This is a genomic window from Thiomonas delicata (assembly GCF_900088825.1).
Classification (GTDB): Bacteria; Pseudomonadota; Gammaproteobacteria; order Burkholderiales; family Burkholderiaceae_C; genus Thiomonas_A; species Thiomonas_A delicata.
This window is the reverse complement of the sequence record NZ_LT592171.1, coordinates 56,106-169,795: the sequence shown is the minus strand read 5'-3', so window position 1 is coordinate 169,795 and position 113,690 is coordinate 56,106. Positions and strand designations below refer to the sequence as shown.

The following is a 113,690-nucleotide window of genomic DNA, read 5'->3' as shown; positions in this document are numbered from 1 at the left end:
GGCCAGTTCAGGAGCAAAAATAAAAAGCTAATTTATAGACGGCACTGAATCAGATTTCTTGAGGATCCGGTGAAAAATCCCCGTTGCGCCGCACGGTCTTGATGCCCACTGTGACCGCCATGCCCAGGGAGAGCTTGACCCAGTGGCGATCCACCCACATGTGGTTGGCGTCGAGGTGGATGCGCGCCGCGCCACGCAGATTTCCATCGCGGGGGAAGGAGAAGATCTCCAACTTCACCGTCGCGATTTGGCCCGCGCGCACGAAACCAAAATGTCCTTGTTCAACACCTTGGCCTCCACTTCTAGCGTGTCGTCCGACACGATCACATCAGCGGCTTGGCCTGGTTGACCATGCGGCACACAGCCTGCTAGGCCGGAAAAATTTCAGGCACTGACAAACGCGGGGTTTGTGCAGTGCCTGATGGTGTGCCCCCAAGGGCGGGAGCCTTTCACGCCTTGGCGTGTTGGTCGGTCAGAGAATTCCCCACTTCACGGGCAATATCGCCTCCTTGTTTTTGTTGCCGTTGCGTTGACTCTACGCCGCATTCGGATCTCCTTCAAGGTCTCTCCGACAGACCGCGAAACCTTGTTGCCATCCAGCAAAACAGCACCGTTGCGGCATGACGGGCATCACGCGCAGGCCGTGCCCGATCTTGGGCGTTGGAACGCGGACTTCCGGACGCAGCGGCCGGGTTTGGCGCTCACTTTTTCTTGGATGGTTCCGGCGCCAGGGCAGGCATTGGGGTTTTGCCTCCGAGCGGCATGATGGCATTGGGTGGCGATTTGTCCTTTTTGGGCTTCTTCGCTTCCTTGTTGCCGCGTTGCTGACCTCTAGGCATGATGAACCTCCTGTGATCGCTCGCGAATGGGCGGGCTGATCGGTTCAGTGTAGGCGCGTGGAAGAAACATGCCAGCCTTTCACATTTGGATGGCATGATGTGGCGGTTGCATTCCAGCCACGTGTATTACGGCGTGCCCTTTTCTGGAAGAGGTCGACCATGATGAACGTCCAAGACGCGGCATTGCCGCCGGCCGTGCTGGCCAAGCTTCTCTCGGCGCCGGTGGCCGAATACATGTCGCCGGAACAGCTTGCGTTTTTCCAGGATCTTCTTTGCGCCGAGCGCGATGTGTTGCTTCGCGCGGCGCGAGAAACCACCGATCAATTGCAGGTTTTTGAACCGACCCCGGACCCTTCGGATCGCGCGTCACTCGAAGAGGATCATCTCATTGAGTTCAGGGTGCGTGATCGCGAGCGCAAACACTTGCATGCGATCGACCGTGCGCTCCAGCGCATTCGGGACGGAAGCTACGGCTGGTGTGAAGAAACCGGGGAGCCCATCGGCATTCCTCGGCTGCTCACGCGGCCCACGGCAACCCTCACGCTGGAGTCGCAGGAGCGGCGCGAATCGACGCAAAGAATGCGAGGCCGTTAGCGACGCGCACGCCTTCAGTGCGAATTCGCTCTTCGCTTGCGTCGCGCGGGCTTTGCGCCTTGGGTCCGCGCCCATCCGAGCAACTCGTCGGGCGACCCAAGACGGGTCAGGCTGTTCGAGGCGTTTGGCCGACACAAAAGCATGACCAAGCCTTCAGGAGTGGCCGTCAGCTGCAGTTCCGCGCCCTCGCAGTGCAGCAGCGAACAGAGGCTCCCATGCAGGCGCATGAGTTGCGCGTGTGAAATGCGTGTCATGGTCTAGGGCCCGCAGGGACGGGGCGAGGCACAAGGTCCTGTCTGCATGCGTCAGACCCCCATCTCCTTGAAGACGTCCTTGGCGGCGCGAAAGCTGTCGATCGCGGCCGGTGCTCCGCAGTAGATCGCCGTCTGCAGGAACACCTCCTTGATCTCGTCCTTGGTCACGCCGTTGGCCAGCGCCCCACGGATGTGGAGCTTGAGTTCATGGGGCCGGTTCAAGGCCGTGAGCATCGCGAGATTCAGCAGACTGCGGTCGCGACGCGCAAGACCGGGGCGAGACCAGATCTCACCCCAGGCGTATTCCGTCACCAGCCCTTGCAAGTCGCGGTTGAAATCGTCGGCATTCTGGATGGCGGCGTCCACATAGTCGGCACCCAGCACGTCCTTGCGAATTTTCAGACCTCGGTCGTATCGTTCCCGGTTCATGGTTGGCTCTCCCAAATATGCGTATCGAAGCCACAAGAAACGCCATGCGATGGGTTCATGCGGCCCGCCAGCCCCCCCGCTTGCAGAGATCCACGCTATTTTTCTCTCCCTGCGCGTTGGAATAAATTTACGCGAAGATCCGTCTATGTGGTTTTGAATCGTGCCCGACCACCCCCCTGAAGGAGCATCCCATGCGCAAACTCGCCCTGTACAGCGTCGCAGGCATCATCCTGACCATCCCCGCCCTGGCCTCGGCAGCCCAGGCTCCAAGCCCCGCCGCACTTTGGCGGGATATCCAGGCCCTGGAAAAGAGCCACGCCCTGATGCTGGATAGCAAGCCCTACCAACTCGGCTCGCGCACCGTGGACGTGTACACCACCGATCTGGCCAACACCGCCGAGAACGACGCCATTCGCAAAGCCGGCAGCATCGAGAAGGTCCAGCGTTACCCCGACGGCGCCTTGGTGGTCAAGGAAAACTACGACGCCGGCAAGAAGCTCACCGGGGTGACCGCGATGCTCAAGCTGAACGGTTACGACCAGGCCGATCGCAACTGGGTGATGGCCGCCTACAAACCCGATGGCCAAGTCGTCGCCTACGGCAAGGTCCAGGCCTGCATCGCCTGCCATGCCATGGTGACGCAGCAGGATTTCGTGTTCGCGCCGCCGCCGCAGCAACTGCTCCCGGTCGCGGTGTGGAAGGCGTTTTTCCCGAAGCAGCAGATTTCGCCGCAGTACGCCCAGCTACTGGCGCAGCACCCCGAGGCGATCGTGAAGTAAACGCCGCCGCCGCGCGTGCAGGGATGGCAATCCGGCCAAACGGCCGGATTCCGGCATGCGCCGAACGGAAGTTTTACTTGGGCGCGACGATGTCGCCGCAAGCCACGTATTTCTTCAGATCCGTGGCGCTTTCATGCACGTTGATGGCCATCGGCTCCTTCAGCAGATCGGCGACCGATGCATCCACCATGGTGATCGACTTGCCGCCGACCACGGGTTTGAGCATGAAAGCCGGCTTGGGATCGAGGTTGGCGCAAGTGCCCTTGTGGATATGGTCGGGCTGAGCCACGCCCTTGGGGGTGCTCTTGAGGTGCACGATGACTTTGGTCTTGGCGCCGTGGGGGTAGAGCATGGCATAGCCGGTTTCACCGGAACCGTTCTGCGCGCCCAGTTCGACCTTGACGGGTTTTTCCTTCATGGCGGCGAATGCCGGGGCGATTGCGAAACTGGCCAGTGCCAGCGTCAGCGCAAATCTTTTCATGGACTTTCCTTCGGGTTGGGGTCGGGACGACATTGTCGAGAACGGCGAACGGACAGGCCATCACTGGACCCGCCAGATTCGCGCCCGATGAGGATAATGATCCATTCGGCCCTGGATCGTTTCGTGATGTAACGACCCTACCATCCCCGTGGGGGCGATCCACGAACAACGCGCTGCCCACCCAGCAAGGCCGGACTCAGGCGTTTGCCGACTGTTCCCCGAGCGCGATGTCGACCACCATTTCGGCGGCGAGCGCCTCCAGGTCATGCTGCAGCGCCGCGCTGGAAATGGCGTCGGGGACGGCGAGCAGGGCCCTGACCTTGAACACGTGGCCGCTGGCCTGGCCGTTGCCGACGATCTCGGTGTGCAGGTCCTCGATGCTCACGCCACGCGCGGCGAGGTTGCGCGACAAGTCGCTCACGATGCCGGGACGGTCGGGACCGGCGAGTTCGAGCTTGACCATGCGCGCCCCCGGCGGCGCGGGTTTCGCTTCGCACTTGGTGGCGGCAACGCGCAAGCCGGAAAACTCCAGCCCGCGCAGCGCTGTGACCAGGGCTTCGGCGTTCTCGGCCGCCACCTCGAATTGCACGATCCCGGCGAACTGCCCGGCCAGATTGGCCATGCGGCTGCCGGCCCAGTTGGCGGAGAATTCGCGCGCGCGCTCGGCCAGTTGACTGACGATGCCGGGACGGTCCGCACCGATTGCGGTCACGACGACCGAGGTAAGCGGACTGCGCGCTTCCGTCAACGACACCTGCCTGCGGATCATTGGCGCCTTGGTGGCGAAGCGCGCGTCCTGCGCCTGCGCGGGAAGCACGCCATCCCGCGCGGCCTGGCGCACCACCTGGGTCAGCAGGCGCAAGCCCATGGGCGCCAGCGCGCGTTCCCACAGTTCCCGCGCGGTCTCGCCCTTGAGGACGAAACACCAGTCCTGGGCCGCGATGGCACCGGCATCCCAGCCGTCCGCCAGGTGATAGACCGAACCGCCGGCAATCGGATCGCCCTCGAGCAGGGTCCATTCCACCGCAGCGATGCCGCGATGCCGGGGCAGCAGCGAGGGGTGGTAGCCGATGCCGCCGAGCCGCGAATGCGCCAGGGCCTCGTTGCTAACGCGCGCATGGGTGTGGGCGGCGACGATGAGATCGGTGCCCTCCGGCACGTCGCCCGCGGGCACGAGCTTGGGATTCTCCAGAATCGAAACCGGAACCCCGGCCGCCCGCCCGGCCTGAGCCAGCCTGTCGTCGGCCTCCGGCGCGACGACGCGCACGATCTCGACGCCATCCTTGCGCAGCGCGTCGAACACCATCGCCCCGAAATACCGCGACCCCACCAAAGTGCACTTCATTGCGCCTGTCTCCATTCCATCTGCCCAAGTTCGAACATGCCCGCCATGCCGATTGATCACGGCTTCGCGCCCACACGGGGGCGTTCGGATGGTAACGAGCCCGGAAGATTTCCGCCCTCCCTCCGGCTGCAGACGGATCGTGCCGGCGGTGGCGCGCACGGTTCGCCGGCCGGACGCGAAGACTATTACGATGGCCATCGGCCTCCCCCGGGCCGCGCGGCGCAAGCCCGGCGAGATGGAACCGGATTGCGGCGTCATCGCGCGCATCCTCGTCCCCGATCGATTCCCCCAACCCACCCCAGGAGCGGCATCATGGCCAAAGGTCAGCAGCGCAGCAACAAAGAGGCGAAGAAGCCGAAGCAGGACAAGTCGCCGGCCAAGCCCATCTCGCCGCAAGCGGTGAAACCGGCGGTCACCACGGTGATTCCGGATCGCAGGAAAAAGCCGTAACCGAGAGCGTCGACGCCCTCAAGCGGCACCCGGTACGCGCGGGGTCCGCGCGTCGACCCAATGCAAGGCTTGCAGCCAGAGGCCGCAGGCCAGCAGCAAGGCCGCGGCGGCGACCAGCGGCGGCAGGCCGACGAGACCGAAACCCATCAGCTCGCGCAAGGGAGTGATGGTCAGCACGGCCCCCAGCACGAGGGCCACGCCGCCGAACATGCGCGACAGCAAGGGATTGCCCCGCATATTGGCCAGGATCGCGGAGTCCAGCGGGTACTGGAACTCGGGCGTGCTGTCGTCATGCACGTGTTCGGTGCCGACGAGCTGCGTGTGCCAGAAATCCTGAATGGCTTTTTCCATCGGATCGAAAGGGGCGGGCGGCGTGGCCAGCATGGCGAACACCACCAGCCGATGGAACGCCGCGGGCAGCGGCGCCGCATCGGCGGCGTCGAACACCGCGCCGTCCGCGTCCAGTTCGGCAACCTGCATGCGGCTCTGCGTCAGGGTGCCGGTCTTGTCCACCGCAAGCACGGTCGTGGCGCCCAGCACCTCGACAGCCGGAATCAGGCGAGCCAACACCCGGTTCTGCGCGAGACGTGACAAATCCGGCGCTGAAATCTCGCGTCGAAGCCCCCAGTCGTGCCGTGGACTTCGGCCCTGCAGAGACCAGCCTTCCTCACTACCATGCACTGGCTGGTTTGCGTGGCCGGGCCGCTCGGCGGTGCCGGACCGCGCCCCCGCCAGGCCGCGCCGAGACCAAACCCGTGCGCGTGGCCTTCCGTCCAACGCCCCTGAATTGAGGAAAAATCATGGCTCATGTCACCCTCCACGGCTCGCCCATCGACGTCGCCGGGAAACTGCCGCAAGTCGGCGCCAAGGCACCGGCGTTCAAACTGACCAACAAGGATCTGGCCGACGTCGGGTTGGACGCTTTCGCCGGCAAGCGCAAGGTGTTGAACATCGTGCCCTCGCTGGATACGCCGACCTGTGCCAAGTCGACGCGCCATTTCAACGCCGACGCGGCCAAGATGCACAACACCGTGGTGCTGGTGATTTCGGCCGACCTGCCCTTCGCTGCCAGCCGCTTCTGCGGCACCGAGGGTCTGAACAACGTGGTCACCCTGTCCACCTTCCGCCACCCGGACTTCATGGAAGCCTACGGCGTGAAAATCACCAGCGGCCCGCTGGCCGGCATCACCGCGCGCGCCGTGGTCGTCCTGGATGAACACGACAAGGTGCTGCACGCCGAACTGGTGCCCGAAATCGGCGACGAGCCGAACTACGCCGCCGCCCTGGCCGCGCTGTAAGCACGACACCCAAGTCGCAGGGCCCCGGCGCCGCCGCGAGGGCCTTGCGCACCGCCTGAGCCCCTGTTTGCAAGCCTGCTGCGCGGCGGCAGGGCCAAGCCGGCGACGCCCGCGCCGCACAGAGGCGCCCACCCCAGGCTTGAACGGCACTTGTCCATCACGACTTGCGCAAGGCTTGCGCGAACCGTGAACCGGCCGGAACCGGGCGATTCGCCGGCGACAAGGCGCCATCGAACGTCATCAAGTCGACATATCGGCTGCCTAGGATGAAAAGGTTTACATCCTGAGCACCACCGATGCGCGTCGCCTTTTTCGATCTCGATCACACCCTGCTGAGCACCGATAGCAACCAACTCTGGTTCGACTATCTGCGCGAACAGGGCCTGCTGGACGAGGACGCGCTCGCGCGCCACGCCGCCTTCATCCATGACTATCACGCCGGCCGGCTCGATTTCCAAGGCCTGCATGCATTCCGCCAGGCGGTGGACGCATCCATCGCGCCGCAACGCCTGCGCGCCTGCCGCGATGCGTTCAACCAAGAACGCCTGCTGCTTGCCGTGGCGCCGGGCGCGCCGGCGCTGCTGGACACGCTGCGCCGCGACGGCATGCTGACCATGGTGATCAGCGCCAGCCCCGAGGCCCTGGTGCTGCCGGTGGCGCGCCACCTCGGCTTCGAACACGTCCTGGCCGCCGATTCGGCCGCCGGCCGCAACCTGCCCGCACCGTGCTTCGGAGCAGGCAAGGTGCTGCACGCCAAGGCCGCGCTGGCCGCGCTCGGCACCTCGCTGGGCGGGCTGGAGCAAAGCAGGTTCTACAGCGACTCGCACAACGACCTTCCTCTGCTGGAGGCGGTGCAGCATCCGGTCGCGGTCGATCCCGACCCGGTGCTGGCGCAGGTGGCGCGCGCGCGCGACTGGCCGGTGATTTCCCTGCGCGAGACAGCCTGATGGCCAGCACCATCCACGACGTCGCCGAACTGGCCGGCACCTCCATCGCCACGGTGTCGCGCGCCCTGAACGAACCCGCCAAGGTGCGGGCGTCCACGCGCGACCGCGTTCTTGCCGCGGCGCAGACCCTGAGCTTCCGGCCCAACCTGCTGGGGCGCCAGTTGCGCAGCGTGCGCACCCAGCTCATCGGCGTGGTGCTGCCCGACGTGTTCAACCCCGTGTTCGGCGAATGCATGCAGGGCATCGAGGAATCGGCCGCGGCCAGCGGCTACCGCGTGCTGCTGATGACCACCCGCTACGACGCCAGCCGCGAGGCCCACGCCATCGGCACCCTGCTGTCGCAGCGCGTGGACGGATTGATCCTGACCGTGGCCAAAGCCGCCGGCCACCCCCTGCTCGACGAACTGGCCTGCTCGGGCGTGCCCTACCAACTGGTCTACAACCACAGCGCCACCCACCCTTGCGTGTCGGTGGACAACCGCGGCGCCGCGCGCGACGGCGTGCGACTGCTGGTGGCGCAAGGCCATCGCCGTGTGCTGATGCTCACCGGCGACCTGGGCGCATCCGACCGCGCCGCGCAGCGCTACCAGGGCTATTGCGACGCGCTGGAGGAAGCCGGGCTGGTTGCCGAGGCGCCCTTGCAAATCGATTTCAACGAACGCGCCCTGCCGCCCCCCATCCTGCAACGACTGACCGATCCGCGCGACCGCCCCACCGCCCTGTTCTGCGGCAACGACCTGCTCGCGCTGGTGGTCATGCGCGCGCTGCGCGAGGCCGGCGTGCGCGTGCCGGCGGACATCTCCATCGTCGGCTTCGACGGCCTGGCCATCGGCGAACTGCTGACGCCGCCGCTGGCCACCGTGTGCCAGCCCAACCGCGACATCGGCGCCGCGGCCTGGCGCCACCTGCTCGGCGCGCTCGAAGGCGGGCCGACCTCCTCCAGCATCCTGCCCCACCGCATCCGCGCCGACGGCACAGCCGCGTCCCTTCTCCCCCACCCACCCTCGGAGTGTTTGCCATGAAACGTTTGCGCCATTGGCTGTTCGCGGTGTTCACCGCCCTCAACGTCTTTTCCATGCAGGGCACGGCGCACGCTGCGGAAACGGCGATTTGCTACAACTGCCCGCCCGAATGGGCCGACTGGGCCAGCCAGATCCAGGCCATCAAGGCCGCCACCGGCATCACCGTGCCGTTCGACAACAAGAACTCGGGCCAGGCCATCGCCCAGCTCATCGCGGAGCGCCAGAGCCCGGTGGCCGACGTGGTCTACCTCGGCATCGGCTCGGCCTTCCAGGCCCAGGCCGCCGGCGTGATCACGCCCTACAAGCCGAAGAACTGGAACGCGATTCCGGCCGACCTGAAGGACCCGCAAGGCAACTGGTTCGCCATCCACTCCGGCACCCTGGGCTTTTTCGTCAACAAGGCCGCGCTCGGCGGCAGGCCGGTGCCCCGGTCCTGGGCCGACCTGCTCAAGCCCGAATACAAGGGCATGGTGGGCTATCTCGACCCCAGCAGCGCCTTCGTCGGCTATGCCGGCGCAGTGGCGGTGAACCTGGCCATGGGCGGTACGCTGGATGATTTCAAGCCGGCCATCCGGTACTTCCAGCGCCTGCAGCAGAACGACCCCATCGTGCCCAAGCAGACCGCGTATGCGCGCGTGCTGTCGGGCGAGATCCCCATCCTGATCGACTACGACTTCAACGCCTACCGCGCCGAATACAAGGACCACGCCGACGTGGCCTTCGTCATCCCCGCCGAAGGCACGATCGCCATGCCCTACGTGATGGCGCTGGTGAAAAACGGCCCGCACCCGGCGAACGGCAAGAAGGTGCTCGACTTCGTGCTGTCCGAGCAGGGACAGGCGCTGTGGGCCCATGCCTTCCTGCGCCCCGTCATCCCGAGCGCCATGAGCCCGCAGACCGCGGCCAAGTTCCTGCCCGCGAGCGACTACGCCCGGGTCAAGCCGGTGAACTACGAGCAGATGGGCAAGGTGCAGCAAGGCTTCGTCAAGCTCTACCTCGCCGACGTGCGCTGAGCGCGGCGCGGAGCAAGTCCCGTCCCATGCGAGACATCACGTTCTCCCGGCCCTTGCGCGGCATGATGCTGGCGCCCGCGGTGGCCATCTTCGCCGCGTTCTGGCTGCTGCCGATGGCGGCGCTCGCACGCATCAGCGCCGGCGATGGGCTGGCGGGCTATCTCGCCATCCTCACCAACGCGCGCTATCTGCGTAGCCTGGCGACCACGCTGGCGCTGGCCGGCGGCGTGACCTTGACGGCGCTCGCGCTGTCGCTCATCGCCGGGCTTTTCCTCGCCCGCCGCCGCTTCCCCGGGCGCCACGCGCTCATCGCCATGCTCACGCTGCCGCTGGCCTTTCCGGGCGTGGTGGTCGGCTTCATGGTGATCATGCTGGCCGGGCGGCAGGGCCTGCTGGCCGACGCCGCCGCCGCGCTGTTCGGCCACCGCGTGGTGTTCGCCTATTCGCTGGGCGGGCTGTTCCTCGGCTATCTCTATTTCTCCATTCCGCGCGTGATCCTGACCCTGATGGCCGCCGCCGAAAAGCTCGACCCGGCGCTGGAAGAGGCCGCGCGCAGCCTGGGCGCTTCGTCCTGGCAGGTGCTGCGCGACGTCGTCCTGCCAGCGCTGGCGCCGGCGCTGGCGGCCGCCAGCGCGCTGTGCTTCGCCACCGCGGTGGGCGCTTTCGGCACCGCGTTCACCCTGGCCACCGACATCAACGTCCTGCCCATGGTGATCTACACCGCGTTCACCCTCAATGCCGACCTGCTCACCGCCGCCACGCTCAGCCTGGTGCTGGGCGCGGTGACCTGGCTGGTGCTGGCATGGGCCGACGGACTCGACGGCCAGACGGTCGCCACCGGCGCATGAGCGGACTCGCCATGAAGACCGCGCTGCAACGCCTGCCCGTCGTCCTGCAGGCAGCCGCCACCCTGCTGCTGAGCCTGTTTCTCATCGTCCCGGTGGGCATGTCCATCCTGGCCGGACTCACGCGCAACGATTTCGTCGGCCTGCGCAGCGGCCTGACCCTGCGCTGGGTGGTGCAGGTCTGGGGGCTTTACCAGGACGCCATCTGGCTGTCGCTGGAAGTGGCCATGGCCACGCTGCTCATCACGCTGCTGGTCGGCGTGCCCTGCGGCTATGCCCTGTCGCGCAGCCGCGGCAAGCTGTTCCGCACGCTGGAAAGCATGCTGATGCTGCCGGTGGCCATGCCCGGCCTGGCCACCGCGCTCGGCCTGCTGGCGGTGTACGGCAGCCTGCACGCCTTTCGCGTCAGCGCCTGGTTCATCGTCGTCGGCCATGTGATCTTCACCCTGCCGTTCATGGTGCGCGCGGTCTCCGCGGTGTGTTCGAGCATCGACCTGCGCACCCTGGAGGAAGGCGCCGCCAGCCTCGGCGCGGGGTTCGTCGCGCGCTTTCGCACCGTGGTGCTGCCCAATATCCGGCCCGGCATCCTGGCCGGCGCGCTCACCGTGGTCACGCTGTCGATCGGCGAGTTCAACCTGACCTGGATGCTCAGCACGCCGATGACCAAGACCCTGCCGGTGGGTCTCGCCGACGCCTACGCCTCGCTGCGCCTGGAAGTCGGCAGCGCCTACACCCTGATCTTTTTCCTCATGATCATTCCCCTGCTCGTGCTCATGCAGCGCCTGGGCGTGAACGATCCCGACAAGCGAGCCTCCCGATGAAGCAAGCGTCCGTCGCCATCACCCTGCGCCGCTGCGCCAAGACCTTCGACCACGGCCAGCGCGCGCTGCGTCCGGTCGACCTGTCCGTCGCCGCCGGCGAAACCGTGGTCCTGCTCGGCCCCTCGGGCTGCGGCAAGACCACCATGCTGCGCCTCATCGCCGGCCTGGAGCGCCCCGACCCCGGCGGCACCGTGCTGTTCGACGGCGAGGACGTGACCCAGCAGCCCATCGAGTCGCGCCAGGTGGGCATGGTGTTCCAGAGCTACGCCCTGTTCCCGAACATGACGGTGCGCGGCAACATCGGCTACGGCCTGCGCATCCGGCGCCTGCCTGCCGCCGAGATCACGCGGCGGGTGGACGAACTGCTGGACTTGATGCGCCTGCGCGAATTCGCCGAACGCGCGGTGAACCGGCTCTCCGGTGGCCAGCGCCAGCGCGTGGCCCTGGCCCGCGCGCTGGCGCCGCGTCCGCGCGTGCTGCTGCTGGACGAGCCCCTCACCGCGCTCGACGCCCAGCTGCGCGAAACCCTGCGCGTGGAGATGAACAGCCTGCTGCGCCAGCTCGGCATCACCACCGTCTACGTCACCCACGACCAGGCCGAGGCCATGGCCCTGGGCGACCGCATCGTGGTGATGAGCGCGGGCCGCATCGAGCAGGCCGGCACGCCGCGCGAGATCTACTACAGCCCCGCCAGCCTGGCGGTGGCGCGCTTCATCGGCACCCTCAACCGGCTGGCCGGCGAGGTACGCGACGGGCGCTTCCACTGCGCCGGCTGCGCCGCCCCCATCGCCCTGCCCCGGCGCTTGCCGCCCGGCGGCGCGATGTGGTTCCGCCCCGAAGACGCGCGCATCGTGCCGCACGCCGAGGCGAACCTGGTCGGGCGCGTGCTGCAGGCCGTCTTTCTCGGCGACCGCACCCGCCTCACCGTGGGCGAGATCGGCGACGCCCCGGTGCTGGTCGACGTGCCCGGCCGCGCGGACCTTGCGCCGTCGGGCAGCATCGGCCTAGCCATCGCGCCCGACGCCTGGTTGTGCCTGCCCGAGGACGCCGCATGATTCTTTGCCAGATTTCCGACCTGCACATCAAGCGCAAGGGCGCGCTGGCCTATGGCCGCGTGGACACCGCGGGCTTCCTCGCGCGCTGCCTCGAACGCATCCGCGCCCTGCGCCCCCTGCCCGACGCCGTGGTCATCACCGGCGATCTGGTCGACCGGGGCGACGCCGAGGAATACGCCCATCTGCGCGAGCTGCTCGCCGCGCTGCCCATGCCCCACTACCTGCTGGTGGGCAATCACGACAGCCGGCAGGCGCTGCGCGCGGCGTTCCCCGACCACGCCTACCTCGGCAGCGCGGACGGCTTCGTGCAGTACGCCGCCGACCTCGGCCCCTGCCGCCTGGTCGCGCTCGATACCCAGGACCCGCCGCACAGCGGTGGGCGCTTGTGCGAGGCGCGCCTGCGCTGGCTGGAGCAGGAGCTGGAGCGCGCCGACCGGCAGCCGGTCATCCTGGCCATGCACCACCCGCCCTTCGTCACCGGCATCGGCCATATGGACGCCATCGGCCTGCCCGCCGCCGACTGTGCGCGCCTGGGCGCGGTCGTCGCGCGGCATCCGAACATCGAGCGCGTTCTCTGCGGCCATCTGCACAGGCCCATTCAGCACCGCTTCGCCGGCACCCTGGCCTCCACCTGTCCCAGCCCGGCGCATCAGGTCGCGCTCGACATCCGGCCGGATGCGCCGGCCGCCTACCGCATGGAGCCACCGGCGTTCCAAATCCATGCCTGGCTGCCGGGCACGGGCCTAGTGTCCCATCTGGTGCCGGTGGACGAATCGCCAGGCCCCTACCCCTTCTTCCACCAGGACGGCCAGCTCATCGATTGAGCCAGCCCGCGCTGCTCACGCCGCCAGCGCCTTGCGCACCGCGTGCTCCCATTCCTGCATGCGGGCCTGCGCCTGCGCCGGCGCGAGTGCGGGCTCGAAGCGGCGCTGCGCGGCCCAGAGCGATTCGACGGCGTCCAGCCCGGCGTACATGCCGCAGCTCAGCCCGGCCAGATACGCGGCGCCCAGCGCGGTGGTCTCCAGCACCTGCGGGCGCACCACCGGGATGCCGAGCAGGTCGGCTTGGAACTGCATCAGCAAATCGTTGGCGCTGGCGCCGCCGTCCACCCGCAGCTCGGCCACCGGCTGCCCGCCCGCGGCCTGCACGTCGCGGTTCATGGCCTGCAGCAGGGCGGCGCTCTGGAAGGCGATGCTCTCCAGCGCGGCGCGCGCGACATGGGCCATGGTGCTGCCCCGCGTCAGCCCGGTGATGGTGCCGGTGGCGTCGGCGCGCCAGTAGGGCGCGCCCAGGCCGGTGAAGGCCGGCACGAACACCACGCCACCGGCGTCAGGCACGGACTGCGCCAGCCCCTCGACCTCGCCGCTGGCGGCGATGGCGTGCAGACCGTCGCGCAGCCACTGCACCACCGCGCCGCCGACGAACACGCTGCCTTCCAGGGCATATTGCGGAGCCTGGCCGTCGAGCCGTGCCGCCGCCGTGGTGAGCAGCCCGCTGTGACTGGCCTGCGCCGCGCCGCCGGTGTGCAGCAGCAGGAAGCAGCCGGTGCCATAGGTGTTCTTGGCCAGCCCCGGACGGAAGCAGGCCTGGCCGAACATGGCGGCCTGCTGGTCGCCCGCCAGCGCGCCGATGGGCAGGATGCGCGGCAGCAGTCCCGGCGCGGTGTGCGCGTACACATGGCTGGACGCATGCACGCGCGGCAGCAGCGCGGGCGGAATGTCCAGCGCGCGCAGCAGGGTTTCGTCCCAAGCCTGGCTGTGGATGTTCCACAGCAGGGTGCGGCTGGCGTTGCCCACGTCGGTGGCGTGCACGGCCTGGGCGCGCGTGGACGCATCGGCGCCGCCGCTGAGCATCCACAGCAGCCAGGAATCCACCGTGCCGAACGCCAGTTCGCCGCGCGCCGCGCGCTGCCGCGACCCCGGCAACTGGTCGAGCAGCCACTTCAGCTTGGTGCCCGAGAAATAGGGGTCGAGCAGCAGGCCGGTGCGCGCGCGCACTTCCGCTTCGAGCCCCTGCGCCCGCAGCGCGGCGCAGATGTCGGCGGTGCGCCGATCCTGCCAGACGATGGCCGGGTGCAGCGGCTCGCCGGTGGCGCGGTCCCACAGCACCGTGGTCTCGCGCTGGTTGGCGATGCCCACCGCGCCCACCCCGTCGCCGCCGGCACTGGCCTTGGCGAGCGCCGCACGGGCCGTGGCGATCTGGTCGGCCCAGATGCGGCGCGGGTCGTGCTCCACCCAGCCCGGACGCGGATAGCTCTGCGGCAGCTCGCGCTGGGCGAGCGCTTCGATGCGGCCCGACGTGCCGAACACGATGGCCCGCGAGCTGGACGTGCCCTGGTCCAGGGCGAGGATGGAGTTTGGTGCGATGGACATGGCGGCGGCCCTCCTGGCGGGTGCAGCATAGCGATTCAGATGTCCGCAACGGGCGCTGGACGCGAAGGCGCGCGAGGCTCCCCCACCCGGCCTCTCCCGCACGGTGGGGGCGGTGAGAACGGCGCGATGCGAACACTTGCGGATCGCCCACCCCGCCCCCTCCACGGCGGTGAAGGCGGCGGCTCTCTCCCATGCATGGAGAGGCGGACACGAACTCGGGAAACATCATCGCGAGGCCGTGCGCGCAACGGCAAGCCACATGCCGCCGTGCCGCGCGCCGTCCTCGCCGGAGCCGCTAAAGTGCGGCTTTGCGCCCAATTCACCTCCCACCTCCCCCACCATCGCCATGTCCAGCCTGATCTGCGGCTCGCTCGCCTTCGACACCATCACCGACTTTCCCGGCCGCTTCGCCGAACACATCCTGCCCGACAAGGTGCACATGCTCAACGTCGCCTTCCTCGTGCCCACGCTACGGCGCGAGTTCGGCGGTTGCGCCGGCAACATCGCCTACAGCCTCAAGCTGCTGGGCGGGGAACCGCTGGTGCTGGCCGCGCTGGGCGAAGACGGGCAGGACTACCAGGACCGCCTCGACGCCTTCGGCATCAGCCGCGCGCACGTGCACGTGGCGCCCAGGACGCACACCGCGCAGGCGCACATCATCACCGACCGCGACAACAACCAGATCACCGCCTTCCACCCCGGCGCCATGAGCCACGCCCACGAGCAGGCCGTGCCGGCCGTGCCGGGGCTGCGCCTGGGCATCATCGCCCCCGACGGCCGCCAGGCCATGCTCGACCACGCCGCGCAGATGGCCGCCGCCGGACTGCCCTTCGTGTTCGACCCCGGCCAGGGCCTGCCCATGTTCGACGGCGAGGAACTGCGCGCCTTCGTGCGGCAGGCCAGCTGGGTCGCGGTGAACGACTACGAGGCCGCCATGCTCAGCGAGCGCACCGGCTGGAGCCTGGACGACATCGCCACCCATGTGCGCGGCATCGTCGTCACGCAGGGCGCGCAGGGCTGCGAGGTGCGCGAAGGCGGCGCCGTGGTCAAGGTCCCCGGCCTGCAGGCCGCCCGCGTGGTCGATCCCACCGGTTGCGGCGACGCCTTCCGCGGCGCCCTGCTCTGGGCGCTGGAACAGGGCTGGAGCCTGGCCGACGCCAGCAAGCTCGGCAACGTGCTGGGGGCGCGCAAGATCGCCCACGCCGGGCCGCAGAACTACAGCATCACGCTGGGCGAGGCGCTGGCCGCGTTGCGCCAGGCTTATGGCGAAATCTCAACGCCGGCGACGCAAGCTTGACCTCTCGGTTGTCGTAGGCGCGTCCCCATTTGCCTCGATCCGCACCAAAGCGTTTCAGCTGTTTCCAGGCTTGTCCATGCCTTGACCCGGCGGGATCGGGCGGATACCGTAGGGGGTTTCAATCCGCACCTTACGAGTCACATCATGGGAAGCAAGATCGTCATCGCATTGCTGGTTGTCGTCACCGTCGGGCTCATCGGCCTGGGCATTTCCATCGGCTACGGCCAGGTGTTCCATCTGGACGGCCATGGCGGCGCATCCGTGCAGGCACAGGCCGCGCAGCAGCACGCCAACGCGTCTTGAAACCATGGCCCGGAGCGAGCCTCCGGGCCATGGTCGTGGATGAGCCCGGCGCTGCAAGGTTTCGGGCCGCGACGTACAGTTTCGTTTTGCGCTGCGGCATCGCGGCGTGAACAGAAACCACCACGCCGCCATGTCCACTCCCGCTTCCGCGCTGGCCTCGCCAGCGCCCGTATCGAACCCCACGCGCTACCCCGTCCTGGGGGCCATCAGCTTCTCGCACATGCTCAACGACATGATGCAGTCGTTGATGCTGGCCATCTACCCGCTGTTCAAGAGCGGCCTGAACCTGAACTTCGCGCAAATCGGGCTCATCACCCTCACCTACCAGATCACCGCGTCCATCCTGCAGCCGCTGGTGGGGCTGTACACCGACCGCAAGCCGCATCCCTACTCGCTGCCCATCGGCATGGGCTTCACCTTCGTCGGCCTGCTGCTGCTGTCGCGCGCCGACAGCTTCGTGCACGTCCTGGCCGCGGCGGCCTGCGTCGGCATGGGCTCGTCCATCTTCCACCCTGAGTCGTCGCGCGTGGCACGCATGGCCTCGGGCGGCAAGCATGGGCTGGCGCAGTCCATCTTCCAGGTCGGCGGCAACGCCGGCTCGGCCATCGGGCCGCTGCTGGCGGCGGCCATCGTCATCCCCCATGGGCAGGCGAGCATCGCCTGGTTCTCCGCCGCGGCGCTGCTGGCCATGGTGGTGCTGGGCTTCGTCGGCCACTGGTCGGCGCATCAGATGCGCCCGGGCAAGCGCAAGGCGGCCGTCGCCGCTGCACAGCCGCACCCGCCCGCACTGGTGCGACGAACCATGGCGGTGCTGATGGCGCTGGTGTTCTCCAAGTTCTTCTACCTCGCCTCGATCAACACCTACCTCATCTTCTACCTGCAGCACCGCTTCAACATCAGCGTGCGCGACGGCCAGCTGCACCTGTTCATCTTCCTCGCCGCGGTGGCCGCGGGCACCCTGCTGGGCGGCCCCATCGGCGACCGCATCGGGCGCAAGCGCGTGATCTGGGTGTCCATCCTCGGCGTGGCGCCGTTCACCCTGGCGCTGCCCTATGCCGGACTGGAAGTGTCGGCCTTCCTCACCGCCATCATCGGCTTCGTGCTGGCCTCGGCCTTTCCCGCCATGGTGGTGTACGCGCAGGAACTCATGCCGGGCAAGGTCGGCGCGGTGTCGGGCCTGTTCTTCGGCCTGGCCTTCGGGCTGGGCGGCATCGGTGCCGCGGCGCTCGGCCAGTTGGCCGACATGGTGGGCATCGTCGAGGTCTACAAGATCTGCTCCTTCCTGCCGCTGATCGGCCTGCTCGCCGCTTTCCTGCCCGATCTGCAGTCCACGCCGCCCGGCGCGGCGCACGCGCCCCGGCAGCCTGCCTGAGCAAGAGCCGGGCATGACGGCGCGGCCCCGCGTGCTCATCGTCGGCGGCGGCATCGCCGGGGCCTCGCTGGCCTATGTCCTGGCGGCCGGGCGCGGCGTCGCCGTCACCCTGCTCGAACGTGAAGCCCGCTGCGGCACGCATGCCACGGGCCGCTCGGCGGCGCTCTACATGCAGTCCTACGGCCCGCCCGGCATCCGCGCGCTGACGGTGGGCAGCGGCGGCTTCTACAACCACCCGCCGCCCGGCTTCGCCGAGCATGCGCTGCTCAGCCCGCGCGGCGCACTCCATGTGGCGCAACGGCAGGATGACCCGCCTGTCAGCCGCGAACAGGCCCTCACCCGCCTCGAAGCCGTGGAGCGCGAGGCGCGCGCAAGCGGCGTGGAGGTGCAAAACCTGTCCGCGCAGCGCTGCCTGGAACTGTGCCCGGTGCTGCGCCCCGACACACTGGTGGGCGGCATCTACGACCCGCTGGCGCAGGACATGGACGTGGACGCCATCCTGCAGGGCTTTCTGCGCGGTGCGCGCAGGAACGGCGCCAACATCGTCACCCGGGCCGAAGTGACCAGGCTGCAGCGTGTGGGCGACGCCTGGCAGGTGCTCAGCACCGCCGGCGCGTTCGACGCCGACGTGGTGGTGAACGCCGCCGGCGCCTGGGCCGAGCAGCTGGGCCGGCTGGCGGGCGCGCGCGCCATCGGCCTGGTGCCCAAGCGCCGCAGCGCCTTCGTGTTCGCGCCGCCCGCCGAGATGGATTGCCGCGACTGGCCGCTGGTGATCGACGCCGACGAAAGCTACTACTTCAAGCCCGATGCCGGCGTCCTGCTCGGCTCGCCGGCCAACGCCGACCCGGCGCCGCCGCACGACGTGCAGCCCGAGGAGCTGGACATCGCCGCCGGCATCTGGGCCATCGAACGGGCCACGACCCTGACCATCCGGCGCCCGCGAAGCACCTGGGCCGGGCTGCGCAGCTTCGTCGCCGACGGCGAGGCCGTCAGCGGCTACGACGCCGACATTCCCGGTTTCTACTGGCTGGCGGCGCAAGGCGGCTACGGCATCCAGTCCGCGCCCGGGCTGGCGCGCGCCTCGGCGGCCCTGCTGCTGCGCGAGCCGCTGCCCGCCGACCTGCGCGCACTGGGCCTGCACGAGGCCATGCTGTCGCCGGCGCGGCTGCAAAACGCCGCCTGAGCAATCCTGCGCGCCGTGCTCCGGCCGGTCAGGTCGGCGCCTGCACCACCGGCTGGTCCGACACCAGATTGCCGTCCACCAGATTCAGGATGCGGTCGCAGCGCTGCGCCAGGCGCGGATCGTGGGTGACGACCAGCACGGCGCAGCCGAATTCGCGGTTGGAACGGCGCAGCAGCACGAACACGTCGTCGGCGCTGCGGGTGTCGAGGTTGCCGGTGGGCTCGTCGGCCAGCACCAGGGGCGGACGGGTGAACAGGGCGCGGGCGATCGCCACGCGCTGCTGCTGGCCGCCCGACAGCTCGTTGGGCCGCTTGTGCGCGTGCGCGGCCAGGCCCACGGCGTCGAGCAGGGCCATGCCCTGCGCATCGAGTTCGCGCGTGCGGCGCGCTCCCTGCACCAGCGCCGGCATGAGCACGTTGTCCAGCACCGGGAAGGCCTGGATCAGGTGGTGGAACTGGAACACGAAGCCGATGGAGCGCCCGCGCAGCGCCGTGCGCTCCGCGTCCTCCAGCGTGCGGGTCGGCGTGCCCAGCAGATAGAGCTCGCCGCCGGTGGGCGCGTCGAGCAGGCCGATGACGTTGAGCATGGTGGTCTTGCCCGAGCCGGACGGCCCGACCAGCGCCGTGAACTCGCCGCGCGCGAGGGTCACGCTGATGCCATGCAGGATCTCGGTTTCCAGCGGCGTGCCCACCTGGTAGGACTTGCGCAGCCCGTCCAGGCGCAGCACGGGCGACGCCGGGTCGGCGCCGGACCGCGACGGTTGCGCGGACTCAGACATAGCGGATCGCCACCACGGGGTCCAGCCGCGCGGCGCGCAACGCCGGGAGCGCCGCCGCGGCCACGCCCGCCAGGGTCGCCAGCGCCACCGCCTGCACCGCCAGCGACCACGGAACCGGCACGATGAACAAGCCGGGGCCGTAGTTGTTGAACACCCAGGCCAACCCCGTGCCGGCCGCCGCGCCCAGCGTGGAACCGGCGAAGCCCACCGCGCCGCCCTCGAACAGGAACACCGCGAGGATGCGCCCCCGCGTGGCGCCCATGGCGCGCAGGATGCCGATCTCGCGCGTGCGCTGCACCACGCTCACGGCCAGCACGCTGGCGATGCCGAAGGCCACCGAGAGCGCGACGAAAATGCGGATCATGGCGCTGGACAGCGACTGCGAGCGCAGCGCGTTGAGCAGCTGGCCGTTGGTGGTCATCCAGCTCTCGGACTTCAGACCCGTCAGCCGGGCGATGCGCGCGGCGATGGCCTCGGCGTCGAAGATCCGGTCCACGGTCAGGTCGATCTCGGTCACCCCGCCCGGCAGGCCCAGCAGCGCCTGCGCCGGCTCGAGGCCGATGTAGACGTAGCGCTGGTCGAGGTCGCGCACGCCGAGCGAGAAGATCCCGACGACGTCGAACACCTGCGCGCCGCCGGAGGCGCCTTGGATGCGCAGCTTGTCACCCACGCGCAGCCCCAGGTCCTGCGCCAGGCGGGTGCCGATGAGCGCCTGGCTGGCGCCCACCGCGAAGCGCCCCCGCACGATGTCCTTGTCCACCGGGATCACCTGCACGTAACGCTGCGGCACGATGCCGATGATGGCCACCGCGCGCACCGCCGTGCCGCGCTGCGCGAACGCCGGGCCGGTGACGATGGGCGACGCCGCCTTCACGCCGCCGAGCCGCTGCAGCACGTCCAGCACGCCCGGCCAGTTGTTGATCGCGCGCAGGCGCTGCGGACGGGCATCGGTGCTGCGCAGGTCCACCGTGCCGGGCGGCACGGGCGGCGCCAGCGGCTCCAGGTCCGGACTGCTGACGACGATGTGCGCCTGCGTGCCCAGGGTGCGCTGCACGATGTTGGACTGCAGCCCGTTGACCAGCGCGGTGATGAACACGATCACCGCCGCCCCCACCGCCACGCCGACGACGATGAGCAGGGTCTGCGCGCGCCCGTCGCGCAGGAAGTTGTAGGCGATGCGCCAGGACAGTCCCATCGCGTGCGTTTCAGCGCGGTGCGCCGGCCACCTCGTTGCTCGCCGCAGCCTCGCTCGCGCCGGCGGCGGGCAGGCCCTGCAGGCGGGTGCGAACGCGCTGCCCGGGCGATACCGCGCGGTCGGCGATCACCACCTCGCCCGGACGCAGGCCCGACACCACCTCGCTGGCCACCAGGCCGCGCAGCCCCAGGCGCACCGCCTGCTCGACGGCCTTGCCGGCGCGCCACGCCAGCACCTGCGCACGGTCGCCCGCAACGGCGCGCAGCGCGTCGTTCGGCACCACGAGGGCGTCACGGCGGCGGCCGGTGACGATGTCGCACGAGGTGGTCATGTCCTGCCGCAGCCAGGCCGGCGGCCGCGCCACGGTCAGACGCAGCTCGATGGTGCCGCTGGCCGTGTCCACCGCCGGGGCGATGAAGGTCAGCCTGGCGGCGAAGGCGCGGTTGGGGTAGGCGTCGGTGAGGCAGGTGGCGTCCTGTCCCAGCGCCAGGTGTTCGAGGTTCTGCTCGTCCACCGGCAGCGACACCTCGGTGGCGCCGGCGCGCGCCAGCGTGAACAGCACCTGTCCGGGGTTGATCGTGTCCCCGGCCTCCACGTTGCGCGTGAGCACCTGGCCCGCCACCTCGGCGCGGATCACGCTGCGCGCCTGCACCGCTTCGGTGGCGGCCAGCGCGGCGCGCAGTTGCGCCTCAGCCGCACCGCCGGGCCTGACCGCAACCCAGGCCGCCTGGGCGCTGCGCAACTGCTGCTCGGCCGCGGCCTGCGCCTGCTCGGCCTGCTCCAATGCCTGCTGCGAAACCGCGCCCTGCACCGCCTGGGCCCGCGCCCGCGCCGCCTCGCTGCGCGCCAGCTTCAACGCCGATTCGGCGCTGCGCAAGGCTGCCTGGGCCTGCGGGCGCGTCTGCGCGACAAGCTGCTGCAAGGCGGCGCGCGCCTGCGCGCGCTCGGCCTGCGCCTGGTCGCCGCGCAACTCCAGCAGCACCTGGCCCGGGCGCACGCTGTCGCCGCGATCGACCAGCCGCTTGATCACGACCCCGGTGATTTCGCTGGCGACGTTGACGCGCGAGGGCGTGACGATGCGCCCGGTGGCCACCACGTCCTGCACCAGCGGACCGCGCTCGACGCGGTAGGCCGCCACCACCGGCCCGCGCCACCACTGCGCCAGCCAGAACACAGCCAGCGCCAGGACGAAAACGGCGGGAACGAGCCAGAAGATGCGACGAGCCATGATTGGTCGAAAAAGGGTGGTTGGCGTGGAGGCGGCCATGCACCGCCTCCGGTTCATTGTCGGTCAAGCGCAGGACATCGCGTTTGCGCCTGCGCTGGATGGCGATGAAGCCTGCGCCAAAATCCAGAGCAATGTGATCAAGTTCCACTTCGCCCGGACAAGATCTGCCCGCCCCTCGGCGCCCCAGAAGCGCCACACTGGACCCCGATCTTGTCGCACGCCACTCCCTCACGAAGCGTGTGAATCCTCTCCCGTTTGACGCGTCAGGCGACCGTGTCGCGCTCAGAAAACCGGAAATCATTTGGGCGGCACCATCTCCGCCGAAGCACGGGGATCGAAGCGACTGTCCGATCAACCCACTGACGCTCGACACGCCACCGACCACCATATCCGCCCGCACAACGTCACTGCGGCACACCACTCGACTGCGTTCGACCGATGGCCTTGAGGACAGATGGGACGATGATTTTGTGTAGGGGTGCGACCGCAAGCATATAAATGCGCCCAAGCGAATTGGGTCTATGCACGATGGTGGTGACCGTGATGATGGCTGCTCCCGTTGCGGCGGACACGGCACGATGCACGGACAGTACGACCTCCAAGTGTTGATCGCGGTCGCCTAAAAGTACCTCGTCTGGTGTGTTTTCGATAAGGGTAAAGATGCCCACACGGTCCCCTGGTTTGTACTCGGCCTCGGTCTTCGTATGGTTCACGGCGCTGAGCCTTCCAAGGTTCTTGAGCCCTATAGTTGCGACTGCCCTATTGCGCACAGCCATGAGCACATCAACCCATCTCGGCGTTGCCGAAGCAGCGCGAAGAAACTGGCCAAGTGGGGAAAGATCTGGCTCCGCGGCAACGACAGACCAAGCATCGTGAAAGTACGCGCCTGCAAGACGCTTGGCGATTACGCTTTGCGCAGGGACTTCACACGGAATCACGACAGGCAGCTTCATATGTCCGAACCCTCATAGAAACCCGCCCCCACTCGTACTCGCCACCTCGCCGTCCCGCAGGACCAGCAGGCTGCCCTCGGGCAAGGGTTTCCAGGCGCCCTTGCCCAGCGGCACGCTGGCCAGCATGGCCAGGGGATGGGACCGCGCGTTGCCGCTGTCCACCTGCAGTCCCTCCGCCCGCACCGCGTGCGCAAGCGCCGGCTCGCGCAGGAGCAGGTGCAAGCCCGGCGGGCGTAGCGTGCCGTCCGCCTGGTGCCTGCGGTGGGCGTGGGCGAACAGCGCGTCGCCGTCGGCATAAAGAAAATTCACCGGCCCCACCGGGCGCAGCCGCGCGGCGAACGCCGCCACCACATCCAGCCGCGCCTGCACGCTCGGCACCACGCCCGGCTCGCGCCACAACGGCGCCAGGCTGCGCAGCAACTGGCAGAACACATGCTCCGAATCGGTCTGTCCCACGGGCTGCCAGCAGCCGGGCTCGAGCGGCCAGCGGCGCTGGATGTCGGGAAGGTCGCCGTTGTGGGCGAACACGTGCCGCCGCCCCGCCAGCTCGCGGCTGAACGGCTGGGTGTTGGCCAGCGCCACCGGCCCGCGCGAGGCGCGGCGCACGTGCGACATGACCAGGCGGCTATGAAAATCGTGGTTCTCCAGCACCTGCACGAAGCTGCTGCGCACGGCCGGAATCGGCTCGCGCAGCACATGCGCGTCCGGCCCGTCGAAATACGCCGCGCCCCAGCCGTCCGGATTGCCGCCGGCCACCGATGCGCCGTGGCCGGCGAACGCGGCGAAACGCAGGCGCACGCGCGCCGGATGGGCGCTGCTGACGGCGAACAGCTCGCACATGGCAGCCGGCTCCTGCGCGCCTAGCGCTGCAGCTGCACCGTGCCGGCGACGGTGACGCTCAGGGTCTGCAGGCCGGCCTCGATGGGAATGCCCGGCGCCTCCATGCTGGGCGCCGCCATGGCGCGGAACAGGGGGCGCGGCGTGGGCGAGGCGCCCTGCAGGGCGCCCACGTCCACCTCACGCAGGGTGTAGCCGGCGTAGCCGAAATCGCGCGCCGCGGCCAGCGCCTGGGCACGGTAGCGGGCAATGGCCATCTGCGTCAGCTCCGCCTGCTCGCGCGCCTGCAGCGCGGCCGACATCTCGGTTCCCGTGCCCTGCACCTGCAGGGTCTGCGCCAGCTGCGCCGCCAGGCGCCCCAGTGCGGCGAAGTCGGCCGACTTGACGGTGAGCTGGGCGCGCACGGTCCAGNCTTCCCCCCCACCCGCCCCATCTCCCTCGTGTGCTTCGGCAAAGGCCGGATGTTCCCCACCCTCCTGCTCGGTGGCACGCTCTACAACCTGGGTGTGTGGGCCGACAAGCTCGTGTTCTGGTTCACGCCGCAGACCTCCTCGGCGGTCATCGGCCCGCTGCGCGCCTCCACCATCTACGACCTTCCGGTGTTCCTCGCCTACCTGTGCGTGATTCCGGGCATGGGCGTGTTCCTGGTGAAGTTCGAAACCGATTTCGTCGAGTGGTACGACAAGTTCTACACCGCGGTGCGCGCGGGCGGCGCGCTGCAGGACATCGCCGGTTTCCACGACCGCATGCAAGACACCGTGCGCGAGGGCATCTACCAGATCATCAAGGTGCAAGCCATCACTCTGCTGGCCCTCTACACCTTCGTCGGCCCGCTGTTCCACGCCATCGGCATCAGCGACCTCTATATCCCGCTGTTCCTGGTGCAGGCCGTCGCGGCCAGCTTTCAAGTGCTGCTGCTGGCCGTGCTCAACGTCTTCTTCTATCTCGACCGCAGACGCGAAGTGGTGCTCATCACCGCCCTGCTCACCGTGCTCAATCTGGCGCTCAGCGTGCTCTCCATCCATCTGGGCGCCGAGTACTTCGGCTACGGCTTCGCCGTGGCCCTGCTCGTCACGCTGCTCGCTGGCCTGCTCCTGGTGCAGCGCTTATTCCGCCGGCTGGAGTACCAGACCTTCATGCTCCAGGGGTAAACGCCGCAAACTCTAGCCACGGCCCGCATACCGGCCCGAACGCCGCGTCGGCCCGCCGAGAGCCGCCGTCTTGTTCGCTATGCGATAATTGATAGCTATGCTTTGCAGCGACCAGAATTGTTCGCTTGCGAACAGGAGACGTGACCGAGTGGCCGAAGGTGCTCCCCTGCTAAGGGAGTATGTGCCAAAAGCGCATCGAGGGTTCGAATCCCTCCGTCTCCGCCAGAACAAAGCCCAAGCCCTTGAAAAGCTTGGGCTTTTTCTTTTCATGATCGGTTTGTCATCAGTTCTGACATCAATCTGGATCGGCCTGGGAAATTGTTTTTCGGCGCTTGCTGTGTCTCGCGTACCGCTTGGCGCGGGGTTTCGCGAGGCATCCGTCGATGGACAAAAACGCAACACTCTCCTACCCGGAGTGTTGGCGCCGATGCCGATTTGAGCCACATGCCGATCGGCGACTGAGCCATGGCAGACGAACTGCGCGGGGCGTCCGGCTTGAATTCGTCGCGCTCTAGCCGGCTCACCGCAAACCCGGTGCATGGCTCAAATCGGCTTCGACGCCAACAGCATCATGGGCAACAGCACCAATTGCACAAACAGTCCGGATGAGGCAGACGACCCTTCAAACTTTCACAACGCTAAAATTTGCTCTCCTTGGATGGACCATGTAAGCGGTTCACTCGCAGAGTGACAGCCATCTTCCTAGAAATCATTGGTCCGAAAAAATCGGAAGGTCACAACGATAATCACGGCTCAGCGATGCAGGATGGGTAAAGCTGATGAATCCACCGAAGCAAGGGATTGAAAGGCAGGTCTAGCAAACAAGAAGCCCTGCATCAGACTGATGCCAGCCTCGTAGAGATAATCCCGTTCAGAAACGGTTTCGATGCCTTCAGCAATGACGTGTATGTGCATGTCATTGCACAGACTTACTAGATTGCGCACAATCGCTTGGCGAGCAGGATTCCGGTCTACCCCCCGGATCAAATCCATGTCGATTTTGATGATGTCAGGCTGGAAGTCCGCAAGTAATTTCAACCCTGCATATCCGGCCCCGAAGTCGTCGATCGCGGTCTTGAAACCGCAGCGCTTGTACTCCCGCAGAATCTCGGCAAACCAGGGACCATCATCGATCCGCTCCCCTTCAGTCACTTCAAAAATGATGCGCTCCACCGGAAACCTGTGCGCTCTTGCAGCCTCCAGGGTTGTGCGAATGCATAACTCAGGTTTGTAGACCGCGTTGGGTAGAAAATTGATAGAAACATACTCCTGGATTCCCAACTGACTAGCGCCCTTGATGGCCTTGACTCTGCAAGCTTGGTCGAAACGGTAGCGATTCTGTTCGTTGACCTGCGACAGCACTGTCATCGCACCTTCGCCGCCTGGACCTCGCACTAAGGCCTCATGCGCAAATATCGTCCTGCTTGCGACATCGACGATGGGTTGATAGGCGTAGTCAAACCGGAAGTCGAGGCCCTTTGCATTGCCGCAGTCATCGCAATCACGTCGCGTACCGGTCAATGGCACGAAATCGACCGGAAACGATGGGGTTGTTGTTGGTATATGTAGAGTTTTCATGCAAGCACTTTCGACAGCTTAAAAGCAGGGGCGCCTTGACTTGGCGATGCCTGATTGCGTTGCCTATGGAGTGAGCAAAAAGGGGCCAATAGTCCTTCTCGCGGATCAAGGTTCATGCCGTCCGTGGTTTGAACTTAGACCCGAATACCACCATGCCCTCCATGGACAAGACGCGACCGACATCCAACAGGATGATGAAACCCTGGTCGGTATGGACCACGCCATNCTCGGCCTCGGAAGAACTCGCCGCCACCGCCGAGGAAATGAACGCCCAGGCCCAGCAATTGCAGGACACCGTGAGCCAGTTCAAATTGGCCGGCGACCATGCACCACACCACCAGGTCGAGTCGCGTGCAACGTCTGCGCGGCCCAAGGTGAACCCGCCTCGTGCCCAGGTGCGACTCGCGACGGAGACCGAAGGCGCATTCGTCAAGTTTTGATTCGGCGCTCGCCCGGAGATCAGCATGCAACATCCCCTTGCCGAAGTGCCCGCCGCGGCTCGCCGCCAGGCCGACATACCGGCAAACAGCTTCGGACCTGCCCCCTGCCGCCTGCCCCCGTGCCTTGGCCGTCCCGCCACCGAACTGCGCGTGCGCACCTGCGCCGCGATCGTCGATGTCGACGTTGGCCGTGTCCTGTCGGACGGCGCGGCCGCGCTGGTTCATGCGGAACCTGGGTAGCGGCGGGCAAGCGCCAGAACGTCTCGGTGGATGCGCTGTTTCGGCGTCCAGCCGCGCATGTCATTCACGGCGCAGGTCCAGGCCACCGCCCGGGCGGTGGCCTCAAGCCTGCCTTGCCCGCAGAATCCCAGGTCTTCAATGCTTTCAATGTTTTCCCCACGATCAAACCCGCATGCATCGGGTTCCGGAAAAATGCCAGGATCGGCGGCCGCCGTACATGGCGCGGGGCGACACCCAAATTCGGGCGGACCTATCCGGGTTTGGGCGGCATCAGCATCGTGCTGCCGGACGACAAGATCGTCGCTGGCGCGAAGCAAGCTGGGGGAGCGACGTACAGCCTGGAGATGGATGCTGTGGCGCACGCCGCCGGATCTGGCCGGACCGACATTCGGCGTTGGCGATGGGATGGGTCGGGCGGTTCCGACGCATCATGGAGGGGGTTGAAATCATGCAGGATTGGTCGCCCGTGTTGCTGGACCTGGGCATCCTCGCTGTTGCCGTGCTTGGCGCGATCGTCTTCGTGTTCCACCTGGTGCAGTACCGCATGGGGATGATGGCGCCGGGCGCGGTCCTGCCGCTGCCGCTCCTGTTGCTGCTCAGCGCCGGCGCCGCCGCCGGGCTGCGCCGGCGCTTTCCCTGGCTGCAGCGGGCGTATCGCCGCCGGGAAGACCGCAAGATCCTGCTGGCCGCCGCTGCGGGGCTGATGCTCACGGGCCTGGTGACCGGCTTGCTGGCCACCGGCCTGATGGCCGACCACAGCCGGCGCATGATCACCGCGCAACTGGAGAGCGACAGCGATGTCCTGGCCCGCGGCTTGAACGCGGCCTTGCTCGCGCGGGGGCGGGAGCTCGCGAGCTTCGCCGCCAATCCGCTGCTGGCGCAGATCCTCGATGCCCCGGCGCCAGCGGCCGCCGCGGGCCGGTCGCCGTGGAGCACGGGGATGCTGCTCGGTCGTGTCAAGCGATTCGAACCGTCCGGTTTCGTGATCCGCAATCTGCAGGGACTGATCGTGGCCGGGGCGAGCGATTTGGCATTGGTCGACCCGGCCCTGCCGCTGCACCTGCCGCTGCCGGGCAAGGCCTGGTTGTTGCGTGAACCCGGCAGCCTGATGTTTTTCCTGCGCATGGAACTGCCGATCCTGCAGGATGGCAGGCTTTTGGGCAGCCTCACCGCCACCATGCCCTTGCCGGCGGTCAGCGTGTTCGCCGCAGGCTCGGTCGATCGGCACGTGGGCAGCGCGTTCGTGGTCTGCGCCAGATCGAACGCCGGCACGTCGTGCCTGCCGGATCGTGCCAGGTTCGAGGCCGCGGGGGCGACGAAGGACGCCGACCCGATGTCGATGGCGCTGCGCGGGGCCAAGGGCCTCGCCGCGGCGCGCGGCCCGGATGGCCGGGCATGGATGACCGCCTACGCCCCGGTGGGCGAGACCGGCCTGGCATTCATCCTGCAGAAACCCGAGCGCGTGCTGTTCGCCCCGCTGATCGACACCGCCCGCAATGTGATGCTGGCGCTGCCGGCGCTGGTGCTGCTGGGGCTTGCGCTGCTGCGCTGGCAGCTGCGGCCGATGGTGCGCAGGCTGCACGACAGCGAGCAGCGCCTGCGCAGCGCCTTCGACTACTCCGGCATGGGCATGGTCTTGTTCGCGCGCGACGGCCGCATCCGCGAGGCCAACGCCGCGCTGGCCGACATGCTGGGGTTCTCGGTGCGGGAGCTGCGCGCTCTCCCCAGCGTGCTGGACCTGCTGCATCCGGAGGATCGCCCACAAGGGACCTGGAGCGTGGCGGACGTTTTCTCGGATTTGCCCGGTGCCTATTGCGCGCAGCGCCGCTATCGTCGCAAGGCCGGGGACTACATCTGGGTGCGCCTGCACGTCTCGCCCGTCTTCAATGAACAGGGCCAGGTCGACCAGGCCGTGGCGTTCGTGCAGGACGTCAGCGAACTGCTGGCCAAATCCGACGCCCTGCGGCGCCAGCATAGCTTCCTGCAGGCGGTGCTGGACAACATGACCGACGGCGTGGTGGCCTGCGACGAGAACGGCAGGCTGCACTACATGAACCATGCCGCCGAACTCCAGCAGGGCCGGCCGATGCGGCCGGCGGAACCGGCGGAATGGGGCCAGGTGCATACCTTGCGCCATGCCGACATGCGCCCGGTGGCGTTGGAGGATCTGCCGCTCTGGCGCGCCCTGCACGGGGAGGTCGTGGTCGGCGCCGAGCTGCAGGCCGTCAGCGATCGGGGCGACACACGCAAGCTGCAGATTTCCAGTCATCCCTTGCGCGATCCGAACGGCGTTTTCCTGGGGGCGGTTTCGATCGCGCGCGACCTCACCCAGATCCGGCTGGCGCAGGAACGCCTGCGCTGGCTGGCGTACCACGACGCGCTGACGGGGCTGCCCAACCGCAACCAGCTCTTCGAGCGCATCGAACAGGCGGTGGCCCGGGTTGCCCATCGCGCTTCCCACGTGGCGCTTTTCTTCCTCGAGGTCAACCGCTTCAAGTCCATCAACGACACGCTCGGGCATGCTTTCGGCGACCAGCTTCTGGTGGAGGTGGGGGCACGGTTGCGCGCGGCGCTGCATGACACCGAGTTGCTGGCGCATGTGGGCGGCGACGAGTTCGTCGTGCTGTCGGAGGACGTGCGCGACGCGGACGCGGCGGCCGCCGGCGCCGGGCGGCTCATGCAAGCGCTGGCGCCACCCTTCCAGCTGGACAGGCGCGTGGTCCACGTCAGCGCCAACATGGGCGTGGCCATGTATCCGGCCGATGGCGATACGGTCAGCTCCCTGTTCAGCCGCGCCGATATCGCCATGGACGAGTCCAAGAAAAAGGGCCCGGGCCAGTGGAGCCTTTATGAGCGCGGCCTGTATGCCCGCCAGCGCCGGATGTTCGAACTGGAGGGGGCCTTGCGCCATGCCCTCGATGCCGCCGAATTCGTGCCCTACTACCAGGCCAAGGTCGATGTGCGGACGGGGCGGATCGTCGGCGCCGAGGCGCTGCTGCGCTGGCAGCGGTCCGAGCGGGAGATCGTGGCTCCGGATGCATTCGTTCCGCTTCTGGAGGACACCGGCCTCATCGTTCCGGTGGGGGCGTGGATGCTCGACGCGGTCTGCGCCCAGCAGGCGCGCTGGCGGCGCGAAGGGCTGGAGGTGGTGCCGGTCGCGGTCAACTGCGCCGCGGCGCAGCTGCAAAGGAGCGATCTGCTGGGCCTGGTGCGACGCGTCCTGCGCGAACATGGGCTGGATGCCGGCTTGCTGGAGCTCGAAATCACCGAGGGCGTGCTGATGCACGATCCGGACCGGGTTGCGGTGCTCATCGCGGACCTGCGCGCCCTGGGCGTGCGCGCCTCGATCGACGACTTCGGCACGGGCTACTCGTCGCTGGCCTATCTGAAAAGTCTACCGGTCTCGACGCTCAAGATCGACCGGGCTTTCATCAAGGACCTGCCCGACGACGCGGAGGACAGCGCCATCACGCAGGCCGTGCTCGGCCTGGGCCATGCGCTGGGCTTGCGGGTGGTGGCCGAGGGCGTGGAAACAACGGAGCAGCTCGAATTCCTGCGCGCGCATGGCTGCCACGAATACCAAGGCTACTATGGCAGCCACCCGGTGCCAGCCGACGAATTCGCCGCCTTGCTGCGCGCGCAGGGACCTCGATGACGACGATCATGTCCAAGCTGCCCACGTTCGACGATGTTGCCGCCGCCGCCGCGCGGCTCCAGGGCCACGCCCACCGCACGCCGGTCATGCGCTCGCGCATGCTCGACCAGGCCCTGGGCGCCGAGGTGTACTTCAAGTGCGAGAACCTGCAGCGCATGGGCGCGTTCAAGTTCCGCGGCGCCTTCAACGCGCTGTCGCAGTTCAGCCCGGCGCAGCGGCGCGCCGGCGTGGTGGCGTTCTCGTCGGGCAACCATGCGCAGGCCATCGCCCTGTCGGCCTCGCTGCTGGGAATGTCGGCCACCATCGTCATGCCGCAGGACGCGCCGGCGGCCAAGGTGGCGGCGACCCGCGGCTACGGCGGCAACGTGGTGCTGTACGACCGCTATACCGAGGACCGCGAGGCGATCGGCCGCAAGCTGGCCGAGCAGCATGGGCTGACGCTGATTCCGCCTTACGACCACCCGGACGTGATTGCCGGCCAGGGCACGGCGGCGATGGAGCTGTTCGAGGACGTCGGCGCGCTCGACGCGCTGTTCGTCTGCCTCGGCGGCGGCGGGTTGCTTTCGGGCTCGGCGCTGGCGGCGCGTGCGCTGGCCCCGGCGTGCAAGGTCTACGGGGTCGAGCCCGAAGCCGGCAACGACGGCCAGCAATCGTTCCGCAGCGGCGCCATCGTGCGCATCGACACGCCCAAGACCATCGCCGATGGCGCGCAGACCCAGCAGCTCGGCGCCTACACCTTCGCCATCATCCGTCGCGACGTGGACGACATTTTCACCGCGACCGACGCCCAGCTCGTCGCCGGCATGCGCTTCTTCGCCACGCGCATGAAACTGATGGTCGAACCCACCGGCTGCCTCGGCTTCGCCGCTGCGTGCGAGATGAAGGAGCAGCTGCGGGGCCTGCGTGTCGGCGTCGTCCTCAGCGGCGGCAACGTCGACCTCGAGCGGTTCTGCGCCTTGCTGGGGGACGGCGGCGTCATGGGCTGAACCGGCCCGGGCGATGGCAGGTGATGGGCGCGGAGCCGGCGGTTTTCAGCCCTGCCGGCCTCGCCCGCGGTTGGCCGCGAGGCCCATGGTGCCGTCGCTCAGCTGCATCAGCTCCGTCGTCACTTGCTGCGCCCACTGCCGGTACGCGGCGCTGTCGGTGCCATGCTCGACGGCGGCGCGATGCATGTGCCGGTGCGCGATGTCGAGGTTCGATCCCGCGAGTCCTTGCGACGCGATGAAGCGGCCCAGCGCGCAAGTGCCCTCGTCGTGCTGGGCGCGCGCCCCGGCATGGCGCACCCCGTGCTCCCAGCTCCAGTGCCCGGCCAAGGCGCCCAGGGCGGTTCGCGGGTGCTGCGGATCCAGCTGGAGCGTGAAGCTGCGCATCCACCCAGGCACTTCGGCGGCGGGCATCGGGCGCGCCAGCGCGTAGCCCTGGCCGGCATTCGCCCCCAGCACGGCTGCCGCCTCGACCAAGGCCGCGCTTTCCAGGCCTTCCACCACCACGCGCAAATCCAGGCTCTGCGCCAGGCGCACCAGCGAGCCGATGAACCCGATCGCCCGCAAAGGATCCTGCGGCGCCGCGCGCATCAGACCCTGGTCGATCTTCACCGTCGAGAACGGCAGGGTGCGCAGGCGCAGCAGGCTGCTGTAGCCCGAGCCCAGGTCGTCCATGGCCAGGCGCACGCCCAGACCGGCAAGCGCGGCCACGGCCTGTCCTACCTTGGCTATGTCCTGCAGTTCTTCGGTCTCGAGCAGTTCCAGGCGCAGGCGGGACGCCGCAATCCCGCGTTCCTGCAGGGCCTGGTGCACCCAGCCCGGGCAATCGGGGTCGACCAGGACCGCCGGCGGCAGGTTCAGGCCGACGTCGAGCTCCAGGCCCATGGCGTCCCAGGCCTGGATGCGGTCAGCCACCTGGTGCAAGCCTTCCCGGAACAGCCGCACGAGTTCGGCCTGGCCGAATCCAGGCAAAAACTCCGCGGGAGCGGCCAGGGCGCCGTCGTGCAGCCGCAGACGCGCCAGCGCCTCCACCAGATAGGGCTTGCCGGTGCGGAAATCCACCACCGGCTGGTAGTGCAACTCCATGGACCCGCCGTAGAGGCGGCCGCGCAGGACGTGGCGGCGTTCGGCCGAGACCGGCGCGAACTCCCGTTCCCGCATGAATTCATGCTGCCGCTGGCTGACCAGCAGGCCCAGGGACTCCAGAAACGTCCGTGCCGGTGCGGTTTCGAACATGCCGGGATAGCTGCCGAACAGGATCAGCACGGAGAACAAGTGGCCTTGCGCATCCTTCAAGGGCACGGCTGCGCTGCTGCGGATGCCGGCCGCGCGGGCGGCGTCCCGCAGGCGGGCCATGCCGGGATGGCTGGCGTAGCTGTCCGTCGTCTCGATTCTTTCGCTGCGCCAGGCGCGGAAGTAGGAAATCTGCTCGAAGTGCGTGGCTGGATCGGCCACCTCCGGCAGCATCCGCTGCTGGTCGATGGCGTGCAGGTACGCGTCGAACGCCCCGGCGGTGTACTCGAAGACGAAATGCCCCTCGGCATCGGGCCGCGCGACCGCAACCCCGCGGAATCCCTCCAGTTCGACAAGCTTGTCGACCATGGCGCGCATGAAGTCGGACCAGTTGGACGCCGGTGTCTGCGGGGCGTGCAGGGACAGCAGCATGTGCTCGCGCGCCTGGGTCAGATCCACCCCGCCCTTGATCTGCTCCTCCAGCTCGGTGAGCAGGCGGCGTGACAGCAGGTTCATCAGCTTGCTGCGCTCGATCCCCCTCAGGACCTGTTTGCCGATCACTTGCCGCAAGGTCTGGAGATGGAGGTGCATCGCCTCGATCAGGGCGCGCTGGTCGAGGCCGACCAGGGCGTGGATGCGGCCCAGGCGGTGTGCGCTCGACCGATGCGCGGCCGCGGTCAATTCCGGCGCGAGAAGCTGCTCCAGATGACGTAGCTGGCGCTCGCGCAGATGGGCGAATTCGTCGGCGTCGAGGCGCTGCAGAATGGTTTGCGCATCGCCCTGCCGCGCCAGGGTGGCGTAGAAAATCGTGATGAATTCCGCGGCCGCGCTCAGCAACGAGCCGCGAACGCGGCCCAGCAGCGCTGCGGCCTCGGCCCCGTAGGCAGGGGTCGCCAGCCCGTCCTCCTCGAGCTGGTCGTTCGGCACCGGCATCGCGTTCCACCACATCCAGCCTTGCTGGCGGGTGGCCTTGCGTTCCTTGATGGCGTACAACGCCTCGTCGGCGTGGCGCAGCAGGATCTCGGGCTCGGTATCGTCTTCCGGGTACTGCGTCAACCCCAGGCTCAGGCCGATCCGAGCTTCGTGCCCGCCCGGCAGGACATAGGGCGCGGTGATGGCCGATTCCAGCCGCGCCAGAACGGCGGACAGATCGTCGGTGGCGGAAATTTGTTCGAGGATGATGACAAATTCGTCGCCGCCCAGGCGCGCCGCCACGTCGGTTTCGCGCAGCACCGCCTGGAGTCTGCCGCCGAGTTCGCGCAGGAGGGCGTCTCCCGCGGCGTGCCCCCAGGTATCGTTGACGGGCTTGAAATCGTCCAGATCGAGTATGCCGATCACCACCCGCCCGCCGTGGCGTCGCGCGCGGGCCAGGGCGCGGGCGAGGCGCTCGAGCAGCCCTCGGCGATTGAGCAGGCCGGTGAGGGCGTCGTGATCGGCGATGTAGTCCTTCTCGATGGCGATGCCACGCAGCTTGGCGATGAGTTGGCCGACCTGGCGGAAGATGCCGTTGAGCTCGGAAAACCAGAGATCGATCGGCTGGAAGACGAGCGATTTCAAATCGGTCATCTCGTTGACCTGGGCGATGCTGTGCTCCAGGGCGCGCATCGATCGATCGATGCGCCAATTGACGAAGACCGTCAGCAGAAAAGCCCCGAGGATCGGGAAAGGAAAAATCCAGAGCATGGAATCCAGGAAGTCATGACGCGCCGCCTGGATGGACGGAGCCAGGTTCTGGCGCACGTCGATCACGCCGAGCACATTGCCAATCCTGGCATTGGTGTGGCAGCGCAGGCACTCGGTTTCGGCGCGCAGCGGGAGCACGTAGCGCGTGCTGTCCGCGCCGAGATCCTGGACCGGCTGGCCGGTGCGGAACACCTGGGTCACCGCCGCGTCCATCGGTGCCTGCCGGATGGGGCCGTAGCGCGCCGAGACGATGCTGCCGCGATAGATCTGCAGGGCGAAGTCGGAATCCCGCATGGAACCGTTCGTGGCGTGCAGGAAATTCTCGGCCTGCGCGTGCGTCCATCCCGTGCTCATCAACTGGAACATCGCATCGAAGGTCGACTTGGCGATGATCCGGGACGAACGGATGGAGTTTTCCTGCAGGGCATGCTCGAACGCATGCGAAACAATGAAATAGGCGCTGCCGAAGAACAGGGCCGAGATCAGGACCGACGCCGTCATGATGAAGATTCGGATGGTTTTCATGCTGGGCCCCGGCGCGGCATCTGGAGTGACTTCTTGACATGGCTTGGGCCCGGGTGTCGATGGCTGGCGCGGGTGGGAAATCCGGCTTGATCCATGACGAGGCGATCCATGCCTGCAGCCTAGGGCCTGTTCACGCTCTGTCTGCACCCGCGCCGAGGGTTTGGGCGGATGCAGTGCGAGGCGCAGGCCGCGCCGTGGTGTGTTGCACCACAAGCGGACTGCAACGTGGCAATGCGCCGCCCAAGTCCCCGGCCCGAAGGGTTGCCCCCAGACGGGGCGTCTGCGGCGTTGTCGGTCACGGGCAAGGCGGTTCAGCCTTGCCCGTGCCCTCCGCCTTGCATCCATCCCCGTCTGGGGGCAACGCGGGCGCAGACATAGCGTGAACAGACCCTAGCCGGTTTCAGCGACCGTCGCGGTCGCCGCCATCGTCGTCGTGCCAGCGGGACCAGCCGCCGTAAACCGCGCCATAGGGCTGGATCACGACGCCCGCGCGGGGCGGCACCACCACGCAGCCCGACAAACTGGCGGCCAGCGCGGCGATGAGAACAAGCAGACCGAAACGCATGAACGGCTCCTCGGCGGGCCTTGCGCGGCCCGCGTGCAATGGGTGGATCGGGGCGGGGGCGCGCTCAGCGGCAGGCCCCCCAGTGTCCGGGATGCCAGCGCNCCCCGGCCCGAAGGGTTGCCCCCAGACGGGGCGTCTGCGGCGTTGTCGGTCACGGGCAAGGCGGTTCAGCCTTGCCTGTGACCTCCGCCTTGCATCCATCCCCGTCTGGGGGCAACGCGGGCGCAGACATAGCGTGAACAGACCCTAGCATTTCCTCCAGCGCAAACAAGGTCGAAACCTGCATCTATTTGGCGGGTCCGTGGAATTCCTCACGGAAGCCTGGTTTTTCAATCTCGGTCTCGAGATGTTTCGGTCCCTTGATGCGCAATGCGCATCGCGCCCGGCGATGGCGGGCGGCAGGCCATTTGCATCAGCTGCGCCGCCGCCGCCAGGGCGATGACTTCGGGCTGCTTGCCCGCGATGCCGGGCACGCCGATGGGGCAGACGAGGCTTGCGATGGCGGCCTCGCCGAGGCCGCGCTGGCGCCAGCGCCGCGCGAAGCCGGCGCGCTTGCTGTGCGAGCCGATGAGGCCGAGGAAACCGAAGTCGCCGCGCCGCAGCACGGCCTCGCAGATCTGCGCGTCGAGCGCGTGGCTGTGGGTCATCACCAGGAAAAAAGCACCGGGCGGTGCCAGCGCCACCTCGGCCTCGGGACTGTCCACCGCGACGCGTTCGATGCTGGCCTGGGCGTGCTGTTGCGCTGGCTCGGGCGGGGGGAAGGCGTCGTCGCGCACATCGACCCAACGCACCTGGCAGGGCAGGGTGGTGAGCAGGCGCGCCAGGGCGCGGCCGACGTGGCCGGCGCCGTGGAGCTGCAGGTGGAACAGCGGCGCCGGGCTGGGCAGCGCGTCGTCGAACCAGGGCTGGTAGCGCAGGGTCACGGCGCCGCCGCAGCACTGGCCCAGGCTGGGGCCGAGCGCATGGGTCTGGTCTTGCGCCAGCATTCCTGCGGGGTCGGCGCGCCACTGCCCCAGCAGCTTGCGCGCGCGCTGCATGGCCAGCCATTCCAGGTGGCCGCCGCCGATGCTGCCCTGCTCGTCCTGCGCGCGCACGAGCATGCGCGCGCCGACTTCGCGCGGCGCCGAGCCGCGCACCGCGACCACTTCGACGCAGACGGCGTGCGGCGGCAGGCTTGGCGTCGGCGGCGTGGCCATGGTGCGAACGGCTCGACGTCTGTGCCGTTCAGGCGGCGACGGTGGCCGATGCGACGGCTTCGGTGGCCGCCACGCCGGCGCGCACGGCCTCGATCGCGTCGAGGATGGCCTCGGCGGTGGCCGACGCGCGCAGCGGCGGGTCGACGCGGTGCTCGCCCACGGCCGAGATGGCGTCGCGAATCGCCAGCAGCACCGAGAACGGCAGCAGCAGCGGCGGTTCGCCCACGGCCTTGGAGCGGTGGACGGTGGGCTGGGCGTTGGGGTTGTCGAACAGCCGCACACGCAAATCCGGCGGGCAGTCGTTGGCGGTGGGAATCTTGTAGGTGCTGGGGGCGTGGGTGAGCAGCAGGCCGCTTTGCGGATGCCACACCAGTTCCTCCATGGTCAGCCAGCCCATGCCCTGGATGAAGGCGCCCTCGATCTGGCCGATGTCGAGGGCCGGGTTCAGCGCGCGCCCGGCGTCGTGCAGCACGTCGGCGCGCAGCACGCGGCATTCGCCGGTGAGCGTGTCCACCACCACCTCGCTGACCGCCGCGCCATAGGCGAAGTAGTAGAACGGGTGGCCCTGCAGGGTCTGCGCGTCCCAGTGCAGGTCGGGGGTGGTGTAGAAGCCGTCGCTCCACAACTGCACCCGCGCCAGGTAGGCCTGACGCACCAGTTCGGCGAAGGGCAGCACCGTGCCGCCCGCCTCGACCCGGCCGTGCGCGAAGCGCACCGCCTCGGGCCGGCAGCCGTAACGCTCGCCGGCCAAGCCCGCCAGGCGCTGGCGCAGGGTGCGCGCGGCGTCCTGCGCCGCCATGCCGTTGAGGTCGGCGCCGGTGGAGGCGGCGGTGGCCGAGGTGTTGGCCACCTTGTGCGTATCGGCCGCGGTGCAGCGCACCTGGGCGAAGTCCAGGCCCAGTTCGTGCGCCACCACCTGCGCCACCTTGGTGTTCAAGCCCTGGCCCATCTCGGTGCCGCCGTGGTTCACCAGCACGCTGCCGTCGGTGTAGATGTGCACCAGGGCGCCGGCCTGGTTGAGGTGGGGCACGTTGAAGGAGATGCCGAACTTCACCGGGGTCAGCGCCAGGCCTTTCTTGAGCACCGGGCTGCGGGCGTTGAAGGCGGCCACTTCGGCGCGACGCGCGGCGTAGCGGCTGCCGTGCGCGAGCTGCTCGACCAGCTCGTGCAGCACGTTGTCGGTCACGCCCTGGCCGTAGGGCGTGACGTGGCGCTGGCCGACGCCGTAGAAATTGGCGCGCCGCACGTCCAGCGCGTCCAGGCCCAGGCGGCGGGCGATGGAGTCGAGCACGAACTCGGTGACCAGCGCGCCCTGCGGCCCGCCGAAGCCGCGGAAGGCGGTGTTGCTCTGGGTGTTGGTGCGCGCGCTGTGGCCGTGGATGGCCACCTCGGGCAGCCAGTAGGCGTTGTCCACGTGGCAGATGGCGCGGGTCATCACCGCGGCGGACAGATCGGCGGAGTGGCCGGCGTTGGCGATCAGGGTCACGTCGTAGGCGAGGATGCGGCCTGCGTCGTCGAAGGCCACGTCGAAGTCAAAATCGAAGCCGTGGCGGCGCCCGGTGACCAGGAAGTCGTCGTCGCGGTCCAGGCGCAGTTTCACCGGCCGGCCCAGCTTGTTCGCGGCAACCGCCGCGGCGCAGGCGAACAGGCCGGACTGCGACTCCTTGCCGCCGAAGCCGCCGCCCATGCGCCGGCATTCCACCTGCACCTGATGGTCCATCCAGCCGAGGGCGCGGGCCACGGCGTGCTGCATCTCGCTCGGGTGCTGGGTGGAGCACAGCACCCGCATGCCGGCGTTCTCGGCCGGCATGGCGTAGGCGATCTGCCCCTCCAGATAGAACTGTTCCTGCCCGCCCACCTGCAGGCTGCCGCGCAGGCGGTGGGGGGCGGCGCGCAGCGCGGCGTCCAGCGCGCCCGGCGCGGATTCGCGCTTGAGGTGCATGGACGGCACCACGTACTGGCCCTGCGCATGCGCCGCGCGTGCCGTGAGCACGGCGGGCAGCGGCTCGGCGTGGACGACCTCGGCCGCCCGCGCCGCGGCGCGACGCGCCAGCTCGCGCGTGGTGGCGACCACCAGGAACACCGGCTGGCCGACGTGGCGCAGCGTGCCTTCGGCCAGGATGGGGTCGTCGCGCACCACCGGGCCGCAGTCATTCACGCCGGGAATGTCCGCCGCGGTGAGCACGTCCACCACGCCGGGCAGGGCGCGCAGGCGTGCCGCGTCCAGGTCCAGCAGGCGGCCGTGCGCCAGCGGCGACAGACCCAGCGCGGCGTGCAGGGTGCCGGCGAGTTCCGGCACGTCGTCGGTATAGGGGGCCTGGCCGCGCACGTGCAGATGAGCCGATTCGTGCGGCGCGCTCACGCCGACCCGGCGGCCGTCGCGCAGCGCGGGCCATTCGGCCTCGGGCCACGACGGCGGAAGGCCGCGACCGAAACCGGCCGTTTCGGTCGCGCCGGGCGGTGGGGCCAAGGGTTGCGCGGGCTTGTTCATGGCGCGCCGCTCTCGGCAATGCGCGACGACTCCTGCAGCCCCGCCCAGACCCTGGTCTGCGCGGGCGCCAGCGGCGCCTCGGGCCGGTTCTCGAGCCAGAAGCGCCACAGCAGGTTGCGCGCCACCCGCAGGCGGTGGTCCTGGCTGGCGCGCAGGTCGCTCAGCGGCTGGAAGTCGTCGGCCAGGGCGTCCATCGCGGCACGCACGGCGGCTTCGCTCCAGCGCTGGCCGTGCAGCGCGGCCTCGGCATGGGCGGCGCGCCGTACCACCGCGGCCATGCCGCCGAAGGCGATGCGAACGTGGCCCACGCGCGCGCCGTCCAGCCGCAGCGCCAGACCGCAACTGAGGGCGGAGATGTCGCTGTCGTAGCGCTTGGAGTGCTTCTCGGCGCACACCCGCGTGGCGGCATGCGGCAGCGGGACCTCGATGCTGTGGAGGAACTCGCCGGGCCGCAGCGCGTTGCGCATATAGCCGAGATAGAAGGCGTCGAGCGGCATGCGGCGCTGCGCGGAGCCGCGTTGCAGTACGAGCGCCGCGTCCAGCGCCATCAGCGCCGGCGCGCCGTCGCCGATGGGCGAGCCGTTGGCCAGATTGCCGCCCAGGGTGCCGGCATGCCGCACCGGGGGACCGGCGAAGCGCTGGGCCATGTCGCGCAGGGCCGGCACGGCCTGCGCCAGCGCGGCCCAGGCGTCCTCCAGCGGCACCGCCGCACCGATGCGCAAGCCGCCGTTCTCGTGCGCGATGCCGGTCAGCTCGGCGACGTCGCCGACATACAGCAGGTCGCCGACGTCGCGGAACTGCTTGTTGGTCCACAGGCCGATGTCGGTGGCGCCGGCGAGGAGGGTGAGCTTGCGCGCGCCGCCCGCGCCCGCCTCGTCCGGGGGCCTCTCGGTCGGCGCCTCGGCCAGCAGGGCGGCGAGGGTGGCGAGCCGGCGCGGGGCGAAGAAGCGGTCGATGCGCGCGCGGCCCTGGGCGTCGGGAAAGGCCGGGTTGGGCGCGGCGTGCGTGAAGGGGTCGGGCGTGTCGGCGGCGATGGCGCGCAGCGCCGCGGCGATGGGTTCGGGGTCCAGCCGCGCCGGCGGCAGCTCGAACATGCGCTGTGCGGCGTCCAGGATGGGCCGGTAGCCGGTGCAGCGGCACAGATTGCCGGCAAGGTCATGCGCCAGCTGCTGGCGCGTGGGCCGGCTCCCATCGCCGTGGTGGCGCGCGTAGCTGGCGTACAGCGACATGACGAAACCCGGGGTGCAGAAACCGCATTGCGAGGCGTGGCAATCCAGCATCGCCTGCTGCACCGGATGCAGCGCCTGCTCGGGCGCCATGGTCTGCAGGTCCTCCACCGTGAGCAGGGCCTTGCCGTGCAGGGTGGGCAGGTAGCGGATGCAGGCGTTGACCGGGCGCAGGCGCAAGGGGCCGACATGCACGGCGCGCGCGTCGGCCGCGCTTTCGGCGCCGCGGGCCAGTTCGGCCACGACCACGGTGCAGGCGCCGCAATCGCCCTCGGCGCACCCTTCCTTGGTGCCGGTGCAGCGCGCCTGCTCGCGCAGCCATTGCAGCACCGTGGTGGTGATGGGAAGGTCCTGCGCCTGCACCACCGCGCCGCGGTGGAAGAATCGAATCGCTTGGGTGTCCATGGCCAGTTTCGCGAGGGGCGGTCGCGCCGCACGGGATTGAACGCGCGGCTTCGCGCCACGGCGCATGCAAACATTAGGCCATGCCGACAGGACCTTGACATATGCTGAACTGTATACAAACCATGCCCTTGGGGCTATGCCGCCACCTGGTTCGCCATGAACAATCCGCTGGACTCCATCGATCTCCACCTCATCCGCGTGCTGCACACCTTGCTGACCGAATCCAGCGTGTCCCGCGCGGCCATGCGCCTGGGCGCGTCCCAGCCCGCGGTGAGCGCGGCGCTGCGCCGCCTGCGCGCCGTCACCGGCGATGAATTGCTGGTGCGCAGCGGCAGCGGCATGGTGCCCACGGCCTTCGGCGCCAGCCTGCTCGAGCCCTGCGCCAGCATCCTGCGCGAAGCGCAGCGCCTGCAGGCGGGCGGGCAGACGTTCGACGCCGCGCGCAGCACGCGGCTGTTCCGCATCGCCGCGGCCGACTACATGGATCCCGCATTTCTTCCTGCCCTGGTGGCTGGCATCAAGCGCGAGGCGCCGTCCTGCGGTGTGGACGTCGTGCCGCTGAGCCGCGAGTTCGACTATCGCAAGAGCCTGGCGGCGGGCGAGGTCGACGCGGTGGTGGGCAACTGGCTGGAGCCGCCGCAGGAGTTGCACATCGCGCCGCTGCTGGACGACGAGATCGTCTGCCTGGTGGCCGCCGACCATCCCGCGCTGCGCCGGGGCCTGGACCTGGCGCAGTATCTGCAGGCCGAGCATGTCGCGCCGCTGCCGTTGCGCGCTGGCGGCGAAGGCGTGATCGACCAGCACCTGCACCATCTTGGACTGACGCGCCGCATCGCGGTGCATTGCGGTTTTTTCAATCTCATTCCCGGCCTGGTGGCGCGCAGCCTGCTGGTGCTGACCACCGGGCGGCGCTTCTGCCGGCACTACGTCGAGGCGGGGCTGGCGGTGCGCATCCTGCCCTGCCCGGTGCCTTTCCCGCTGCTGACCTATTACCTGCTGTGGCATGCGCGCAGCCATCACGATGCCGCCCAGCATTGGCTGCGCGAGCAGGTGCGGCTGGCGGCGCAAGGCTCCTGAACCGCCGCATCCTTCATTCCATGACCGAACCGATCCGTCTCGCCCTGTGCGGCGACATCCTGCATTTTCAGCGCGACCCCGGCTGGGACGAGGACGGCGGCGACGCCGCGCGCTTCGAGCCCGACGGCTGGCTGCTGGTCGAGGACGGCCGGGTGCAGGCGGTGCGCGCCGCCGACCAGCCGCCCGATGCGAGGTGGACGCGGCACGACTGGCGCGGCCACCTCATCCTGCCGGGCTTCATCGACACCCATGTGCATGCGCCGCAGCTCGACGTCATCGGCTCCTACGGCGCGCAGCTGCTGGACTGGCTGCAGCGCTACACCTTCCCCGCCGAGGCGCGTTACGCCGACCCCGAGCAGAGCCGGCGCGGCGCCGAGCGCTTCCTGCACGCGCTGCTGGCGCACGGCACCACCGCCGCGCTGGTCTACGCCACGGTGCACAAGGCCAGCAGCGAGGCGTTGTTCGCGGTCGGTCAGGCCCTGGGCATGCGCCTGGTCACCGGCAAGGTGCTGATGGACCGCAACTGCCCGGACGATCTGCGCGACGACGTCGAACAGGCCGAGCGCGACTGCGTCGACCTCATCGATCGCTGGCATGGCGTGGACCGTCTGGCCTATGCCGTGACGCCGCGCTTCGCCGCCACCAGCAGCCGGGCGCAGCTGAGCATGGCCGGGCGCCTGCTCGACGCCTACCGCGACCGGGCCGGCGGGCTGTACATGCAGACCCATGTCGCCGAGAACCGCGACGAGGTGCGCTGGGTCGCCGAGCTGTTTCCCGAAAGCCGCAGCTATCTCGACGTCTACGCCGCGCACGGCCTGCTCGGCGCGCGCAGCGTGCTGGCCCACGGCATCTGGCTGGACGACGCCGACCGCGCGTTGCTGGCGCAAACCGGGGCGCAGATCGCCTTCTGTCCCTCGTCCAACCTGTTCCTCGGCAGCGGCCTGTTCGACTGGGCCCGGGCGCGCGCCGCCGGGGTGCGCGTGGCGCCGGCCAGCGACGTCGGCGGCGGCACCAGCCTGTGCGCCCTGCGCACCCTGGCCGACGGCTACAAGGTGCTCGCGCTGCAAGGCCAGCGCCTGCCGGCCTGGCAGGGCCTGTACGCCGCCACGCTGGGCGCGGCCCAGGCGCTTGGACTGGCGCACGAGATCGGGCATTTCGCGGCCGGAACGCTGGCCGACGTCGTCGTCTGGCGCTGGGCCGACGGCCCCGTGCAGCAGCGCCGGCAGGACATGGCACGCAGCTTGCATGAGCGCTTGTTCGCGTGGATGAGCCTGGCCGACGAACGCAACGTGGCGGCGGTCTATCTGCGCGGATGCAGAATCTCGGCTGCGCTCGCGCAGCACGACCGGCATGCCGGCGCGGCAGCCGGGCACCTCGGGCCGCGACCCCTCGCGTCCTGAACAAAACGCACACCATGGTCTGGCGACTCGAACTCGAAGGCATCACCAAGCGCTACCCCGGCGTCGTGGCGAACGACGGCGTGAGCCTGCGCGTGGCGCCGGGCCAGATCCACGCCGTGCTGGGCGAGAACGGCGCCGGCAAATCGACGCTGATGAAAATCATCTTCGGCGCGGTGCAGCCCGACGCCGGTGCCATCCGCCTCAACGGCGACGTCGTGCAGATGCGCAACCCGCACATGGCCCGCGCGCTCGGCGTGTCCATGGTGTTCCAGCATTTCTCGCTGTTCGACACCCTGAGCGTGGCCGAGAACGTCTGGCTCGGCCTCGACCCCGGCAGCACCCTGGCGCAGGTGACGCAGCGCATCGGCGAGGTGGCCGCCGGCTACGGCCTCGACATCGACCCCGCGCGGCCGGTGCACACGCTTTCGGTCGGTGAGCGCCAGCGCGTGGAAATCATCCGCGCCCTGCTGACCCGGCCGCAACTGCTCATCCTCGACGAGCCGACCTCGGTGCTGGCGCCGCAGGCCGTGCAGCGCCTGTTCGACACCCTGCGCAAGCTGGCGGCCACCGGCTGCAGCATCCTCTACATCAGCCACAAGCTCGACGAAATCCGCGCCCTGTGCCACCACTGCACCGTGATGCGCGCGGGCAGGGTGGTGGGCGAGGTGGACCCGGCGGGCGAAAGCAACGCCAGCCTGTCGCGCCTGATGATCGGCGCCGACATCGCGCCGCCGTCGCGCAAGCCGGCCCAACCGGGCGCGGTGGCGCTGGAACTCAAGGGCCTGAACCAGCCCGCCGCCGACCCCTACGGCGTGGCTTTGCAGAACGTGAATCTGCAACTGCGCGCCGGCGAGATCCTGGGCATTGCCGGCGTGTCGGGCAACGGCCAGCAGGAGCTGCTCGCCGTGCTGTCCGGCGAGGACGCGCGCCGCCCGGTGCCGGCCGACGCCCTGCGCCTGTTCGGCCAGGACCTGGGCGGCATGGCGCCAGGCCGGCGCCGGCGCGCCGGCCTGCGCGTGGTGCCCGAGGAGCGCCTGGGGCGCGGCGCGGTGCCGGCGATGGACCTCGCGGCCAACACCCTGCTCACCCATGCCGACGCGCAAAGCGTGCGCGCGGGCTGGATCCGCTGGCCCGCGGTGGCGGCCAAGGCGCGCGGCATCATCGCCCGTTTCGGCGTGCGCGCGGCGGGGCCGCAGGCCCTGGCGCAAAGCCTGTCGGGCGGCAATCTGCAGAAGTTCATCATGGGCCGCGAGATTTCCGGCGAGCCCAGGGCGCTGGTGGTGGCGCAGCCGACCTGGGGCGTGGACGTGGGCGCCGCGGCGCAGATCCGCGGCGAGCTGCTGGCGTTGCGCGACCGCGGCTGCGCGCTGCTGGTGATTTCCGAGGAGTTGGACGAATTGTTCGAGATCGCCGACCGCATCGCGGTCATCGCGCGCGGGCGCCTGTCGCCTGCGCTGCCCATCGCCGAGGCCTCGGTCGAACAGGTCGGCCAGTGGATGAGCGGCTTGTGGGACGCCGCAGCCGCGGCGCAGGCCGTGGCGGCCGGCCACGAGGAGGTGGATCGTGCTGCGGCTTGAGGCGCGCGCCGCGCCCTCGCGCGTCATGTTGTTGCTGTCGCCGCTCATCGCCTTGGCCGTCACGGTGTTGTTCGGCGCGGCGATGTTCGCCGTGCTCGGCAAAAACCCGCTGGCAGGCCTGGCGCTGTTTTTCGTCGAGCCGGTGAAAAACCTCTACGGCCTGGCCGAGTTGGGGCTGAAGGCCACGCCGCTGATCCTCTGCGGCCTGGGCCTGGCGGCCTGCTACCGCGCCAATGTCTGGAACATCGGCGCCGAGGGGCAATTCGTGCTCGGTGCGATTGCCGCCGGCGGCGTGGCGCTGCAGGCCGGCGACGACACCACGCGCTGGGTGCTGCTACCCATCCTGCTCGCCGGCGTGCTCGGCGGCATGGCGTGGGCGGCCATCGTCGCCGTGCTGCGCGACCGCTTCAACGCCAACGAAATCCTCACCAGCCTGATGCTGGTGTACGTGGCCCAGTACCTGCTGGACGACCTGGTCTACGGGCCGTGGAAAGACCCCAACGGCTACAACTTTCCGCAGACCGCGCTGTTCGCCGCCTCGACCACGCTGCCCAAGCTCATCCCCGATACGCGGCTGAACATCGGCTTCGCCATCGCCATGGTCGCGGTGGTGGCGATGAGCCTGTTCATGCGCCGCAGCCTGCAGGGTTTCCGTCTCCTTGTCGGCGGGCTGGCCCCGGATGCGGCGCGTTACGCCGGGTTCTCGGCGCGCAAATCGCTGTGGACGGTGCTGCTGCTGTCGGGCGGCCTGAGCGGCCTGGCCGGCGCGCTCGAGGCTGTGGGGCCGCTCGGCCAGCTCACGCCGCACGTGTCGCAGGGCTATGGTTTCGCCGCCATCATCGTGGCCTTCGTCGGCCGGCTCAATGCGGTGGGCATCGTGTTCTCGGGCCTGCTCATGGCCATGTTCTACATCGGCGGCGAACTGGCGCAGTCGCGCCTGGGCCTGCCCAACGCCATGACCGGGGTGTTCCAGGGACTGCTGCTGTTCTGCCTGCTGGCGGCCGATACCCTGGTCACCCATCGCCTGCGCCTGGCGCGCACCGGAGTGCGCCATGCATGAATTCGCGCTGCTGCTGGCCTCGGCGCTGTCCGCCGGCACGCCCCTCGCGCTGGCCTCGCTGGGCCTGCTGGTCAACGAGAAGTCGGGCGTGGTCAACCTCGGCGCCGAGGGCATGATGCTGATGGCCGCGATCGCCGGCTTCGCCGTGGCCGTGACCACCGGCAACCAGTGGCTGGCGTTCGGCGCCGGCGCCGCGGTCGGCAGCCTGCTGGCGGCGCTGGTCGGCCTGCTGGTGCTGTGGCTGGGCACCAACCAGTACGCCACCGGGCTGGCGCTCAGCCTGTTCGGCGCCGGCTTGTCGGCCTTCGTCGGGCTGGACTACGTGGGACGCAACCTGCCGCCGTTCGGCCATGTGCATATTCCGCTGCTGTCGGACCTGCCTTTCGCCGGACCGGCGCTGTTCTCGCACCACCCCATGGTCTATCTCACCGTGCTGCTGGCGCTGGCCATCCACCTGTTCCTGCATCGCACCCGCGCCGGGTTGGTGCTGCGTGCGGTGGGCGAGTCGCCGCAGTCGGCGCATGCGTTGGGCTATCCGGTGCGGCGCATCCGCTTGCTGGCGCTGATGTTCGGCGGCGCGCTGTGCGGCGTGGCGGGCGCCTACCTGTCGGTGATCTACACCCCGATGTGGGTGCAGGGCATGACGGCCGGGCGCGGCTGGATCGCGCTGGCGCTGACCACCTTCGCCACCTGGCGGCCGGGCCGCGTGCTGCTCGGCGCCTACCTGTTCGGCGGCGTGACCATGCTGCAGTTCTACTTCCAGGGCGCGGGCGTGCAGGTGCCGTCGCAATTGCTGTCGATGCTGCCCTATGTCGCCACCATCGTCGTGCTGGCGCTGATGTCGCGCAACCCGGTATGGATCCGCGTCAACATGCCGGCCTCGCTGGGCAAGGTGTTCAGGCCTTGAGCCGAGGTCGTGATTTTTGTTTTCAATTTTTTCAAATTTGTATACAGTTTGAACGTCAACCGTCATTTCCAACCCTCGATGGAGAGCTCGCAATGCTGAATCGTTTTCGTCTTCTGGGCCTGGCCGCCGCGCTGGCGCTGGCTGCCGGCGGCCTGCCCGCGCACGCGGCGGGCAAGGCGCCGTTGAAAATCGGCTTCGTCTACGTCGGCCCGGTGGGCGACGCCGGCTGGACCTTCGCCCACGACCAGGCGCGCAAGGCGCTGCAGGCCAAGTTCGGCGACAAGGTCAAGACCCAGTACGTCGAGAACGTGCCCGAGGGCCCCGACGCCGAGCGCGTGATCCGCGACCTGGCGCAGCAGGGCGACGGGCTCATCTTCACCACCAGTTTCGGCTTCATGGAGCCGACGCTCAAGGTCGCGCGCGACTATCCCAAGGTCAAGTTCGAGCACGCCACCGGCTACAAGACCGCCGCCAATGTCGGCACCTACGACGCCCGCACCTACGAGGGCGCCTATATGGCCGGCATCATCGCCGGCGGCATGACCAAGACCGACATCCTCGGCGTGGTCGGCTCGGTGCCCATCCCCGAAGTGATCCGCAACATCGATTCGTTCACCCTGGGCGCGCAGTCGGTCAACCCCAAGGTGAAGGTCAAGGTCGTGTGGGTGAACAAGTGGTTCGATCCGCCCAAGGAGACCGAGGCCGCCACCTCGCTGGTCAACCAGGGCGCCGACGTGCTGTTCCAGAACACCGATTCGCCGGCCGTGCTGCAGACCGCCGAGAAGCTGGGCAAATACGCCTTCGGCTGGGACAGCGACATGGCCAAGTTCGGCCCTAAGGCACACCTGGCCTCGGCCGTGGTGAACTGGGCGCCGGTGTACGAATACGAGACCCAGCGCGTGCTCGACGGCACCTGGAAGCCGCAGCAGATCTGGTGGGGCGTGGGCCACGGCGCCATCAATATCGTGTCCATCTCCGACAAGGTTCCGGCCAGGATCAGGCAGCGCGTCGAGACGGTCAAGGCTGGGCTCAAGGACCACAGCTTCTCGATCTGGAAGGGCCCGATCATCGGCCAGAACGGCGCCACGGTGCTGGCCGCCGGAGCCAAGGCCGACGACAAGTTCCTGCATGGCATCAGCTTCTACGTCAAGGGCGTGGAAGGCCAGGTTCCCGGCAAGTGAGCACGCCGCAAACCCTGGCCGAGCCGGGCCGCGAGGCCTTGATCGCCGCCGTGTGCGCGGCGCCCAAGGCCGAGTTGCACGTGCATATCGAAGGCACGCTCGAGCCCGAGTTGGCCTTCGCCCTGGCGCGGCGCAACGGCGTGGCCCTGCGCTGGCCCAGCAGCGAGGCGCTGCGCGCCGCCTACGCCTTCGACAGCCTGCAGTCCTTTCTCGACTTGTACTACGCCGGCTGCGACGTGCTGCGGACCGAGCAGGATTTCTTCGATCTCGCCTGGGCCTACTTCCAGCGCGCCGCGGCCGACCACGTGGTGCGGGCCGAGGTGTTCTTCGACCCGCAGAGCCACACCGCGCGCGGCATCGGCTTCGACGTGTTCATGCCCGGCTTGCTGCGCGCCGCGCGGCGCGCGCAGGACGAACTCGGGATGCGCGCGGACTACATCCTTTGCGTGCTGCGTCACCTCAGCGAGGACGACGGCCTGGCGACGCTGGAGGCCGCCAGCCCCTGGCGCGAACACATCATCGGCCTGGGGCTGGACTCGTCCGAGCGCGGCAATCCGCCGCAGAAATTCGCACGGCTCTACGCCCAGGCCCGCGCCCAGGGCCTGCGTCTGGTGGCGCACGCCGGCGAGGAGGGCCCGGCCGCCTCTGTGCGCGACGCGCTGGACCTGCTCGGCGCCGAGCGCATCGACCACGGCGTGCACGCGGCCGACGACCCCGCGCTGGTGCGGCGGCTCGCAGCCGAAGGCGTTGCGCTCACCGTCTGTCCCTTGTCGAACGTGAAGCTGCGCGTGTTTCCCGACATGGCGGCGCACAACCTGCCGGCGCTGCTGCATGCCGGCGTGAAGGTCATGGTGAATTCGGACGACCCGGCCTATTTCGGCGGCTACGTCAACGCCAACTACCGGGCCCTGCTCGCCGCGCATCCCGCGCTGGACAGCGCCGACGCCTACCGCCTGCTGCGCAACAGCCTGGAAGCGAGCTTCGCCCCGGCCGGCCCGGTCGCGGCCTGGGCCGCGCGCCTCGACGCCCATTGGCAAGCGCAAGGCCTGCCGCTGCCGCCAACCGCCTGAGCGCCGGCTTCGCCGCAGCGCCACCCGGATCGGCGCAGCGCGCTCCTTGCCGCACGGAAGCCGGCGCCCCGGCGGCGGCATGCTGCGCGTACCCGCTCCCTACAATTCCACGGTTTCCACCGCCGCGGAGCCGCTCCCGGCCGCGGCGGTGTTCGTGTCGGGAGCCATGTCGAGGTCAACCATGTCACAAAACCTCAGTCGCAGGCGGTTGCTCGCCGGTCTTGCGTCTGCCTGCGCCGCGGCGCCGTTCGCCCGGGCGCAAAGCAGCCCGCCCGCTTCGCCGGCGGCGATTCGCGAGCCGCTGCGCGCGGCCTTCGTCTACGTCACGCCCATCGGCGCCACGGGCTGGACGGCCCAGCACGAGAAAGGCCGGCTGCACATGCAGCGGGCGCTGGGCGCTGCCGTGCGCAGCCGCCATGTGGCCAACGTGCCCGAAGGGCCTGATGCCGAGCGCGTGGTGCGCGAGCTGGCGCGACAAGGCGAGCAGCTCATTTTCACCACCAGCTTCGGCTATATGGAGTCGGTGCTGCGCGTGGCGCGCGACTTTCCCCAGACCCGTTTCGAGCAGTGTTCGGGCTACAAGCTCGCCGCCAACGTCGGCGCCTACAGCGGCCGCTTCTACCAGGGACGCTATCTGGCGGGCATGGTGGCCGCGCATATGCGCGCGCGTCTGGGGCATGCGGTGGTGGCGGGCATGGTGGCGTCGTTTCCGATTCCCGAGGTCGTGCAGGGCATCAATGCCTTCACGCTGGGCATGCGCGCGGTCGACCCCGACGCACGCATGAAGGTGGCGTGGGTGAACAGCTGGTACGACCCAGGGCGCGAGGCCGACGCCGCACGGGCGCTCGTCGCCCAGGGCGCGGACGTGCTGACCCACCATACGAACGCCCCGGCCGCGGTGCAGGTGGCGCAGGAGACGGGCCGCTGGGCCATCGGCTATTGCAGCGACGAGGCGCAGTACGGCCCGCGCGTCCAGCTCACCGCCGTGACCTTGCACTGGGGCGATTTCTACGTACGCACCGTGCGCGAAGTGCTGGCCGGGCGCTGGCGTCCGAGCAACGTCTGGGGCGGCATGGACCAGGGCTTCGTGCGCCTGGCACCGTTCCTGGCGGCGGTGCCCGAGGCCGCGCAGCGTCAGGTCCTGGCGCGCGAACGCGACATCATCCGGGGGCGCTTCCATCCTTTCTCGGGCCGCATTCTCGACAACCGCGGCGGCGTGATGCTGGATGGCGGCGTCATGTCCGATAGCCAGATCCAGGCCATGGACCGCTACGTCATGGGCGTCGACGGCGAGCTTCCGCGCGCCTGAGCCGGGGCCGCTCAGCCGCGTGTGGCGCGGCGGCGCACGCAGTCCACGTAGGCCTCGCCGTCCGGCGGCAGGCCGCTGCGCTGCGCGGTCCACAGCATTTCGCCCAGGCATTCCATGATGGCGTGCTGCGCCTCGTGCTCGCCCAGTCTGGCGGCGAGCAGGTGGAAAGCCTGTTTGATGCCGGGCGGCTGGTCGATCGAAACCTGCTCGGTGATGGATAGGTGCATCGACAGGTGCAGAAAGGGATTGGTGCGCCCCTGCTCCACGGTGTAGTCGCGCTGCATGGCCTCGGGGTCGGCCAGGTCGTCGTGGTACTCGGGATGCTGTTCCATCCACCGTGCCCCCAGGATTTCCAGCGGCGTGAGCACAAGGCCTTCGCGGTGGCGGCGCCAGGCGTCGATGAAGAATTGGCGGACTTCGTCCTTGCTGGGGTTGAACATGGCGTGGGCGTGGGGTTGGCGTCCGGGCAAGCGGATATTGTGCGGCTGTTGCAAGATTGCGGGGTGTTCAACATGACCGAGATCGCCCATGTCCATCTTGTCCGCCGACGCGCTTCGCCAGTTGTTCGACGAGGCCCGCACCCACAATCTCTTCACCGCCGAGCCGGTGCCCGACCATTTGCTGCGCCAGCTTTACGAGCTGATGAAGTGGGGGCCGACCTCGGCCAACTGCAGCCCGGCGCGCATCGTGTTCGTCAAGTCGCCGCAGGCCAAGGCCAGGCTTGCGCCTTGCATGAGCGAAGGCAACCGCGCCAAGACCCTGCAGGCCCCGGTCAACGCCATCATCGGCATGGACATGGCGTTCTACGACAAGCTCCCCGAACTGTTTCCGCACAACCAGGCCGCGCGCTCCTGGTTCGAGGGCAAGCCCGACCTGATCGCCACCACCGCCCTGCGCAATTCCAGCCTGCAGGGCGGCTATTTCATCCTCGCCGCGCGGGCCGTGGGACTGGACTGCGGGCCGATGAGCGGTTTCGACGCCGACGCGGCCAACGCCGCCTTCTTCGCCGGCACCTCCGTCAAGGTCAACTTCATCTGCAACCTCGGCCACGGCGATCCGGCCGGGTTGTTCCCGCGCAGCCCGCGCCTGAGCTTCGAGCAGGCCTGCGGCATCGTCTGACCGCCGTCGGTCGGTCTTGTCCCCCGGAGCCTGCTTGGCTTAAGCTCGGCGCTACACATTCGGGGGAGAAGAAAACATGCCGGTCGTCGTCGTCGCCAATCCCAAGGGGGGCGTGGGCAAATCCACCTTGTCCACCCAGCTTGCCGGCTATTGGGCCAGCAAGGGCCACAAGGTCATGCTGGGCGATGCCGACCGCCAGCAATCCTCGCGCCTGTGGCTGTCCTTGCGGCCCCAGCAGGCGGCGCCCATCGCCACCTGGAAAATCGGCCCCGACTACATCGCCCGACCGCCCGACGGCACCACGCATGTCGTGATCGACACCCCCGCGGGCTTGCACGGCTGGCGCTTCAACGACGTGCTGCGCCTGGCCGACAAGCTGCTGCTGCCGGTGCAGCCGTCCATCTTCGACATCTATGCCGCGCAGGATTTTCTGGACAAGATCGCCGAGGACCGCAAGCTCCAGGATCTGGACATCGGCCTGGTGGGCGTGCGCATCGACGAGCGCACCCGCGCCGCCGAGCAGTTGCGCGAATTCTTCGGCCGCCTGCAGCGCCCCGTGCTCGGCATGCTGCGCCCCACCACCGGCTATGCCCACATGGCCGCGCACGGGTTGACGCTCTGGGACGTCAATCCCCACCAGGTGGAGAAGGATTTACGGCAGTGGGAGGGCATCACCCGCTGGGCCGACGCGCGCTGAGCCCGCGCCGCCCGCGGTTCGCCCGGGCATGTTTCAGGGGGCCGCTTTGGCGCCCTTGCCATGCTGCACCAGGCGCGTGAGCCCGGCGCGGTTGACGCGAAACAGGCGCGGGCCCACGTGCTCGACCATCCCGTCGCGCTCGAACTGGGCGATGACGCGGCTGGCCGTCTCCAGCGCCACGCCGAGCATGGCGCCGAGGTCGCCGCGCTTGGGCAAGGTGATGGTGTCGTTGAGCTCGGGCTCGGCCAGCTTGAGCAGCAGGCGCGCCATGCGCGAAGGGATGGTTCCCGAACCCAGCAGCAGCGCCCATTCGTCGGTTTCGCGCAGGGCGTGGTGCCAGCGCTCCAGGAACTCCTGGCGCAGGGTGGGCACCTTTTCCTCCAGTTGACGCACGAGGGCGACCGGAATGCGGCATACCCGCACCGTGCCGATGGTGGTGGCGTCGTGCAGGTAGGGCTGCTGGATGAAGCACTCCAGGCCCACCAGGTCGCCGCGTTTGGCCACGCGCGTGATGCGTCGCGAGCTGTCCGGCAGCGCGCGTTCGAGCTTCACGAAACCGGTCTTGATGGAATACAGCGAGTCGCCGCGCATGCCCTCGGAAAACAGCTTCTGGCCGGCCGAGAACTGCATGTCGTCGATGACGTGATGAAGGTCGTCGAAATCCTCCATCTGCAGCGCGCCGAACAGCGCGATGCGCCGCACGCCGCAGTTGCGGCAGTCGGAGGCGCCGCGCCAGGCGTTGCTCACCTCGCTAGGGGCGATCCGCTTGCCCGGGGGCAGCGTGACATCGGGCCTGCGCAGGGCTTCGAGGGGGATACGGGCGAAATCGACGGCGGTGTCCATGGGCTTTCCTTGAGATGGAGCAATATTAGCAATGACTTATATTGGCATGTCAATACGGGTTAATCGCCTGAGGGATCGGGATAAACCCGAGTTTTTGGTGTTTGGCTCGGCCCATCGTCGAGATTCCGCCATGGTTTGGATGGAATCGCATGTTTTCCGATGCCAACCACAGTCGGAAATGACACGGGCGCATGGGTGCCTTTCGCGCCAAGGACGCGCGGCGCAGGCCCCCGGCCCCGGACCTACACTGTCTGTTTTCACACGTTCGTCACGCACCCATGAACGGCATGACCATCCCGCAAGTCGCCGCGCGCGACGCCCAGCGCGCCCTGGCCGAAGACGTCGGTAGCGGGGATCTCACCGCCGCCCTCATCGACCCGCGCGCGCAGGCCACGGCCCGCGTCATCTCGCGCGAGCGCGCGCTGCTGTGCGGCCAGCCCTGGGCCGAGGCCGCCATGCGCCAGGTGGACGGCGGCACCCGCATCGCATGGCGATGCGACGAAGGCGCGGTGATGGAGCCGGGCCAGTGCATCCTGGAGTTGCAGGGCCCGGCGCGCGCGCTGCTGACCGCCGAGCGCACCATGCTCAACTTCCTGCAACTGCTGTCGGGGGTGGCCAGCCATACCGCCGAATACGTGAAGGCCGTGGCCGGCACGCGCGCGCGCATCGTCGACACCCGCAAGACCCTGCCCGGGCTGCGTGTGGCGCAGAAGTACGCCGTGCGCGTGGGTGGCGGGCACAACCACCGCATGGGCCTGTTCGACGGCATCCTCATCAAGGAAAACCATATCGCCGCGGCTGGCGGCGTGCGCCCGGCGCTGCAGCGTGCGTTCGAGCTGGCGCCGCCCGGCGTGTTCGTGCAGATCGAGGTGGAAACGCACGAGCAATTGCGCGAAGCCCTGGAGGCCGGCGCGCGCATGGTGCTGCTGGACAACATGAGCCTGGAGCAGCTGCGCGAGGCCGTGGCCCTCAATGCCGGACGCGCCGAACTGGAAGTGTCCGGTGGGGTCGAACTCTCCACCGTACGCGTGCTTGCGGAAACAGGGGTCGACCGCATCTCCATCGGCAAACTGACCAAGGATGTTCTCGCGGTCGACTTCTCCATGCGCTTCGCTGCAAGCTGAACGTCACGCCACGCGCCCTCACCGGAGCCCGCCATGTCCACCGTCTTCCCCGTCGACGTCGAAAGTCCGACTTGCTCCACCCTGCAGGCTTGGGCCCGCGTGCCGGCCGAACCCGGCCCTGCACAGCGCACTGAACTGCTGGCGCGCTGCCGCGATTTGCTGGCGCGCGAGAACGCCGTGCTCGTGGCGCATTACTACGTCCACCCCGACCTGCAGGATCTCGCGCTCGAAACCGGCGGCTGCGTGGCCGATTCCCTGGAAATGGCGCGCTTCGGCCGCGACCACGCCGCGACCACGCTGGTGGTGTCGGGGGTGCGCTTCATGGGCGAGACGGCCAAGATGCTGTCGATGGACAAGCGCGTGCTCATGCCCGACCTCGATGCCACCTGCTCGCTGGACCTCGGCTGCCCGGCCGACGCCTTCGCCGCCTGGTGCGACGCCCATCCCGACCGCACCGCCGTGGTCTACGCCAACACCAGCGCCGCGGTGAAGGCGCGCGCCGACTGGGTCGTCACCTCGAGCTGCGCGCTGGACATCGTGCGGCATCTGAAAAACCGCGGTGAGAAAATCCTCTGGGCGCCCGACCGCCACCTGGGCGACTACATCCGACGCGAAACCGGCGCCGACATGCTGCTGTGGCAGGGCGCCTGCATCGTGCACGACGAATTCAAGGCGCTCGAGCTGGAATTGCTCAAGACCGAGCATCCCGAGGCCAGGGTGCTGGTCCATCCGGAGTCGCCCGCAGGGGTCATCGCCCTGGCCGACGTGGTGGGGTCGACCTCGCAGATCCTCAAGGCCGCGCGCGAGCTGAACGCGCCCGCCTACATCGTGGCGACCGACAAGGGCATGTTCCACGCCCTGCAGCAGCAGAACCCCGACAAGGTTTTCATCGAGGCGCCCACGGCGGGAAACAGCGCCACCTGCAAGAGCTGCGCTCATTGCCCCTGGATGGCGATGAACAGTCTGCAGGGCCTGGTGCACGCGCTGGAGACCGGGGCGGGGGAGATCACCCTGGACCCGGAACTGGCGGCCCGCGCCCGGCGCAGCGTGGAACGCATGCTGGATTTCACCGCGGCGCAGAAAAGGGCCGCGGCCGCACCCGCCGGCCTGGTGCCTGGCATCGGCGCGGCTTAGGGCCGGGCCCAGCTGGGTGCGGGGGTTGCGGCTGGTCGCCGAACTTGTGCGGGCGCGCGCTTGCTGCGCGACGCGCGGCTCGCGCTCGCACCGGGCCGCGCATCGTGGTCCTTATGATGGAGACAGACGATGAAGATTTCCAGCATGGGCGACAGACACGAAACGACGCACGAGGCTCCCCCTTCCGGCCTCCCCCACCGCGTGGGGGAGTTGAGAACGGCGCGGCGCGAACGTGAGGCCCTCTCCCCATGCATGGGGAGGGTTGGGGTGGGGAGGGGTTCGGCCTGCCACGGCGCGGGAAACATCGAGAGGCCTTCACGGCGCCGACAGGTGGGGTTAATCTGAAAATCAATGCTCTGAATCCAACCCAACGGGCGGAGGCGCCGTCGAGAAACCCGCTGCAGGGGACGGAACAGACGCTGGCGATGCACGCGCCCAGCGTCGATGTCGTTTTCCAAGCCTTGTGCGATGCGGCGGTCAGCCAACCGAGGTGCGCGCTGGCATGGGTTGGTTGCGCGGAAGAGGACGGCTTGGGCCGCGTCAGGCAGCTTGCCTCGGCCGGCAACACCGCCCCTTTGCAGGACATCGCGATGGCGCTCGATGGTCCCCGGATCGGGGAGGGCCTATTTGCACGCTGCGTCAAGACCGGGCAAGCCCAATTCCTGGCGATGGACGCGCCCGAGGTCCTCGCCTGGCGAGCCCGGGCGGCGGAATTCGGCATCACGACCATGCTCGCCTTGCCATTTCCCGGCGTTCCCGAACTGCGCAATCACGCCGCGGTCTTCTACGAGACCGGCGCCGATGAAGCCGGCGACGCCGACCTCGTCGAAACCGCTCAGCGCATGGTGCGGGACGTCGCATTTGCCGCGAGGGCGATTTTCACGCGCCATGCCCTCGAGCAGTCCCATGCCTCGGCCTCGCAGGCGAACGCGCGTTTTCACCACATCTTCAACAACCTGCCAACCGGCGTGATCGTGTTCGCCGCCGATGGCTGCGTGCAATATTGCAGTGGCGCATTCATGGCGATGTATGCCCTGGACCTTGACCCGGCCACGCTGGTCGGCCGGCCCTGGCGCGAGCTGTGGGGGCGCATAGCCGGTTTGCATGCCGATCCGGAAGTCGCCACCCAGCGCGTCAAGGCCCAGATGCATCACCATCAGTCGACCACCGCCGAGATCCGTTTGGCCGACGGTCGCATCCTGCTCGGGCATTACGTTCCGCTGCAAGATGGGGATCAGTCGCGCGGAGCACTCTGGAGCCTGCAGGACATCACGTCGCTGAAGGCGCAAGAGGCGCAAATCCACCGTCTGGTCCATCAGGATCCTCTCACCGGATTGGCCAATCGGCGGGCATTCGACACGCGCCTGGCGCAGTGCCTTTACACGCACCCGGCGGGCAAGGTTCTCGTCGTCGGGATCTTGGATCTGGACCATTTCAAGAACGTCAATGATCGCCTGGGGCATGGCGTCGGCGACGCCCTGCTCATTCAAGTGGGCCATCGCTTGTCGACCGTTCTGCGGGATTCCGACCTGATCGCGCGGCTGGGCGGCGATGAATTCGGCCTCATCCTGCCCGACTGTCCAGGCGCCGACGGGGTGTCCGCGTTTGCGCAGCGCTTATTGGCCGCTGTCGAGCCCGCGATGGTGCTGGGCGGGCGCACGGAGCAGATCAGCGTGTCCATCGGTTTCGCCGTGCACCAGGAAGGCGCATGCGATGTGCAGACCCTTCTGCGCCGGGCCGACATGGCGATGTATGCGGCGAAAGCCGCGGGCCGTCGCCAGTACCGCGTCTTCGACGTGGAGATGGAGTCGCAAATCGCCAGGCGCGAGTCCTTGCGGCGCTGGGTCCTCGGCGCCTTGCATGAAAATCGCCTGGAATTGCACTATCAGCCCGTGTTGTCGTTGGTGTCCGACCATGCCGGGGAGGCGGCTCGGGCTGGCGTCTGCAAGGTGGAGGCCTTGCTGCGCCTGCGCGACGACCTTGGTACGTTGCACGCAGCCAGTGCTTTTGAAGAGGTCATTGACGAACCGCAACTGGCCGGACCGCTTGGGCGCTGGGTCTTGGACCAGGCCTTGTCTCAAGTGGAGCGGTGGAAAAGCGCCGGCTTGTCGCTGCAGGTGTGCGTCAACATCAGTCCCCGGCATTTTCTGGATTCGTCGTTCTTGCAGGATGTGCGGCATGTCCTGCGGCAGCGCCCGGACGACTTGGCGCAACTGATCGAGCTTGAACTGACCGAGCATGGCTCTCAGCTCAACGGACACCAGGCCCGCGAGGTGGTCAAGGCATGTCGGGGGCTGGGCGTGAGTGTCAGCCTGGACGATTTCGGCACGGGCAATGCAAGTCTCACGCACCTGCAACTCCTGGATGTCTCGACGGTCAAGATCGATCGCCGCTTCACGCATGACCTGTTCGGCAGCAACGCGAATCTGAGCATCACCTACGGCATGCTGCGCACCGCGCAAATGATGGGACTCAGCGTGATTGCCGAGGGGGTTGAAACCTCGCGGCAAGCCGCCGCCCTGCTGGCGATGGGCTGCCGGCACTTGCAAGGCTATGCCGTCGCGAGGCCGATGTCGGCGGCTCAGCTCGACGCATGGCTGCGGACTTGGCGTGCGCAACTGCCCTGGGTCGAGGTGTTGGAGGCGGGTTCCCGCGTCGATGACGCCGCCATTCAAGCCATCGTCAGCCATGGAGTCGGGGTTCAACAGCTGCTCGACCAGACCCTCAGCGATCAGGGCAAAGCCTTTTTCATGCAGCCGCAGGCCCATCGGCTGTGCTCCTTGGGGCGCTGGTGCGCCGCGCATGCGCTTCCATCGCGGGGCGACCCCGCTTTCGCCAGGTTGGAACGCATGCATGTGGAGTTTCATGCGCTTGTGCATGCGCATTTGACGGCACCATCCCAGGCGAGGCTCGCGGAGGTCGAATCGCTCAGTCTCGCGCTTCGCGGATCGTTCTGGGATGCCTTGCTGGGCGGTTCGCCTTGAGGCCGGGCACGGGCGGACGCATCGCGGCAGTCCGTGCCCATCTTGCACAATCCCGGCATGGCCCGACAACCCCGTCTTTGTGTTCCCGGATTGCCGCATCTGGTGCTGCTTTCGGCGGCTGCTGCGTCGCAGCCCCTGGCGCTGGAGGCGCAGCGCTGGCGCTTCCTGGCCTGGCTGGTGGAGGGGCTGGGGTCGTTTCCCGTGCAGCTGCATGCGTATTGCGTGTTGCCCGAGGCGGTCTGGCTCTTGCTGACGCCTGAGCGCCCTGCGGCGCTGTCGGGGTTGATGCAGATGCTGGCGCGCCGAACCAGCCGCGCGCTGGGCGGGCCGGTGAAGCCGCGTGGCGACGCCGCGAAACAGGCGGGCGTCCCCGAGGCGCAACAGCAGGGCTCGCCTGCGCGTCCTGCGGTGTGGGCCGGACGCTTCCGCAGCGCGGTCTTGCAGCCGCAGGCCTGGCTGCTGCCGGCGATGGTGTGGGTGGACGCGGCGGCGCAGCGGGAAGGCCTGGCGGACGCGGACCAGCCCTGGTCGTGGAGCAGCCATGCCGCGCATTGCGGGCTGGGCGGCGCGCTCGGCAGCGCGCCGGCGCTGCATGGCCCGCAGCCGTACTGGATGTTGGGCAACACCCCCTTCGAGCGCGAAGCGGCTTATTCGCGGCTGCTGCAGGCGGGGGTCGACGCCGATCGCGCCGGCGCCTTGCAGCGGGCCTTGCGCAGCGGGACCGGGCTTGGCGACGCCGCGTTCCTGGCCGAACTGGAGCTGCGCAGCGGCCGCAGCGTGCGCCCGGCGCGACGCGGGCGGCCGCGCAAGGGCTGAACTCCCGAGCGCAGCAGGCCTGCAAGTCGGCGATTAAATCTGTCCCTATTTAAATAAGGAATCCTTTTTCCACCAAATTAATGGGGACAGATAATTGAATTTTTCTTGCGCTCCATACTGCATTGCAGTAAATTGGTCGGTCCTGATCTTCCTTTTGTCGCGGAGCCTGCCATGCACACGCCCGAGCTTTCCGAAATTGCCGCCCTGGCGCAGAACGGCTTGTATTGCCCCAGCCAGGAACACGATGCCTGCGGCGTGGGCTTCGTCGCGCACATCAAGGGCGTGAAATCGCACGACATCGTGCAGAACGGCCTGCTGATCCTGAAGAACCTCGATCACCGCGGCGCGGTGGGCGCCGACAAGCTGATGGGCGACGGCGCCGGCATCCTGGTGCAGATCCCCGATGCCTATTACCGCGCCGAGATGGCGGCGCAGGGCGTGGCGCTGCCGCCTCCGGGCGAATACGGCGTGGGCATGATCTTCCTGCCGCGCGAGCAGGCTTCGCGCCTGGCCTGCGAGCAGGAAATCGAGCGCGCGGTGCGCGCCGAGGGACAGGTGGCGCTGGGCTGGCGCGACGTGCCGGTGGACCGCGACATGCCCATGTCGCCCACGGTGCGCGAGAAGGAGCCGGTCATCCGCCAGATCTTCATCGGCCGCGGTCCCGACGTGATGGTGACCGATGCGCTGGAGCGCAAGCTGTTCGTCATCCGCCGCGTCGCCAGCCATGCCATCCAGCGCCTCAACCTGCGCCACGGCAAGGAATATTTCGTGCCGTCGATGTCGGCCCGCACCGTGGTGTATAAGGGCTTGCTGCTGGCCGACCAGGTGGGCCAGTATTTCAAGGATCTGCAGGACCCGCGCTTCGAGTCGGCGCTGGCGCTGGTGCACCAGCGCTTTTCCACCAACACCTTCCCCGAGTGGCCGCTGGCCCACCCCTACCGCCTGGTGGCGCACAACGGCGAGATCAACACCGTCAAGGGCAACTACAACTGGATGCGCGCGCGCGAGGGGGCGGTGAGCTCCCCGGTGCTGGGCGACGACCTGAAGAAGCTCTGGCCGCTGATCTATCCCGGGCAAAGCGACACCGCGAGCTTCGACAACTGCCTCGAACTGCTGGTGATGGCGGGCTACCCGCTGTCGCACGCGATGATGATGATGATCCCCGAGGCCTGGGAGCAGCACACGCTGATGGACGCGCGCCGCCGCGCCTTCTACGAGTACCACGCGGCCATGATGGAGCCCTGGGACGGCCCTGCGGCCATCGCCTTCACCGACGGCCGCCAGATCGGCGCCACGCTGGACCGCAACGGCCTGCGCCCGGCGCGCTACATCGTCACCGACGACGACCTCGTCATCATGGCGTCCGAGTCGGGCGTGCTGCCCATACCGGAGAGCCGCATCGTCAAGAAGTGGCGCCTGCAGCCCGGCAAGATGTTCCTCATCGACATGGAGGCCGGGCGCATCATCGACGACAAGGAGATCAAGAGCCAGCTGGCCTCGGCCCGCCCCTACGGGCAGTGGATCGAGAACCTGCGCATCCGCATCGACGACCTCGACCACCTCGGCCATCCCGAGCCTTCGGTGCTGCCGCTGCTGGACCGCCAGCAGGCCTTCGGCTACACCCAGGAGGACCTCAAGTTCCTCATGGCGCCGATGGCCGAGAAGGGCGACGAAGCCGTCGGCTCGATGGGCAACGACGCCGCGCTGGCCGTGCTGTCGAACAAGGCCAAGCCGCTGTACAACTACTTCAAGCAGCTGTTCGCGCAGGTGACCAATCCGCCGATCGACTCGATCCGCGAGAACATGGTGATGTCGCTGGTGTCGTTCATCGGCCCGCGCCCCAACCTGCTGGACATCAACCAGGTCAACCCGCCGATGCGCCTGGAGGTCAGCCAGCCGGTGCTGGACTACGACGACATGGCCAAGCTGCGCTCGATCGCCCAGCACACCGGCGGCAAGTTCAAGAGCTACGAGATCGACATCTGCTATCCCGTGGCCTGGGGGCATGAGGGCATCGAGGCGCGCCTGGCCTCGATCTGCGCCGAAGCGGTGGACGCGCTGCGCAGCGGGCACAACATCCTCATCGTCACCGACCGCCACGTCAGCGCGCAGCAGGTGGCGATTCCCGCGCTGCTGGCCATGTCGGCCGTGCACCAGCACCTCATCGCCCACGGCCTGCGCACGCAGACCGGGCTGGTGGTGGAAACCGGCAGCGCGCGCGAGACGCATCATTTCGCCGTGCTCGCCGGCTACGGCGCCGAAGCCGTGCATCCCTACCTGGCGCTGGACACCATCGCCGAAATGGCGCGCCATCTGCCGGGCGAGCTCGGACCCGACAAGGCCATCGCCAACTACATCAAGGCCATCGGCAAGGGCATGCAGAAGGTCATGTCCAAGATGGGCATCTCCACCTACATGAGTTACTGCGGGGCGCAGATCTTCGAGGCCGTGGGCCTGTCGCGCGACCTGGTGGACAAGTATTTCACCGGCACCGTCAGCCAGGTCGGCGGCATCGGCGTGTTCGAGGTGGCGCAGGAAACCCTGCGCATGCACCGCGACGCCTTCGGCGACAACCCGGTGCTGGCTTCCATGCTCGACGCCGGCGGCGACTACGCCTGGCGCGTGCGCGGCGAGGAGCATATGTGGACGCCGGACGCCATCGCCAAGCTGCAGCACGCCACGCGCTCGGGCAACTACCAGACCTACAAGGAGTACGCCCAGCTCATCAACGACCAGTCGCGCCGCCACATGACGCTGCGCGGGCTGTTCGAGTTCAAGCTCGACCCGGCCAGGGCCATTCCCGTCGAGGAGGTCGAGCCGGCGAGCGAGATCGTCAAGCGCTTCGCCACCGGGGCCATGTCGCTGGGTTCCATTTCCACCGAGGCCCACGCCACCCTGGCGGTGGCGATGAACCGCATCGGCGGCAAGAGCAACACCGGCGAGGGCGGCGAGGACCCGCTGCGCTACCGTCCTGAAATGCGCACCGGATCGGCCGGCATCCACGACGGCGACACCCTGGGCAGCGTGCTCGGCACCGATCGCGTGGTGAGCGACATTCCGCTCAAGGCGGGCGATTCGCTGCGTTCCAAGATCAAACAGGTGGCGTCCGGGCGCTTCGGCGTCACGGCCGAGTACCTGGCCAGCGCCGACCAGATCCAGATCAAGATGGCGCAGGGCGCCAAGCCCGGCGAAGGCGGCCAGCTGCCGGGCGGCAAGGTGTCCGACTACATCGGCATGCTGCGCTATTCGGTGCCCGGGGTCGGCCTCATTTCCCCGCCGCCGCACCACGACATCTATTCCATCGAGGACCTGGCCCAGCTCATCCACGACCTCAAGAACGCCAATGCGCGGGCGTCCATCAGCGTCAAGCTGGTGTCCGAATCCGGCATCGGCACGGTGGCCACGGGCGTGGCCAAGGCCAAGGCCGACCACCTGGTCGTCGCCGGGCACGACGGCGGCACCGGCGCCTCGCCGCTGTCCAGCATCAAGCATGCGGGCACGCCGTGGGAGATCGGCCTGGCCGAAACCCAGCAGACCCTGGTGCTCAACCGCCTGCGCGGGCGCATCCGCGTGCAGGTGGACGGCCAGATCAAGACCGGGCGCGACGTGGTGATCGGCGCGCTGCTCGGCGCCGACGAGTTCGGCTTCGCCACCGCGCCGCTGGTGGTCGAGGGTTGCATCATGATGCGCAAGTGCCATCTCAACACCTGCCCGGTCGGCGTGGCCACGCAGGACCCCGCGCTGCGCAAGAAATTCGCCGGCAAGCCCGAGCACGTGGTGAACTACTTCTTCTTCGTCGCCGAAGAGGTGCGCGCCATCATGGCCCAGCTCGGCGTGCGCAAGTTCGACGATCTCGTCGGCCGCGCCGACCTGCTCGACGCCCGTCCCGGCATCACCCACTGGAAGGCGCATGGGCTGGACTTCTCACGCGTGTTCTACCAGCCCGCGGTCGGGCGCGACGTGCCGCGCCGCCACGTGGAAGAGCAGGACCACGGCCTAGCCAAGGCGCTCGACCATGTGCTCATCGAACGCGCCAGGCCGGCGCTGGAGCGCGGCGAGAAAGTGCAGTTCATCCAGAACACGCGCAACGTCAACCGCACCGTGGGCGCCATGCTCTCCGGCGAGGTGGCGCGCCGCTACGGCCACGAAGGCCTGCCCGACGACACCATCCACATCCAGATGGAAGGCACCGGCGGGCAGAGCTTCGGCGCCTTCCTGGCGCGCGGCATCACGCTCTACCTCATCGGCGACGCCAACGACTACACCGGCAAAGGGCTGTCGGGCGGGCGCATCGCCGTGCGGCCGACCATCGAGTTCCGCGGCGACGCGCAGTCCAACATCATCGTCGGCAACACCGTGCTGTACGGCGCCATCGAGGGCGAAGCCTTCTTCCGCGGCGTGGCCGGCGAGCGCTTCGCGGTGCGCAACTCCGGCGCCACCGCCGTGGTGGAAGGCACCGGCGACCACGGCTGCGAGTACATGACCGGGGGCACCGTGGTCGTGCTGGGCGAGACCGGGCGCAACTTCGCCGCCGGCATGAGCGGCGGCATCGCCTACGTCTACGACGTCGACGGCCAGTTCGCGCGTCGCTGCAACACCGCCATGGTGGCGCTCGACAAGGTGCTGCCGGCCGCCGAGCAGAAGGCCACCATGGCCGAGGCGCTGTGGCACCGCGGCCGGACCGACGAGGCCCAGTTGCGCCAGATGCTGGAGGACCACCTGCGCTGGACCGGCTCGGTGCGCGCGCGCGAACTGCTGGACGACTGGGAGCAGGCGCGCGGGCGTTTCGTCAAGGTCTTCCCGCACGAGTACAAGCGCGCCCTGGGCGAGCTCGCGGCCAAGCGCGAGGCGCAGGTCGCCACCGCCAAGGCCAAGGCGCCCGCCGGCAACGCAAGCGTGCCCGCCAAGTGATCGGGCAGGCCTTCCCCTGCCCGACACCTGCCATGCGCGGGGTGAGGGCCGATGCCTCTCCCACGCCGCCGGCAAGGCCGCGAGGGGGAGGCCGCCGACCGACGACCAATCAGGCATAGGCATACACCGATAAGGCCCGCGCATTCCGGGCATCGCAGACCAAGGACAGAGCATGGGAAAAATCACCGGATTCATGGAATTCGAACGCCAGGAGGAGAGCTACGAGCCGCCCGTGGCGCGTCTCAAGCATTGGAAGGAATTCGTCCACGAGTTGCCGGACGACAAGGCCAAGATCCAGGCCGGGCGCTGCATGGACTGCGGCATTCCGTTCTGCAACAGCGGCTGCCCGGTCAACAACATCATTCCCGACTTCAACGATCTGGTGTGGCAGGGCGACTGGCGCAACGCGCTGGACACGCTGCACTCGACCAACAACTTCCCCGAGTTCACCGGGCGCATCTGCCCCGCCCCGTGCGAGGCGGCCTGCACCCTGGGCATCAACGAGGCGCCGGTGGGCATCAAGTCGATCGAGCACGCCATCATCGACAAGGGCTGGGAGATGGGTTGGGTCGTGCCGCAGCCGCCGGCCCACAAGACCGGCAAGCGGGTCGCCGTGGTGGGTTCCGGCCCGGCCGGCCTGGCGGCCGCGCAGCAGCTGGCGCGGGCCGGGCATGACGTGACCGTGTTCGAGAAGAACGACCGCATCGGCGGCCTGCTGCGCTACGGCATCCCCGACTTCAAGATGGAGAAGCACCACATCGACCGCCGCATCGCGCAGATGCAGGCCGAAGGCGTGCGCTTCGCCCCCGGCGTGCTGGTGGGCGAGATGCCCAAGGACGGCACGGGTGCCACGGTCGCCAACTGGTCGAAGGAGCGCCGCAGCCCCGAGCAGCTGCTGGCCGAGTTCGACGCCGTGCTGCTGGCGGGCGGCGCCGAGCACCCGCGCGACCTGCCGGTTCCGGGGCGCGAACTCGACGGCATCCACTTCGCCATGGAGTTCCTGCCGCAGCAGAACAAGGTCAACGCCGGCGACAAGCTCAAAGGCCAGATCGTGGCCACCGGCAAGCACGTCGTCGTCATCGGTGGCGGCGACACCGGCTCCGACTGCGTGGGCACCAGCAACCGCCACGGCGCGGCCAGCGTCACCCAGTTCGAGTTGCTGCCGCAGCCGCCGGAACAGGAGAACAAGCCCCTGGTCTGGCCGTACTGGCCCATCAAGCTGCGCACCTCCAGCAGCCACGAAGAAGGCTGCGAACGCGATTGGTCGGTGGCGACCAAGGCCTTCGTCGCCGGCACCGGTAAGGACAAGAACAAGGTCAAGTCCATCACCGCCTGCCGCGTGGAGTGGAAGGACGGCCGCATGCAGGAAGTGCCCGGTAGCGAGTTCACGCTGCAGGCCGACCTGGTGCTGCTCGCCATGGGCTTCGTGCATCCGCTCGCGCCCGTGCTCGACGCCTTCGGCGTGGAGCGCGACGCGCGCGGCAACGCCAAGGCCGGCACCGAGGACGACGGCGGTTACGCTACCAACGTGCCCAAGGTGTTCGCCGCCGGCGACATGCGGCGCGGGCAGTCGCTCGTGGTGTGGGCCATCCGCGAGGGCCGCCAGGCCGCGCGCGCGATCGACGCCTTCCTCATGGGCCATTCCGAACTGCCGCGCTGAGCGCCGCGCGGCATCCAGAGGCCGTCACCCGGGTATGGACGAAGAGCGAACCGGCGCCTCAGACGATGGGTTCGGCCTGCCCCCGCTGCCCGGGCGCGACCCGCAGGACATGCTCGCCGCGACGCTGCGGTCCATGCCGGCGGGCGATTTGTGGATTTTCGGCTACGGCTCGCTGATCTGGAACCCGGAAGTGGCGCACACGGAAATTCGTCCGGCGCGCCTCTGGGGCTGGAACCGCTGTCTGTGCATGTGGTCGCGCATCAATCGCGGCACTGAACAGGTGCCCGGCCTGGTGTTCGCGCTGATGGCGGGCGGCTCGTGCAGCGGCATCGCGCTGCGCGTGCCGCGCGCGCAAGCCGAGCGCGAACTGCGCCGGTTGTGGAAGCGCGAAATGCCCCGCGCCGTGTACGACCCGCGCTGGCTGCGCTGCCGTACCGCGCAAGGCGAGACGCGGGCGCTGGCCTTCACGCTTTCACGCGAAAGCCCGAGCTACACCGGCCCGCTGGACGACGCGCAGCTGCTGCGCATCCTGCGCGACTGTCGCGGCCGCTTCGGCACCACGCTGGACTACGTCATGCGCACCGCCCATGCGCTGGAGGACGTCGGCATCCGCGACCGCGCCATTGCGCGCATCGTCGCGCTGGCCAGGCGCAACGGGCTGGTTTGAAATCCGCGACATCGCGCGTGGGTGGCGTTCGGTCGCGCTTGGGGAGCCGCTGCCCGTTCCGAAGGCGAGCAGTGCGTGCAGCCATGGGCAGCTTGGATGCGATGGTCACGCGGCAAGCCAAGGCCGCGAAGGTCACTCCTGCGCGTCGCGATAATTCCGCCAGCCATCCAGCGCTTGGCGCATGGTGCGCACTTCCTGGGCGAAATTGGGGCAGGCCTTGCAGACGAGGAAGTGGATGCGCACGGCGAGGCGTTCGGCGGGAGTGAGCGCACGGTCCTCGCGCGCCAGGATGAGCGCGGCGACTTCACGGCAGGTGCGGCGCAATGGGTAGTTCATCACTTCGCAAGGTTCCCGAACCAGTTGAGCTGCAGGCATTCGCGCAAACGCATGCGGGCGCGGTGCAGCATGACCCATAGATTGGTCGGCGCAATGCCGATTTCCTGACAGATGGCCTCGGTATCGAGGCCCAGCCACTCGCGCATGAGGAACACGCGGCCGAGTTTGCCGGGCAGGTGGTCCATGCAGGTTTCCAGCACTTCGAAGAACTGACGGCGCTGCAACTGGTCGGCCGGATCGGCCCATTCTTGCGGCATCTCGCGGAAATGGCCGTCGGGTTGGAAGACGAGATCGTCCATGTCCTGGTCGTCGTCATCGCTGGATTGCACCTGTTGTTCGCGCGCATGCAGCCGCAATTGATCGAGCACCTTGTGCTTGAGGATGCCGACGACCCAGGTCTTGAACTGCGAGTTGCCGGTGAACTTGTGCAGTCCCTGCAGCGCGGCAAGCGTGGCTTCGGACACCGCGTCCTCTGCCCAGGCTTCATTGCGCAATTGCAGATTGGCCAGGCGCAGCAGCGCGGGGCGCATGGCTTCGATGCTTGCGGCCAACTCCGTGTCGCGGGATGCTGCGGGCATGGCGTCTTGCTTCATGCGTAAGCGCGCTCGTGGGGCTGGGTGGAGAAAAACTGATGCATCGACGTGTAAGGAAACGCGAAAGGGTGCGACAAAGGTTCAGCTTCGGCATTCTTCCACAGTGGTGGGTGCCGAGCACAGCCGGGACATCCGCTTGGCTGCTTCCTTTCAACCCCATCATCAGGAGTCCACCATGAACAAGCGCCAATTCATCAACACCGCCGCAGCTTCCATGCTCGCCATGGGCGTGTTGGCCATCGCGCCCGCGGCGCATGCCGAAAGCATGGGCAAATGCTTCGGTGTCGCCAAGGCCGGCCAGAACGATTGCGCGGGCCTGTCCGGTCTGCATTCCTGCAAGGGCACCAGCACGGTCAACTACAACCCGGGCGATTTCGCGGTCAAGCCCACGGGCACCTGTGAAAAATTGGGTGGCCTGAACATGGAACAGGCCAAGGCCATCCTGAAGAACCCGGACGAGGTGAAAGCCTTCGAAGCCAAGATGGCCAAGCACGACATGTCCTGAGCCAGCCCATGGGGCGGCTTGTGTTGTCCGCCCCGGCTTGAACCTTCGACGGGATACGCCATGCTCACTTCCATCGCACACGCTTCGGCGGGCATCGGCCTGCGCCAACCGCATTACCGCGATTTCCGCGCACGGCATCCCGACCTTGGTTTCGTCGAGGTGCATTCGGAGAATTTCTTCAACCCGCACGATGCGGCGGCGCAGGTGCTTGCCGCCGTGCGCCAGAGGGTGCCCGTGAGCCTGCATGGCGTGGGGCTGGCCCTGGGCTCGGCCTGCGGCATCGACGCCACGCATCTGGAACGCCTAGCTGCGTTGGTCGACCGCATCGACCCGGTGCGCGTGTCGGACCATGCCTGCTTTGCCCGCGCACCTTTGAGCGGCGCCGTCGTGCACGCCAACGACCTGCTGCCGGTGGCCTTCACGCGCCCTTCGCTGGCGGCGTTTTGCGCCAATGTGCAGCAGGTGCAGGACCGCCTTCGCCGGACCATGCTGGTGGAAAACCTCAGCAGCTATCTCGACTTTGCCGCGCGTGATTTCAGCGAGCCTGAATTCTTCGCCGAGCTGGGCCGGCGCACTGGTTGCGGCCTGCTGCTCGACGTCAACAACCTCATGGTCAACGCCATGAACGCCGGTGAACCAGATCCACTGCGCGCCGTGTGCGCCTGGCTGGACGCGCTGGCCGAGACGGCGCCGCAAGGGCTTGTCGGCGAAATCCATCTCGCCGGTCACAGCGAGCAAGATGGGTTGACCATCGACGACCATTCCCGCCCGGTTTCCCTGCCGGTTTGGATGGCCTATGTCCACGCGCTGCGCCGCTTCGGTCCGGTGCCCACGCTGATCGAATGGGACGCCGACCTCCCCGAGTTCAATGTGCTTTTGGGCGAGGCGGAGCAGGCGCAGGCCCTGCTCGATGAAGCCGCCGTGTCTGGAGGACAGCCGCATGTCGCACCTCAGGCAGCAGGCGCGCAGGCCATGCCGGCGGGATGCCTGTGATGAGTGCGTCCCTGGGACCCCGCCCGCCGCATGTCCGTGCTGCCGACTTGCGGCGCGAGACGCGGCGCCAGCGTGCCCTGTTGCAAGCCATTTTTGCGCAGCACGCGCCTGCTGAGCCGCCGCAGGAGCTTGCCGTGCGCCAGCGCGGTCGCACGTGGCACGCCGGTCTTGCCGCCTATCGCGCCAATGGACTGGCCCATGCCGCCAGCGCGCTGCGCGTGCAGTTTCCGACCGTGCTGGCCATGCTGGGGGAAGCGTCCTTCGACGCTGTCTGCGTCCGCTATTGGCGCAGTTGGCCTCCGACCGAAGGGGATCTCGCGCGCATCGGCGGTGCGTTCCCGGCTTGCCTGGCCAAGCAGCAGGATCTGCGCGCCTGGCCATGGTTGGAGGATTGCGCCAGGCTCGACCTGGCGCTGTGGCAAGTGATGGACGAGGCACCCGCTGCGCTCACCGCTGCCGATCTGCAGCGCCTGGCACAGGGTGATCCGGCGCGACAGCGCCTGCTGCTCGCGCCAGGCACCCGGTACGTGGCCTCGCATTGGCCCATCGTCACGCTATGGCGCCTGCACCAGGCTCCTGAAACGGATGCCGCGGTTTTACGCGCGGCGATAGGCCAGCCGGGCGAAAACGCGTGGGTCTGGCGCGAAGCTCTGCGGCCGCAATGCGCAAGCCTGGACGCCATCGCCGCACAGTGGCTGCATGCCCTGCGGGAGCGGCCGAACCTGGAGGCCGCGCTCGACGCGGCGCATGAAGACTTCGATTTTTCCGCCTGGTTGCGCGCCGCCGTGCAGCACGGCTGGATAGACACCGTTCGTGAACAGAAGGTGGCGCAGTCCACGCCAGCATCATCTACCCGACCTTGAACCGTAGCAGGAGACCATCATGACCACCATGTCCATGCAAGCCACCGCCCAACGCGACAACCCACTGCGCCGTGCCTGGCGCGGCTTGACGCATCTGCTCGACTGGCTTCAGGCTCCCGCACTGCTGTCGGCGCGGCTTTATGTGGTCTATGTGTTTTTCGCCTCCGGCGCCCAGAGCTTGCGCGATTGGGGCGCAACCTTATGGTTGTACGAAAACGAGTTCCACGTCGCCATCCTGCCGCCGCATGTTGCAGCCGTGCTCGGCACGGCTGGCGAAGTTCTGCTGCCGCCCCTGCTTGCCTTCGGGCTGTTCGGCCGCTTCGGAGCACTGGGGTTATTCGTGGTCAACGCCGTGGCTTTGCTGTCGTATCTGCATGCGCTGCAAGCGCCCGCCATTCTGTTCCATGTCATCTGGGGCATCCTGCTCATGGCCGTGGCGTTGTGGGGGCCGGGCAAGTGGTCAGCAGACGCCTGGAGACAGGGCAGGCAAGCCGATGCGCGGGTCATCCGAGCTGGCGCTGCGCGTCGGTAGGCCGTTTTTGCACGCCAGTAAACTCAAACGTCATCCAGCGGCTCGGAGAGTTCCCATGCCATCAGGCGAAGGTCCAGCTGAACGAACGGGCTACCTGCGATTTTTCTACAGGGGATGGCGCCCGACCTGCATGGGCAGACTCTGGAGCCGGATGTACGCGTGGGTCGCCGGTCTTGGCCTTTTGCCAAGAATGCTGCTCACCTTGCAAACACATAACAGGTGTGGCGGCCGCGTCAATTCAACCATTCTGGTTGCCGCCACATATCAAGGCCGACGTTACCTCGTGTCGATGCTTGGGGAGGGTTCCGAATGGGTGCAAAACGTACGTGCAGCCGGAGGAAAGGCTTCGATCAAGCGCGGTCGGTCGCAGCCGGTTCAACTCACGGAGATTGCGCCTCACGAGCGCGCCTCGATTCTCAAGGCATGGGCCCAGGTCGCCACAAGTGGCCGCCATCACCTGCCGGTTCCGCACGACGCCCCGGCCTCGGCCTTCGAAGCGATCGCAGCCGACTATCCGGTTTTTCGTATCGACCCGACCCAGTGACTTGAGGCCTGGCGTGAGGCGTTCGTTCATCATCCTGGCTCTCCTGCTTGCGGCATCGCTCGCGCGGCCGGCCTCGGCGCAGCAGACGCCGGGGCAGCTGGCCGACCAGGTACTGCTGCACGCGCATGAGGCCACGGCCATCGCGGAGGGCGGAGGCCATCGCGTGGTCGACATTTTTTTCGACCCCAATTGCCCCTACTGCCGCCAGCTCTACAGCGATCTGCGCGCCTGGGTGGGCAAGGACGATCTGCAGTTCCGCTGGATTGCGGTGGCCATCCTGGCGCCGTCCAGCCTGCCCAAGGCGGCGGCCATCCTGCAGGCGCCGGACCGCCTGCAGGCCTTCCGCGCCACCGAGGACCATGGCCTGAATCCGAACGCGAACCCGGGCATCGCGCCGGCGCGCGTGGTGACGCCGCGCACGCGCAAGGCGCTGGCCGCTAACGAGGCGCTGCTCCAACGCGCCGGCATCGACAGCGCCGTGCCGTTGATGGTGTTTCGTGACAAGGCCGGCAAGGGCCAGTTGTTCATCGGCGCCCCGAAATCCGACACGGAGCTGGCGGCCTTGCTGGCGACGGTGCGGTGAGGGCGACGCGGGAGGACGCCGCCGCGTGCCGGTGCCGGACGCGATTCCTGGATGACGCTCCCTCGGACTGCGGGCCGAGGCGGCGCGGGAGCCCGGTCCCCGCGCAGCTTCCTTCCTATACTGCCAGCATGCAGACACTGGCCGATCTTCGCAAGGACTACACCCGCGCCGAACTCGACGAGGCGCATGCCGACGCCGATCCGCTCAAGCTGTTCGAACGCTGGCTGCACGAGGCGGTGCAGGCGCAGGTGCCGGAGCCCAACGCCATGACCTTGGCCACGGTGGGCGAGGACGGCAGGCCGTCCACCCGCGTGGTGCTCGTCAAGGGTTTCGACGCGCGCGGCATCGTCTGGTACACCAACTATCACAGCCGCAAGGGGCGCGAACTGGCCGCTCGCCCCCATGCCGCGCTGCAGTTCCACTGGGTCGAGCTCGAGCGGGTGGTGCGCATCGAGGGCCGCGTGGAGCCGGTGAGCGCCGAGGAGTCGGACGCGTACTTCGCCAGCCGGCCGCTGGCCTCGCGCCTCGGCGCCTGGGCGTCCGACCAGAGCCAGCCGATCGAGGGCCGCGGCGTGCTGGTCAGGCGCGCGGCCGAGTTCGGCTTGAAGTTCGGGCTCAATCCGCCGCGTCCGCCGCATTGGGGCGGCTACCGGCTGGTGCCCGATGCCTGGGAGTTCTGGCAGGGCAGGCCCTCGCGCCTGCACGACCGGCTGGCTTACCGCCTGCAGCCCGGCGGCGTCTGGATGCGGCAGCGGCTCGCGCCTTGAGCGCGGCGGCGGGCGCAGCGGCGCGAGTGCGACGCCGTCAGTCGTCCAGCAGGGTGATCGTGGCGCGGGCGTCGGCGCGGTCGATGGCGATCGTCAGCTCCACGTACTCGGGCAGTTCGCTCATCGGCGTGGGGTCGCCCTCGCAGGCGCAGCCGGGAATGATGCTCTGGTAGCAGACGGCGGCCTTCACCCGCAGCAGCCCGGCGTCCTCCGCGCACTGCAGCACCAGGAGCTGCGCCGTGTCGACGAGGGCGAAGCTGCCGTGCGCCAGACCGCGCTGCAAGGGTGCGCTCAAGGCGTCGGCGTCTTGCAATTCGGTTTGCAGTACCCGTGCAAAATCGGCGCGGCTCCAGGCGTTCAGGGTCTCGCTGAGGACGTATGTCATGGTGTCGGATTCCGGGGGTATGGCGGTTCGTCGTGCCGATTGTCCCGCATCAGCGGAAAATCCGGAACATCGCGGATTTCGAGGAGTTCGGCATGGACGTGACGATACCCACCCGCCGCCGCATGTTGCGCGGCATGGCCACGCTACTGGCTTTCTGCGCCTTGCCTGTGATTGCTCCCAGGGCCATGGCGCAAGACGCGGCGCAGGCCGAGGGCGTCTTGGCGCAGATCGGCCAAGCCACATGGATCGCCGAGGGCCACGGCAAGCGTGTCATCTACATCTTCTTCGATCCCAATTGCCCGTACTGCCACAAGCTCTACGGCAAGCTGCGGCCCTACGTCGGCAAGGACAATCTGCAATTCCGCTGGATTCCGCTGGGCATTCTCACCCCCAGCAGCCTGCCCAAGGCGGCCGCCATCCTGCAGGCGGCCGACCCGCTCAAGGCCTTCTACAAGAACGAGGACGACTACGACTTCGCCAACAGCGGACAACCCGGCGGCGGCATCGAACCGGCCTCGACGATCACGCCCAAGGTGCGCGAGGAACTGGCGCGCAACCTGGCGATCTACAACGGCCACAAGCTGTTCGGCGTGCCGGCGATCGTGTGGCGCGGGCCGGGCGGGAAGGCGTCCCTGCTGGTCGGCGAGCCGCCGCAGGCGCGGCTGATGAACATTCTCGGCTCGGCGCAGTAGGCGCCGCCGCGACCACGCAGCAGCCCTGCCGATTCAGCCCCGCAGCTTGCCCGGGAAGGTCTGGAGCAGCTTGTGCATCTTGGGCGCGATCACCGCCTGGCAGTAGCCCTGCTCGGGGTGGCGCTCGAAATAGCGCTGGTGATAGGCCTCGGCCGGCCAGAAGGCGCGCAGCGCCTCGACCTCGGTGACGATGGGCGCCGAGCCATAGCGCCCGCTCGCGGCGAGCCGGGCGATGTAGGCGTGAATCTGCGCTTCGTGCTCGGGTTGCTCGAAGTAGATGCCGGAGCGGTATTGCGGCCCGATGTCGGCGCCCTGGCGGCCGGGCGTGGTCGGGTCGTGAATGGTGAAGAACAGATCCAGCACGTCGTCCAGGCCGAGCTTCGACGGGGCGTAGCGGATGCGCACCGCCTCGGCATGTCCGGTGCGGCCGCCGCACACCTGCTCGTAGCTCGGCTTTTGCACATGCCCTTGGGCATAGCCGCTGGTGGCCTCGAGGACGCCGTCGATGACGCTGAACGCGGCCTCCACGCACCAGAAGCAGCCGCCCGCAAGGGTGATGGCGGCCGGCGTGTCGGGCCGTGCCGAGGTGGCTGGAGTCGTGGGGATCGAGATGGGCATCGCAGCAGGTTCCATGATGAGGCCTGCGAATTGTCCGCAGTTTCGCCGCCCGGCGTCGGACGCGGACGTTTGGCGCCTCGGGCGGCAGGGTCTTGTGCATCATCGGCATCCCGGCTTTCGCGGCATGTGCACGTCGTTTTGGTACAAAGCCTGTGACGTTCGTGCCCAGCCAACACCCCACCATGTGCCATCGATCCAAGTTCCGCCGGCTCCAGGCCGGCCTGCCGGGTTTATTGTTGTGGTTGTGCGGCGCCGCGTTCGGCCTCCAGGCCGCATACGCCGCATCGAGGCCGCCCGCGCCGCCGGGCTTGCCGGGCCCCCCGCCCGCGAGCCAGCCATGCGCCGGACTGACCTCGGGACAGGGCGTCGTGCCCATGGTCGAGCGGGCCAAACCGGGCCTGGGCCGGCCGTACAAGAGCGTTTATGGGGCCACGGTCGAACGCATCACCGATGTGAAGGCATGGAACGGTGGGCAGAACGGGGTGATCGCGCCGATGTACTCGACGGTGCCGGCCTGGAACAGCAACGAGACCTACCTCGTGCTCTACCAGACCAAGGGGTTCGCCAAGGGCTCGAACGTGCCGGCGCGCTACCTGCTGTTCAACGGCATGAATTACCAGTTCATCCGCGACCTGCCGATCACCACGGCGGACGTGGAGGACGTGTACTGGAGCCCGGTGGACCCGGACATCCTCTACTACATCACCGACTACGGCGTGCCCAACGGCAACTGGGGGCCGGTGCTGGCGCAGTACAGCGTCAGCCGCAACAGCAGCAAGGTGCTGCACAGGTTCGACGGCCCGCCCGTGGCGTTGAACCAGAAGGTCGATTTCGGGCACATCCTCTACCTGTCGTGGAACAACGCGGACAAGCAGCTCATCGTCGGCATCCGCGCCCAGGCCGGCTATCCCCATCTGTTCGCCGCGTCGTACAACATCACCACCGGTCAGGCGGGGCCGTGGAAAAAATACGTGTCCGACAAGGACTGGACCGGGCTGCAGATCGCCCCCAGCGGCAAGCTGGGCATCATCGGCGACCGGGTGGTCGACGCGGTCAGCCAGGCCGTCGTGCGCAGGTTGAGCACCGATCCGGGCGAACACGGCGACTTCGGCGTGCTCGCCAATGGCGACGACGCCTGGGTGAGTTCGCAGTTCGGTTCGTCGATCTTCTCCAGCGTCCCGGAGGGCAATGTGATCGTCGAAAACCTCAGGACCGGGCAGGTGCGCACCATCGTCGGCAAGGCCACTGGCTGGCGCTATCCGGGCGGCGGCTCGCACATCTCGGCGCTGGCGTTCAAGAATCCGGGCTGGGTGGCCAACTCCATCGTCGGCAATCCGTCGGGGCTGGGCCTGCTCGACTCGACCATCCTGCTGGCGAACATCGACACCGGGCAGGTGTGCCGCGTCGCGCACCACCACGCGAACGGGAGTGATCCGACCACCCATCCACCCGGCGGGCCGCAGGGCTATTGGGCCGAGCCGCATGTGGTCATCAGCCCGTCGGGCACGCGGCTGCTGTTCGCCAGCGACTGGGGCGGCTCGCCGGACGTGGACACCTATGTCGTGACCTTGCCGGGCTTTCGGCCCTGAGCCCGGCCATGCGCACTCGCGGTCCGTGCCGCGCGCGGCCCATGAAGAAGGCCGCGTGCCTTGCGGCGACGCGGCCCGGTTCAGCGCGGCATATGGGTTTGTTGCCACATGCCAACCCCGCAAGGATGCAGGGATTCTGGGGGGACTCCGGCCCGGGCTTCACCCGGCCCGGCCACCGTGGCGGCTGTACCGTCGCGGTGCAGCCAATGTAGACCCGCGGCCATGGGCGCGTCAAGCAAACCGGCACTGGCGGGCGGGTTATCGCCGGACCGGCTCAAGGCAGCGTGAGCGAGAGGCTGGCTTGCGGCGTCCATCCGGCGGGCGGCTTGTTGACCAGCGCCGGGGCGGCGATGAACTGGCGCGCGCCGGGCACGCCCAGGGCCTCGAGCGCGGCGCGCAAGGTTACGGCGCGTTGCATGGCCAGCGCCTGCATGCGGTCGTCGGACGCCGCAATGTTCTGCAGCAGCAAGCGCTGCATCGCGTCCTCGGGCAGCGTCTTGGGCAGGCCCAGCGCGTCGCGCGGCTTGTCCGGCAGCGGGGTCTGGCGGTACACCGTCGCAAGCGCCTTGGCGCGCTCGGCCGGCGGCACGGTCTGGGTCTTGGCGTTGGCGTAGGCCTCGGCACGCGGCAGGTCGCGTTTCCAGGCGGCGAGCAATTGCTGGTCGAGGTGCGCCTGACGGTAGGCCGCGCGTTCGGCGTCGGGATCGGTCTCGCCGGTGATGGTGAGGATGAGTTGGGGTTTGGCCAGCAGTGCCTTGGCGATGTCCTGCAGCTTGACGGTTTCGCCGGGCCGCAGCTCCGCGGTTCCGGGGATGAAGGCGATGTGGCTGAGCTGCTCGGCGGCGGCGTCGCCTGCAAACATGTGGCCGAGCAGGGAGAAGGGCGCGGTGATCGCGCGTGCGATCAGGTTGACGACGGCCTTGGTGATGACGGCACCGAGACTGAACTCCGGATCGTTGAGCGAACCCGAGATGGGGATGTTGAGCGCGATATTGCCGCGGCTGTCCTTCAACAGGTCGACCGCCAGCAGCACGGGCAGCTTGGTCGCTTCGGGGCTGTCCACCCGGCTGCCGAAGGTGAGCTGATTGAGCACGAGCTGGTTGTCGGCCTTGAGTTGCCCGCTCGGGTTGACGGTGTAGTGGACGTCCATGGACAGCACGCCGCGCTTGATGTTGTAGCCGGCGTAGCGGCCCGAGTAGGGCGATAGCGGCGCCAGTTGCAGGCCGCTCATCTTGCCGCGCAGGTCGAGCACAGGCGGCTTGGTCAAGGGGTTCACCATCCCGCTCAGCGTCACCGGGGCCGTGCTCTCGGCCGTGCCGCGCAGGTCGACCGGGGCGGGTTTGGGGTTGGCCGAGCTGAAGGCGCCGATGCTGCCTTCCACGCCCGACAGGCTGGTGGAGTAGTTGGGCTTGACGAAGTGGTCGGTGTAGTCCACGCGGCCGCCGGCCAGGGTGATGCCGCCCACGGCGATGCGCAGATCGGAACCCGCGGCCTTGGCAGCCGCCGTGCCGGCGACGGGCGCGGCAGGCGCCGCGGCGCCTCGTGACGGCATGGGATTGAACACCTGGGCGAGATTCAACTTGGCGTTCGGATCCAGCACCACGCGGGCGTAAAAGTCGCGCAGCGCGGCCTGGCCCACATCCACCGTGGTGGCGGGGGCACGGCCCGGACGCGGCGTGTGGTCGATGCGCAGGGCCCCGAGTTCGAGGCTGTTCCAGCCCAGCAGGCGTTCACGCGGCACCAGCGTGTCGGCCATGAAGTGGTTCAGGCGCGCCTGGCCGTCGAAATGCACGCTGGGTCCCGCCGCTTCCATGTTCACGGCGAGGTTGCCCGTGGCGCTGGCCTGCGCGCGCAGAACTTCGGCGTTCACGCGCGCCGGCAGGTAGTTGCCGGCGATCTGGGCCGGCAGGTCCTGGGCATCGAGCTTGCCGCGCAGCGTGAAGGGGCTGGCCGTGGCCAGCCCGGAAAAGCGCAGCGTGCCGGAGGCCGGCGCGGCTTCAGGCGCTACCGGGACCAGGGCCGGCGTGCCGGTGGCCGTGGTCGCGGACTTGGCGCCCGGCGCCACGGTCGGCAGAGGCGTGATCGCGGTTGGAAGCTCGTCGCTGACGTGCGCGCTCAGGGTCACGCCGGTCGCCCGGGTTTGCGGCCATGTCGCATCATGCAAACCCAGGTCGACGCCGGTGAACGCCACCACCACCGGCCTCTTGGGCCTGGTGTCGGCCAGATAGAAGCGTCCGCCCTGCACCTGGGCCTGTCGCACCTGAATCCGCCAGGGCGGCGCCGTGGACGGTGGGGCGCCAGCGCCTGGCGGCGCGCGCAGCAGATTCTGCGGCAGCCAATGCCTGAACGACCATTGCCCGGTGGGGTCGCGCGCCACGCTGGCCTGCGGCCGCATGATCTGCACCTCGCCGACGCTTGCGGTATGCGCGGCCAGATCCACATGGGCCTGGCTCACGCTGAGCTGCGCGGCACGCAGTGCGGCATTCTGGCCGGTGGCGAAGCCGTCGATCTGCGCCCGGCCCACGTCCAGCAGCAGGGTGCGTGGCTGGGCTGCCCAGTGCAGCTGCGCGCCGTTGAGGGTGATGTCTTGTGCCTGCAGGCCGCCGCCGGCGGGGCCGAAGGCGAAGCCGGTCCAATGCGCATGGCGCACATCGACGTTCAGGCGGGCCGCCTTGGTCCGCCAGTCCAGCGTGGCCTGCGCGTTCAGCAGGCCGCGCGGCGGGGCCAAGCCGCCAAGGGCGGTTGCGGCGTAGGCGGCGGCGAGCCGGGGGTCGAGGTGGGTGGCGGCGAGCGTGGCCTGCGCCTGTTGCGCGTCGGCCTGGCCGCTGATCCGGAGTTGAAGTCCCTGCGGGCCGGCGATGTCGGCCTCGAACGGCGCAGGTGCGTCGAGCGGCCAGCCGAGCTTGGTGACGCGCAGTTGCGGGGCGTCGAAGTTCCAGTCGACCGCGGGCTGCACCGCCGTGTCGCGCCAGCGCAGATGGCTGCCGGCGAGGTCGAGCGTGCCGATATGCACGCGCCAGCCCGGGGCGGCCGCAGGGGACGCCGCGACCGTCGTGGAAACCGGGGCGACCGCGGGTTGTCGCACAGCTACGGCCGCCCGGTTCGGGCCGAATCCGACGAGGCCTTGGGGGTTGCGCGCGAACTCGGCGACCAGCCCCGCGATGCGCACGGACGCCAAGTCGGCGCGGCGCTGCAGCGGCTGCACATGGGCCAGGCGCAGATCCATGGACTTCCAGGCGGCCAACTGGCCGGCGCGGTTCTGCAGCGCGCCGTCGCGCACCTGCACCATGCCATGGATGTCCAGATCGCGCGGGCGGGCCGCAACGAAGCTGGCCTGCAGCCGCGCCGACAGCGTGCCGCCCTGCAGGCGCACGGGCAGCACGGCGGGCTGATACGGCAGGAAAGGGGCCAGGGCCAGGCTTTGCAGCTCGGCGTTCAGGTCGAGCGCGCGGCCGCCGGCGAACGGCGTGCCGCTTGCGTTCAACTGCACTGTGGCGCCGTCGAGCTTCGCCGTCGACCGCAGCTGCATGCGCCCGTTCTGGCCGGGCAGGGTGGAGATCGCGGGCAGGTGCACGTCGAGGTCGGTGAGCCGGGTGACGACCTTGGCGGCCTGGTCGACGAAGGTCACGCTGCCGTTCTTGACGCGCAGATCGCGCAGCGCGAAGGCTGGCGGCGGCGCGCCCGGCTTGGAAGGCCTGCCTTGCAGGCGTTTGAGCACGTCGTCCAGGTCCAGGCGCCCGGAGGGTTCGCGCACGATCCACAACTGCGGCTTTTCGACCGTGAGCGCGTCGATCTGCAGTTTGCCGCTCCACACGCTGCGCCACGCCAGGCGCAGTTCGGCGCTGGCGACGCGCAAACTGTCGGCGGTATTGCCGGCGTTGCGCAGCCGCAGATCGTCCATGCGCAGCCGCAGGCTCAGCGGGTTGAAGGCGATCGGGCCGAGGGTCGCCGCGCGTCCGGTACTTTGCGTGATCCACTGCTGCGCCCGGTCGCGCACCAGGGCCGGCACCGTCCACGGCGTGGTGGCGAAGACCAGCGCGAGCAGCAGGAGCAGGGCCGGCGCGACCCAGGCGAGGCGGCGCAGCCAGATGAGCATGGTGCGGGACATGGGCACATTATGGCTGCTCGCGCCGGGCCCATCCCCTCAATGGGTGGGAGCGCCTTGCTCATGTCACGAAATGCTTCCAAAATGAAAAAAGTGCTGAAGCCCATAGAGGCCAGAAACTGGGGGATTTGACGTATTCGGCCGCAGGCGACGGATCGCCAACGGTGTCGGATGCATGGGAACCCAGGACATTGAAAGCCGAATTGCTTCATCCGTTCGCCTGCCCGCGGTCCGAGCAGCCGGTCTTGCCGCAGCAGCTGCTGCGCGATGTGGAGCACGCCAGTTCGCGCCCCCTGGTCTGGCTCGACGCCGCCGCGGGGTCCGGCAAGACCACCCTGGCCCATGCTTATGCCAACCTGCGGGAACGGCCCTGTCTCTGGCTGGTCTGCGACGAACGCGACCAGAGCCCGGCCGCCAGCGCGGAGGGGCTTCTGCAGGGGCTTGCCGCCCTGTGCGGCGAGCTGCCGTCGCAGCTGCCGCAGCCGACGCAGGCCGACCTCGCCAATCCACGCGACTACTGGGGCAGGCTGTTCGCCGCAGCCGCGGCGCGCTTGCCGCAGCGCGCCCTGCTCGTGCTGGACGACATCGACAAGCCGGGTCATGCGCCGCATCTCGTCGCCCTGCTCGAAGATGGCTTGACGCGGCTGCCCCCGGGGTGCAACGCCATGGCCCTGAGCCGGTTGCCCGCGCCGCCGGCAATGGCCGTGTTGCGCAGCCGCGGTCTTGCGGCGGCCCTGGACGCCCAGGCCTTGGCGTTCGGGCCCGAGGACATCCTGGCCCTGGCGCGGTTGCGCGGGCATGCCGACTTGGCACCGAAGGCCCTGGAATTCCTGCGGCAGGCCAGCTGGGGCTGGGCGGCCGGGCTTGCGCTGCTGCTCGATCAGCCGCGGGTCCAGGCCGGGCTGGTGCCGGTCGAGGCACTGGACGACTATTTTTCCCTTGAGGTCGTGCGGCGCTTGCCGCCGGACATGCTGCCATGGCTGTGCGAGCTGGCGCGTGTGGGCGAGATCACGCCGGCCCTCGCGCAGGGCCTGCATCCGGAACGCGGTGGCGGGGCCCTGCTCGATGGGCTGTGGCGCAATCACTGCTTTGTCGCGCGGCGCGCCGGCGGCGAGGCTTATGCCTTGCATCCGATGTTTTGCGATTTCCTGCGGCGCCACGCCCTGCGCGTTCTCGGCGCGCGGCAGCTGCGCGAGATGGACCGCCGCATCGCCGCCGTCCTGTGGGCACAGGGCCGCGAGGATGAAGCCGCTGCCATGCTGGCGCGGCAGGGGCTGTTTTCCGAGCTGGTGCAGCGACTGCCCTCGGTGTTTCCCGATTGGCTCCGCGGCGAGCCCTTGCGCCGGGCGCGGCAGTGGATGCAGCCACGTCCGCAGCAGCAGGGTCAGCCGCATCCCTGGCAGGAATGCTGGATTGGGCTTGGCCGCCTGGGGCAGGCCCCGGCCGAGGCGCGCGTCGCGCTGCAGCGCGCATTCATGGCGTTCGCCGAAGAGGGCGACGGGGTCGGGGAGGTCGTCGCGCTGACCGGCATCGTCGAGACCGTCATCAACCAGTGGGGCGATTTCCACGCGCTCGACCGCTGGATCCCCGAACTCGACCGCCTGCTCGACGCGGGCCTATCGCTTCCCGAGGATGTCGCGCTGCGGGCGCAGGTGGCGCTGTTCATGGCCATGATGTACCGGCAGCCCGGGCATGCCGGCCTGCCGGCGCTGGCCGCGGCGATGCATCGCATCGCCGAGCGTTGCGCGCACGAGCCGCTGCGGGCCTATGCAGCGGCCCAGCTGTTGCTCTACCAGAGCTGGTGGCGCGGCGACATGGTCGCCGCACGCCTGGTGTTCGAGCTGGCGCCCGGCCCTGACGCAGACGCGCGGCCCGTCCCGGCGGCTTTGATCGCCTGGACCGTCGCGCAGAGCGTTTATCAGGGTTTGATGCACGGCGAACCCGCCGATGCCATGGCCTTGCTCGATAGCGGTCTGGCGCTGGGCCGGCGCAGCGAGGTGCATGCGTGGGACAGCCTGCTTCTCGGCCAGTCGCTGTGGTGCTGCCTGAGCACCGGCAAGCTCGCCGAGGCGCGTGCCTTTGCCCGCCGCATGGCACGCAGTCTGCGGCCAGGCCGCCACCTCGACCACAGCTACTACCACCACCTGAGCAGCATTCTTGCCCTGCACGAGGGCGACCATCCCGCCATGCGCGCGCACGCGCAGGCCGCGTTGCGCTGCGCGCGCGATGCCGGGGTGCCCTGGGCGGAGGGGATCGTGTTGTGCGCCGTCGCCCGCGCGCAGGCCTTGCACGGGGATGCCAGCGCGGCGCGCCTGAGCCTGGACGAAGCCGAAGCCCTGGCGGCGCGCATCCGCAGCGACACGGTGCATTTCGACGTGCTGCTGGCCAGGCTTGAGCTTGGATTGGGCCAGACCGGCACGCCGGACCCGGATGACACGCTGCGCAGATGGATGGGCCTGTGGTGCCGCAGCGGTTTCACCAACTTCCCCTGGTGGCGCGACGCGGTGGTGGCGACGCAGTGCACCAAGGCTCTTGCGCACGGCATCGAGCCCGAGTTCGTGCGCAAGATCATCCGCGCGCGCAGGCTGCAGCCACCGCCGGACGCGCCGGTGCCGCCTAGCTGGCAGCTGCCGGTGGAGATTCGCGTTTTGGGTCCGTTCGGTATCGAGATCGACGGCAGGGCCATCGCGGCGTCGGGCAAAACGCCGAAGAAGCCGCTGGAACTGCTCAAGTTGCTGGTCGCCCTGGGCGGCCAGGCCTGCAAGACGCGGCTGGCCGAGGTTCTTTGGCCGCACCTCGACGACATCGCCGCGCAGCAGGTGCTCAGGGTCACCTTGCACCGCTTGCGCAACCTCGTCGGGCACGACGGCATCGTCTGCCTGGCGGGCAGGGTCTCGATCGACGAGCACCGCTGCCGGGTCGATCTACTCGGCATGTTCAGGGATCTCGCCAGCCTGGAGCAGGCGCCTGGACAGCAGGCCGATCTGCTTTTCGACCTGCTGGCGCGGCATGCTGCAGGCGTTTTCCCGGGCGAGCCCGAAGCCGGTTGGGCGGCGGACGTGCGCCACCAGCTCCGCGCGCGCCTGAGCGCATGCCTGCATGCCAGGACGCAGGCATGTGCCGCCGCAGCGCAGTGGGAGGATCTGGCCGCGTGCTGCGAGCGGGGCCTGGCATTCGATGCGCACGACGCGGCCTTCCACCACGGCCTGATCCAGGCCTGCCTGGAACTCGGCCGGCCGCGGGAAGCGCGGGACGCCTACCTGCGCTGCGTGGAACTCGTGCCGAATCAAGCGGACCTGCCGCTGGCGACTTTGCGCGCACGGCTCGGCGGCACGCCCCCATCGGCTCGGCCCATTTCCTTCTGACCAGCCCGGCCCGGACCCGGCGCCGAGCGATCTGTAACGCATACGTAACACATCTGTACCTTGTGTGACAAGACGTGACTGCTTAGGCTGAATCGTGAAGGAGTCCCGCTGGCGGCCTCGTGAAAGAGGAGCCGGACCTGCAAAGACGAGAAGACATCATGGCCACCACACCCAATCCGCTGACCAAGTACAAGGATGTTCCCTGCTGCCCCAGCCTCGACACCCAGCCGGTGTGCGATGTGCTGGACATGCGCCGCAGGCTGTTGTTTCCGACCACGGTGCGCACGGCCAGCGGCCAGCAGGTTCATGTCGAGGTCATCCTGCACACACGCTTCAAGCGCTGCTCCGGACCGTTGGCTCTGGGCGATATCGTCTACACCACCACGCTGCTGCCGGGCGAGAAGGTGAGGCTGGCCACCACCGACCGGCGCAGCCGATTCAGCTTCGACAGTGAGTCCAGTCTCAGCTACCGCAGCGAGCAGCTGTCCGAGGAGCAGTACCGCATGTCCTCGCTGCGTTCGTTCATGGCCGACCAGAACAGCGAGGACAACGGCTCGAGCCGCGCCACCGACAAGGGTTCCTGGGACTTCCACGGCGATGCCAGCGGGTCGATCGGCTTCATGTCCGCCAGTGCCGATGCCAACGCCCACGGCAGCCACAACGCCGAATCCACCTTTGAGTACCTGCAGCAGCATTCCTCGCAGGCCCGCATGGCCGACAACCTTTCGGTCGAGGCCACGCGCAAGGCGCATTCCATCTCCATCGGCGAGGTGTCGAGCCGTACCCACCAGCAGGGCGAAACCGAGGACCAGTACGAGGCCTCGTCGCGGCAGTTCGCCAACCCCAACGCCTGCCACGCGCTGACGTTTTTGTTCTACCGCATCAACAAGATCGAGACGATTTCCTTCGAACTCGTCGCCATCGAGCGGCGCGTGCTCGACCCCGTCGCTCCCGCTCCCGTGCTGGCCAACCCGATACGCGCCGTCGGGCAGATTCCCGCCATCCCGCAGGAGGTCCCGGCGACCAATGCGAAGCGGCTCGACATCGAGTCGCGCGGCCTGCAAAGCGAGGCGCTGTACGCGCAGGCGGGTTCGGCCCAGTACCTCGCCGCGGGGCGCTTGAGCCTGAATGCGAATCTGGCCACGGCGGCCCAGGTGCAGACGCCCATGCCGGACAACGTGCGCAAGGCGGCGCTCGCGGAGGTCGACAAGCAACTTGCCGAACGCAAGCTGCTCGACCCCAAGGCCGGCACGTTCAGCAGCGAGGCGCGCCTGCAGTTCGAGTTCACGCGCGAAACCTCGCTGCCGACGGCGGGGGTGATCGTCAAGGGTTGCTTCGACGACTGCAACATCTGCGAGCCCGAGCTGCAGAAAGAAAAGCAGCTCGCGTTGCAGCACCTGGAGTTGCAAAACCAGTTGCTCAAGCGGCAGATCGAGCTGCTGGACCAGGCGCAGGAATACCGCTGCTGCCCGTCCGCGTCGGCCACGCCGGCCACGCCTTAGGCGGCGCGAGACCCCGGCGCTGCCCAAGGCCTGCCGCGCGACGGCGTGTCCTTCACCCACCGTGACCGAGCAACCCATGTCCACAACCCGCAGGAATCCAGCATGAAATCCGAAAAGACCGTCCGTCTGCAGATCAAGCTCATGTTCACGGACCAGGGCCAAGCGCAAGACCTCCAGGCCTACGCCTACACCAGCCAGGGCGGTTTCGTCGGCAGCGCCGCCCTGGACAAGGGGGCGGCGAGCGTGGAGATCCCGGCCGAATTCGACGGCCGCATGCTCGACGTCATCCTCGGCCCGCGGGTCGACAGGGATCAGCCCGTGCCGACCGCAGCAGGCCTCAAGCGCATGGGCGCATACGCGCAGCCGGTTCGCTTTCTGGTCGAGAAACCGCGGCTCGAGATCAAGGTGCCCAGCGTCGTTTTTCCGAAGTGGTGCCTCTGCTGGGTGCGCGGGCGCCTGGTCAAGCGCTTCACCTTGCCGGACGGCACGCACAAGGAGTTGCCGGTGTGCAATGCGCGTGTGCATGTCTGCGAGGTGGATCGCCTGTCCATCGTGATCCCCAGACTTCCCGATCGCGACATCCTGCGACTGCGCGACGATCTGCTCGACAAGCTGCGCGTGGTCCCTTGGCCGATTCCTCCGCGTCCATGGCCCGGTCCCGGGCCCTTGCGCGGCCCGCTGACGGGGCCGGCGACCGGGCCGGCGACCGGGCCGTCGCCGGGTCCGCTCGCCGCCACGATGCAGCCGCACGCGGCAAGCCTCGCGAGCGCGGCGCCGCAAACCGGCGGCTTGTCCGAGGCGGCGTCGCAGTCGGTTGTTGCCCTGGCCACGTCCCGTTCCGTGGCGCAGTTGCGTGCGCGGTTGATCGATCTTTCCAGCATCATCGCCATCCATCTGTGCGATCTGCAATACCTCTGGTCCTGGTTCCGGGTGGATTGCCTGACGACCGCCAACGTCGACAGCGAAGGCCGTTTCACCGCACTCGTCATCAACGACTGCAAGGATCGACCCGACCTGTACTTCTGGGTCGAGCAATTCCAGGACGGCGCCTGGGTCACCGTGTATCGCCCCAGCATCGGTTGCGGCACGCACTGGAACCATGCCTGTGGCAGCGAGATCGTGCTCAACCTGCCGGGCGCGGTGGCCTGCGAGGAGCCGTCTTACGAGGTTCCTCCGGGCGTCACCCTGTTCGTCTTGCCCTGGGCCGTTGCCCACGTGCCCATCTGGGGCATTCCGCCGGGGTCTGCGCCCGCACCGTTCGGCTGGCTGCGGTCCGACGGCCATCTCGACTACCTCGACGACATGCCGACGACCGCTCTCGGGGCCTTGTACAACGCGCCGTTCGGCGGCACGCTCAATTTCATTCACGACGACTCCTACTTCATCCCGTCGAGCGGGATCAAGTACTACCGCTACGCCTACAGCAGGGTGACCTCGGGGTCGAGCCCGAACACCGGCGCGAGCGATCCGACATGGACGCCCATCGCCACGCCGCTGGCGCGGGGCTATCGCCTGGAGTATTCCGGCGGCCGCCTGCCGACCTACGAAAGTTATCCCGTCGGTCCGGCGACCCATGGCCCGCACAGCGGCCTGTTCGAATTCAAACCACAACAGCCGCCGAACCCCGGCGGTACGGTGGTGGCCAGCGAATGGCTCAGCGGCAACGCGAGCGAAGTCGCCGCCAGCTGGAACACCCTGCTGGCCGCACCGCCACTGTCGGCCGACAACACCACCGACGACGCCGGGGCGTTCGAGATCAAGATCGAGGTGTTCGACCACGCCGGCAACCAGGTCATGCCCGGCGCATCCACGTTGCGCTTTCTGGCGCGCAACGCCGACGGCACCACCACCCGCCTCGCCACGCCGGCCGAGGAGGCGGGCGGCGCCTATGTGTTCCGGGTGCAGGTGGACAACAACGGCGTCGAGGCCGAACTGCCGCAACCCAGCATCGGCGGCGTGGCGGCAAGCGACGACTGCGGGTTCCTGCGCTACCAAGCCGGGGATTCGGTCCATGTGCAGTATCGGGCGGCACATCCCAACAATCACGCGGTCTTTGGTTTCGCCATCAAGCGCGGATCGAATGGCCTGGCGCTCGCCACCACGCTGGCGCCTTATGTCGAAGTGGCGGCGGCAAGCGCCCCCACGGCGTCCGCGCCCTACAACAAATCGGCCGGGTTCTACCAGCGCGACTTCGCGCCGGCTGACCTGGTGGGGACCTGCGTCAACGCCGCGTTTGCCGCCAGCCTGGGCGTGCATGCCAAGGCGACCAATGGGGATCAGCGCCTGGGCGGCATGGATACCTGGAAGTGGATCGCCTTCGCGCTGGCCGAGCAGGAGGGCAATGGCACGCCGTAACGCCGCGCCGTGGCCCGAGTCCGCATGCCCGGATTCGGTCGACCGCGCGGACCCTGTGTTTGTCCGACGATCCTTTTTCCGGCACGCCCACGGACACGGTCGCGCCACCACCGAGACACCCGAGTCCATGCAATTCACCATCCAGCTTACGCACGGCGCGACGCAAGCCATGCTGCGGAATCAGGATGCCACGCCGGACGCCGACGTCCAGAGCCTGAAGCGTCTTGTGCATGAGGCCGGGCTTGTCCTTCGGCCGATGCACCCCGGCGTGGCCGACCCCGAACTGCAGGCGTATTTCATCGCGGACGCGCCCGAAACCGTCGACACCCGGGTCGCGGTCGAGCGCATCCGCGCCTGCCCCGCTGTCCAAGCGGCCTATGTGAAGCCGCCGGATGCCCTTCCCTGAAGACCACCACCACGTTCACTGTCCCACCCGTTCGAGGAGCCCATCATGGCCAAATCTTCCAAAACCCCGTCCAACGGTGATCGTGCGCCGCATGCGCTCGATGCCGGATACCGCCGCGAGCTGATCGTCGTGGCCAAGCCTGATTACGACCTGCGCGCCACCGGGCGGGCAGCCATGACGTCCGCGGCCGGCGCGGACGTGCGCGCGCTGAACAAACTGCTCGACAGCGAAGACCTCACGCTCGAACCGCTGTTCGGCGACAGCGAGGACAGGCTGCGGGCGCAAACCAGCGCGATGGCCGCCGAAACCGGCGCCGACGTGCCCGACCTCGCCGTGTACTACCGTGTCGACGTGCCCGAGGCGCGCATGGAGGCGCTGGCCGAGCGCCTGTGCAAGCTCGACGGCATCGAGGCCGCCTATGTGAAGCCGCCCGCCGTGCCCGCCGATTTCGACTTCCAGCTCAACGCCATGCCGGCCGCGGGCGTCGAGCCGCCGGCGGTGACGCCGGATTTCACGTCGCGCCAGATCTATCTGAACCCCGCGCCGGCAGGCATCGACGCGCAGTACGCCTGGACCCAGCCTGGCGGGCGCGGCGCCGGCGTCAACATCATCGACATCGAGTGGGGCTGGCGCTTCAACCACGGGGATCTGCGGCAGAACCAGAGCGGCGTGGTCTCGGGAACCAGTTCGTCGGACGACAACCACGGCACCGCGGTGCTCGGCGAGTTCAGCGGCGACCGCAACGGCTTCGGCATCACCGGCATCAGCCCGGACGCCCAGGTCAGCGCGGTGTCGCTGGTGAGCAATTCCACGGCGCAAGCGATCCGCATCGCCGCCGACCGGCTGCGCCCCGGCGACATCATGCTGCTCGAGGTGCATCGCGCCGGTCCGCGCGCGGCGTCGGGCTCGGGGCAGTTCGGCTACATCGCCATCGAGTGGTGGCCGGACGACTACGCCGCCATCCGTTATGCCGTCAGCAAGGGCGTCATCGTGGTGGAAGCCGCCGGCAACGGCGGGCAGAACCTGAGCGACCCGGTGTACGACGCCCGCCCGGCCGGCTTTCCGGCCAGTTGGCGCAACCCGTTCAACACCGCCAACCCCAGTTCCGGCGCGGTGGTCGCAGGCGCCGGCTTGCCGCCCGCGGGAACCCATGGCCGCAACGCCCAGCCCGGCTGGGGCGATGTCTACGCCGACCGTGGCCGCTGCTTCTTTTCCAACTATGGCGCGCGGGTGGATGCGCAGGGCTGGGGCTGGGAAGTCACCAGCACCGGCTACGGCGATTTGCAGGGCGGTGCCAACCGCGACCTCTGGTACACCGACCAGTTCAGCGGCACGTCCAGCGCGTCGCCCATCGTCGTCGGCGCCCTGGCTTCGGTCCAGGGCGTGCTGCGTGCGCGTGGGCGCATTCCGCTGACGCCGGCCCGCGCCATCGATCTGCTGCGCACCACCGGTTCGCCGCAGCAGGACGGGCCGGCTTTCACTTTTCTGCCGAACATGACGGGTTCCGGCTACCCGCAGAACCACCCGGCGCGTCCGCGCACCCAGCGCATCGGCAACCGTCCCAACCTGCGCCAGCTCATCGTCAGCGCGCTGCAGACGCGGGAATGGATCGGCGTGCAGTTCACCGGTACGGTCGCCGCCGGGCAAACCCAGCGCTGGTTCACCTACCGCTGGCCTGCGCACTGGCATGTGGTGTGGACCGTGGTGCCCACCAGCACGCGCCCCGGCGCGCCGCAGATCGAGTGGAAGGTGCAGGTGGAGCGCGCCTCGGACGCCTACATCACCTACTGGATCAGCATCACGAACCTGAATCCCGATCCGGTGAACATCGAAGCGCGCTACGCCGTGCTCGGCTGGTAAACCCGTGGCCGGGGCCGTTCGCGGTTCCCGGCCACGCATGTCGATCCAAATCTGGATGGAGAAAGCATCATGCGCATCATCATCGAAACGGACAGATCCGATTCCTTCACCGTGGCGTCGCCGGCGGCCACGGTGACGGCCACCGGGCTCGACGGCGGGCCGCCGCCCGCGAGCCTGTTGCAGACGGGCGGAGGCACTCTGGCCGCGAAGCAGCCGGGCATCGACGCCGGCCCGGTGCAAGACTGGTTGCTGCAGGCCATCGAGGGCAACGGATCCTCGGCCTGAGCTCGGCGGCACGCGCGCGCCAAGGGGGGCGCGCCGCCGAGCTCGGGGGTGCTCGCCCGGGCTTCAGCCGCGGGCGGGCCCCGCCTCGACAGGCCACAGCCGATCCACCAGTTCCCGCGCACGCGCGGCGACCTGTGCGTCCGGCACGATGACCCGGCCCCATTCGCGCCGGGTCTCGCCGGGCCATTTGTGCGTGGCGTCCAGGCCCATCTTGCCGCCCAGGCCGCTCTCGGGCGAGGCGAAGTCGAGGTAGTCGATGGGCGTGTGGTCGATCAGCGTGGTGTCGCGTACCGGGTCCATGCGGGTGGTGACGGCCCAGATCACGTCGCGCCAGTTGCGGATGTCCACGTCGTCGTCGGTCACGATGATGAATTTGGTGTACATGAACTGGCGCAGGAAACTCCACACCCCGAACATCACCCGCTTGGCATGCCCGGCGTACTGCTTGCGCATCGCCACCACCGCCAGCCGGTAGGAGCAGCCCTCGGGCGGCAGGTAGAAGTCGGTGATTTCCGGGAACTGCTGCTGCAGCAGCGGCACGAACACCTCGTTCAAGGCCACGCCCAGCACGGCCGGTTCATCCGGCGGCTTGCCGGTGTAGGTGGAGTGGTAAATAGGGTTGTCTCGCATGGTGATGCGCTGCACCTCGAACACCGGGAACCAGTCCTGCTCGTTGTAGTAGCCGGTGTGGTCGCCGAACGGGCCTTCCAGCGCGTGCAGATAGCCGCCGCGCTCGGCGAGCTTCACTCCCGTTTCGCTCTCGCCGGCGAAGCCGGGTTCGGCCGGAGGAATGTGCCCCTCGAGCACGATTTCGGCGTGCGCCGGCACCTGCAGCTCCAGCCCGAGGCAGCGCGCCAGCTCGGTGCGCCCGCCGCGCAACAAACCGGCGAACTGGTATTCGCTCAGTGAATCCGGCACCGGGGTCACCGCCCCCAGGATGGTGGCCGGGTCGGCCCCCAGCGCCACGGCGATGGGGAAGGGCTGGCCGGGGTGGGCTGCGGCATGGTCGCGAAAATCCAGCGCGCCGCCACGGTGGGCCAGCCAGCGCATGATGAGTTGCCTGCGGCCGATGCGCTGCTGGCGGTAGATGCCCAGATTCTGCCGCGGCTTGCGCGGTCCGCGCGTAACCACCAGGCCCCAGGTCAGCAGCGGGGCGGCGTCGCCGGGCCAGCAGGTCTGCAGCGGCAGCTGGTTCAAGTCGAGTTCCGCGCCTTCCAGCACCTGCTGCTGGCAGGGCGGCTTGCGGATTTCGGCCGGGCGCATGTCCCATACCGCGCGCACGAGCTGCAGCAGGTCGCCGGTGTCTTTCAGGCCGCGCGGCGGCTCGGGCTGCTTCAGCCGCGCCAGGACTTCGCCGATGCGGCGCAGCTCGGCCACGTCCTCAACCCCCATGCCCATTGCCACGCGGCGCGGCGTGCCGAACAGATTGCCCAGCACCGGCATGGCATAGCCCGCGGGCCGGCGAAACAGCAGCGCCGGCCCGGCGCGCCGCAGCATGGCGTCGCACACGGCGGTCATCTCCAACTGCGGCGAGACGGGCTCATCCACCTCCAGCAACTGGCGCTGGGTTTGCAAGACACCCAGGAAATCCCTGAGATCGCGGTATTTCATAGACATTAAAGTTTTGTTTTTGTAGTTCTTATAGATTGACAGGATATAAGGAGACTTTAAAATCCGGTCTGCTTGAGCACAATAGACCGTCAGCACCGTGCGGCGTGCCAACAAAACGTCCCGAAACAGCCCCCGGCATGAGACAAGCCGGCAACGATGCAACAGCATCTTAGGCGCGAGGCTCCATCAGGAACCCATTTCGGATCTGTGCCCGGCATCTGTGCCGTTCTCGCCGCACCGACCGTGCGGCATGCAGCGCAGGCGCCATTTGACACAGGAGAACAAGATGTCGAATCCGTCACAGGCCCAAGCCCAACCCCTGAGTTGGCGCTCTCTCGGAGCCGAAGTTCTGGAGTGGACCCACCACACGCTCATGATGGTGGGTTTTTTCGTCGTGGCCACGGGTGCCTTTCTCTATTTGCACCCTCAAACCGTGCTGTCGCTGGAGAAAAGCGTCAGCCAGTGGGTGGTGGCGCGCAAGGCTGCCGTCGAGGAGTTGCAGGCCATGGGCCAGCAAGCCGAGGACGACGCTGCCGGGCCCGAACTGGTGGGAGCCGCCGCCACCGGACCTCAGCTCGACCGCGCCCAGCTGGCGGTCGCCAACTGGCTGTCGCGCCGTTACAGCATCGCCCCGCTGGCGATGCAGGAACTGGTCAGCAGCGCCTGGCAGGTGGGCAAGCAGGAGCACCTCGATCCCACCTTGATCCTCGCCGTCATGGCGGTCGAGTCCTCCTTCAATCCTTTCGCGCAAAGCAGCGTGGGCGCCACAGGCCTGATGCAGGTGATGCCGACGGTGCACCGGGACAAGTTCGCCCCCTATGGCGGGGCGCGCGCCAGCATCGACCCGATGGCCAACGTCAAGGTCGGCGCGCTGGTGCTGAAAAACGCCATTGCGCGCGGCGGATCGCTGGAGGCCGGGCTGCGGCTTTATGTCGGCGCCACATCGGCGGCAACCGAGGGCGGCTACGCTGCCAAGGTGATGGCTGAGCAGGCGCGGCTGGCCCGTGTCGTCGCCCAGAGCGGGGGCGCCTCGAAAACGCCCTTGACCGCCGCGGCGCAGCCAGCCGCTCCCGCGCTCCCGGCGCCCAAGGCCGAGCAGACCGCCAGCAGCCAGTCCACGACCGGCAGCGCCGCGCCCCGCAAGACCTGACCAAACGTGCGCGGCATCCCGGCAGGCATGGCCGGGAATCATCTGCGCGCCGCTGCGCGGCGTGCCCTGCGCTACCATTTTGGCGTTGCGCAACTGGCGATAAGACGGCACGGCCGATCATCCGGAACAGCTCGTCGAGGTGGACAACCACCGGGAAGCGCAACGTTCGCCGCCGTTCGCCTGGGCCCCCACGATGCGCTGCCGGTCTGCTTGCGGGCCGGCAGCGCCTACGCCACAGCAGCCTGCAAGGACCCACGCCCATGTTCGACCGCCACGTCACCATCGCCCAGACCGATCCCGATCTCTGGGCCGCCATCCAGAGCGAGAACCGCCGCCAGCACGAGCATCTCGAACTCATCGCCTCCGAGAACTACGCCTCGCCCGCGGTGATGCAGGCGCAGGGTACCCAGCTCACCAACAAATACGCCGAGGGTTACCCCGGCAAGCGTTACTACGGCGGTTGCGAATATGTCGATATCGCCGAAACCCTGGCCATCGACCGCGTCAAACAGCTATTCGGCGCCGATGCCGCCAACGTGCAGCCGCATTGCGGCGCTTCGGCCAACGAGGCCGTGTTCCTCGCCTTCCTCAAGCCGGGCGACACCATCATGGGCATGAGCCTGGCCGAAGGCGGCCACCTCACCCACGGCATGCCGCTGAACATGAGCGGCAAGTGGTTCAACATCGTGCCCTACGGCCTGGACGCGAACGAGGCCATCGACTACGACCGCATGGAAGCGCTGGCCCATCAGCACAAGCCCAAGCTCATCGTCGCGGGCGCCTCAGCCTACAGCCTGCGCATCGATTTCGCCCGCTTCGCCAAGGTGGCGAAGGACGTGGGCGCCATTTTCATGGTGGACATGGCCCACTACGCCGGGCTCATCGCGGCCGGCATCTACCCCAGCCCCGTTCCGCATGCCGACGTGGTCACCTCCACCACGCACAAGACCCTGCGCGGCCCGCGCGGCGGCATCATCCTCATGAAGGCCGAGCACGAGAAGGCCATCAACTCGGCCATCTTCCCGGGCTTGCAGGGCGGGCCGCTGATGCACGTCATCGCCGCCAAGGCCGTGGCGTTCAAGGAGGCGCTCGCGCCCGAGTTCCAGGTCTATCAGAAACAGGTGCTGGCCAACGCGCAAGCCATGGCGCAGGCGCTGCAGCAGCGCGGCCTGCGCATCGTCAGCGGGCGCACCGAGAGCCACCTCATGCTGGTGGACTTGCGCGCCAAGGGCATCACCGGCAAGGAGGCCGAGGCCCTGCTCGGCCAGGCCCACATCACGGTGAACAAGAACGCCATCCCGAACGATCCGCAAAAGCCCATGGTCACTTCCGGCATCCGCATCGGCACGCCGGCCATGACCACGCGCGGCTTCAAGGAAGCCCAGGTGGTGCAGACCGCTGACCTCATCGCCGACATGCTCGACGCGCCCCAGGACGCCGCCGTCCTGGCGCGCGTGCGCAAGGCCGTGCAGGCGCTGGCCGACGCTTATCCGGTGTACTCGGGCGACGCGGGCGCAGACCTAGCGTGAACAGGCCCTAAGCTGCCAGCCAGGCCGCCCATTGCGCGAACAGCGCCGCGTCTCCCGCGGCGACGGCCGAGCGTTTGTCCAGGGTATTGTTGAACACGGGGCTGCCGTTCAGGCTGCGACTGTGGCCGCCGGCCTCGGCGAGGACGAGACCACCGGCGGCGTAATCCCACAGACCTTGGCTGCCGTGCAGGTAGAGATGGAAGCGACCGGCAGCCAGCCAGCACCAGTCGAGCGCGACCGAGCCGATGGAGCGCTGCGAGCTGTAGGGCGGCCGGGTGGCGAGTCGCGCGGCCAGCGGGGCGGGCAGGCGCTTGAAGTCGACGCAGGCGATGGCCTTGGCCAGCGGCACCTGGGTGGCGGGCGTGGGCAGCGGCTGGCCGTTGAGGCTGGCGCCACGGCCGAGGGTGGCGCTGAAGAGTTCGTCGCGCATGACGTCGAACACCACGCCGAGGCGCACCAGTCCGCCCTGCAGCCAGGCCAGCGAGGGGCCGAACACGGGCAGGCCGGCGGCGAAGTTGCTGGTGCCGTCCAGCGGGTCGAGCACCCACAGGCCCGGACCCTCGGGGTCCGCGGCCTCGGCGGCCATCAGGCGGGTTTGCAGCTCGACGGGCATTTCCTCGCCGAGCAGGGGGATGTGGGGCCAGAGCGCGGCGAGATCGTGCTGCACGCGGCGCTGCATGGCGAGGTCGGCGTCGGTGACCCAGGTGCCGTCGGCCTTGAGCCGGGCGTTGGGGTCCTGCGCGCGGGGGAGGATTTCCTGCAGCGCGGCCTGGCGGACCAGCCGGGCGACGCGTGCGAGGTCGGGAGCGGCGGGGCCGGGCATGGCTCAGGTTCCCGGCACGAGGATGGTGGGGGCGGCCGGCGCGGCGGTTTGGGGCCAGTCGAGGCTGTAATGCAGGCCTCGGCTTTCGTGGCGCAACTGGGCCGAGCGCACGATGAGCTCGGCCACCTGCAGCAGGTTGCGCAGTTCGAGCAGGTCGCGGTTGACGCGGAAGTTGGCGTAGAACTCGTGCACCTCGGCGTCGAGCAGTGCGATGCGGTGGGCGGCGCGCTCCAGGCGCTTGTTGGTGCGCACGATGCCGACGTAGTTCCACATCAGCCGGCGCAACTCATCCCAGTTGTGGGAGATGACGACCAGCTCGTCGGCGTCGCTGACGCGGCTTTCGTCCCAGGGGCGGGGGGATGGCAGGGCGGGCGGGGTTTGCGTGGCGATGGCACGCGCCGCGGCGCTGCCGAACACCACGCATTCCAGCAGCGAGTTGCTGGCCAGGCGGTTGGCCCCGTGCAGGCCGGTGTAGGCCACTTCGCCCACCGCGTACAGGCCGGGCAGGTCGGTGCGCCCGGCCAGGTCGGTGAGCACGCCGCCGCAAGTGAAGTGCACCGCGGGCACCACGGGAATGGGTTCGCGCGCCATGTCGATGCCGAGGTCCAGGCAGCGCTGGTAGATGGTGGGGAAGTGGTGACGGATGAAGTCTTCGCCCTTGTGGGTGATGTCCAGGTGCACGCAGTCCAACCCGTGCTTTTTCATCTCGAAGTCGATGGCGCGCGCCACCACGTCGCGCGGGGCGAGTTCGGCGCGCTCGTCGTGCGCGGGCATGAAGCGGGTGCCGTCGGGCAGGCGCAGGATGCCGCCCTCGCCGCGCACCGCCTCGGAGATGAGGAAGCTCTTGGCCTTGGGGTGGTAGAGACAGGTGGGGTGGAACTGAATGAATTCCATGTTCGCCACACGGCAGCCGGCGCGCCAGGCCATGGCGATGCCGTCGCCGCTGGCGGTGTCGGGGTTGGTGGTGTAGCGGTACACCTTGCCGGCGCCGCCGGTGGCCAGCACCGTGTGCGGCGCGGCGAAGGTTTCCACGCGGCCGCTGGCGGTATTCAGCGCGTAGGCGCCCCAGCAGCGTTGGCCGTCGGCCATGTCCATGTGGCGGCTGGCGATGAGGTCCACCGCGACCAGGTTTTCGAGCAGCGTGATGCGGGGGTGCGCGCGCGCCGCCGCCAGCAGGGTGCGCTGCACGGCGGCGCCGGTGGCGTCGGCCACATGGGCGATGCGGCGCTGGCTGTGGCCGCCCTCGCGCGTGAGGTGCAATGCGCTGCCCTCGGTGTCGAAGGGCACGCCCTGCGCGCGCAGCCAGGCGATCGCCTCGGGGCCGTGCTCGACGACGAAGCGGGTGGCCGGCAGGTCGTTGAGCATGGCGCCGGCGACCATGGTGTCGTGCACATGGGCGTCGAAGCTGTCGCCCTCGGCGAGCACGGCGGCGATGCCGCCTTGCGCCCACTGGCTGGACGACATTTCAAGCTCGCGCTTGGCCAGCACGGTGACCTGGTGGCGTTCGGCGAGTTGCAGGGCGCAGCTCAGGCCGGCCAGGCCGCCGCCGATGATGAGAACGTCGCTTGGGTGCATGGGGAATTCAAGGGTCGTGGAAGTCCGGACGACAAGTCCGCATTGTCCATGGGATCCCGCGCTGAAGTCGCTTGGTCGGGCGCCATCCCGCGCGTGCGCGTGGTCAGCATTCCAGGTTGTCGATCAGGCGGGTGGGGCCGAGCCTGGCGGCGCCCAGGGCGACGAGGTCGACGCCCTGGCGCAGCTCTTGCTCGCCGGGCGGCAGCAAGTCGCCGCGGCGGCGCAGGGTGAGATAGTCGGGGGCCCAGCCGCGTGCGGCGAGGTCGCGCGCGGCGCGGGTCTCCAGCGCCAGCAGTTGCGCCGGCGTGGCGGCGTGTCGTGCGTCATTAGCTAACCCGAGCAGCGCGCGCTGCAGCGCGGGCGCTTCGGCGCGTTGCGCGGCGCTGAGGTAGCCGTTGCGCGAGGACAGCGCCAGTCCGTCGGCGTCGCGCACGGTGTCCAGGCCGACGATGTCCAGCGGCAGGGCGAACTGCGCCACCATGCGGCGGATCAGCAGCAACTGCTGGTAGTCCTTCTTGCCGAATACGGCCCAGCGCGGCTGCACCATCTGGAACAGCTTCATCACCACGGTGGCCACGCCCTCGAAATGGCCGGGGCGCACGGCGCCTTCGAGAATGCCGGCCAGCGCCGGGTCGGGCTGGATGCGGAAGACCTGCGGCTGCGGGTACATCTCGGCCTCGTCGGGCGCGAACAGCAGGTCGCAGCCGGCCTCCTGCAGCAGCTGGGCGTCGCGCGGCAGGGTGCGCGGGTAGCGGTCGAAATCCTCGTTCGGCCCGAACTGCAGGCGGTTGACGAAGATGCTGGCGACCACCGGCGCCTTGAGTTCGCGGGCGCGCGCGACGAGCGCCAGATGGCCGGCGTGGAGGTTGCCCATGGTGGGGACCAGGGCCCAGTCGCTGCGGCGGCGCAGTTCGGCGCGCAGTTCGGCGAGGGTGTGGACGGTATGCATGCTGGGTTGGGGCCCCGGTTCAGGCGCTGTAGCCGTGCAGCGCCTCGTCGGGGAAGGCGCCGGACTTCACGTCGCGCACGTAGCTGCGCACGGCGTCGCCGATGCTGGCGGCGCCTTGCATGAAGTTGCGCACGAAGCGGGGCTTGGTGCCGGCGGTGATGTCCAGCATGTCGTGCAGCACCAGCACCTGGCCGTGGGTTCTCTGGCCGGCACCGATGCCGATGGTGATGCCGGGGTAGCCGGCGCTGATGTCGGCGGCCAGATCGGAGGGGACGAGTTCGAGCACCAGCATCGCCGCGCCGGCCCGGCCGAGCTCGCGGGCGTGCGCGCGCAGGTTTTGCGCGGCGGCGGCGTCGCGCCCCTGGATGCGGTAGCCGCCGAGGGCATGCACGCTCTGCGGCGTGAGGCCGAGGTGCGCGCACACGGGTATGCCGCGTTCGACCAGCGCGGCGACGATCGGCGCGGTCCAGCCGCCGCCTTCGAGCTTGACCATCTGCGCGCCGGCCTGCATCAGCGCCGCACTGCTGGCAACGGCCTGCTCGACGCCGCCCTGGTAGCTGCCGAAAGGCAGATCGGCGATGAGCCAGGCGCCGCGGTTGCCGCGCGCCACGCAGCCGGTGTGGTAGGCCATCTGCTCGAGCGTCACGGGCAGGGTGGACGGGTGTCCCTGCATCACCATGCCGAGCGAATCGCCCACCAGCAGGCAGTCCACGCCGCAATCGTCCAGCAGCCTGGCGCTGGCGGCGTCGTAGGCGGTGAGCATGGCCACCTTCTCGCCGGCCTCGCGCATCGCGCGCAGGCGGTGCAGGGTCACGGTTTTGCGCCCTGCGGCGGGCACGGGGCCGCCACCATAGGCGGGAGGGGGAGTCTCAGTGGTCATGGCCGTGTTTGAAAATGCCGGCAGGGCGGGGCGCCGCGCTGCCTCGGGTTGGGGCGAGGACACTTGGAGGCGGTCCGGTGTCTTGTTGCTTGTGAGAGGTCGCCATTATGCGTGGCCCGACCTGGCGGCGGGAGGATCGACGGATGCCGCCCACGGGATCGTCAGCTCGGCGTGTAGGACAGGCGCACGTACAGCGGCGCATAGGCCTCGGCCTGTGTGATCTGGATCAACCCTTCGCGCGCGAGTTCGAGCAGGGCGATGAAGGTGACCACGGCGTAGCCCGTGCCGCGCGCGGGTTCGAACAGGTCCTGGAACTCGGCGAAGCGCCGGTCCTGCAGGCGGCGCAGCACCTGGCTCATGACCTCGCGCACGGAGATCTGCTCGCGCGTGATGGTGTGGTGGGCGTTGAGCCGCGCGCGCTGCAGCACATCGGCCCAGGCGGCGCGCAACTCCTCCACGCTCACCTCGGGCAGCAGCAGGCGGGCGGACTTTTCCACCACCACCTGCACGCGCCAGAAGTCGCGGCCGGCCTGGGGCAGGGCCTCGATGTCCTGCGCCGCCAGCTTCATGCGCTCGTACTCCAGCAGCCGGCGCACCAGCTCGGCGCGCGGATCCTCGGCCTCCTGCCCCTCCGCCGCGGGGGGGCGGGGCAGCAGCATGCGCGACTTGATCTCGATCAGCATCGCCGCCATCAGCAGGTACTCGGCGGCGAGTTCCAGGTTGTGCTGGCGGATCTGCTCCACGTACTGCAGGTACTGGCGCGTGACCTGGGCCATCGGGATGTCGAGGATGTTGAAGTGCTGGCGCCGGATGAGGTAGAGCAGCAGGTCAAGCGGACCCTCGAAGGCTTCGAGGAAGACCTCCAGCGCGTCGGGCGGGATGTACAGGTCCTGCGGCAGCTGGAACAGCGGCTGGCCGTACAGCCGCGCCACGGCCAAGCCGTCCACGGTGGCGGGCGTGGTGTCGGCGGCGGACGGGGCGTCCACGGCCCATTGCTCGGGCGTCATGGGATAGTCAGGCGGCGTTCAGCGATGCGGCGCGGCTCCATCCGCGCCGGCCCGTTCAGTCCTGGCCGTAAACATAGGGCTTCTGCGGCACATGCGCGGCGTCGAAGGCCGCGCGCAGCTCGGCATCCTGCGGCTTGTCCCACAACAGGGCGCGGCCTTGCTTCTGCCTGGCTTCCAGCTCCGGGTTCTGCACTTTCAGGCTTTGCAGGAAGCGCGTGGCTTCCGAGACATAGGGTTTGACGACCAGTGGCATGGTTTGAAGTCTCGTTGTCGGCGAAAATAGGAATCTTAGGGCGCGCTGCCCGGACGCTCGCAAATGCGTGCCGGGGTCGACGAAAACGCGGGAACGTCTGGGCCCCGCATGCCTGCTGCCGCAAGCGCCTGTTGCGCGGCAAGCCAGGCGGCATCGGGTCGCGGCACGACCCCGTTGCCGCCCAGGGTTCGGCTGATGGCGGGGTCTTCCGGCGTGAACAATTCGGCCCCGGTGCTGGTGAACAGCATCACCAAGGGTCGGCGCAGGGCTGCGGCCAGGTGGCTGAAGCCGGTGTCCACGCCGACCACCAGCGCGGCGCCGGCCAGCAGGTGGGCCATGTCGGTGACGCTGCCGCGGTCGGCCAGTCTGGCGCGTCCGGCCGGCCAGGCGGCGATGAGCCGCTCGGCGCGGTCGCGCTCGGCGGCGTTGCCCCAGGGCAGGACCAACTGCAGGTCTTGCGCGATGAGCCGTTCGCCCAGCGCCCGCCAGTGTTCCACCGGCCAGAGTTTTTCCGGCTTGGAGGCGCCGTGCGCCAGCACCGCGTAGGCGGGCCGCTCGGGGCTCGATGCCGAAAAGGCGTGGCGGATGGCGTAGTCGGCGGGCCGGCTGGTGTCGGTGTCCAGCACGGCGCGGGCGAACAGCCGGCGGCCCTCGGTGCCGTGGATGCCGGGCGGGCGGGAGAAGTGCAGGTGGTAGGCGCGCGCGGCCAGCGGTTCGCCGCCGCAGTCCGGCGCCGAATAGCCCACGCGCAGCGGGCTTTTGGCGAGGCGGGCGACGATGGCGCTCTTGAGCACGCTGTGCGGGTCCCACACCAGGTCGTAGGTCTGGGCGCGCAGGGCGCGGAATTGGGCGAGCAGTTCGCGCCAGGCGCCGGCGTTTGCGGGGGCGTTCTGCACGGCTTTCAAGGGCAGGGCGAACACCCGGCGCACGGCGGGATGCAGGCGGGGAATGTCGGCGAAGCGGGCGTCGACCGCCCAGTCGATGGCGATGCCGGGCCAGCGCGCGGCGATGTCGGACACCGCCGGCAGGGTCTGCACCTGATCGCCCATCGCCGAAATCTGCACCAGCAGCAGGCTGCGCGGCGCCTGCGGCAGTCCGGCCTGGCCCCAGCGCAGAGGCAATCGCGGCAGTTGCGTGCGCGTCATGCCGTGCGGGGCACGAGCGCGCGGCCCAGCTGGCGTTCGAGCACGCGCAGCGGCGCGGTGTCGGGTACGAACTGGTTGTCCACGTCCAGATAGAAGGTCTGCTCCATCATGTGCTGGCCGGCCATCACGGCGTGCAGCACCTGGTCGGAGAACACCACCCAGGTGGCGCCCGGCGCGAAGTCCACGGTTTGCTGCGGGGACTGGCTCTGGAACGAGGCATCGGCCTTGGCCAGGTCGTGCAGCTGCAGCATGGCGTGGTCGTAGGGCGTGCGGCGCGACTTGGTGACGTGCAGCGCCTGCAGCAGCCAGGCCGAACCGGGCAGGGCCGAACGCAGGCGCGGGGCGTAGCGCTCGGCCAGATCGGCGAAAGGCTCGCCCACGCGCCAGACGCGCGGTTTGCCGTCGCGGTTGAGGTTGGTGAACACGCGCAGCAGGCGCACCCCTTGCGTCGGATTGGAGGGGAAGGCGTCGACATGCAGCCGGGTGTCGTCCTTGCGCCAGGAGCTTTCGCGGCCTTCGACGGCGAAGGGGCGCAGCGAGGCGTTGCCGGCGCGCAGCTTGCCGCGGTAGTGCGGGAACAGCCGGTCGACGAGCTGCTGCGCCTGCGCCGCGAAGCGCCGGATCATGGCTTGCAGCGCCGCCAGGTCATCGGCCGACCCTTGCGCGCCGCGCAGCTCGTTCTGCCCGCGCAGGCTGATGTTCTTGGATCTGCCGTCGCTCCAGGCCGGGTCGAGGAAGCGCGCCTCGCCGGGCAGCAGGGCGAAGGCGAGCTGCGGGAAGTGCAGCACATGCCCGCCCTCGACCAGATGCTCGACGTGGCGCGTGGGCCCGGTGTCGTCCCATGCCGTGTCGGGCAGGGTGCGCAGGACGTCGTTGGGGGCGGGCGTGCTCATGGCGCTTCTCCTGGCTGCTGTTCGTCTCAGCGCACGCGCATGCCGGGCTGGGCGCCGGGGTGGGGGTCGAGCAGGTACAGGCCGGGCTGGGCTTTTTCGTCGGCGCCACTGGCGGCCAGCACCATGCCTTCGCTGAGGCCGAACTTCATCTTGCGCGGCGCCAGGTTGGCCACCATCACGGTGAGCCTGCCGATCAGGTCCTCGGGCTTGTAGGCGCTCTGGATGCCCGAGAACACGTTGCGCGTGCGGGGTTTGCCGTCGGCGTCGGTCTCGCCCACGTCGAGGGTCAGGCGCAGCAGCTTGGTCGAACCTTCCACGGCTTCGGCGTGGACGATGCGGGCGATGCGCAGGTCGACTTTGGCGAAGTCGTCGATGGTGATGGTGTCGCCCGGCGCGGTGGCCTTGGCCGCGGCCGGTTTCGCCTCGGGCAGGATGCGGGCGTTGCCGTTCTGCGGCGGCGCGGAGGGGACGTCGGGTTCGAACAGCCTGTCGAGCTGCTTGGGGTCGATGCGCTGCATCAGGTGCTGGTAGGGGGCGACGCGCTGCGGCAGCACAGCGGCGTCGGCCCAGACGAAGTCGCGCTCCAGGCCGAACAGCTCGCGCGCCACGCGGGCGCTGAGTTCCGGCAGAACCGGGGCGAGCAGCACGGACAGGGTCCAGAACCCGGCCAGGGCGCGCGAGCAGGTGTCCTGCAGCTCGGCGCGGCGCGCGTCGTCCTTGGCCAGCAGCCAGGGCTGGGCGGCGTCGAATGCGGTGTTGATGCGGTCGGCCGCGGCCATGATCTCGCGCATGGCGCGGGCGTACTCGCGCGCCTCGAAGGCGGCGGCGACGTCGTCGGCTAGTGCTTGCGCGGCATCGGTCATCTCCTGCGTGGCGCCGAAGTAACCCAGCCGGCCGTCGAACTGCTGGTTGATGAATTTGGCGGCGCGGCTGGCGATGTTGACGTATTTGCCGATGAGGTCGCTGTTGACGCGGGCGACGAAGTCTTCCGGCGTGAAGTCCACGTCCTCCACTTTGCTGCCCAGCTTGGCGGCGAGGTAGTAGCGCAGCCACTCGGGGTTGAGGCCGAGGTCCAGATACTTCAGCGGCGAGATGCCGGTGCCGCGGCTCTTGCTCATCTTCTCGCCGCCCACGGTGACGAAGCCATGCACGTTGATCTGGCTCGGCGTCTTGCGGCCCGAGAACTTGAGCATGGCCGGCCAGAACAGGGTGTGGAAGTAGACGATGTCCTTGCCGATGAAGTGCACCTGCTCGACTTGCGGATCGGCCATGAAGGTGTCGAAATCCTGCGTCGTGCGCGAAGCCGCGTGCCAGTGGGCGGCGGCCTGGCCCTTGTCGAAGTGGTTCTTCAGGCTGGCGAGGTAGCCCACCGGGGCATCCAGCCAAACGTAGAAATACTTGCCCGGCGCATCCGGAATCTCGATGCCGAAATAGGGCGCGTCGCGCGAAATGTCCCAGTCGGCCAGGCCGCCGTGGCCGTTCTCGTCGACCGCGAACCACTCGCGCACCTTGTTCAGCACCTCGGTTTGCAGATGCGGCTGGCCGTGGGCATTGCTGGCTTGCGTCCACTCGCGCAAAAACGCGGCGCAGCGGTCGGACGAGAGCTGGAAGAAGTAATGCTCGCTCTTGCGCAGCTCGGGCGTGGCGCCCGACAACGTGGAATACGGGTTCTTGAGTTCGGTGGGCGCGTACACCGCGCCGCAGACCTCGCAGGCGTCGCCATACTGGTCGGCCGCGCCGCACTTGGGGCATTGGCCCTTGATGTAGCGGTCGGGCAGGAACATGCCCTTGACCGGGTCGTAGAACTGCTCGATGTCGCGCATCGCGATCAGCCCGCTCTTGCGCAGCGCGCGGTAGACGTCCTGCGCCAGCTGGTGGTTCTCGGCGCCATCGGTGTTGTGCCAGTTGTCGAAGCGGATGTGGAAGCCGTCGAGATATTGCTGGCGTCCGGCCGCGATGTCGGCGACGAACTGCTGCGGCGTCTTGCCCGCCTTTTCGGCGGCGATCATGATGGGCGCGCCATGGGCGTCGTCGGCGCCGACGAAGTGCACCTCGTTGCCGCCCATGCGCTGAAAGCGCACCCAGGTGTCGGCCTGGATGTATTCCATGATGTGGCCGATGTGGAACGGCCCGTTGGCGTAGGGCAGGGCGGTGGTGACGAACAGGCGGCGCTTGGAGCTTGGATTCATGCGACTTGGGTGGCGTTGGGGCCTTGGGTGTAACCGGAGCGCGATGCGCGGTGTGTTGTCGGCGGCTGCCGGGCGCGCCGTCCCGGCGCACCGGAACTGCGGGCCAAAGCGGGAATTGTAGGCAGTGGCCCGGCAAGGTGTGCCGGGGGCGAACTAGACTGCGTGGGTTGTCTTTTCCACCCACGCGACTTTTCTCACCCCGCGATTCGCATCATGCCCACAGAAAGCCAGATCCAGGAAGCGCTCGCCAACGTCATCGATCCCAACACCGGGCAGAGCCTGGTGGCGGCCAGGGCCGTCAAGAACCTGCGCGTCGAAGGCGGCGACGTCTCGCTGGACGTGCAGCTCGGCTATCCGGCGCAAAGCCAGCACGCCGAACTGCGCCGCAACGTGATCGCCGCGCTGCGCGCGGTGCCCGGCGTGGCCAACGTCTCGGTGCAGATGTCCACCAAGGTCGAGGCGCACGGTGTGCAGCGCGGCGTCAAGCTGCTGCCGGGGGTGAAGAACATCATCGCCGTGGCCTCGGGCAAGGGCGGGGTGGGCAAGAGCACCACGGCGGCCAACCTGGCGCTGGCGCTCGCCGCCGAGGGCGCGCGGGTGGGTTTGCTGGACGCCGACATCTACGGTCCCTCGCAGCAGATGATGATGGGTCTGTCGGGCCGGCCCGAGAGCACCGACGGCCAGACCATGGAACCGATGGAGAACTACGGTCTGCAGGTGATGTCCATCGGCCTGCTGATGGATGCCGACAGCCCGATGATCTGGCGCGGCCCGATGGCCACCCAGGCGCTGGAGCAGTTGTTGCGCCAGACCCATTGGCAGGACCTGGACTACCTCATCGTCGACATGCCGCCCGGCACCGGCGACATCCAGCTCACCCTGAGCCAGCGCGTGCCGCTGACCGGCGCGGTCATCGTCACCACGCCGCAGGACATCGCCCTGCTGGACGCGCGCAAGGGCTTGAAGATGTTCGAGAAGGTCCAGGTTCCGGTGCTCGGCATCGTGGAGAACATGGCCGTGTACGTCTGCCCCAACTGCGGCCACAGCTCGCACATTTTCGGCGAGGGCGGCGGCGCGAAAATGGCGGGCGATTACGGCGTGGAGCTGCTCGGCAGCCTGCCGCTGGACCTGCGCATCCGCGAGCAGGCCGACAGCGGACGCCCCAGCGTGGTGGCCGACCCCGAAGGCGCGGCGGCGCTGGAATACAAGACCATCGCGCGCAAGGTGGCGGTGAAGGTGGCGGAACGGGCGAAGGACTATTCGACCAAGTTCCCGACCATCACCATCTCCGATACCTGAGAGCCCGCGGCAGTTCATCGGCCCGCTTCCGCCAGGCAGGCCGCCAGTCAGTCTGGTCAAAAGGCCGAGCGGGCGCTATCCTTGGGGCGGACCTGGAAACGAACGATCGTTCTTTTTCGGCGCGGATCGACCCCGCCGGAACTCGAAGCGACACCCAAAGACGATAGGAGACAGCATGATGGATCGCCCCTGGCTCGCGTACTACCCCAAGGGTGTGCCCGCCGATATCGACCCTGGCGCCTACCGCTCGCTCGCCCATCTGCTGGAGCGCAGCTTCGCCGAGCATGCCGACAAGCCCGCCTACGCCTTCATGGGCCGGCGCACGACCTATGCGCGCTGGGAGGCCGAGTCCACCGCCTTCGCCGCCTGGCTGCAGACCCAGGGGCTCAAGTCCGGCGACAGGGTGGCGGTGATGATGCCCAACGTGCCGCAATACCCGGTGGCGGTGGCGGCCATCCTGCGCGCCGGTCTGGTCGTGGTCAACGTCAACCCGCTCTACACGCCGCGCGAGCTGGAGCACCAGCTGCGCGACAGCGGCGCGGTGGCGATGATCATCCTGGAGAACTTCGCCCACACGCTCGAACAGGTGATCGGCGACACCCATCTACGCCTGGTGGTGGTGGCCAGCATGGGCGAGATGCTTGGCTTTCCGCTCGGCCCCATCGTCAACTACGTGGTGCGACACAAGAAGAAGCTGGTGCCGCGCTACGCCCTTCCCGGCCATGTGCGCTTCGGCCACGCCTTGAAGGCCGGTGCCCGTCTGCACTTCGCGCCCACCGACATCCGCGCCGAGGACGTCGCCGTGCTGCAGTACACGGGCGGCACGACGGGCGTGTCCAAGGGCGCCACGCTCACCCACCGCAATCTCATCGCCAACGTGCTGCAGTCCGCCGCATGGAACCGGCCCGGCCTGGACAAGCGCAAGGATCTCGCGGCGATCAACACGGTCTGCGCCTTGCCGCTGTATCACATCTTCGCCTTCACCGTGGTCATGCTGCTGTCGGCGGCGCAGGGCGGCATGATGATCCTCATCCCGAATCCGCGCGACCTTCCCGCCACGCTTAAGGAGCTGGCGCGCTACGAGATCCATTCCTTGCCGGCGGTGAACACGCTGTTCAACGCCCTGATGAATCATCCCAACTTCGACACGGTGAACTGGAAGCATCTGCTCATTTCGCTGGGCGGCGGCATGGCGGTGCAGGAGGCGGTGGCGCGCAAGTGGCTGGAACGCACCGGTTGCCCGATCTGCGAGGGCTATGGGCTTTCGGAAACCTCGCCCTCGGTGGCTTGCAATCCGACCGACACCGACCATTTCTCCGGCACCATCGGGCTGCCGCTGCCCTCGACCGAAATCGTCATCGTGGACGACGACGGCAAGCCGGTGCCCAGCGGCCAGCCTGGCGAGCTCGCCGTGCGCGGGCCGCAGGTCATGCGCGGCTACTGGAAGCGCGATGACGAGACCGCCAAGGCGTTCACCGCCGACGGTTTTTTCAAGACCGGCGACATCGGCATCATGGATGCGCAGGGGTATGTGAAGATCGTCGACCGCAAGAAGGACATGATCCTGGTCTCGGGCTTCAACGTCTATCCCAACGAGGTGGAGGACGTGGCGGTGATGCATCCCGGAGTGCTGGAGGCCGCCGCGGTGGGCACGCCCGATGCCAATTCGGGCGAGGCGGTGAAGCTGTTCGTCGTGCGCAAGGATCCGAACCTGAGCGAGGACGAACTCAAGGCCTTCATGGCTGAACGCCTGACCGGCTACAAGCGCCCCAGGCACATCGTTTTCCGCGACGAGCTGCCGAAGACGCCCGTGGGGAAGATTCTGCGCCGCGCGCTGCGCGACGCCGATGACGCCAACGCCCAGCGCACACCCGGCGTGGCGATGGCGGCTCCGGCCTGAGCCGGGACGGGCGCCCGGCTCAGCGTCGCAGCGTGTGCCGCAGCAAGGCGCAGGCGGCGTCGACATCCATCGCTCGCCACAAGGCCCAGCCCTGAACCTGGGTGCAGCCGGCCTGCTCGATCCACTGCAGGTCGCGGAGATTCTCCACGCCTTCGGCAACCGTCTCCAGCCCCAGGCTGGCGGCCATCGCCAGCGTGGCGGTGACCACGGCAGCCTTGTAGCGGTCCGTGGCCACGCCGTGGGTGAAGGCGCGGTCGATCTTGATCTGGGTCGCCGGCAAGCTGGTGAGGTATTCCAGGTTGGAAAATCCGACGCCGAAATCGTCGAGCGAGATCTTCACGCCCAGATCGCGGATGCCGTTGAGCGTGAGCAGGCAGTCTTCGCTCACCATGATCTGCAGGTTCTCGGTCAGCTCGACGGTGAGCAGGCCGGGCTCGATCCCGGCGGCGCTCAATTCGTCGCGCAGGCACGTGACGCAGCCGCCCTTGAGTTGGGCCGGCGAGAGGTTCACCGACAAGTGCCCCGTGTAGCCGCAGGTTTCGCGCAGATCACGCAAGGCCCGCAGGCTCTTGCGCAGGATCTGCAGGCCGAAGTCGAAGATGAGGCCAAGATCCAGGATGATGGGCACGAACTCCAGCGGGCTGACCTCCTCGCCGTCGGGCCGCGTCCATCGCGCCAGCGCCTCGAAACCGACGATGGCATAGCGCTGCTGCGCGGTGATGGCCGTGTCGGCATCCGCCGCCCGCAGTTGAAGCCGGGCGATGGGCTGTAGCGCAATGGCGAATGCGTCGGCCTCGAGCGCGGCGTGCAGTTCGGCTTCGAGTTGAGCGCGCCGGCGCACGCGGGCCAGCAGTTCGGGCGTGAACACCTGTGCCCGGTTGCGGCCGAGGGTCTTGGCTTCGTGCAGCGCGGCATCGGCGTGGCTGAGCAGCTCGGCGATGCCGCTTCCGTCGCGCGGGAACTGCGCCACGCCCACGCTCACCGTGGTGTGCAGCATCCGGCCTTCCACCGTGTAGGGCCGGGCGAGGTCGGCGCGCAGGCGCTCGGCCAGGACGAGCGCCTCGTCCGGCGCGGGGGTGTCGCTGCGGCGCGAATACACCAGGAACTCGTCGCCGCCGAAACGGCCGGTGAGGTCTCCGGCGCGCAGCGTGTCTTGAATGCGATGCGCCGCCTCGGCCAGCAGCCGGTCGCCCACGCTGTGGCCCAGGCTGTCGTTGATCTGCTTGAATTGATCGAGGTCGATGAACAGCAGCGCCCCGCCGGCGTCTTGCGAGTGATCGAGCGTCGACTGCAGCAGCCGCTCGAAGCCGGCGCGATTCGACAGGCCGGTGAGCGTGTCGGTGTAGGCGGTGACATAGAGCTTGTCTTCGGCCTGGCGCTGTTCGGTGATGTCGCGCGCCACGCCGCGCCAGCCCGTCAGCTGGTTTTGCGTGTTCCATATCGGGGTTCCGCTCAGGCTCCACCAGCGCGTTTGCATGTCATCGCCGCGATAGGGCAGCACCAGGTCGTGGAAAGGGAGCTGGCGCTGCATCAGCGTATGCAGCGCCACCCACTGCGGCAGCGCCGCCATGGCGGGGTTGATGTCTTGCCATGCGCGGCCGAGCACCGCTTCGCGCACCTGCTGCACATTGCGGTTGCGCAGGCTGCTGGCGCTCATGCTGGTGAAACGGCCCTGGGCGTCGAGTTCCCAGAACCAGTCGGACGACAGTTCGGCGAAGGTGCGAAAGCGCTGCTCGCTGCGCTGCAGGTCGTCCAGCGCCTGTTTCGTGGCCGTGATGTCGACGCTGATGCCCATGAGTTCGAGGGGCTGGCCATCCGGCGTCCAGCGGCTGACCAGACCCTGGTTGCGCGTCCAGATGAGGCTGCCGTCCTTGCGGCGGATGCGCGCCTCGACGCTGGGGCTGACCTGCCCTGCCTGCATGACTTGCTGCAGTCCCTGCAGCACTGCGGGCCTGTCGGCCTCGGGCAGCAGGGCCAGCAGTTCGGGCATGGTGAAGGTTGCCGCTTGCTCGCGCAAGGCGGGATCGGCCCAGTTCTGTTCGCTGTGCAGCAGACCCTGCTGCAGGTCCAGGGTCCAGAAGGTTGCGCCCGAGGCGTGCCGGAGCAGGGCGGTACGGTCCAGCCGCAGCTTGTCCGCCGAGCGGTCGAGTTCGAGGCAATAGAAGCCGACCACCTGTGGCGCCAGCCCGGCTTGCCGCGGGCTCCAGGCTGGCTGCAAGCGCGTTTCCAACCAGCGCGTGACGCGCCCTTGGGTTTGCTCGCGGGCATAGGTCACGGGCGTGCCGGCCAGCACCTTGCGGACATGGGGCATCACCACGGGCATGTCTTCCGGGCGCACCAGTGCGTCCAGCGCTTTGCCGACGAGGTTGGCGGCGCCTTGCCCCATCCAGTCGGCATAGGCCGCATTGCAGTGGAGCAGGCGGCAATCGACGTCGAAGTGGGAGAACAGACCGGGCATCGAGTCCAGCCATTCGGGCCTGTTGTCGTGCTCGGTCGAATCGGCGGGATGCGCAATGCCTTGAGAGGCCGCTGGCAGCTGCTTCGCAGGGGGGTGGAAGGGGGCTTCGTCGGGCATGAAGTCACTATAGCCGAGCCATGCCTTCCCACAAGCGGGTAGACACCCCTGAGAAAGGGGTGGGCGGGCTGCGTTGGCCTATGCTCACGGCATGTGTTCGATGCAAGCCGAGACTCCCGCCGCAGACGCCGGCATTCCCGTGCCCGGCGCCGCTTATGTCGTGGGCGGAGCCGTGCGCGATGCCCTGCTCGGCCTGCCCGTGCACGACCGCGACTGGGTCGTGGTGGGCGCCACGCCGCAGCAGATGCTGGACGCCGGTTTCCAGCCCGTGGGGCGCGATTTTCCGGTGTTCCTGCATCCCCGCACGCATGAGGAATACGCCCTGGCGCGCACCGAGCGCAAGACGGGTCCCGGCTATCGCGGCTTTGTCGTGCAGGCCGCTCCGGGGGTGAGCCTGGAGGACGACCTGCTGCGCCGCGATCTCACCATCAATGCCATGGCGCAGGACGCGCGGGGCGGCATCGTCGATCCCCATGGCGGCCGCGCCGATCTGCGCGACAAGGTGCTGCGCCACGTTTCGCCGGCCTTCGCCGAGGATCCGGTGCGCATCCTGCGCCTGGCGCGCTTCGCCGCACGTTTCGGCGATTTCACGGTGGCGCCTGAAACCCGCGAGCTGATGCGCGCCATGGTGCGCGCCGGCGAGGCCGACGCCCTGGTGCCTGAACGGGTTTGGCAGGAACTGGCGCGCGGCATGATGGAGCCCTCTCCACGCCGCCTGTTCGAGGTGTTGCGCGATTGCGGCGCGCTAGCGCGCATCCTGCCCGAGGTGGATGCGCTGTGGGGCGTTCCGCAGCGCGCCGACTATCACCCGGAAGTGGACTGCGGCGAGCACCAGATGCTGGTGATGCAGGCCGCCGCCGCGCTCGACGCCGACCTGCCGGTGCGCTGGGCCTGCCTGATGCACGATCTGGGCAAGGCCGCCACTCCGGCTGAAATCCTGCCTCGCCACATCGGCCACGAGGCGCGCAGCGTGGCGCTGGCGCGCGGCGTGGCGCAGCGCCTGCGCGTGCCGGGCGAATGCGCCGAGCTGGCCGAAACCGTCGCCGCCGAGCACGGCAACATCCACAAGAGCCTGGGGTTCGGCGCGGCGGCGCTGCTGCGTTTGTTGCAACGCTGCGATGCGCTGCGCCGTCCGCGACGCTTCGCCTCGGTGTTGCTGGCCTGCGAAGCCGACCACCGCGGTCGCGGCGGCGATTTTCCGCGCCAACCCTACCCGCAGCGCGAGCGTCTGCTCGCCGCGCTGGACGCCGCGTCGGCGGTGGACGCCGGCGCCATTGCGCAGGGTGTTGTGGCCGCCGGCGGCAAGCCCGTGGCGATTGCGCAGGCCGTCGCCGTCGCACGCGAGCGGGCCATCGCGCAAGCCATCCCGGTCTGACCGCGCAGGGTCACCCGGGCGGCGCAGCGGCGTGCTCGGGCGCGGCCAGTGCCAGGAAGTTGCGCAGCGCCGGCGAGGCGTTGTCGCGTTTCCAGGCCAGCACGATGTCGCTGTGCGCGCCGGCGTCGAGCAGGTCGAGGTAGCGCACGTAAGGCATTTGCGCGCGTCGCATCGAGGCCGCGACCAGCCCCACGCCGATGCCGGCCGACACCAGGCTGATGAGCGTGGGCATCTCGTGCACCTCCTGCGCGATGCGCGGGTTGAAGCCGGCTTTCAGGCACAGCGCCAGCGTGTGTTCGCGCAGGCCCGAACCCAGCGTGGCGCTGTAGAGCATGAAAGGTTCATGGCGCAGCTCGCGCAGGCGGATGCTGGGGCGGTCTGCCAGCGGGTGCTGCGCATGCAGCGCCGCCACCAGCGGCTCGCGCAGCAACACGCGGGTTTGCAGTTCGGCGAGCTGGGCGTGACGCGTCGGCCGCACGAAGCCGACGTCGAGCTTGCGCGTGACGAGATCGTCGATCTGGGCGCGCGAGGGTTGCTCGCGCAGTTGCAGCTCCACCTCGGGCCAGGCGACTCGGAAGTCGTGCAGCAGTTGCGGCATCACGGCCGAGAACGGCATGGACCCGGCGAACCCCACGGCGAGGCTCCCGGTTTCCCCCCGCCCGGCGCGTTGCGCCTGTTCCACGGCGCGCTGCAATTGCTCCAGCACGGCACGCGCCTGCGGCAACAGGCTGGCGCCTGCCGCGGTGAGGCTGGCGCCGTTGCGCCCGCGCTCGAACACACGTACCCCGAGTTCGGCTTCGAGCGCCTGGATCTGCTGCGACAGCGGGGGCTGCGAGATGTGCAGGCGTGCTGCGGCGCGCGAGAAATTGCGTTCTTCGGCAACCGCGATGAAGGCTCGAAGATGGCGCAATTCCATATGTTGAACATATCAAAATGAATAAAAAATAGATTTTACATATCGATTGCGCGTGGCTAGGCTACGCCCATGGCCCTTTCCGCAGAATCCCGTCGCATCGCTTCCCCGGCTTGCGCCGCGTTCGTCGCCCCTGGCTGGCGCGGCCGTCTGGCGGTGATCGCTGCAGGAATGTGCGCGTTCTTCACCATGTACGTCACGCAGGGCCTGCTGCCCTCGTTGCAGGGCGTGTTCCACGCCAGCGTGGCCGAACTCAGCCTGACCATCACCTTCACCACGCTGGCGGTGGCTCTGGCGGCGCCGTTCTCAGGCAGCCTGTCGGACCGCTTCGGACGCAAGCCGGTGTTGCTGGTCTCGCTGGCCGGTCTGGGCCTGAGCACATTGCTGGCCGCCACCGCCGACAGCCTGTACACCCTGCTGGCCTGGCGCCTGCTCGAAGGCCTGTTCATTCCCGGCGTGTTCACCGCCACCGTGGCCTATATCGGCGAGGAGTGGGAACCGGCGCAGATGCCGGCGGTGACCGCCTTGTACATCTCGGGCTCGGTCGCGGGCGGTTTCGGCGGGCGCTTCATCGCCGGCATGGTCACCGCCCATTGGGGCTGGCACGCGGCCTTCGTCGTCCTGGGGGCGGTCACGCTGCTGTTCCTGCTGTTCATCGCCATGAGTCTGCCGCCTTCGCGCCGCTTCCGTCCCAGCGCCAGCCTGCGCGCTTCGCTCGCCGGCCTGCCGCGGCACTTGCGCAACCCCAAGCTGCTGGGGACCTACGCCATCGGCTTCGGCATCCTGTTCTCGCAGGTCTGCACCTTCACCTACGTCAGCTTCCACCTCGCCGCCGCCCCCTACAGCCTGGACCTGCGCCAGATCAGTCTGCTGTTCACGGTGTATCTGGTGGGCATGGTGGCCACGCCGCTGGCCGGCCGGCTGGCCTGGCGCTTCGGCCAGCGCAAGGTGTTCGCCTGGGCCATGGCGGTGTCCAGCCTGGGCATGCTGCTCACATTGCTGCCCGCGTTGCCGGACATCGTGCTTGGATTGACCTTGAGTTCCGCCGGCGTGTTCATCGCCCAGTCCATGGCCACCTCGCAGGTGCCGGGCTTCGCGCGCCAGGACCGTTCCTCGGCGGTGGGGCTGTACGTCATGTGCTACTACGTCGGCGGCAGCATCGGCGCGTTCGGCCCCAGCGTGGTGTGGGCGCATGCGGGCTGGCCCGGCTGCGTGGGGCTGGTGCTGGTGATGCAGGCGATGATCGCAGCCGTGGCCTGGAAGCTGTGGCGCGCCAAGCCCGGCGATGCCCGGCTGCCGTTGCCGGGCGCAGACGCGGCGCCTGCGTTGTCTGACTTGCAGGGGTAGCCGCGGCGCAGCGCTCAGTGCCCGCGCAGATAGGCGGCCAGCGTCAGCGCGTGGTTGTGCGCCTCGTCTTTCGCCGCGTAGAGCAGGGTCGCCCGGGCGTGTCCGTCCAGCACGCGGCGCAGCAGGGCCACGTCGTCCGGGCGCGCATCGAGTTCGGCGCGGTAGCGGCGCTGGAACTCGTCCCATTTACCGGGGTCGTGGTCGAACCACTGGCGCAGCGCCGTGCTGGGCGCGATCTCGCGCACCCAGCGGTCCACCGCCGCTTCGTCCTTGCTCAATCCGCGCGGCCACAGCCGATCGACCAGCACGCGCAGGCCGTCGGCAGGTTCGGCTTGCGCGTAGACGCGTTTGATGCCGAGATGTGTCATCGCCACCCTCCCGCTTGTTCGGTGTCCCCGTGGCATGCTAGGACGCATGTTTTCCCATGCCGGGCGCGTGGTTGGCCCTAGCGCAGCAGCCGCGCGACGACCCAGGCGATGACCGACAGCAGCAGGCTGGAGCCGAGCGGGAACAGCCAGACGCGTCCGAACAGCCTGAAGCGCAGGTCCAGCGGCAGGCGACCGAAGCCGAAGCGCTCCAGATGAGGCAGCAGCGCCGAGAAGACGATGGACGCTAGGACGAAGACCAGCAGCCACATCAGCATGGCGGGGTCTGCAGGTCCAGCGCGGCGCTGCGGTCGCCGGTGGAAAAGCCGAGCAGGGGCGTGGCGCAACCCCGGCCCAGGGCGACGACTTTGAACAACTCGCCCATCTCGCTTTCGGCCAGCAGGCGCTGGACGGCTGCGGTGAGGGTCAGGCTGCGG

At 68.6% G+C, this 113,690-nt stretch carries 98 protein-coding genes, 1 tRNA gene and 1 riboswitch (1 of these 100 only partly in view); of the genes, 58 read left to right on the top strand and 41 right to left on the bottom strand.

Features of this window, described 5'->3' with window-relative positions; all coding sequences use genetic code 11:
* Positions 1 to 49 precede the first annotated feature (49 nt).
* Positions 50 to 262, bottom strand: coding sequence for a hypothetical protein (locus tag THIARS_RS10320; RefSeq protein WP_094160871.1), 213 nt, complete (start codon positions 260 to 262; stop codon positions 50 to 52).
* A gap of 439 nt (positions 263 to 701) precedes the next feature.
* The gene (locus THIARS_RS18650) at positions 702 to 839 is read right to left on the bottom strand and encodes a hypothetical protein (protein WP_186436654.1); all 138 of its coding nucleotides are present in this window, start codon (positions 837 to 839) and stop codon (positions 702 to 704) included.
* Between the two features lie 99 nt (positions 840 to 938).
* Here THIARS_RS18650 and THIARS_RS10315 point away from each other — a divergent pair, with 99 nt between their 5' ends.
* Entirely contained in the window at positions 939 to 1,433 is a 495-nt protein-coding gene (locus THIARS_RS10315) for a TraR/DksA C4-type zinc finger protein (RefSeq protein WP_245845883.1), read from the top strand.
* Positions 1,434 to 1,738: 305 nt separating this feature from the next.
* Here THIARS_RS10315 and pcaC read toward each other — a convergent pair whose 3' ends face one another.
* Positions 1,739 to 2,116 carry a 4-carboxymuconolactone decarboxylase gene (gene pcaC / locus THIARS_RS10310; protein WP_094160870.1) on the bottom strand — a complete coding sequence of 126 codons (378 nt, stop codon included), beginning with the start codon at positions 2,114 to 2,116 and terminating at the stop codon, positions 1,739 to 1,741.
* A 191-nt stretch (positions 2,117 to 2,307) separates the two neighbouring features.
* Between pcaC and THIARS_RS10305 the strand changes: the two genes are divergently transcribed.
* Positions 2,308 to 2,895, top strand: coding sequence for a cytochrome P460 family protein (locus THIARS_RS10305; RefSeq protein ID WP_094160869.1), 588 nt, complete (start codon positions 2,308 to 2,310; stop codon positions 2,893 to 2,895).
* Positions 2,896 to 2,968: 73 nt separating this feature from the next.
* Here THIARS_RS10305 and THIARS_RS10300 read toward each other — a convergent pair whose 3' ends face one another.
* Complete coding sequence (locus THIARS_RS10300) at positions 2,969 to 3,376, bottom strand: hypothetical protein (protein WP_094160868.1); 408 nt, start codon at positions 3,374 to 3,376, stop codon at positions 2,969 to 2,971.
* A gap of 196 nt (positions 3,377 to 3,572) precedes the next feature.
* Complete coding sequence (locus tag THIARS_RS10295) at positions 3,573 to 4,721, bottom strand: ACT domain-containing protein (RefSeq protein ID WP_094160867.1); 1,149 nt, start codon at positions 4,719 to 4,721, stop codon at positions 3,573 to 3,575.
* Between the two features lie 312 nt (positions 4,722 to 5,033).
* Between THIARS_RS10295 and THIARS_RS18645 the strand changes: the two genes are divergently transcribed.
* The gene (locus THIARS_RS18645) at positions 5,034 to 5,171 is read left to right on the top strand and encodes a hypothetical protein (RefSeq protein WP_186436653.1); all 138 of its coding nucleotides are present in this window, start codon (positions 5,034 to 5,036) and stop codon (positions 5,169 to 5,171) included.
* Between the two features lie 18 nt (positions 5,172 to 5,189).
* On the opposite strand, the gene THIARS_RS18640 is transcribed toward THIARS_RS18645, so the two are convergent.
* Positions 5,190 to 5,738 carry a hypothetical protein gene (locus THIARS_RS18640; protein ID WP_186436652.1) on the bottom strand — a complete coding sequence of 183 codons (549 nt, stop codon included), beginning with the start codon at positions 5,736 to 5,738 and terminating at the stop codon, positions 5,190 to 5,192.
* 233 nt (positions 5,739 to 5,971) lie between these two features.
* Between THIARS_RS18640 and tpx the strand changes: the two genes are divergently transcribed.
* From tpx to THIARS_RS10250, 8 genes are all read left to right on the top strand, one after another.
* Positions 5,972 to 6,469 (top strand): thiol peroxidase, encoded by a 498-nt coding sequence (gene tpx / locus THIARS_RS10285; RefSeq protein WP_094160866.1) that lies wholly within the window; start codon positions 5,972 to 5,974, stop codon positions 6,467 to 6,469.
* 296 nt (positions 6,470 to 6,765) lie between these two features.
* Complete coding sequence (locus tag THIARS_RS10280; RefSeq protein ID WP_094160865.1) at positions 6,766 to 7,416, top strand: HAD family hydrolase; 651 nt, start codon at positions 6,766 to 6,768, stop codon at positions 7,414 to 7,416.
* Positions 7,416 to 8,438, top strand: a complete 1,023-nt coding sequence (locus THIARS_RS10275) for a LacI family DNA-binding transcriptional regulator (protein ID WP_094160864.1) — start codon at positions 7,416 to 7,418, stop codon at positions 8,436 to 8,438. Before THIARS_RS10280 ends, THIARS_RS10275 begins: the two co-directional genes overlap by 1 nt.
* Before the next feature lie 53 nt (positions 8,439 to 8,491).
* Complete coding sequence (locus THIARS_RS10270; RefSeq protein WP_245845979.1) at positions 8,492 to 9,451, top strand: ABC transporter substrate-binding protein; 960 nt, start codon at positions 8,492 to 8,494, stop codon at positions 9,449 to 9,451.
* A gap of 26 nt (positions 9,452 to 9,477) precedes the next feature.
* The gene (locus THIARS_RS10265) at positions 9,478 to 10,299 is read left to right on the top strand and encodes an ABC transporter permease (RefSeq protein ID WP_094160862.1); all 822 of its coding nucleotides are present in this window, start codon (positions 9,478 to 9,480) and stop codon (positions 10,297 to 10,299) included.
* A complete protein-coding gene (locus THIARS_RS10260; protein ID WP_425444243.1) occupies positions 10,296 to 11,117 on the top strand; it encodes an ABC transporter permease in 822 nt (273 codons plus the stop codon). The genes THIARS_RS10265 and THIARS_RS10260 overlap by 4 nt, the downstream gene beginning before the upstream one ends.
* The gene (locus tag THIARS_RS10255) at positions 11,114 to 12,172 is read left to right on the top strand and encodes an ABC transporter ATP-binding protein (protein WP_094160860.1); all 1,059 of its coding nucleotides are present in this window, start codon (positions 11,114 to 11,116) and stop codon (positions 12,170 to 12,172) included. Before THIARS_RS10260 ends, THIARS_RS10255 begins: the two co-directional genes overlap by 4 nt.
* Entirely contained in the window at positions 12,169 to 12,996 is an 828-nt protein-coding gene (locus tag THIARS_RS10250) for a phosphodiesterase (protein ID WP_094160859.1), read from the top strand. The genes THIARS_RS10255 and THIARS_RS10250 overlap by 4 nt, the downstream gene beginning before the upstream one ends.
* A gap of 15 nt (positions 12,997 to 13,011) precedes the next feature.
* Here THIARS_RS10250 and glpK read toward each other — a convergent pair whose 3' ends face one another.
* Complete coding sequence (glpK, locus tag THIARS_RS10245; RefSeq protein ID WP_094160858.1) at positions 13,012 to 14,544, bottom strand: glycerol kinase GlpK; 1,533 nt, start codon at positions 14,542 to 14,544, stop codon at positions 13,012 to 13,014.
* A 346-nt stretch (positions 14,545 to 14,890) separates the two neighbouring features.
* Here glpK and THIARS_RS10240 point away from each other — a divergent pair, with 346 nt between their 5' ends.
* From THIARS_RS10240 to THIARS_RS10230, 4 genes are all read left to right on the top strand, one after another.
* Entirely contained in the window at positions 14,891 to 15,841 is a 951-nt protein-coding gene (locus THIARS_RS10240) for a carbohydrate kinase family protein (protein WP_094160857.1), read from the top strand.
* A gap of 144 nt (positions 15,842 to 15,985) precedes the next feature.
* Complete coding sequence (locus tag THIARS_RS18635) at positions 15,986 to 16,144, top strand: hypothetical protein (protein WP_186436651.1); 159 nt, start codon at positions 15,986 to 15,988, stop codon at positions 16,142 to 16,144.
* Between the two features lie 130 nt (positions 16,145 to 16,274).
* On the top strand, positions 16,275 to 17,516 hold the full coding sequence (locus THIARS_RS10235; RefSeq protein WP_094160856.1) for an MFS transporter: 1,242 nt from the start codon (positions 16,275 to 16,277) through the stop codon (positions 17,514 to 17,516).
* A 13-nt stretch (positions 17,517 to 17,529) separates the two neighbouring features.
* A complete protein-coding gene (locus THIARS_RS10230; RefSeq protein ID WP_094160855.1) occupies positions 17,530 to 18,699 on the top strand; it encodes an NAD(P)/FAD-dependent oxidoreductase in 1,170 nt (389 codons plus the stop codon).
* Between the two features lie 28 nt (positions 18,700 to 18,727).
* On the opposite strand, the gene THIARS_RS10225 is transcribed toward THIARS_RS10230, so the two are convergent.
* The 6 genes from THIARS_RS10225 to THIARS_RS18795 form a co-directional block, all read right to left on the bottom strand.
* Positions 18,728 to 19,477: an ABC transporter ATP-binding protein gene (locus THIARS_RS10225; protein ID WP_094160854.1), complete on the bottom strand. Its 750-nt coding sequence runs from the start codon at positions 19,475 to 19,477 to the stop codon at positions 18,728 to 18,730.
* Entirely contained in the window at positions 19,470 to 20,672 is a 1,203-nt protein-coding gene (locus THIARS_RS10220) for an ABC transporter permease (protein WP_094160853.1), read from the bottom strand. The genes THIARS_RS10225 and THIARS_RS10220 overlap by 8 nt, the downstream gene beginning before the upstream one ends.
* Positions 20,673 to 20,682: 10 nt before the next feature.
* On the bottom strand, positions 20,683 to 21,900 hold the full coding sequence (locus THIARS_RS10215) for an efflux RND transporter periplasmic adaptor subunit (RefSeq protein WP_094160852.1): 1,218 nt from the start codon (positions 21,898 to 21,900) through the stop codon (positions 20,683 to 20,685).
* Positions 21,901 to 22,304: 404 nt separating this feature from the next.
* Complete coding sequence (locus THIARS_RS10210) at positions 22,305 to 22,853, bottom strand: DUF2867 domain-containing protein (RefSeq protein WP_094160851.1); 549 nt, start codon at positions 22,851 to 22,853, stop codon at positions 22,305 to 22,307.
* Between the two features lie 12 nt (positions 22,854 to 22,865).
* Positions 22,866 to 23,693 carry a class II glutamine amidotransferase gene (locus THIARS_RS10205; RefSeq protein WP_094160850.1) on the bottom strand — a complete coding sequence of 276 codons (828 nt, stop codon included), beginning with the start codon at positions 23,691 to 23,693 and terminating at the stop codon, positions 22,866 to 22,868.
* 20 nt (positions 23,694 to 23,713) lie between these two features.
* Complete coding sequence (locus THIARS_RS18795) at positions 23,714 to 24,094, bottom strand: SIMPL domain-containing protein (RefSeq protein WP_222423062.1); 381 nt, start codon at positions 24,092 to 24,094, stop codon at positions 23,714 to 23,716.
* Between THIARS_RS18795 and pelG the strand changes: the two genes are divergently transcribed.
* Positions 23,975 to 24,841, top strand: a complete 867-nt coding sequence (gene pelG / locus THIARS_RS10200; protein ID WP_342747774.1) for an exopolysaccharide Pel transporter PelG — start codon at positions 23,975 to 23,977, stop codon at positions 24,839 to 24,841. The two genes, THIARS_RS18795 and pelG, sit on opposite strands and share 120 nt — an antisense overlap.
* Before the next feature lie 134 nt (positions 24,842 to 24,975).
* Positions 24,976 to 25,066: transfer RNA gene (locus THIARS_RS10195), tRNA-Ser, on the top strand.
* Positions 25,067 to 25,594: 528 nt separating this feature from the next.
* Here the strand turns inward: THIARS_RS10195 and THIARS_RS10190 are convergent.
* Positions 25,595 to 26,419 carry an EAL domain-containing protein gene (locus tag THIARS_RS10190; protein ID WP_094160848.1) on the bottom strand — a complete coding sequence of 275 codons (825 nt, stop codon included), beginning with the start codon at positions 26,417 to 26,419 and terminating at the stop codon, positions 25,595 to 25,597.
* A gap of 464 nt (positions 26,420 to 26,883) precedes the next feature.
* Here THIARS_RS10190 and THIARS_RS18630 point away from each other — a divergent pair, with 464 nt between their 5' ends.
* The 3 genes from THIARS_RS18630 (at position 26,884) to THIARS_RS10175 (ending at position 31,740) form a co-directional block, all read left to right on the top strand.
* Positions 26,884 to 27,099 carry a hypothetical protein gene (locus THIARS_RS18630; RefSeq protein ID WP_186436650.1) on the top strand — a complete coding sequence of 72 codons (216 nt, stop codon included), beginning with the start codon at positions 26,884 to 26,886 and terminating at the stop codon, positions 27,097 to 27,099.
* A gap of 448 nt (positions 27,100 to 27,547) precedes the next feature.
* On the top strand, positions 27,548 to 30,754 hold the full coding sequence (locus tag THIARS_RS10180; protein WP_186436649.1) for a putative bifunctional diguanylate cyclase/phosphodiesterase: 3,207 nt from the start codon (positions 27,548 to 27,550) through the stop codon (positions 30,752 to 30,754).
* Between the two features lie 8 nt (positions 30,755 to 30,762).
* On the top strand, positions 30,763 to 31,740 hold the full coding sequence (locus THIARS_RS10175; protein WP_094162062.1) for a threo-3-hydroxy-L-aspartate ammonia-lyase: 978 nt from the start codon (positions 30,763 to 30,765) through the stop codon (positions 31,738 to 31,740).
* Positions 31,741 to 31,785: 45 nt separating this feature from the next.
* On the opposite strand, the gene THIARS_RS10170 is transcribed toward THIARS_RS10175, so the two are convergent.
* The 5 genes from THIARS_RS10170 to xdhA all read right to left on the bottom strand — a co-directional run bounded on the left by THIARS_RS10170 (position 31,786) and on the right by xdhA (position 41,061).
* Positions 31,786 to 35,178, bottom strand: a complete 3,393-nt coding sequence (locus THIARS_RS10170; protein WP_186436648.1) for an EAL domain-containing protein — start codon at positions 35,176 to 35,178, stop codon at positions 31,786 to 31,788.
* A gap of 400 nt (positions 35,179 to 35,578) precedes the next feature.
* Entirely contained in the window at positions 35,579 to 35,743 is a 165-nt protein-coding gene (locus THIARS_RS18625; RefSeq protein WP_186436647.1) for a hypothetical protein, read from the bottom strand.
* A gap of 329 nt (positions 35,744 to 36,072) precedes the next feature.
* Positions 36,073 to 36,939 (bottom strand): xanthine dehydrogenase accessory protein XdhC, encoded by an 867-nt coding sequence (gene xdhC / locus THIARS_RS10165; RefSeq protein ID WP_094160844.1) that lies wholly within the window; start codon positions 36,937 to 36,939, stop codon positions 36,073 to 36,075.
* Positions 36,940 to 36,967: 28 nt separating this feature from the next.
* Complete coding sequence (xdhB, locus tag THIARS_RS10160; RefSeq protein WP_094160843.1) at positions 36,968 to 39,430, bottom strand: xanthine dehydrogenase molybdopterin binding subunit; 2,463 nt, start codon at positions 39,428 to 39,430, stop codon at positions 36,968 to 36,970.
* Positions 39,427 to 41,061, bottom strand: coding sequence for a xanthine dehydrogenase small subunit (gene xdhA / locus THIARS_RS10155; RefSeq protein ID WP_094160842.1), 1,635 nt, complete (start codon positions 41,059 to 41,061; stop codon positions 39,427 to 39,429). Before xdhA ends, xdhB begins: the two co-directional genes overlap by 4 nt.
* Positions 41,062 to 41,217: 156 nt before the next feature.
* On the opposite strand from xdhA, the gene THIARS_RS10150 reads away from it, so the two are divergent.
* The 8 genes from THIARS_RS10150 (at position 41,218) to THIARS_RS10115 (ending at position 50,642) form a co-directional block, all read left to right on the top strand.
* Entirely contained in the window at positions 41,218 to 42,138 is a 921-nt protein-coding gene (locus tag THIARS_RS10150) for a LysR family transcriptional regulator (RefSeq protein WP_094160841.1), read from the top strand.
* Between the two features lie 20 nt (positions 42,139 to 42,158).
* Positions 42,159 to 43,538, top strand: a complete 1,380-nt coding sequence (gene guaD, locus THIARS_RS10145) for a guanine deaminase (RefSeq protein ID WP_094160840.1) — start codon at positions 42,159 to 42,161, stop codon at positions 43,536 to 43,538.
* A 14-nt stretch (positions 43,539 to 43,552) separates the two neighbouring features.
* Complete coding sequence (locus THIARS_RS10140) at positions 43,553 to 45,115, top strand: ABC transporter ATP-binding protein (RefSeq protein ID WP_094160839.1); 1,563 nt, start codon at positions 43,553 to 43,555, stop codon at positions 45,113 to 45,115.
* Entirely contained in the window at positions 45,102 to 46,175 is a 1,074-nt protein-coding gene (locus THIARS_RS10135; RefSeq protein WP_094160838.1) for an ABC transporter permease, read from the top strand. Before THIARS_RS10140 ends, THIARS_RS10135 begins: the two co-directional genes overlap by 14 nt.
* Positions 46,168 to 47,082 carry an ABC transporter permease gene (locus THIARS_RS10130; RefSeq protein WP_094160837.1) on the top strand — a complete coding sequence of 305 codons (915 nt, stop codon included), beginning with the start codon at positions 46,168 to 46,170 and terminating at the stop codon, positions 47,080 to 47,082. The genes THIARS_RS10135 and THIARS_RS10130 overlap by 8 nt, the downstream gene beginning before the upstream one ends.
* Positions 47,083 to 47,174: 92 nt before the next feature.
* Positions 47,175 to 48,263: a BMP family ABC transporter substrate-binding protein gene (locus tag THIARS_RS10125; RefSeq protein ID WP_094160836.1), complete on the top strand. Its 1,089-nt coding sequence runs from the start codon at positions 47,175 to 47,177 to the stop codon at positions 48,261 to 48,263.
* Positions 48,260 to 49,333: an adenosine deaminase gene (locus tag THIARS_RS10120; protein ID WP_425444242.1), complete on the top strand. Its 1,074-nt coding sequence runs from the start codon at positions 48,260 to 48,262 to the stop codon at positions 49,331 to 49,333. The genes THIARS_RS10125 and THIARS_RS10120 overlap by 4 nt, the downstream gene beginning before the upstream one ends.
* Positions 49,334 to 49,514: 181 nt before the next feature.
* Positions 49,515 to 50,642 carry a BMP family ABC transporter substrate-binding protein gene (locus THIARS_RS10115; protein ID WP_094160835.1) on the top strand — a complete coding sequence of 376 codons (1,128 nt, stop codon included), beginning with the start codon at positions 49,515 to 49,517 and terminating at the stop codon, positions 50,640 to 50,642.
* Positions 50,643 to 50,653: 11 nt separating this feature from the next.
* Here THIARS_RS10115 and THIARS_RS10110 read toward each other — a convergent pair whose 3' ends face one another.
* Complete coding sequence (locus tag THIARS_RS10110; RefSeq protein ID WP_094162060.1) at positions 50,654 to 51,082, bottom strand: DUF1841 family protein; 429 nt, start codon at positions 51,080 to 51,082, stop codon at positions 50,654 to 50,656.
* 88 nt (positions 51,083 to 51,170) lie between these two features.
* Between THIARS_RS10110 and THIARS_RS10105 the strand changes: the two genes are divergently transcribed.
* Together THIARS_RS10105 and THIARS_RS10100 are read left to right on the top strand one after the other, a co-directional pair.
* Complete coding sequence (locus THIARS_RS10105) at positions 51,171 to 51,761, top strand: malonic semialdehyde reductase (RefSeq protein ID WP_094160834.1); 591 nt, start codon at positions 51,171 to 51,173, stop codon at positions 51,759 to 51,761.
* Between the two features lie 76 nt (positions 51,762 to 51,837).
* On the top strand, positions 51,838 to 52,458 hold the full coding sequence (locus tag THIARS_RS10100) for a ParA family protein (protein ID WP_094160833.1): 621 nt from the start codon (positions 51,838 to 51,840) through the stop codon (positions 52,456 to 52,458).
* Between the two features lie 33 nt (positions 52,459 to 52,491).
* Here THIARS_RS10100 and THIARS_RS10095 read toward each other — a convergent pair whose 3' ends face one another.
* Positions 52,492 to 53,301: a Crp/Fnr family transcriptional regulator gene (locus THIARS_RS10095; RefSeq protein WP_094160832.1), complete on the bottom strand. Its 810-nt coding sequence runs from the start codon at positions 53,299 to 53,301 to the stop codon at positions 52,492 to 52,494.
* A gap of 278 nt (positions 53,302 to 53,579) precedes the next feature.
* On the opposite strand from THIARS_RS10095, the gene nadC reads away from it, so the two are divergent.
* The 7 genes from nadC to THIARS_RS10060 all read left to right on the top strand — a co-directional run bounded on the left by nadC (position 53,580) and on the right by THIARS_RS10060 (position 66,597).
* Positions 53,580 to 54,425, top strand: coding sequence for a carboxylating nicotinate-nucleotide diphosphorylase (gene nadC, locus THIARS_RS10090; protein WP_094160831.1), 846 nt, complete (start codon positions 53,580 to 53,582; stop codon positions 54,423 to 54,425).
* 33 nt (positions 54,426 to 54,458) lie between these two features.
* Complete coding sequence (gene nadA, locus THIARS_RS10085; protein ID WP_094160830.1) at positions 54,459 to 55,559, top strand: quinolinate synthase NadA; 1,101 nt, start codon at positions 54,459 to 54,461, stop codon at positions 55,557 to 55,559.
* Positions 55,560 to 55,807: 248 nt separating this feature from the next.
* Positions 55,808 to 58,543, top strand: a complete 2,736-nt coding sequence (locus tag THIARS_RS10080; RefSeq protein ID WP_094160829.1) for a putative bifunctional diguanylate cyclase/phosphodiesterase — start codon at positions 55,808 to 55,810, stop codon at positions 58,541 to 58,543.
* A gap of 57 nt (positions 58,544 to 58,600) precedes the next feature.
* Positions 58,601 to 59,359 carry a hypothetical protein gene (locus THIARS_RS10075; protein WP_094162059.1) on the top strand — a complete coding sequence of 253 codons (759 nt, stop codon included), beginning with the start codon at positions 58,601 to 58,603 and terminating at the stop codon, positions 59,357 to 59,359.
* 171 nt (positions 59,360 to 59,530) lie between these two features.
* Positions 59,531 to 64,270 carry a glutamate synthase-related protein gene (locus tag THIARS_RS10070; protein WP_094160828.1) on the top strand — a complete coding sequence of 1,580 codons (4,740 nt, stop codon included), beginning with the start codon at positions 59,531 to 59,533 and terminating at the stop codon, positions 64,268 to 64,270.
* 172 nt (positions 64,271 to 64,442) lie between these two features.
* Positions 64,443 to 65,930 carry a glutamate synthase subunit beta gene (locus THIARS_RS10065; RefSeq protein ID WP_094160827.1) on the top strand — a complete coding sequence of 496 codons (1,488 nt, stop codon included), beginning with the start codon at positions 64,443 to 64,445 and terminating at the stop codon, positions 65,928 to 65,930.
* A gap of 34 nt (positions 65,931 to 65,964) precedes the next feature.
* Complete coding sequence (locus THIARS_RS10060; protein WP_094160826.1) at positions 65,965 to 66,597, top strand: gamma-glutamylcyclotransferase; 633 nt, start codon at positions 65,965 to 65,967, stop codon at positions 66,595 to 66,597.
* Between the two features lie 132 nt (positions 66,598 to 66,729).
* Here THIARS_RS10060 and THIARS_RS10055 read toward each other — a convergent pair whose 3' ends face one another.
* Together THIARS_RS10055 and THIARS_RS10050 are read right to left on the bottom strand one after the other, a co-directional pair.
* On the bottom strand, positions 66,730 to 66,933 hold the full coding sequence (locus THIARS_RS10055) for a zf-HC2 domain-containing protein (protein WP_094160825.1): 204 nt from the start codon (positions 66,931 to 66,933) through the stop codon (positions 66,730 to 66,732).
* Complete coding sequence (locus THIARS_RS10050) at positions 66,933 to 67,511, bottom strand: sigma-70 family RNA polymerase sigma factor (protein WP_094162058.1); 579 nt, start codon at positions 67,509 to 67,511, stop codon at positions 66,933 to 66,935. Before THIARS_RS10050 ends, THIARS_RS10055 begins: the two co-directional genes overlap by 1 nt.
* Positions 67,512 to 67,701: 190 nt before the next feature.
* Here THIARS_RS10050 and THIARS_RS10045 point away from each other — a divergent pair, with 190 nt between their 5' ends.
* From THIARS_RS10045 to pdxH, 7 genes are all read left to right on the top strand, one after another.
* Entirely contained in the window at positions 67,702 to 68,031 is a 330-nt protein-coding gene (locus tag THIARS_RS10045; protein WP_094160824.1) for a BufA1 family periplasmic bufferin-type metallophore, read from the top strand.
* A gap of 60 nt (positions 68,032 to 68,091) precedes the next feature.
* Positions 68,092 to 69,024, top strand: coding sequence for an MbnB/TglH/ChrH family RiPP precursor modification enzyme (locus THIARS_RS10040; RefSeq protein ID WP_094160823.1), 933 nt, complete (start codon positions 68,092 to 68,094; stop codon positions 69,022 to 69,024).
* A complete protein-coding gene (locus THIARS_RS10035; RefSeq protein ID WP_186436645.1) occupies positions 69,024 to 69,887 on the top strand; it encodes an HvfC/BufC N-terminal domain-containing protein in 864 nt (287 codons plus the stop codon). The genes THIARS_RS10040 and THIARS_RS10035 overlap by 1 nt, the downstream gene beginning before the upstream one ends.
* Positions 69,888 to 69,906: 19 nt before the next feature.
* Positions 69,907 to 70,419, top strand: coding sequence for a DoxX family protein (locus tag THIARS_RS10030; protein WP_245845879.1), 513 nt, complete (start codon positions 69,907 to 69,909; stop codon positions 70,417 to 70,419).
* 55 nt (positions 70,420 to 70,474) lie between these two features.
* Positions 70,475 to 70,963 (top strand): nitroreductase family deazaflavin-dependent oxidoreductase, encoded by a 489-nt coding sequence (locus tag THIARS_RS18620; RefSeq protein WP_186436644.1) that lies wholly within the window; start codon positions 70,475 to 70,477, stop codon positions 70,961 to 70,963.
* 13 nt (positions 70,964 to 70,976) lie between these two features.
* Positions 70,977 to 71,546 carry a thioredoxin fold domain-containing protein gene (locus THIARS_RS18615; RefSeq protein ID WP_186436643.1) on the top strand — a complete coding sequence of 190 codons (570 nt, stop codon included), beginning with the start codon at positions 70,977 to 70,979 and terminating at the stop codon, positions 71,544 to 71,546.
* A gap of 128 nt (positions 71,547 to 71,674) precedes the next feature.
* Entirely contained in the window at positions 71,675 to 72,313 is a 639-nt protein-coding gene (gene pdxH / locus THIARS_RS10020; RefSeq protein WP_094160821.1) for a pyridoxamine 5'-phosphate oxidase, read from the top strand.
* Positions 72,314 to 72,350: 37 nt separating this feature from the next.
* Here pdxH and THIARS_RS10015 read toward each other — a convergent pair whose 3' ends face one another.
* Positions 72,351 to 72,698, bottom strand: a complete 348-nt coding sequence (locus tag THIARS_RS10015) for a hypothetical protein (RefSeq protein WP_094160820.1) — start codon at positions 72,696 to 72,698, stop codon at positions 72,351 to 72,353.
* A 92-nt stretch (positions 72,699 to 72,790) separates the two neighbouring features.
* Here THIARS_RS10015 and THIARS_RS10010 point away from each other — a divergent pair, with 92 nt between their 5' ends.
* Entirely contained in the window at positions 72,791 to 73,390 is a 600-nt protein-coding gene (locus tag THIARS_RS10010; protein ID WP_245845877.1) for a thioredoxin fold domain-containing protein, read from the top strand.
* Positions 73,391 to 73,423: 33 nt separating this feature from the next.
* Here THIARS_RS10010 and msrA read toward each other — a convergent pair whose 3' ends face one another.
* The gene (gene msrA, locus THIARS_RS10005) at positions 73,424 to 74,008 is read right to left on the bottom strand and encodes a peptide-methionine (S)-S-oxide reductase MsrA (protein WP_094160819.1); all 585 of its coding nucleotides are present in this window, start codon (positions 74,006 to 74,008) and stop codon (positions 73,424 to 73,426) included.
* Positions 74,009 to 74,190: 182 nt separating this feature from the next.
* On the opposite strand from msrA, the gene THIARS_RS10000 reads away from it, so the two are divergent.
* Positions 74,191 to 75,597 (top strand): hypothetical protein, encoded by a 1,407-nt coding sequence (locus THIARS_RS10000; protein ID WP_245845873.1) that lies wholly within the window; start codon positions 74,191 to 74,193, stop codon positions 75,595 to 75,597.
* Positions 75,598 to 75,871: 274 nt separating this feature from the next.
* Here THIARS_RS10000 and THIARS_RS09995 read toward each other — a convergent pair whose 3' ends face one another.
* A complete protein-coding gene (locus tag THIARS_RS09995) occupies positions 75,872 to 79,705 on the bottom strand; it encodes a DUF748 domain-containing protein (protein WP_094160817.1) in 3,834 nt (1,277 codons plus the stop codon).
* A 242-nt stretch (positions 79,706 to 79,947) separates the two neighbouring features.
* Between THIARS_RS09995 and THIARS_RS09990 the strand changes: the two genes are divergently transcribed.
* The 6 genes from THIARS_RS09990 (at position 79,948) to THIARS_RS09965 (ending at position 89,475) form a co-directional block, all read left to right on the top strand.
* Positions 79,948 to 83,067 carry an AfsR/SARP family transcriptional regulator gene (locus THIARS_RS09990; RefSeq protein WP_141202385.1) on the top strand — a complete coding sequence of 1,040 codons (3,120 nt, stop codon included), beginning with the start codon at positions 79,948 to 79,950 and terminating at the stop codon, positions 83,065 to 83,067.
* A 158-nt stretch (positions 83,068 to 83,225) separates the two neighbouring features.
* The gene (locus tag THIARS_RS09985) at positions 83,226 to 84,569 is read left to right on the top strand and encodes a hypothetical protein (protein WP_094160815.1); all 1,344 of its coding nucleotides are present in this window, start codon (positions 83,226 to 83,228) and stop codon (positions 84,567 to 84,569) included.
* Between the two features lie 102 nt (positions 84,570 to 84,671).
* Positions 84,672 to 86,924, top strand: coding sequence for a hypothetical protein (locus THIARS_RS09980; RefSeq protein WP_094160814.1), 2,253 nt, complete (start codon positions 84,672 to 84,674; stop codon positions 86,922 to 86,924).
* 127 nt (positions 86,925 to 87,051) lie between these two features.
* Positions 87,052 to 87,330 carry a hypothetical protein gene (locus tag THIARS_RS09975; protein WP_141202384.1) on the top strand — a complete coding sequence of 93 codons (279 nt, stop codon included), beginning with the start codon at positions 87,052 to 87,054 and terminating at the stop codon, positions 87,328 to 87,330.
* Between the two features lie 45 nt (positions 87,331 to 87,375).
* Entirely contained in the window at positions 87,376 to 89,190 is a 1,815-nt protein-coding gene (locus tag THIARS_RS09970; RefSeq protein ID WP_094160812.1) for a S8 family serine peptidase, read from the top strand.
* Positions 89,191 to 89,259: 69 nt separating this feature from the next.
* Positions 89,260 to 89,475 carry a hypothetical protein gene (locus THIARS_RS09965; protein ID WP_094160811.1) on the top strand — a complete coding sequence of 72 codons (216 nt, stop codon included), beginning with the start codon at positions 89,260 to 89,262 and terminating at the stop codon, positions 89,473 to 89,475.
* A gap of 63 nt (positions 89,476 to 89,538) precedes the next feature.
* Here the strand turns inward: THIARS_RS09965 and ubiD are convergent, their stop codons facing one another.
* Positions 89,539 to 91,086: a 4-hydroxy-3-polyprenylbenzoate decarboxylase gene (gene ubiD / locus THIARS_RS09960; RefSeq protein ID WP_094160810.1), complete on the bottom strand. Its 1,548-nt coding sequence runs from the start codon at positions 91,084 to 91,086 to the stop codon at positions 89,539 to 89,541.
* A 286-nt stretch (positions 91,087 to 91,372) separates the two neighbouring features.
* Between ubiD and THIARS_RS09955 the strand changes: the two genes are divergently transcribed.
* Together THIARS_RS09955 and glyA are read left to right on the top strand one after the other, a co-directional pair.
* Positions 91,373 to 92,236, top strand: coding sequence for a transglycosylase SLT domain-containing protein (locus THIARS_RS09955; protein ID WP_094162054.1), 864 nt, complete (start codon positions 91,373 to 91,375; stop codon positions 92,234 to 92,236).
* Positions 92,237 to 92,315: 79 nt separating this feature from the next.
* Positions 92,316 to 92,429, top strand: a riboswitch (ZMP/ZTP riboswitch).
* Between the two features lie 67 nt (positions 92,430 to 92,496).
* A complete protein-coding gene (gene glyA, locus THIARS_RS09950; protein ID WP_094160809.1) occupies positions 92,497 to 93,765 on the top strand; it encodes a serine hydroxymethyltransferase in 1,269 nt (422 codons plus the stop codon).
* Positions 93,766 to 93,772: 7 nt separating this feature from the next.
* On the opposite strand, the gene THIARS_RS09945 is transcribed toward glyA, so the two are convergent.
* From THIARS_RS09945 to metG, 9 genes are all read right to left on the bottom strand, one after another.
* Complete coding sequence (locus tag THIARS_RS09945; RefSeq protein WP_094160808.1) at positions 93,773 to 94,588, bottom strand: inositol monophosphatase family protein; 816 nt, start codon at positions 94,586 to 94,588, stop codon at positions 93,773 to 93,775.
* A 3-nt stretch (positions 94,589 to 94,591) separates the two neighbouring features.
* Positions 94,592 to 96,163 carry an L-aspartate oxidase gene (nadB, locus tag THIARS_RS09940; protein ID WP_094160807.1) on the bottom strand — a complete coding sequence of 524 codons (1,572 nt, stop codon included), beginning with the start codon at positions 96,161 to 96,163 and terminating at the stop codon, positions 94,592 to 94,594.
* A 103-nt stretch (positions 96,164 to 96,266) separates the two neighbouring features.
* Positions 96,267 to 97,112, bottom strand: a complete 846-nt coding sequence (gene panC, locus THIARS_RS09935; protein ID WP_094160806.1) for a pantoate--beta-alanine ligase — start codon at positions 97,110 to 97,112, stop codon at positions 96,267 to 96,269.
* Between the two features lie 19 nt (positions 97,113 to 97,131).
* The gene (panB, locus tag THIARS_RS09930) at positions 97,132 to 97,992 is read right to left on the bottom strand and encodes a 3-methyl-2-oxobutanoate hydroxymethyltransferase (RefSeq protein WP_094160805.1); all 861 of its coding nucleotides are present in this window, start codon (positions 97,990 to 97,992) and stop codon (positions 97,132 to 97,134) included.
* A gap of 161 nt (positions 97,993 to 98,153) precedes the next feature.
* Positions 98,154 to 98,999, bottom strand: a complete 846-nt coding sequence (locus THIARS_RS09925; protein WP_094160804.1) for a segregation and condensation protein A — start codon at positions 98,997 to 98,999, stop codon at positions 98,154 to 98,156.
* Positions 99,000 to 99,054: 55 nt separating this feature from the next.
* Positions 99,055 to 99,252 carry a DUF3460 family protein gene (locus THIARS_RS09920; protein WP_094160803.1) on the bottom strand — a complete coding sequence of 66 codons (198 nt, stop codon included), beginning with the start codon at positions 99,250 to 99,252 and terminating at the stop codon, positions 99,055 to 99,057.
* Positions 99,253 to 99,287: 35 nt separating this feature from the next.
* Complete coding sequence (gene waaC / locus THIARS_RS09915; RefSeq protein ID WP_094160802.1) at positions 99,288 to 100,397, bottom strand: lipopolysaccharide heptosyltransferase I; 1,110 nt, start codon at positions 100,395 to 100,397, stop codon at positions 99,288 to 99,290.
* Positions 100,394 to 101,290 carry a Kdo hydroxylase KdoO gene (gene kdoO, locus THIARS_RS09910; protein WP_094160801.1) on the bottom strand — a complete coding sequence of 299 codons (897 nt, stop codon included), beginning with the start codon at positions 101,288 to 101,290 and terminating at the stop codon, positions 100,394 to 100,396. Before kdoO ends, waaC begins: the two co-directional genes overlap by 4 nt.
* Before the next feature lie 26 nt (positions 101,291 to 101,316).
* On the bottom strand, positions 101,317 to 103,479 hold the full coding sequence (gene metG / locus THIARS_RS09905) for a methionine--tRNA ligase (protein ID WP_094160800.1): 2,163 nt from the start codon (positions 103,477 to 103,479) through the stop codon (positions 101,317 to 101,319).
* A 213-nt stretch (positions 103,480 to 103,692) separates the two neighbouring features.
* Here metG and apbC point away from each other — a divergent pair, with 213 nt between their 5' ends.
* Together apbC and THIARS_RS09895 are read left to right on the top strand one after the other, a co-directional pair.
* Entirely contained in the window at positions 103,693 to 104,778 is a 1,086-nt protein-coding gene (gene apbC, locus THIARS_RS09900; protein ID WP_094160799.1) for an iron-sulfur cluster carrier protein ApbC, read from the top strand.
* Positions 104,779 to 104,953: 175 nt separating this feature from the next.
* A complete protein-coding gene (locus THIARS_RS09895; protein ID WP_186436642.1) occupies positions 104,954 to 106,678 on the top strand; it encodes a long-chain-fatty-acid--CoA ligase in 1,725 nt (574 codons plus the stop codon).
* 19 nt (positions 106,679 to 106,697) lie between these two features.
* Here THIARS_RS09895 and THIARS_RS09890 read toward each other — a convergent pair whose 3' ends face one another.
* Positions 106,698 to 109,253 (bottom strand): sensor domain-containing protein, encoded by a 2,556-nt coding sequence (locus THIARS_RS09890; protein WP_094160797.1) that lies wholly within the window; start codon positions 109,251 to 109,253, stop codon positions 106,698 to 106,700.
* A gap of 100 nt (positions 109,254 to 109,353) precedes the next feature.
* On the opposite strand from THIARS_RS09890, the gene THIARS_RS09885 reads away from it, so the two are divergent.
* Complete coding sequence (locus tag THIARS_RS09885) at positions 109,354 to 110,628, top strand: multifunctional CCA addition/repair protein (RefSeq protein ID WP_094160796.1); 1,275 nt, start codon at positions 109,354 to 109,356, stop codon at positions 110,626 to 110,628.
* A gap of 10 nt (positions 110,629 to 110,638) precedes the next feature.
* Here THIARS_RS09885 and THIARS_RS09880 read toward each other — a convergent pair whose 3' ends face one another.
* Positions 110,639 to 111,544: a LysR family transcriptional regulator gene (locus THIARS_RS09880; RefSeq protein WP_094160795.1), complete on the bottom strand. Its 906-nt coding sequence runs from the start codon at positions 111,542 to 111,544 to the stop codon at positions 110,639 to 110,641.
* Positions 111,545 to 111,613: 69 nt separating this feature from the next.
* On the opposite strand from THIARS_RS09880, the gene THIARS_RS09875 reads away from it, so the two are divergent.
* Positions 111,614 to 112,888, top strand: a complete 1,275-nt coding sequence (locus THIARS_RS09875; RefSeq protein ID WP_094160794.1) for an MFS transporter — start codon at positions 111,614 to 111,616, stop codon at positions 112,886 to 112,888.
* Between the two features lie 14 nt (positions 112,889 to 112,902).
* Here the strand turns inward: THIARS_RS09875 and THIARS_RS09870 are convergent, their stop codons facing one another.
* The 3 genes from THIARS_RS09870 to THIARS_RS09860 form a co-directional block, all read right to left on the bottom strand.
* Positions 112,903 to 113,256 (bottom strand): DUF488 domain-containing protein, encoded by a 354-nt coding sequence (locus THIARS_RS09870; RefSeq protein ID WP_094160793.1) that lies wholly within the window; start codon positions 113,254 to 113,256, stop codon positions 112,903 to 112,905.
* A gap of 77 nt (positions 113,257 to 113,333) precedes the next feature.
* Complete coding sequence (locus THIARS_RS09865) at positions 113,334 to 113,531, bottom strand: DUF2905 domain-containing protein (protein ID WP_186436641.1); 198 nt, start codon at positions 113,529 to 113,531, stop codon at positions 113,334 to 113,336.
* Positions 113,525 to 113,690: the 3' portion of a class I SAM-dependent methyltransferase gene (locus THIARS_RS09860; protein ID WP_094160792.1), read on the bottom strand. Its footprint extends 1,058 nt past the window's final position; only the last 166 of its 1,224 coding nucleotides appear in the window; the start codon falls outside the window, past its right edge — the gene reads right to left on this strand; it ends in the stop codon at positions 113,525 to 113,527. Before THIARS_RS09860 ends, THIARS_RS09865 begins: the two co-directional genes overlap by 7 nt.

Coding starts and splice junctions, on each gene's coding strand:
- panB (WP_094160805.1), bottom strand. CDS start 97,992: ATGACCACTGAGACTCCCCCTCCCGCCTATGGTGGCGGCCCCGTGCCC.
- THIARS_RS10080 (WP_094160829.1), top strand. CDS start 55,808: ATGCATGGGGAGGGTTGGGGTGGGGAGGGGTTCGGCCTGCCACGGCGC.
- THIARS_RS10210 (WP_094160851.1), bottom strand. CDS start 22,853: ATGAAGCTGCCTGTCGTGATTCCGTGTGAAGTCCCTGCGCAAAGCGTA.
- THIARS_RS09865 (WP_186436641.1), bottom strand. CDS start 113,531: ATGCTGATGTGGCTGCTGGTCTTCGTCCTAGCGTCCATCGTCTTCTCG.
- THIARS_RS10000 (WP_245845873.1), top strand. CDS start 74,191: ATGTGCCATCGATCCAAGTTCCGCCGGCTCCAGGCCGGCCTGCCGGGT.
- guaD (WP_094160840.1), top strand. CDS start 42,159: ATGACCGAACCGATCCGTCTCGCCCTGTGCGGCGACATCCTGCATTTT.
- THIARS_RS18635 (WP_186436651.1), top strand. CDS start 15,986: ATGGGAAGCAAGATCGTCATCGCATTGCTGGTTGTCGTCACCGTCGGG.
- THIARS_RS10250 (WP_094160859.1), top strand. CDS start 12,169: ATGATTCTTTGCCAGATTTCCGACCTGCACATCAAGCGCAAGGGCGCG.
- THIARS_RS10015 (WP_094160820.1), bottom strand. CDS start 72,698: ATGACATACGTCCTCAGCGAGACCCTGAACGCCTGGAGCCGCGCCGAT.
- xdhB (WP_094160843.1), bottom strand. CDS start 39,430: ATGAACAAGCCCGCGCAACCCTTGGCCCCACCGCCCGGCGCGACCGAA.
- THIARS_RS10095 (WP_094160832.1), bottom strand. CDS start 53,301: ATGGACACCGCCGTCGATTTCGCCCGTATCCCCCTCGAAGCCCTGCGC.
- THIARS_RS18625 (WP_186436647.1), bottom strand. CDS start 35,743: ATGCGTTTCGGTCTGCTTGTTCTCATCGCCGCGCTGGCCGCCAGTTTG.
- THIARS_RS10115 (WP_094160835.1), top strand. CDS start 49,515: ATGTCACAAAACCTCAGTCGCAGGCGGTTGCTCGCCGGTCTTGCGTCT.
- THIARS_RS10300 (WP_094160868.1), bottom strand. CDS start 3,376: ATGAAAAGATTTGCGCTGACGCTGGCACTGGCCAGTTTCGCAATCGCC.
- THIARS_RS09985 (WP_094160815.1), top strand. CDS start 83,226: ATGGCCACCACACCCAATCCGCTGACCAAGTACAAGGATGTTCCCTGC.
- THIARS_RS10265 (WP_094160862.1), top strand. CDS start 9,478: ATGCGAGACATCACGTTCTCCCGGCCCTTGCGCGGCATGATGCTGGCG.
- xdhC (WP_094160844.1), bottom strand. CDS start 36,939: ATGGCCACGCCGCCGACGCCAAGCCTGCCGCCGCACGCCGTCTGCGTC.
- THIARS_RS10150 (WP_094160841.1), top strand. CDS start 41,218: ATGAACAATCCGCTGGACTCCATCGATCTCCACCTCATCCGCGTGCTG.
- THIARS_RS10175 (WP_094162062.1), top strand. CDS start 30,763: ATGTCCAAGCTGCCCACGTTCGACGATGTTGCCGCCGCCGCCGCGCGG.
- apbC (WP_094160799.1), top strand. CDS start 103,693: ATGCCCACAGAAAGCCAGATCCAGGAAGCGCTCGCCAACGTCATCGAT.
- THIARS_RS10270 (WP_245845979.1), top strand. CDS start 8,492: ATGCAGGGCACGGCGCACGCTGCGGAAACGGCGATTTGCTACAACTGC.
- THIARS_RS10190 (WP_094160848.1), bottom strand. CDS start 26,419: ATGAAAACTCTACATATACCAACAACAACCCCATCGTTTCCGGTCGAT.
- THIARS_RS10275 (WP_094160864.1), top strand. CDS start 7,416: ATGGCCAGCACCATCCACGACGTCGCCGAACTGGCCGGCACCTCCATC.
- THIARS_RS09875 (WP_094160794.1), top strand. CDS start 111,614: ATGGCCCTTTCCGCAGAATCCCGTCGCATCGCTTCCCCGGCTTGCGCC.
- ubiD (WP_094160810.1), bottom strand. CDS start 91,086: ATGAAATACCGCGATCTCAGGGATTTCCTGGGTGTCTTGCAAACCCAG.
- pdxH (WP_094160821.1), top strand. CDS start 71,675: ATGCAGACACTGGCCGATCTTCGCAAGGACTACACCCGCGCCGAACTC.
- THIARS_RS18650 (WP_186436654.1), bottom strand. CDS start 839: ATGCCTAGAGGTCAGCAACGCGGCAACAAGGAAGCGAAGAAGCCCAAA.
- THIARS_RS18620 (WP_186436644.1), top strand. CDS start 70,475: ATGCCATCAGGCGAAGGTCCAGCTGAACGAACGGGCTACCTGCGATTT.
- THIARS_RS10295 (WP_094160867.1), bottom strand. CDS start 4,721: ATGAAGTGCACTTTGGTGGGGTCGCGGTATTTCGGGGCGATGGTGTTC.
- THIARS_RS10225 (WP_094160854.1), bottom strand. CDS start 19,477: ATGTCTGAGTCCGCGCAACCGTCGCGGTCCGGCGCCGACCCGGCGTCG.
- THIARS_RS10230 (WP_094160855.1), top strand. CDS start 17,530: ATGACGGCGCGGCCCCGCGTGCTCATCGTCGGCGGCGGCATCGCCGGG.
- THIARS_RS10075 (WP_094162059.1), top strand. CDS start 58,601: ATGGCCCGACAACCCCGTCTTTGTGTTCCCGGATTGCCGCATCTGGTG.
- THIARS_RS10050 (WP_094162058.1), bottom strand. CDS start 67,511: ATGCCCGCAGCATCCCGCGACACGGAGTTGGCCGCAAGCATCGAAGCC.
- waaC (WP_094160802.1), bottom strand. CDS start 100,397: ATGACGCGCACGCAACTGCCGCGATTGCCTCTGCGCTGGGGCCAGGCC.
- THIARS_RS10260 (WP_425444243.1), top strand. CDS start 10,296: ATGAGCGGACTCGCCATGAAGACCGCGCTGCAACGCCTGCCCGTCGTC.
- nadA (WP_094160830.1), top strand. CDS start 54,459: ATGTCCACCGTCTTCCCCGTCGACGTCGAAAGTCCGACTTGCTCCACC.
- THIARS_RS10240 (WP_094160857.1), top strand. CDS start 14,891: ATGTCCAGCCTGATCTGCGGCTCGCTCGCCTTCGACACCATCACCGAC.
- THIARS_RS10030 (WP_245845879.1), top strand. CDS start 69,907: ATGACCACCATGTCCATGCAAGCCACCGCCCAACGCGACAACCCACTG.
- THIARS_RS10100 (WP_094160833.1), top strand. CDS start 51,838: ATGCCGGTCGTCGTCGTCGCCAATCCCAAGGGGGGCGTGGGCAAATCC.
- THIARS_RS09945 (WP_094160808.1), bottom strand. CDS start 94,588: ATGCCCGGCCCCGCCGCTCCCGACCTCGCACGCGTCGCCCGGCTGGTC.
- THIARS_RS09980 (WP_094160814.1), top strand. CDS start 84,672: ATGAAATCCGAAAAGACCGTCCGTCTGCAGATCAAGCTCATGTTCACG.
- THIARS_RS10010 (WP_245845877.1), top strand. CDS start 72,791: ATGGACGTGACGATACCCACCCGCCGCCGCATGTTGCGCGGCATGGCC.
- THIARS_RS10215 (WP_094160852.1), bottom strand. CDS start 21,900: ATGGCTCGTCGCATCTTCTGGCTCGTTCCCGCCGTTTTCGTCCTGGCG.
- nadB (WP_094160807.1), bottom strand. CDS start 96,163: ATGCACCCAAGCGACGTTCTCATCATCGGCGGCGGCCTGGCCGGCCTG.
- metG (WP_094160800.1), bottom strand. CDS start 103,479: ATGAATCCAAGCTCCAAGCGCCGCCTGTTCGTCACCACCGCCCTGCCC.
- THIARS_RS09920 (WP_094160803.1), bottom strand. CDS start 99,252: ATGCCACTGGTCGTCAAACCCTATGTCTCGGAAGCCACGCGCTTCCTG.
- THIARS_RS18630 (WP_186436650.1), top strand. CDS start 26,884: ATGCAACATCCCCTTGCCGAAGTGCCCGCCGCGGCTCGCCGCCAGGCC.
- THIARS_RS10040 (WP_094160823.1), top strand. CDS start 68,092: ATGCTCACTTCCATCGCACACGCTTCGGCGGGCATCGGCCTGCGCCAA.
- THIARS_RS10105 (WP_094160834.1), top strand. CDS start 51,171: ATGTCCATCTTGTCCGCCGACGCGCTTCGCCAGTTGTTCGACGAGGCC.
- THIARS_RS10130 (WP_094160837.1), top strand. CDS start 46,168: ATGCATGAATTCGCGCTGCTGCTGGCCTCGGCGCTGTCCGCCGGCACG.
- THIARS_RS09880 (WP_094160795.1), bottom strand. CDS start 111,544: ATGGAATTGCGCCATCTTCGAGCCTTCATCGCGGTTGCCGAAGAACGC.
- THIARS_RS09925 (WP_094160804.1), bottom strand. CDS start 98,999: ATGACGCCCGAGCAATGGGCCGTGGACGCCCCGTCCGCCGCCGACACC.
- tpx (WP_094160866.1), top strand. CDS start 5,972: ATGGCTCATGTCACCCTCCACGGCTCGCCCATCGACGTCGCCGGGAAA.
- THIARS_RS09975 (WP_141202384.1), top strand. CDS start 87,052: ATGCAATTCACCATCCAGCTTACGCACGGCGCGACGCAAGCCATGCTG.
- THIARS_RS10235 (WP_094160856.1), top strand. CDS start 16,275: ATGTCCACTCCCGCTTCCGCGCTGGCCTCGCCAGCGCCCGTATCGAAC.
- THIARS_RS10255 (WP_094160860.1), top strand. CDS start 11,114: ATGAAGCAAGCGTCCGTCGCCATCACCCTGCGCCGCTGCGCCAAGACC.
- THIARS_RS09890 (WP_094160797.1), bottom strand. CDS start 109,253: ATGCCCGACGAAGCCCCCTTCCACCCCCCTGCGAAGCAGCTGCCAGCG.
- nadC (WP_094160831.1), top strand. CDS start 53,580: ATGAACGGCATGACCATCCCGCAAGTCGCCGCGCGCGACGCCCAGCGC.
- glyA (WP_094160809.1), top strand. CDS start 92,497: ATGTTCGACCGCCACGTCACCATCGCCCAGACCGATCCCGATCTCTGG.
- THIARS_RS10065 (WP_094160827.1), top strand. CDS start 64,443: ATGGGAAAAATCACCGGATTCATGGAATTCGAACGCCAGGAGGAGAGC.
- THIARS_RS10140 (WP_094160839.1), top strand. CDS start 43,553: ATGGTCTGGCGACTCGAACTCGAAGGCATCACCAAGCGCTACCCCGGC.
- THIARS_RS10205 (WP_094160850.1), bottom strand. CDS start 23,693: ATGTGCGAGCTGTTCGCCGTCAGCAGCGCCCATCCGGCGCGCGTGCGC.
- THIARS_RS10045 (WP_094160824.1), top strand. CDS start 67,702: ATGAACAAGCGCCAATTCATCAACACCGCCGCAGCTTCCATGCTCGCC.
- THIARS_RS10170 (WP_186436648.1), bottom strand. CDS start 35,178: ATGAAAACCATCCGAATCTTCATCATGACGGCGTCGGTCCTGATCTCG.
- THIARS_RS10220 (WP_094160853.1), bottom strand. CDS start 20,672: ATGGGACTGTCCTGGCGCATCGCCTACAACTTCCTGCGCGACGGGCGC.
- THIARS_RS10055 (WP_094160825.1), bottom strand. CDS start 66,933: ATGAACTACCCATTGCGCCGCACCTGCCGTGAAGTCGCCGCGCTCATC.
- THIARS_RS10280 (WP_094160865.1), top strand. CDS start 6,766: ATGCGCGTCGCCTTTTTCGATCTCGATCACACCCTGCTGAGCACCGAT.
- THIARS_RS09970 (WP_094160812.1), top strand. CDS start 87,376: ATGGCCAAATCTTCCAAAACCCCGTCCAACGGTGATCGTGCGCCGCAT.
- THIARS_RS10070 (WP_094160828.1), top strand. CDS start 59,531: ATGCACACGCCCGAGCTTTCCGAAATTGCCGCCCTGGCGCAGAACGGC.
- panC (WP_094160806.1), bottom strand. CDS start 97,112: ATGCATACCGTCCACACCCTCGCCGAACTGCGCGCCGAACTGCGCCGC.
- THIARS_RS09885 (WP_094160796.1), top strand. CDS start 109,354: ATGCAAGCCGAGACTCCCGCCGCAGACGCCGGCATTCCCGTGCCCGGC.
- THIARS_RS10035 (WP_186436645.1), top strand. CDS start 69,024: ATGAGTGCGTCCCTGGGACCCCGCCCGCCGCATGTCCGTGCTGCCGAC.
- THIARS_RS10060 (WP_094160826.1), top strand. CDS start 65,965: ATGGACGAAGAGCGAACCGGCGCCTCAGACGATGGGTTCGGCCTGCCC.
- THIARS_RS10125 (WP_094160836.1), top strand. CDS start 47,175: ATGCTGAATCGTTTTCGTCTTCTGGGCCTGGCCGCCGCGCTGGCGCTG.
- kdoO (WP_094160801.1), bottom strand. CDS start 101,290: ATGAGCACGCCCGCCCCCAACGACGTCCTGCGCACCCTGCCCGACACG.
- THIARS_RS09955 (WP_094162054.1), top strand. CDS start 91,373: ATGTCGAATCCGTCACAGGCCCAAGCCCAACCCCTGAGTTGGCGCTCT.
- msrA (WP_094160819.1), bottom strand. CDS start 74,008: ATGCCCATCTCGATCCCCACGACTCCAGCCACCTCGGCACGGCCCGAC.
- THIARS_RS09965 (WP_094160811.1), top strand. CDS start 89,260: ATGCGCATCATCATCGAAACGGACAGATCCGATTCCTTCACCGTGGCG.
- THIARS_RS10305 (WP_094160869.1), top strand. CDS start 2,308: ATGCGCAAACTCGCCCTGTACAGCGTCGCAGGCATCATCCTGACCATC.
- THIARS_RS10110 (WP_094162060.1), bottom strand. CDS start 51,082: ATGTTCAACCCCAGCAAGGACGAAGTCCGCCAATTCTTCATCGACGCC.
- THIARS_RS10180 (WP_186436649.1), top strand. CDS start 27,548: ATGCAGGATTGGTCGCCCGTGTTGCTGGACCTGGGCATCCTCGCTGTT.
- THIARS_RS09895 (WP_186436642.1), top strand. CDS start 104,954: ATGATGGATCGCCCCTGGCTCGCGTACTACCCCAAGGGTGTGCCCGCC.
- THIARS_RS18645 (WP_186436653.1), top strand. CDS start 5,034: ATGGCCAAAGGTCAGCAGCGCAGCAACAAAGAGGCGAAGAAGCCGAAG.
- xdhA (WP_094160842.1), bottom strand. CDS start 41,061: ATGGACACCCAAGCGATTCGATTCTTCCACCGCGGCGCGGTGGTGCAG.
- THIARS_RS09870 (WP_094160793.1), bottom strand. CDS start 113,256: ATGACACATCTCGGCATCAAACGCGTCTACGCGCAAGCCGAACCTGCC.
- THIARS_RS09995 (WP_094160817.1), bottom strand. CDS start 79,705: ATGTCCCGCACCATGCTCATCTGGCTGCGCCGCCTCGCCTGGGTCGCG.
- glpK (WP_094160858.1), bottom strand. CDS start 14,544: ATGTCCATCGCACCAAACTCCATCCTCGCCCTGGACCAGGGCACGTCC.
- pcaC (WP_094160870.1), bottom strand. CDS start 2,116: ATGAACCGGGAACGATACGACCGAGGTCTGAAAATTCGCAAGGACGTG.